This is a genomic window from Kitasatospora sp. NPDC090091, assembly GCF_044747365.1.
Lineage (GTDB): Bacteria > Actinomycetota > Actinomycetes > Streptomycetales > Streptomycetaceae > Kitasatospora.
Genome location: NZ_JBIVDY010000016.1, coordinates 1 through 115343, shown reverse-complemented (window position 1 = coordinate 115343; position 115343 = coordinate 1). Strand labels below are relative to the sequence as shown.

79 protein-coding genes are annotated in these 115343 nt (G+C 74.4%); 45 read left to right on the top strand and 34 right to left on the bottom strand.

Annotation, left to right across the window (positions count from 1 at the left end):
- Positions 1–40: 40 nt before the first annotated feature.
- From ACIPSC_RS26515 to ACIPSC_RS26500, 4 genes are all read left to right on the top strand, one after another.
- Entirely contained in the window at positions 41–685 is a 645-nt protein-coding gene (locus tag ACIPSC_RS26515) for a class I SAM-dependent methyltransferase (RefSeq protein WP_400828561.1), read from the top strand.
- Positions 686–1038: 353 nt separating this feature from the next.
- A complete protein-coding gene (locus ACIPSC_RS26510) occupies positions 1039–4221 on the top strand; it encodes a type 2 lanthipeptide synthetase LanM family protein (protein ID WP_400828560.1) in 3183 nt (1060 codons plus the stop codon).
- A gap of 103 nt (positions 4222–4324) precedes the next feature.
- A complete protein-coding gene (locus tag ACIPSC_RS26505; protein WP_400828559.1) occupies positions 4325–4510 on the top strand; it encodes a hypothetical protein in 186 nt (61 codons plus the stop codon).
- Between the two features lie 253 nt (positions 4511–4763).
- Positions 4764–7877 carry an AAA family ATPase gene (locus ACIPSC_RS26500; RefSeq protein WP_400828558.1) on the top strand — a complete coding sequence of 1038 codons (3114 nt, stop codon included), beginning with the start codon at positions 4764–4766 and terminating at the stop codon, positions 7875–7877.
- 174 nt (positions 7878–8051) lie between these two features.
- Here ACIPSC_RS26500 and ACIPSC_RS26495 read toward each other — a convergent pair whose 3' ends face one another.
- The 7 genes from ACIPSC_RS26495 to ACIPSC_RS26465 all read right to left on the bottom strand — a co-directional run bounded on the left by ACIPSC_RS26495 (position 8052) and on the right by ACIPSC_RS26465 (position 14603).
- The gene (locus ACIPSC_RS26495; protein WP_400828557.1) at positions 8052–8930 is read right to left on the bottom strand and encodes a virginiamycin B lyase; all 879 of its coding nucleotides are present in this window, start codon (positions 8928–8930) and stop codon (positions 8052–8054) included.
- A gap of 74 nt (positions 8931–9004) precedes the next feature.
- Complete coding sequence (locus ACIPSC_RS26490) at positions 9005–10156, bottom strand: AI-2E family transporter (RefSeq protein ID WP_400828556.1); 1152 nt, start codon at positions 10154–10156, stop codon at positions 9005–9007.
- A gap of 177 nt (positions 10157–10333) precedes the next feature.
- On the bottom strand, positions 10334–11455 hold the full coding sequence (locus ACIPSC_RS26485; protein WP_400828555.1) for a winged helix DNA-binding domain-containing protein: 1122 nt from the start codon (positions 11453–11455) through the stop codon (positions 10334–10336).
- Positions 11452–12198: a glycerophosphodiester phosphodiesterase gene (locus tag ACIPSC_RS26480; RefSeq protein ID WP_400828554.1), complete on the bottom strand. Its 747-nt coding sequence runs from the start codon at positions 12196–12198 to the stop codon at positions 11452–11454. The genes ACIPSC_RS26485 and ACIPSC_RS26480 overlap by 4 nt, the downstream gene beginning before the upstream one ends.
- 77 nt (positions 12199–12275) lie before the next feature.
- Complete coding sequence (locus tag ACIPSC_RS26475) at positions 12276–12737, bottom strand: hypothetical protein (protein WP_400828553.1); 462 nt, start codon at positions 12735–12737, stop codon at positions 12276–12278.
- A gap of 34 nt (positions 12738–12771) precedes the next feature.
- Positions 12772–13188: a molybdopterin-binding protein gene (locus ACIPSC_RS26470; protein WP_400828552.1), complete on the bottom strand. Its 417-nt coding sequence runs from the start codon at positions 13186–13188 to the stop codon at positions 12772–12774.
- A gap of 221 nt (positions 13189–13409) precedes the next feature.
- Positions 13410–14603 carry an ROK family transcriptional regulator gene (locus ACIPSC_RS26465; protein ID WP_400828551.1) on the bottom strand — a complete coding sequence of 398 codons (1194 nt, stop codon included), beginning with the start codon at positions 14601–14603 and terminating at the stop codon, positions 13410–13412.
- Positions 14604–14791: 188 nt separating this feature from the next.
- Here ACIPSC_RS26465 and ACIPSC_RS26460 point away from each other — a divergent pair, with 188 nt between their 5' ends.
- The 7 genes from ACIPSC_RS26460 to ACIPSC_RS26430 all read left to right on the top strand — a co-directional run bounded on the left by ACIPSC_RS26460 (position 14792) and on the right by ACIPSC_RS26430 (position 21772).
- Positions 14792–16126, top strand: coding sequence for an MFS transporter (locus tag ACIPSC_RS26460; RefSeq protein ID WP_400828550.1), 1335 nt, complete (start codon positions 14792–14794; stop codon positions 16124–16126).
- A gap of 214 nt (positions 16127–16340) precedes the next feature.
- On the top strand, positions 16341–17120 hold the full coding sequence (locus ACIPSC_RS26455; RefSeq protein WP_400828549.1) for a dienelactone hydrolase family protein: 780 nt from the start codon (positions 16341–16343) through the stop codon (positions 17118–17120).
- Positions 17121–17288: 168 nt separating this feature from the next.
- Positions 17289–18062: a TVP38/TMEM64 family protein gene (locus tag ACIPSC_RS26450; RefSeq protein WP_400828548.1), complete on the top strand. Its 774-nt coding sequence runs from the start codon at positions 17289–17291 to the stop codon at positions 18060–18062.
- 81 nt (positions 18063–18143) lie between these two features.
- Positions 18144–18662, top strand: a complete 519-nt coding sequence (locus tag ACIPSC_RS26445) for a DinB family protein (RefSeq protein WP_400828547.1) — start codon at positions 18144–18146, stop codon at positions 18660–18662.
- 268 nt (positions 18663–18930) lie between these two features.
- Positions 18931–19323, top strand: coding sequence for a cell division protein SepF (locus ACIPSC_RS26440; protein WP_400828546.1), 393 nt, complete (start codon positions 18931–18933; stop codon positions 19321–19323).
- Positions 19324–19513: 190 nt separating this feature from the next.
- Positions 19514–20077, top strand: coding sequence for a TetR/AcrR family transcriptional regulator (locus ACIPSC_RS26435; RefSeq protein ID WP_400828545.1), 564 nt, complete (start codon positions 19514–19516; stop codon positions 20075–20077).
- A gap of 69 nt (positions 20078–20146) precedes the next feature.
- On the top strand, positions 20147–21772 hold the full coding sequence (locus tag ACIPSC_RS26430; RefSeq protein WP_400828544.1) for an MFS transporter: 1626 nt from the start codon (positions 20147–20149) through the stop codon (positions 21770–21772).
- 132 nt (positions 21773–21904) lie between these two features.
- Here the strand turns inward: ACIPSC_RS26430 and ACIPSC_RS26425 are convergent, their stop codons facing one another.
- The 3 genes from ACIPSC_RS26425 to ACIPSC_RS26415 form a co-directional block, all read right to left on the bottom strand.
- Positions 21905–24370 (bottom strand): SpoIIE family protein phosphatase, encoded by a 2466-nt coding sequence (locus ACIPSC_RS26425; RefSeq protein ID WP_400828543.1) that lies wholly within the window; start codon positions 24368–24370, stop codon positions 21905–21907.
- A 149-nt stretch (positions 24371–24519) separates the two neighbouring features.
- Positions 24520–25140, bottom strand: a complete 621-nt coding sequence (locus tag ACIPSC_RS26420) for a TetR/AcrR family transcriptional regulator (protein WP_400828542.1) — start codon at positions 25138–25140, stop codon at positions 24520–24522.
- Between the two features lie 191 nt (positions 25141–25331).
- A complete protein-coding gene (locus tag ACIPSC_RS26415; RefSeq protein WP_400828541.1) occupies positions 25332–26990 on the bottom strand; it encodes a 4-coumarate--CoA ligase family protein in 1659 nt (552 codons plus the stop codon).
- A 204-nt stretch (positions 26991–27194) separates the two neighbouring features.
- Between ACIPSC_RS26415 and ACIPSC_RS26410 the strand changes: the two genes are divergently transcribed.
- Positions 27195–27917 (top strand): hypothetical protein, encoded by a 723-nt coding sequence (locus ACIPSC_RS26410; RefSeq protein ID WP_400828540.1) that lies wholly within the window; start codon positions 27195–27197, stop codon positions 27915–27917.
- 216 nt (positions 27918–28133) lie between these two features.
- Here the strand turns inward: ACIPSC_RS26410 and ACIPSC_RS26405 are convergent, their stop codons facing one another.
- The 6 genes from ACIPSC_RS26405 to ACIPSC_RS26380 form a co-directional block, all read right to left on the bottom strand.
- The gene (locus tag ACIPSC_RS26405) at positions 28134–29327 is read right to left on the bottom strand and encodes an acyl-CoA dehydrogenase family protein (RefSeq protein ID WP_400828539.1); all 1194 of its coding nucleotides are present in this window, start codon (positions 29325–29327) and stop codon (positions 28134–28136) included.
- A gap of 85 nt (positions 29328–29412) precedes the next feature.
- Positions 29413–31356, bottom strand: a complete 1944-nt coding sequence (locus ACIPSC_RS26400) for an acetyl/propionyl/methylcrotonyl-CoA carboxylase subunit alpha (RefSeq protein ID WP_400828538.1) — start codon at positions 31354–31356, stop codon at positions 29413–29415.
- A 155-nt stretch (positions 31357–31511) separates the two neighbouring features.
- Positions 31512–33110 (bottom strand): acyl-CoA carboxylase subunit beta, encoded by a 1599-nt coding sequence (locus tag ACIPSC_RS26395; RefSeq protein ID WP_400828537.1) that lies wholly within the window; start codon positions 33108–33110, stop codon positions 31512–31514.
- Entirely contained in the window at positions 33107–34750 is a 1644-nt protein-coding gene (locus ACIPSC_RS26390) for an acyclic terpene utilization AtuA family protein (protein ID WP_400828664.1), read from the bottom strand. Before ACIPSC_RS26390 ends, ACIPSC_RS26395 begins: the two co-directional genes overlap by 4 nt.
- A 229-nt stretch (positions 34751–34979) precedes the next feature.
- The gene (locus ACIPSC_RS26385) at positions 34980–35522 is read right to left on the bottom strand and encodes a DUF6245 family protein (RefSeq protein WP_400828536.1); all 543 of its coding nucleotides are present in this window, start codon (positions 35520–35522) and stop codon (positions 34980–34982) included.
- 73 nt (positions 35523–35595) lie between these two features.
- Positions 35596–36132 (bottom strand): hypothetical protein, encoded by a 537-nt coding sequence (locus tag ACIPSC_RS26380; RefSeq protein ID WP_400828535.1) that lies wholly within the window; start codon positions 36130–36132, stop codon positions 35596–35598.
- Between the two features lie 100 nt (positions 36133–36232).
- On the opposite strand from ACIPSC_RS26380, the gene ACIPSC_RS26375 reads away from it, so the two are divergent.
- The 3 genes from ACIPSC_RS26375 (at position 36233) to ACIPSC_RS26365 (ending at position 40961) form a co-directional block, all read left to right on the top strand.
- Positions 36233–37000 carry a class I SAM-dependent methyltransferase gene (locus ACIPSC_RS26375; protein ID WP_400828534.1) on the top strand — a complete coding sequence of 256 codons (768 nt, stop codon included), beginning with the start codon at positions 36233–36235 and terminating at the stop codon, positions 36998–37000.
- Positions 37001–37130: 130 nt separating this feature from the next.
- Positions 37131–38504: an FAD-dependent oxidoreductase gene (locus ACIPSC_RS26370; RefSeq protein ID WP_400828533.1), complete on the top strand. Its 1374-nt coding sequence runs from the start codon at positions 37131–37133 to the stop codon at positions 38502–38504.
- 201 nt (positions 38505–38705) lie between these two features.
- Positions 38706–40961: an MMPL family transporter gene (locus tag ACIPSC_RS26365; protein ID WP_400828532.1), complete on the top strand. Its 2256-nt coding sequence runs from the start codon at positions 38706–38708 to the stop codon at positions 40959–40961.
- Between the two features lie 53 nt (positions 40962–41014).
- On the opposite strand, the gene ACIPSC_RS26360 is transcribed toward ACIPSC_RS26365, so the two are convergent.
- Positions 41015–41521, bottom strand: a complete 507-nt coding sequence (locus ACIPSC_RS26360; RefSeq protein ID WP_400828531.1) for a GNAT family N-acetyltransferase — start codon at positions 41519–41521, stop codon at positions 41015–41017.
- Between the two features lie 184 nt (positions 41522–41705).
- Between ACIPSC_RS26360 and ACIPSC_RS26355 the strand changes: the two genes are divergently transcribed.
- The 5 genes from ACIPSC_RS26355 to ACIPSC_RS26335 all read left to right on the top strand — a co-directional run bounded on the left by ACIPSC_RS26355 (position 41706) and on the right by ACIPSC_RS26335 (position 50429).
- Entirely contained in the window at positions 41706–42077 is a 372-nt protein-coding gene (locus tag ACIPSC_RS26355; RefSeq protein WP_400828530.1) for a fic family toxin-antitoxin system, toxin component, read from the top strand.
- 105 nt (positions 42078–42182) lie between these two features.
- Positions 42183–43973, top strand: coding sequence for an RNA ligase family protein (locus ACIPSC_RS26350; protein ID WP_400828529.1), 1791 nt, complete (start codon positions 42183–42185; stop codon positions 43971–43973).
- Positions 43973–46987, top strand: coding sequence for an RNA repair domain-containing protein (locus ACIPSC_RS26345; protein WP_400828528.1), 3015 nt, complete (start codon positions 43973–43975; stop codon positions 46985–46987). Before ACIPSC_RS26350 ends, ACIPSC_RS26345 begins: the two co-directional genes overlap by 1 nt.
- A gap of 257 nt (positions 46988–47244) precedes the next feature.
- The gene (locus ACIPSC_RS26340; RefSeq protein ID WP_400828527.1) at positions 47245–48606 is read left to right on the top strand and encodes a M14 family metallopeptidase; all 1362 of its coding nucleotides are present in this window, start codon (positions 47245–47247) and stop codon (positions 48604–48606) included.
- Positions 48607–48854: 248 nt separating this feature from the next.
- Complete coding sequence (locus ACIPSC_RS26335) at positions 48855–50429, top strand: APC family permease (RefSeq protein WP_400828526.1); 1575 nt, start codon at positions 48855–48857, stop codon at positions 50427–50429.
- A gap of 74 nt (positions 50430–50503) precedes the next feature.
- Here ACIPSC_RS26335 and ACIPSC_RS26330 read toward each other — a convergent pair whose 3' ends face one another.
- Positions 50504–51481, bottom strand: coding sequence for an SDR family NAD(P)-dependent oxidoreductase (locus ACIPSC_RS26330; RefSeq protein WP_400828525.1), 978 nt, complete (start codon positions 51479–51481; stop codon positions 50504–50506).
- Between the two features lie 71 nt (positions 51482–51552).
- Between ACIPSC_RS26330 and ACIPSC_RS26325 the strand changes: the two genes are divergently transcribed.
- From ACIPSC_RS26325 to ACIPSC_RS26300, 6 genes are all read left to right on the top strand, one after another.
- Positions 51553–52476, top strand: a complete 924-nt coding sequence (locus ACIPSC_RS26325) for a LysR family transcriptional regulator (protein ID WP_400828524.1) — start codon at positions 51553–51555, stop codon at positions 52474–52476.
- A 157-nt stretch (positions 52477–52633) separates the two neighbouring features.
- On the top strand, positions 52634–52894 hold the full coding sequence (locus ACIPSC_RS26320; RefSeq protein ID WP_238864910.1) for an amphi-Trp domain-containing protein: 261 nt from the start codon (positions 52634–52636) through the stop codon (positions 52892–52894).
- Positions 52895–52980: 86 nt separating this feature from the next.
- Positions 52981–53232, top strand: a complete 252-nt coding sequence (locus ACIPSC_RS26315) for a hypothetical protein (protein WP_400828523.1) — start codon at positions 52981–52983, stop codon at positions 53230–53232.
- 496 nt (positions 53233–53728) lie between these two features.
- Complete coding sequence (locus tag ACIPSC_RS26310) at positions 53729–56518, top strand: hypothetical protein (RefSeq protein ID WP_400828522.1); 2790 nt, start codon at positions 53729–53731, stop codon at positions 56516–56518.
- Positions 56515–57636 (top strand): ComEC/Rec2 family competence protein, encoded by a 1122-nt coding sequence (locus tag ACIPSC_RS26305; protein ID WP_400828521.1) that lies wholly within the window; start codon positions 56515–56517, stop codon positions 57634–57636. Before ACIPSC_RS26310 ends, ACIPSC_RS26305 begins: the two co-directional genes overlap by 4 nt.
- Positions 57637–57638: 2 nt before the next feature.
- Positions 57639–59075, top strand: a complete 1437-nt coding sequence (locus ACIPSC_RS26300) for a patatin-like phospholipase family protein (protein ID WP_400828520.1) — start codon at positions 57639–57641, stop codon at positions 59073–59075.
- A gap of 76 nt (positions 59076–59151) precedes the next feature.
- Here the strand turns inward: ACIPSC_RS26300 and ACIPSC_RS26295 are convergent, their stop codons facing one another.
- The 10 genes from ACIPSC_RS26295 to ACIPSC_RS26250 all read right to left on the bottom strand — a co-directional run bounded on the left by ACIPSC_RS26295 (position 59152) and on the right by ACIPSC_RS26250 (position 72089).
- On the bottom strand, positions 59152–59964 hold the full coding sequence (locus ACIPSC_RS26295) for a hypothetical protein (RefSeq protein ID WP_400828519.1): 813 nt from the start codon (positions 59962–59964) through the stop codon (positions 59152–59154).
- Between the two features lie 200 nt (positions 59965–60164).
- Complete coding sequence (locus ACIPSC_RS26290; protein WP_400828663.1) at positions 60165–61064, bottom strand: Gfo/Idh/MocA family protein; 900 nt, start codon at positions 61062–61064, stop codon at positions 60165–60167.
- A gap of 231 nt (positions 61065–61295) precedes the next feature.
- Positions 61296–61988 (bottom strand): ribonuclease H, encoded by a 693-nt coding sequence (locus ACIPSC_RS26285; RefSeq protein ID WP_400828518.1) that lies wholly within the window; start codon positions 61986–61988, stop codon positions 61296–61298.
- Between the two features lie 52 nt (positions 61989–62040).
- Complete coding sequence (locus ACIPSC_RS26280) at positions 62041–63714, bottom strand: hypothetical protein (RefSeq protein WP_400828517.1); 1674 nt, start codon at positions 63712–63714, stop codon at positions 62041–62043.
- A gap of 334 nt (positions 63715–64048) precedes the next feature.
- Positions 64049–64960, bottom strand: a complete 912-nt coding sequence (locus ACIPSC_RS26275) for a LysR family transcriptional regulator (protein WP_400828516.1) — start codon at positions 64958–64960, stop codon at positions 64049–64051.
- Between the two features lie 159 nt (positions 64961–65119).
- Positions 65120–67195 (bottom strand): phosphatase PAP2 family protein, encoded by a 2076-nt coding sequence (locus tag ACIPSC_RS26270; protein WP_400828515.1) that lies wholly within the window; start codon positions 67193–67195, stop codon positions 65120–65122.
- A 644-nt stretch (positions 67196–67839) separates the two neighbouring features.
- Positions 67840–69033 (bottom strand): glycine C-acetyltransferase, encoded by a 1194-nt coding sequence (locus ACIPSC_RS26265; RefSeq protein WP_400828514.1) that lies wholly within the window; start codon positions 69031–69033, stop codon positions 67840–67842.
- 50 nt (positions 69034–69083) lie between these two features.
- Positions 69084–70112, bottom strand: coding sequence for an L-threonine 3-dehydrogenase (gene tdh / locus ACIPSC_RS26260; RefSeq protein WP_400828513.1), 1029 nt, complete (start codon positions 70110–70112; stop codon positions 69084–69086).
- A 337-nt stretch (positions 70113–70449) separates the two neighbouring features.
- A complete protein-coding gene (locus ACIPSC_RS26255; RefSeq protein WP_400828512.1) occupies positions 70450–71106 on the bottom strand; it encodes a hypothetical protein in 657 nt (218 codons plus the stop codon).
- Entirely contained in the window at positions 71103–72089 is a 987-nt protein-coding gene (locus ACIPSC_RS26250) for an ATP-binding cassette domain-containing protein (protein ID WP_400828662.1), read from the bottom strand. The genes ACIPSC_RS26255 and ACIPSC_RS26250 overlap by 4 nt, the downstream gene beginning before the upstream one ends.
- Positions 72090–72564: 475 nt before the next feature.
- Between ACIPSC_RS26250 and ACIPSC_RS26245 the strand changes: the two genes are divergently transcribed.
- Entirely contained in the window at positions 72565–73935 is a 1371-nt protein-coding gene (locus tag ACIPSC_RS26245) for a serine hydrolase domain-containing protein (protein ID WP_400828511.1), read from the top strand.
- A gap of 106 nt (positions 73936–74041) precedes the next feature.
- On the opposite strand, the gene ACIPSC_RS26240 is transcribed toward ACIPSC_RS26245, so the two are convergent.
- Complete coding sequence (locus tag ACIPSC_RS26240; RefSeq protein WP_400828510.1) at positions 74042–75103, bottom strand: ATP-dependent DNA ligase; 1062 nt, start codon at positions 75101–75103, stop codon at positions 74042–74044.
- A gap of 162 nt (positions 75104–75265) precedes the next feature.
- On the opposite strand from ACIPSC_RS26240, the gene ligD reads away from it, so the two are divergent.
- Positions 75266–76279 (top strand): non-homologous end-joining DNA ligase, encoded by a 1014-nt coding sequence (gene ligD, locus ACIPSC_RS26235; RefSeq protein WP_400828509.1) that lies wholly within the window; start codon positions 75266–75268, stop codon positions 76277–76279.
- Between the two features lie 102 nt (positions 76280–76381).
- Positions 76382–77374: an aminoglycoside phosphotransferase family protein gene (locus ACIPSC_RS26230; protein ID WP_400828508.1), complete on the top strand. Its 993-nt coding sequence runs from the start codon at positions 76382–76384 to the stop codon at positions 77372–77374.
- Between the two features lie 55 nt (positions 77375–77429).
- On the opposite strand, the gene ACIPSC_RS26225 is transcribed toward ACIPSC_RS26230, so the two are convergent.
- On the bottom strand, positions 77430–78653 hold the full coding sequence (locus ACIPSC_RS26225; protein ID WP_400828507.1) for an 8-amino-7-oxononanoate synthase: 1224 nt from the start codon (positions 78651–78653) through the stop codon (positions 77430–77432).
- 224 nt (positions 78654–78877) lie between these two features.
- Here ACIPSC_RS26225 and ACIPSC_RS26220 point away from each other — a divergent pair, with 224 nt between their 5' ends.
- The 5 genes from ACIPSC_RS26220 (at position 78878) to ACIPSC_RS26200 (ending at position 85627) form a co-directional block, all read left to right on the top strand.
- Positions 78878–79330 (top strand): WXG100 family type VII secretion target, encoded by a 453-nt coding sequence (locus tag ACIPSC_RS26220; protein WP_400828506.1) that lies wholly within the window; start codon positions 78878–78880, stop codon positions 79328–79330.
- Between the two features lie 71 nt (positions 79331–79401).
- Positions 79402–81660: a hypothetical protein gene (locus ACIPSC_RS26215; RefSeq protein WP_400828505.1), complete on the top strand. Its 2259-nt coding sequence runs from the start codon at positions 79402–79404 to the stop codon at positions 81658–81660.
- Positions 81653–82321 (top strand): hypothetical protein, encoded by a 669-nt coding sequence (locus tag ACIPSC_RS26210; RefSeq protein ID WP_400828504.1) that lies wholly within the window; start codon positions 81653–81655, stop codon positions 82319–82321. Before ACIPSC_RS26215 ends, ACIPSC_RS26210 begins: the two co-directional genes overlap by 8 nt.
- 2 nt (positions 82322–82323) lie before the next feature.
- Positions 82324–83019 carry a hypothetical protein gene (locus tag ACIPSC_RS26205; RefSeq protein WP_400828503.1) on the top strand — a complete coding sequence of 232 codons (696 nt, stop codon included), beginning with the start codon at positions 82324–82326 and terminating at the stop codon, positions 83017–83019.
- A gap of 115 nt (positions 83020–83134) precedes the next feature.
- Complete coding sequence (locus ACIPSC_RS26200; RefSeq protein WP_400828661.1) at positions 83135–85627, top strand: DEAD/DEAH box helicase; 2493 nt, start codon at positions 83135–83137, stop codon at positions 85625–85627.
- Between the two features lie 211 nt (positions 85628–85838).
- On the opposite strand, the gene ACIPSC_RS26195 is transcribed toward ACIPSC_RS26200, so the two are convergent.
- Positions 85839–86684 carry a hypothetical protein gene (locus tag ACIPSC_RS26195; RefSeq protein ID WP_400828502.1) on the bottom strand — a complete coding sequence of 282 codons (846 nt, stop codon included), beginning with the start codon at positions 86682–86684 and terminating at the stop codon, positions 85839–85841.
- A 214-nt stretch (positions 86685–86898) separates the two neighbouring features.
- Here ACIPSC_RS26195 and bioB point away from each other — a divergent pair, with 214 nt between their 5' ends.
- The 6 genes from bioB to ACIPSC_RS26165 all read left to right on the top strand — a co-directional run bounded on the left by bioB (position 86899) and on the right by ACIPSC_RS26165 (position 93877).
- On the top strand, positions 86899–88206 hold the full coding sequence (gene bioB, locus ACIPSC_RS26190) for a biotin synthase BioB (RefSeq protein WP_400828501.1): 1308 nt from the start codon (positions 86899–86901) through the stop codon (positions 88204–88206).
- Between the two features lie 95 nt (positions 88207–88301).
- Positions 88302–89603 carry an adenosylmethionine--8-amino-7-oxononanoate transaminase gene (locus tag ACIPSC_RS26185; protein WP_400828500.1) on the top strand — a complete coding sequence of 434 codons (1302 nt, stop codon included), beginning with the start codon at positions 88302–88304 and terminating at the stop codon, positions 89601–89603.
- Positions 89600–90412, top strand: a complete 813-nt coding sequence (gene bioD / locus ACIPSC_RS26180) for an ATP-dependent dethiobiotin synthetase BioD (RefSeq protein WP_400828499.1) — start codon at positions 89600–89602, stop codon at positions 90410–90412. The genes ACIPSC_RS26185 and bioD overlap by 4 nt, the downstream gene beginning before the upstream one ends.
- Positions 90413–90552: 140 nt before the next feature.
- Entirely contained in the window at positions 90553–90999 is a 447-nt protein-coding gene (locus tag ACIPSC_RS26175) for a hypothetical protein (protein ID WP_400828498.1), read from the top strand.
- A gap of 239 nt (positions 91000–91238) precedes the next feature.
- Positions 91239–92633, top strand: coding sequence for an NtaA/DmoA family FMN-dependent monooxygenase (locus ACIPSC_RS26170; protein ID WP_400828497.1), 1395 nt, complete (start codon positions 91239–91241; stop codon positions 92631–92633).
- On the top strand, positions 92630–93877 hold the full coding sequence (locus tag ACIPSC_RS26165; RefSeq protein WP_400828496.1) for an LLM class flavin-dependent oxidoreductase: 1248 nt from the start codon (positions 92630–92632) through the stop codon (positions 93875–93877). Before ACIPSC_RS26170 ends, ACIPSC_RS26165 begins: the two co-directional genes overlap by 4 nt.
- Positions 93878–93949: 72 nt before the next feature.
- Here the strand turns inward: ACIPSC_RS26165 and ACIPSC_RS26160 are convergent, their stop codons facing one another.
- Both ACIPSC_RS26160 and ACIPSC_RS26155 read right to left on the bottom strand, forming a co-directional pair.
- Positions 93950–94411: a GNAT family N-acetyltransferase gene (locus ACIPSC_RS26160; RefSeq protein ID WP_400828660.1), complete on the bottom strand. Its 462-nt coding sequence runs from the start codon at positions 94409–94411 to the stop codon at positions 93950–93952.
- A 182-nt stretch (positions 94412–94593) separates the two neighbouring features.
- On the bottom strand, positions 94594–95193 hold the full coding sequence (locus tag ACIPSC_RS26155) for a class I SAM-dependent methyltransferase (RefSeq protein ID WP_400828495.1): 600 nt from the start codon (positions 95191–95193) through the stop codon (positions 94594–94596).
- A 367-nt stretch (positions 95194–95560) separates the two neighbouring features.
- Here ACIPSC_RS26155 and ACIPSC_RS26150 point away from each other — a divergent pair, with 367 nt between their 5' ends.
- Positions 95561–96877, top strand: a complete 1317-nt coding sequence (locus ACIPSC_RS26150) for an ROK family protein (RefSeq protein ID WP_400828494.1) — start codon at positions 95561–95563, stop codon at positions 96875–96877.
- A gap of 138 nt (positions 96878–97015) precedes the next feature.
- Here ACIPSC_RS26150 and ACIPSC_RS26145 read toward each other — a convergent pair whose 3' ends face one another.
- The gene (locus tag ACIPSC_RS26145) at positions 97016–97789 is read right to left on the bottom strand and encodes a GntR family transcriptional regulator (RefSeq protein ID WP_400828659.1); all 774 of its coding nucleotides are present in this window, start codon (positions 97787–97789) and stop codon (positions 97016–97018) included.
- 321 nt (positions 97790–98110) lie between these two features.
- Here ACIPSC_RS26145 and ACIPSC_RS26140 point away from each other — a divergent pair, with 321 nt between their 5' ends.
- The 4 genes from ACIPSC_RS26140 to ACIPSC_RS26125 all read left to right on the top strand — a co-directional run.
- Positions 98111–98911 (top strand): exodeoxyribonuclease III, encoded by an 801-nt coding sequence (locus ACIPSC_RS26140; RefSeq protein ID WP_400828493.1) that lies wholly within the window; start codon positions 98111–98113, stop codon positions 98909–98911.
- 507 nt (positions 98912–99418) lie between these two features.
- Entirely contained in the window at positions 99419–100114 is a 696-nt protein-coding gene (locus ACIPSC_RS26135; RefSeq protein ID WP_400828492.1) for a demethylmenaquinone methyltransferase, read from the top strand.
- A gap of 272 nt (positions 100115–100386) precedes the next feature.
- A complete protein-coding gene (locus ACIPSC_RS26130; protein ID WP_400828491.1) occupies positions 100387–110199 on the top strand; it encodes an SDR family NAD(P)-dependent oxidoreductase in 9813 nt (3270 codons plus the stop codon).
- 42 nt (positions 110200–110241) lie between these two features.
- Positions 110242–115343 (top strand): beta-ketoacyl synthase N-terminal-like domain-containing protein (locus ACIPSC_RS26125; protein ID WP_400828490.1); only part of this gene is annotated, 5102 nt, incomplete at its 3' end.

Genomic DNA, 115343 nt, shown 5'->3' with positions numbered 1-115343 from the left:
CCCACCACCACCGTCCGCCACTCCGTGGAATGATCGGGACATGCCCACTCTCGACAACCAGGCCGAGTACTGGAACTCCGCCGGCACGGCGAAGACCTTCGGCCACCCGCTCGACCCCGCGTGGCTGGCCGGGCTCGACCGCAGCGCGGCGCTGCTCGACTACGGCTGCGGCTACGGCCGCCTCGCCGGCGAGCTGGCCGCGCTGGGCTTCACGGACGTCGAGGGCGTCGACGTGGCACCCGCCCTGATCGCCCGGGCCCGGGCCGAGCAGCCCGCCGCGCGGTTCACCGTGCTGACCGATCCGCCCCGGCTCGCGCACGCCGACGCCGCGCTCGACGCGGTGCTGCTGTTCGCCGTCCTCACCTGCGTGCCGGGCGACGCGGCCCAGCGCGACCTGGTCGCAGAGCTGCACCGGGTGCTGCGGCCCGGCGGCCTGCTCTACGTCAGCGACTACGGCCTGCAGCCGGACGAGCGCAACCGCGAGCGCTACGCGCGGTTCGCCGAGCAGTACGGCCGCCACGGCGTCTTCGAGACCGGCGACGGCGCGGTCTGCCGCCACCACACCCGGGAGTGGCTGGACGAGTTGCTCGGCGCCTTCGACCCGGTCGCCGAACGCACCCTGCCGGTGCGGACGATGAACGGGCGTCCGGCCGTCGCCACCCAGCTCCTGGTCGCCCGGCGCTGACCGGCCGGCCGCGCGCCCGCCTGCGGGCGGCTTCGGGGACGCCGCCGCGGAGGGGACGGAGGGCTCGACGAGGGCGGCGCCGGAGGTGGCGGGAGCAAGGGGAGCGGATCATGCGGGCCGGACGGCACAAAGATGGGGGCGAGTCCCCCATGCCCCGGCGGCCACGGCGGGACAAGGATTCAGCACCGAGGGCAGCGTCTTCGACGGCAGCGCCGCCCTCTCCCGGCATCGGAGGTGCGGTGGTGGCAGAGGTGAGCGCCGTGCGCAGCGCGCGCCCCGACGGGGGCCGCGCACCGGATCAGGGCCCGGTCGCGCAGGTACCCACCGCGGCCACCGCGACCCCGCACCCTCCGATGCCTGGCGATGTCCCGGTCCAGGCCACCGTTCCGGCCCCGGCCAGGGCTTCCGCCCCGGCCCCCGCCGCGGTATCGACCCCCGACGCGGCGCGGGGCGCCGGGCGGGCGGGCCCGGCCCGGCTCCGTGTGGCCGGGCCGGCCCCGTCCGCCTGGTGGGAGCCGGCCCTGACGCCGGGCCAGGCTCGTCCCGAGGGGCGCCCCGACTGGGCCGCCTTCACCGAGGCCGCGGTCGCCGCGGCGCCGGTCCGGGCGGTCGTCCCGAAGACGTCGTACCCGGGCCTGAGCGGCTTCGGCCTCGTCCTGGCGCCGTTCGCCGACCGCGCACTCGTCCGGCTGTCCGCCACCCTCTGCCCCGCCGCCGCCCCGCCCGGCCGCACCACGCACGCCTCACCCGCCGACCGGAGCGCCTCCGACCGGAGCGCCGACGGCCGAACCGCCGCCGACCGGATCGCGCCGGCCGACCTCGCCGTCCACCTCGACCTGCCCGCCCTGCGGGCCGCCTTCACCGCCGGACTCACCGAGCGCCTCGCCCGGATCGCCGCCCGCACCCTGGTGCTGGAGCTGCACACCGCCCGGGCCGCCGGCCGGCTCCGCGGCGGCACCCCGCAGGAGCGGTTCCGCTCCTTCGTCGCCCTCACCGCCCGCCGCGACGGCCTCGCCGCCCTGCTCCGCACGTACCCGGTGCTCGCCCGGCTGCTCGCCCGGACCAGTCTGGACGCCGCCGACGCCCATGCCGAACTGCTCCTCCGGCTCCTCGCCGACCGCCCGCTGCTGGTCTCCGGCCTGCTGCGCGGCACCGACCCGGGGCCGCTGGTCGCCGTCGACACCGAGGCCGGCGACCGCCACCGCCACGGCCGGGCCGTCGCGGTGCTGCACTTCGCCGACGGCGCCTCCGTCGTCCACCGGCCGCGCCCGCCCGCGGCCCACCGCCACTTCAACGCCCTGCTGGGCTGGTACAACGCCCAGCCCGGCGTGCCGAGGCTGCGTGCGCTCTCGCTGGTCGACCGGGGCGGCTACGGCTGGACGGAGTTCGCCGAGTTCCGGCCCTGCCGCACCGGGTTCGAGGTCGAGCGGTTCTACCGGCGCCAGGGCGCGCTGCTGGCGCTGCTGCACGTGCTGGACGGCACCGACATGCACGTCGAGAACGTGGTCGCCTGCGCGGACCAGCCGGTGCTGGTGGACGTGGAGACGCTGTTCCACCCGCCGTCCCAGGCCGGCCCGACGCCGGACCCGGCGGCCCGCGCGCTGGAGGAGTCGGTCCACCGGGTCGGCCTGCTGCCGCAACTGCTGCTGGGCGACGCCGGCGCGGTGGACGTCTCCGGCATCGGCGGCGGCCTGCGCACCGCCTCCCCGGTGGAGGGCGTCGACTGGGCCGGCGCCGGCACGGACGAGATGCGGCTGGTCCGGCGCGCCCGCCCGTTCCGCGAGGCCCGCAACCGCCCCCGGCTGGACGGCGCCGCCGTCGACCCCGCCGACCACACCGAGGCTCTGGTGGCCGGCTTCCGGGCCGGCTACACGGCGCTCACCGACGGCCGGGACGACCTCACCGGGCCCCGCGGCCTGCTGTACGCGTTCGCCGAGGACGAGGTCCGGGTGGTACCGCGGGCCACCCGGGTCTACGCCCGGCTGCTGGACGAGTCGACCCACCCGAACCTGCTGCGCAAAGCCGCCGACCGCGGCGCCGTGCTGGACCTGCTGCGCACCGACGCCGTGGACGACCCCGGCCGCCCCGGGCTGGCCGACCACGAACTCGCCGACCTCTGGGCCGGCGACGTCCCGCTCTTCACCGCCCGCCCCGGCGGCCGCGACCTCTGGACCGCCGACGGCCGCCGGCTTCCCGGCGAGCTGGCCGAGACCGGGCTGGCCCGCGCCGAGGCCAAACTCGCCGCGCTCGGCGGGGTGGACCGCAAGGACCAGGAGTGGATCGTCCGGGCCGCGATGGCCTGCGGCGCCGCCGTACCGGCGCACCGCCCCGGCCGCCCGGCGGCGGAGAACCTGTGGGCCACCGCCCCCGAACCGGAGCGGCTGCTGGCCGCCGCCCGCGGTGTCGGCGACCAGCTGGTCGCGGCAGCGTACGGGGGGCGCGGCCGGACCAACTGGCTGGGCCTGGAGCTGCTCGCCGACCGGTACTGGCGGGTCCGGCCGCTCGGCGCCGACCTCGCCGGCGGCTACACCGGCACCGCGCTCTTCCTCGCCCAACTCGCCGCCCTCACCGGCTCGGACCGCTACGCCGAGGTGGCCCGCCGGGCGCTCGCGCCCGTCCCCGGGCTGCTGGACACGCTCGCCGCGCACCCCGACCGGCCCGCCGCCGTCGGCTCCGGCGGCTTCGCCGGGCTCGGCGGCATCGCCTACGCGCTCACCGAGATCGCCCGCACCCTGGACGACCCGCTGATCCGGCAGTGGTGCGAGCCCGCCGTGGCGCTCACCGCGGCGGCCGCCGAGCGCGAGACCGACACCGGTGTGCACAGCGGCACCGCCGGCGGCCTGGCCGCGCTGCTCGCCGTGCACGCCGCCACCGGCCGGCCCGAGCCGCTGCGCGCCGCCACCGACTGCGCCGCGCTGCTGGCCGCCGCCCCGGCGCCCGCCGGGACCGGCTTCGCACACGGCTCGGCCGGCACCGGCTGGGCACTGCTGCGGTACGCGGAGGCCGTCGGGGAGCCCGCCGGCGGCCCGCACCACGCGGCCGGACTCGCCGCCCTGCGCGCCGCCACCGCCGTCCGGGCCCGGGAGTCCTCATGGTGCCGCGGCCGGCCGGGCATCGCCCTCGCCGTGGCCGACAACCCTGCCGCCCTGGCCGACCGGCCGCTCGCCGAGTGGCTGCAGCGCGCCGCCCGGAACACCGCCCGGGCGGCCGGCCTGCCCGACCACAGCCTCTGCCACGGCGAGTTGGGCGTCCTCGAACTGCTCGGCCACGGCAGCCCGGTACCCGGCCGGACGCCCTGGGTGCGGCGGGCGGGCGCGCTGCTGGCCGGCCTCGACCAGGACGGTCCGCGCTGCGGCAGCCCCGACCACGTGCCGCACCCGGGCCTGCTCACCGGCCTCGCCGGGATCGGCCACGGCCTGCTGCGGCTGGGCTATCCCGAGCGCGTCCCGCCCGTGCTGCTGCTGCGCCCCGGTGCGCCGGCCGACCCGCCGGCCCGTCCGTCGGGCCGTCCGTCGGCCCGTCGGCCGGCCCGCTGAACGTGCCGCGCCCGCCGTCCGCCAGGATGGCGGGCGGTGCGGCGGGCGGGCAGCCGCCCGCCCGCTCCGACCGCCACCACCCCGACGACGAATGGGAGAACCCGTGAACGACACCGACCTGGCGCCCACCCGGCACTACCCGGACACCCGGCCCGAGGACTCCTTCGACCACCCGGCCGGCGAGATCCGCCTGCGGGTCGGCAGCGGCCTGGGCCTGCGCTCGCAGCTGCTCGCCTCCGGCGGCACGGCACCGGCCTTCGAATTCCCGACCATGACGGTCCCGGCGTAGCGAGCGAGGCCGTCACACCGCCGCCACCGGGGACCGGGCAGCCCCCCGGTGGCGGCATCCGGCACCCGGCAGCCGGACCCGGGCGGGACCGACCCGGCGCCGCCCGGGCCCGCTCCGGCCCCCGCCCCGGCCCAACCGGACCGGATTCCCGCAGATGCGGTCGTACGGTAACGATCCCGTGATGGCAGCGTGTTTGCTTCGTGGCCGATGAGCTGCACTACAGATCAGACGGACCGTCAAGTAGCCTGCGCCCATGCGCACGACTTCGTCGATCACCGTCGGCCGGGACGCCGAGATCAGCCTGCTGGGCAGCGCGCTGGCCACCTCCCGTCAGCGGGCCGGCCGGGCGGTCTTCCTGCTCGGCGACGCCGGCATGGGCAAGTCCCGGCTGGCCGGCGAGTGCGCCTACCAGGCCTACGGACTCGGCCTGCCGGTGCTGCGCGGCCGAGGCTCCTCGACACTGACCGTGACGCCGTTCCGGCCGCTGATCGAGGCCCTCGCCTCGCGCTTCCGGGCCGCCGGCACCCCCACCGACGCCGAGCTCGAGCCCTACCGCCCCGCCCTGGCCCGGCTGGTCCCCGAGTGGCGCGCAACGGCCGGCACCGCGCCCGCCTACCCGGAGACGGTGGTCGAACTCGCCGAGGCGCTGCTGCGTCTGCTCGCCGTCCTCGGCCGCGACGCCGGCTGCGTTCTGCTGCTGGAGGACCTGCACGACACCGACGCCGAGACGGTCGCGGTGCTGGAGTACCTGGTCGACAACCTGGAGGGCCTGCCGGTCCTGCTGGTGGGAACGCTGCGCGGGGAGCCCGGACCGGCCCTGGACCTCGTCCGCGCCGCCGAGCGCCGGCGCGCCGCCACCGTCACCGAGCTGCGGCCGCTGCCGCCGGCCGACGTCCGGACGATGGCCGCGGACATCCTGGAGAGCGCGGCCGCCGAGGTGCCCGCGCCGGTGCTGGAACGGCTCGCCGAGCGCGGCGACGGCTGCCCCTACCTGGTCGAGGAACTGCTCGCCGACATGCTCGCCTCGGGCGCACTGCACCGGCCCGAGGGCCGCTGGGAGGTGGCCGGCGACCTCTGCACCGCCGTCCCCACCACCGTCGTCCGCAGCTGGGGCGGGCGGATCGACCAGCTCGACCCGCCGGTGCGCGAGCTGCTGCTCACCGCCGCCACCCTGGGCAGCCGCTTCTCCGTCGCGACCGTCCAGCTGATCACCGGCCACGACGACCGGACGCTCTTCAGCCACCTGCGCTCCGCCTGCGAGGCCAACGTCATCGTGCCGGACGGCGCCGCCCCGGACCGCTACGCCTTCCGGCACGCCCTCACCGCCGACGCCGTCATCGCGACCCTGGCACCCGCCGAGCGCGCCGCCCTGGCCCGCCGCGCCGCCGGGGCGATCCTGCGGGCCGACCCCGAGCTCGGCGACGAGCGGCGCCAGCTGGTGGCGTCGCTGCTGCTGGCCGGGGGCGACCCGGCGGGCGCCGCGGCGCACCTCGCCGAGGCCGGCCGGCGGACCCTGGCGGCCGGCGCCGCCGGTTCGGCCGTGGTGCTGCTGGAGCGCGCCCACGAGCTCGCCGGGGAGGCGGACCGCGCCGTCGTCGTCGAGCAGCTGCTGCTGGCGCTGGCCGAGGCCGGGCAACTGGACCGGGCCTTCGAACTGGCCCGCGCACTGCCCGCGATACCCTCCGCCGCGCCGGCGAACGCACTGCCGCCGCCCGCCGGCCACCCGCCCGCGGAGCGCCCGCCCACCCACGGCCGCCCCGCCGCCGACCGCCGGATCGACCTGCACACCCGGCTGGCCTTCGCCGCGGTGATGGCCGAGCGCGCCGGTGAGGCCGCCGCCCAGCTCGCCGCCGCCCGGGCGCTGGCCGGCAGCGATCCGCGCCCCGAGCAGGACGCCGCCCTGGTCGTCGTGGAGGGCCACCTCGCCCTGCTGCCCGGCCACGGCCCCGCCCCCGACGACGCCGAACAACCGGACCGGGCCGCGGACGTCGGCGGGACCGGCGGGACCGGCGCGGCCGGAACGACCGAGGCCGGCGGGGACGCCGCCGGGGCCGACCCGCAGCCGGCCCGCGCCCGCCTCGCCGAGACCGAGCGCCTCGCCCGCCGGGCCGCCGAGGTGGCCGAGGCCGCCGGCCTGCCGGTGGTCGCCTGCCAGGCGTGGCAGTTGCTCGCGCTGCTCGCCCGCGAGCGCGGCTTCGACGACGCCGACGCCTGCCTGGAGCGGATGCTCGCCGTCGCCGAGGCGCACGCCCTCCCGGTCTGGCGGGTCGAGGCACTGCTCCGGCTCGGCGCCAACGCCTTCATGCGCACCGGCGACGGCGCCCGCCTCGAAGCCGCCCGGGAGGCCGCCGCCGCACTCGGCGCGATCGTGCTCACCCAGACCCTGGACGGCCTGCTCGCCATGAACGCCGTGCTGCGCGGCGAGTGGGAAACCGCCCGCGCCGTCATCGACGACCGCCTCGACGCCACCGCCCGGCTGCGCAACCTCGGCGCCCACCGCTACCTGCTGCTCGGCTCCGCCACCCTCGCCGCCCACCTCGGCCGCGACCGCGAGATGGAGCGCGAGCTGGCCCGGTTCCGGCAGGCCGGCGGCGAGGAGTCGTTCCTGATGCCGCTGCGCCACGGCCTCTGCCGGGCCGTCGGCGCCCTGCTCGCCGAGGACCTCGGCCGGGCCCGGGCCGAACTGGCTGCCGGGATCGCCTGGGAGGAGCAGCACCCCAGCGTCTTCTACCTGGCCGGCCGGCACGGCCTGCACCCGCTGCTGGAGGTGCTCTCCGGCAGCTGGCACCGCGCCGACCTGGCCCGGGCCGCCACCGCCCCGGCCGCCGGACTCGCCTGGAACCGCCAGTTCCTGGGCTTCGCCGACGCCGTCCTGCTCGGCCGCGAGGGCCGCCCGGACGAGGCCGCCCGCGCCGTCGCCGACGCCCGCGCGACCGCCGCGCCGTTCCCGCTCGCCCACCACCTCGCGCTGCGGCTCGCCGCCGAGAGCGCGCTCGCCGACGGCTGGGGCGAGCCGGTGGCCTGGCTGCGCACGGCCGAGGAGTATTTCCACGCCACCGGCATCCAGCCGGTCGCGGCCGCCTGCCGCGCCCTGCTGCGCCGCGCCGGCGCCAGCGTCGCCCAGCACCGCGGCGGCCGCGACGCCGTACCGGCAGAGCTGCGCGGCTGCGGCGTGACGCTGCGCGAGTACGAGGTCTTCGTCCTGCTCTCGGAGCGGCCGGGCAACCAGCAGCTGGCCCGCCGGCTCTCCATCTCGCCGCGCACGGTGGAGAAGCACATCGCCGGCCTGCTCGCCAAGACCGGCCGCCCGGACCGCGCCGCCCTCTGCGACCTCGCCGCCGAACTCGCCGCCGGGCCCCTGACGTAGGGCCTGTCTTCGAATTCCCGCCTGCCCGGCGACGCCTGGGCGGACGATGGGAGTCCGAAGACACGCCCTGGGCCCGGTCCCGCGGATCGGGCCGGGCCGCTGCGGGCGCCGGCCCGTACCGGGGCTCAGGCCCTCTCTTTCGGATCCCGCCTGGCGTGATCCGAAAGAGAGGGCCTAGGACGTCAGGCGGACGATCTCGCCGATCTCCAGTGCCACGTGGACGACGCCGTCCGGGCCGACGGCGATGCCGTGCGGCTCGGCGCCCGGGACGGGCAGGTCGTAGCCGCGGTAGGCGCCGTCCGGGGTGAGACTGCCGATCCGGTTGCCGGCCCACTCGGTGAACCAGAGCCGGCCCTGCGGGTCGGCCGCGATCGCATGCGGCCGGGCTGCCCGGTCGGGCAGCGGGTGCTCGACGACCGTGCCGTCCGGCGCGATCCGGGCGACCTGCCCGGCGCCGATCTCGACGCACCAGAGCGCGCCGTCGCCGCCGCGGGCGATCCCGACCGGGGCCGCGCCCGCGGTGGGCAGCGGGTGCACGGTGACCTCCCCGGCGACGGTGATCCGGCCGACGGCGTGGGCCTGGTTGAGGGTGAACCAGAGCGCCCCGTCGGGCCCGGCGGTGATCATCGACGGGAAGCCGCCGTCGACCGGCAACGGATGCTCCGTCACCTCGCCGTCCACGGTGATCCGCCCGATCCGGCCGGCGTTCGGCTCGGTGAACCAGAGGGCGCCGTCGGGGCCCGCGGTGATCCCGTACGGCCCGGCGCCCTCGGTCGGCAGCCCGAACGAGCACTCCCGGCCGTCGGTGCCGATCCGCCCGATCCGGTGGTCCCGCATCCGGGTGAACCAGAGCGCGCCGTCCGGGCCCGCCGTGATCACCGCCGGCCCGCTCTCCGGCGCGGCCGGGCCGAACCGCCGCACCGAGCCGTCGGCCGCCAGCCGCCCGACCTCGCCGGAGTGCACCAGGGTGAACCAGACGCCGCCGTCCGGCCCCACCGCCACCCCGTACGGCCCGGCCTGACCGTCCGACACCTGGAACCGCTCGATCGCCATCCGCAACCCGCCCCTTCACTATCGCGACTCGCGTCGCATTAGCGATCCTGCCACGCCCCCAGTCCGTACGGCAACTACCCGTCCGCCTCACCCGCGGCCGGCCCGGCGCGGACGCCCTTGCGGCCGCCGCGCCGGGTGCGGTCGGCGTCGCCGCGCAGGACGGAGATCACGCCGACCCCGGCGGCGCAGAGCGGAACGGCGAGCAGGGCGCCGAGGATCCCGGCGAGGCCGGAGCCGGCCACCACCGCGATCATGATGGTGGCGGGGTGCAGTTCGACGGTCCGGCTCTGGATCAGCGGCTGCAGGATGTTGCCCTCCACCGCCTGCACCGCGAGGACGATCCCGAGCGCCCAGAGCGCGGTGCCGATGCCGCCCTCGGCGAGCGCGACCAGCACCGCCACCGTCCCGGAGAGGAAGGCGCCGACGAACGGGATGTAGGCGCCCATGAAGACCAGGGCGCCGAGCCCGGCCGCGCCGGGCACGCCGAGCAGCAGCAGGCCGACGGTGATGAAGAACGCGTCGATCAGCGCGATCAGCGTCGTGCCGCGCATGAAGCCGGCCATCGCGTCGAAGGCCCGGTCGGCGCAGGCGATGACGGTCTCGGCGGTGCGGGGCGGGAGGTTGGAGCGGATGGAGTCGCCGGTGCGGTGGCCGTCGCGGAGGAAGAAGAAGACCAGCGCCAGGGCGAGCACGGCACCGGTCAGGACCTGCGTGGCGAGGCCGAGGCCGGAGAGCACGCCGTTGGTGACGGTGGAGACCAGTGCGCTGCTCTCGCCCTGGGCGTTGTCCAGGGCGTGGCGGATCTTCTCGCCGAACGGCCCGAGCCACTCGGCGATCCGGTCGCCGGCCTCCTGGAGTGCGGAGGCGATCTGCGGGGCGCTGTGCACCAGGGAGTTGACCAGCAGGGCGACCACGCCGCCGACGGCGGCCACCAGCAGGGCGCAGGTGAGCCCGGCGGCCGTGCCGCGGCCGACCCCGTGCCGGACCATCCACGGCATCACGGGGTAGAGCAGCGCGGTGCCGAGCAGCGCGAGGGCGACCGGGATGGTGGCGGCGCGCAGCTCGACCAGGGCGAAGCCCACCAGGGAGGCGACGGCGATGAGGAGGATGACCGCGGCCGACCAGGCCGCAGCCGCCCGGATCGCGGGCGGGAGCATCAGGTACGGGCGCCGGTGGTCCTCCCGGCGTTCCGGGGGAACGCCGCCGGACGGGGGCTCCCCCGACATCTCCACCTCCGCCTGGGTCGATCGCGCCCTGCTCGCCCCATCTCAACAGATGAGGTGACGGATCGCCCGTTGTGCGGAATTCGATGCGCCCCGGCGGTGGGAGCACCGGCAGCAGGAGCCCACCCGGCGGAGCGCCGGGAGGAGCGCCTGAGGAGCGTCAGGAGGAGCGCGCCCGCCCTACGCCGCCACCTCGAAGCGGACCGCTCCGCCCCCGCCCGCGAAGGCGAGGACCCGTTCGGCCTCCGCACCGGCCGCCTGCCGGTCGGCCCGGCCCAGCGCCGCGAACGGGCGGATCACCACGGTGCGCTCGCCGGCCTTGTCCTCCGTCAGCTCCCAGTTGCCGGCGACCAGGCCGTCGACCAGCAGGATCCCGAGCACGATGCCGTTCTGCGTCATCACCCGCGGCCGGTACTCCTCCGGCAGCACCCTGGTCCGGTCCGCGTGCGAGAGGACCAGGTTGTCGAAGGGCGCGACCAGCCGGACCGGCGCCGGCACGGACGGGTCCGGCCGGGGCGCGTCGGGCAGGTCGTACAGCAGCCGGCCGTGCTCGTCGCGGAACGTCAGCAGCTGCGGTTCGAGCCGCTTCAGGACCGGGCCGAGCCGGCTGAGGCCGCACCACTTCTGCAGGTCGGCGGCGGTGGCGGGGCCGAACGCGGCGAGGTAGCGCAGCGCCAGGTCGTCCGGCGAGGGCGCCGGGTCGAGCGGGCGGCCCAGCCAGTGCTCGGCGGTGGTGTGCGCGGCACCGCCGCTCCGGCCCCAGATGCCGCGCGGCGGCACCTGGACGAGCGGCAGCCGGCAGCGCGCGGCCTGGGCGAGGGCGGCCGGGTCGCGGTCGGGGCGGCCGGCGGCGAGGAGTGCGCCGAGCCGCTGGAAGGTGAGGGGCTCCTCCTCGACCAGCGCGCGTGCCTCGGCGGCCAGCGCGTCGAGGTCCAGGCCGGTCAGCCGCTTGCCGAAGGCGCTGCGCAGGCCCTGGTCGAGCACGGGCTGGAGGAGCGGGCGCAGGGTGAGGCAGTCGTCGGCGGTGACCAGGTGGATGGTGCCGCGCTGGAGGGCGATCCGGACCACCTCGCGCCCCTCGATCAGCGCGGTCAGCTCCTCGTGGGCGAAGCCGTCCAGCCGGCTGAGCAGGCCGAGGTAGGGCGGCTGCGGCGCGGCCTGGGCCTGGAGGCCGCCGAGGTGGCGGACCATCGCCCCGGCCGTCATGGTCGAGCGGGCGAGCAGGTGCTGACGGGCCAGCAGCGCGCGGCCGAGCGCCCGGGTGCTCAGGACGGGCGGGCCGGCCGCGGGTGACCGGCTCACCGCCGGCCGTCCAGGACGGAGCGCAGCAGGTCGATCCGGTTGGTGGTGATCGAGTCGACGCCGGCGGCGCAGAGCCGGCGCATGGTGCGGCGCAGGTCGGCGGTCCAGGTGGAGACGGCGAGCCCGGCGTCGTGGGCGGCGGCGGTGAACTCGGCGGTGACGAGGCCGAACGGCGGGTTCAGGTAGGCCGGCCGCAGGTCGTCGAGCAGGGCGCGGACGGGCAGCCGGGGCTGCTTCCAGGTGAGCGCGATCTCGGCGTGCGGGGCGGCGGCGCGGACGGCGAGCATCGCGGTGGCGGGGCCGCAGAAGGCCACCCGGTGTTCGAGGCCGAGGCCGGTGACGACCTCCCAGGTGGCCACGACGGGGTGCGGGTCGTCCAGGTCGATCAGCAGCCGGGCGGCGGGGGTGGCGGCCACGGTCTTGAGCGCCTCGGCGAGGGTGGGGACGGTGAGGTCGCCGTCGCGCAGCTCGTCCAGCTGGTCGAGCGGGACGCGGCGCAGCGGGCGCAGGTCGCCCCAGAGGCGTTCCAGGGTCTCGTCGTGGAGCAGCACGGGCACGCCGTCGCGGGTGAGGCGGACGTCGACCTCGACGGCGTCGGCGCCGGCGGCGAGCGCGGACTCGACGGAGGGCAGGGTGTTCTCGCGGTACCGGTAGGGGTCGCCGCGGTGGGCGACGGCGAGCACCGGACGGAGGTCGTCGGGGGCGGCGGCGGGGCGGGCGGCGGTCGGACGGGCGGCGTTCATCGCGGCGGTGGGGTTCCTCGGGTCGGTCGCGCTTCGGGTCACACGGGCCGGCTGGCGCCGGGTCGGGCGGTGGGCGCTCAGCGGATCAGTCCGGCGAGCCACGGGGACAGCTGGAGGTGGGTGACGGCCTCGCGGTAGCTCGGTTCGCCGGGGACGGTGACGATCAGCGTGCAGGACGGCGGGAAGGCACGCTGCTTGACGTGGACCAGGCCGGTCCAGACCGAGTGCAGGAAGGCGGGCACGCTGTCGCGCGGCACGTCGAAGGCGATGTCGTCGACGGTGACCACGGCCTCGTCGTGGACGAAGAGGCGGACGGTGATCGCGGGCCGTCCGGCGATCTCCAGCAGCGCCTCGTGGGGTATCGCGTCGAGTTCGGAGCCTCCGGAGCCGCCACCGGCCGCGTCGGCGCCGACCAGCCCGGCGAAGGTCCGGTCACGGCCGATGTCGTGGCTCGCGCGGACCTCGCGGCCGTGCCGGGCGGCCATCGCCTCGACGGCGAACACGGCGCTCTGGGTGGACGGCAGCGGCGGGTGGGGCATCGGCGGTGGTCCTCTCGTCGGCGGGAGCGGAGCTTCAGCGGCGTTCGATCATCACATTGGTCGACTTGATGACGGCGGTCGCGGGAGTGCCGGGCACCAGGTTGAGCTCCTCGGCCGACTCCCGGCTGATCAGCGACACCACCCGGAACGGTCCGGCCTGGATCTCCACCTGCGCGGCGACGTCCCCGAGCACCACGTCGGTGACGATGCCGGGGAACCGGTTGCGTGCCGAGGAGGGCCGCCCCTCGGCCTCGGCGTTCTCGGGGCGGGCGAGCTCCCGGGCGAAGGCTGCCAGCTGGGCTCCGGGGATGATCCGGTGGCCGTGCTCGTCGCGCTCGGCGGCGACCCGGCCCGCGTCCACCCAGCGCCGCATGGTGTCGGCGCTCACGCCGAGCATCGCCGCCGCCTCGCCGATCCGGTACGGGTTGACCGGCGCCTCGGACTGGCCCATGGGTGACTCCTGACGGTGGTTCGGATCGGGGACCCCGGGGGGCCGGGGCCGTCCTCGGGGGTCGTGGCGGCCGCGGTCGCGACCGTCGCCGCCATCCTGCCGTACCGGGCGCCCCCGGGGCCAAGCGGAGCGGGCCGCCACCGGTCGAACGGGCGGCGCACGGGGCGGGCGGGGGCCGTCGGCCTCTTCGGCGTGCCCTACGTGGTCAGTACACCTACGGCCTACGGCTCGCCGAAGAGGTCCCGCCGGACGGCGTCGCCGGCGGTGAGGACGGCGCCGGCGAGCACCGCACCGCCGCCGGCCGTCCCGGCCCGGACCTCGGTGCGCAGCGGCGAGAGGCCGGCCAGCCGGTGCTCGACCCGGCCGGCCAGCTCGGCGCCGCCGGCCCGGCCGATCTCGCCGCCGAGCACGACGCAGCCCGGGTCGAGCACGACGCAGACGGCGGCCGCGCCGACGGCAATCCGTGCGGCGAGCTCGTCCAGGAAGGCGGCGCCCGGCTCGCCCTCGCCGAGCGCGTCGAGTGCGCCGCGCACGGCGGCCTCGGCGGCGGCCGCGTCGTCGGCGGGGTCGGCGGGCAGGCCGTGGGCGCGGGCCAGGCCGCAGACCGCGGCGCTGCCGACCAGACCGTGGAAACCTTCCTCGCACCCGACCGCGCTGGGCAGCCCGGAGGTGCCGGGCACGGGCAGGAAGCAGATCTCGCCGGTGCCGCCGGAGGCCCCGCGGCGCAGCCGCCCGTCGAGGATCACGGCGGCGCCGACGCTGTGGCCGAGCCAGATCAGGACGAAGGTGTCCCGGCCCTGGGCGGCGCCGATCCGGTACTCGGCGCGCCCGGCCAGGTTGACCTCGTTCTCCAGGATCACGTCGGTACCGGGCAGTTCGCGCAGTGCGGCGAGGAGTTCGGCGTGCCAGCCGGGGAGCGCGCCGGTGCTGTGCAGGCGTCCGGTGGCGGGGTCGACCAGGCCCGGGGCGCCGACGGCGACGGTGTGCAGGCGCTCGACGCCGGCCCGCTGCGCGGTCTCGTGCAGGGTGCGGACGATCCGCTCGGCGGTCCCGGCGTCGCCGTCGCCCTCGACGGCCAGCTCGGCGGTGGCCAGGGCCTGCCCGGCGAGGTCGGCGACGACCAGGCTGACGCCGCCGGAGCGGACGTCGACGGCGGCGAGGTGGGCGCGCGAGGCGACGAGCGCGTACAGCCGGGCGTTGGGGCCGCGCCGCTGCTCGCCGCGCTCGCCGACGACGGCGACCAGGCCGGTGCGCTGCAGGCGCTCCAGCAGGTCGGCGACGGTGGGCCGGGAGAGGCCGGTGAGGTCGCGCAGTTCGGTGGCGGTCAGTGGTCCCTGTTCGAGCAGCAGGTTGAGCGCCAGCCGGTCGTTGATCGCCCGGGCGGTGCTCGGCGTGGCCGTACGCGCGGTGGTCATGGAAGTGCATCCTTCCAGAGTGTTTCTATCAGGGTCCCTTCCTGATAATTTATCGAACCGCACCGGGCACGGACGGCCGTCCGCCGGGGGCACTATCGGTAGGAACCCCCACACCCGCTGGGAGCACCTACGGCAATCACCATCCACAGGGCATCGCCGCGCGCCGCGCGGCCGGGAGGGAAGACCTGATGACAGACGCACCGACCGCAGGACCACCCGCCGGGCCGACGGAGAGCAGGCCGGCCACGACCACGCCGGCCGGGACCGGGCCGGCCGGCGAGGCGCTGGAGCGGCCGCGCCGGGCGAGGACCGCCATCGCCCTGGTGTTCGCCGTGCACGGCGCGGTGGGCGGCACCTTCGTCAGCCGCATCCCGTGGATCCAGGACCGGCTGGACCTCTCGCCCGGCCAGCTCGGCCTCGCCCTGGTGATGCCGGCGATCGGCTCGTTCGTCGCGATGCCGCTGGCCGGCCGGGTGGTCCACCGCCACGGCGGGCGGGCAGCGGTGCGCGGCCTGCTCTCGGTCTGGTGCCTGGCGCTGGTCCTGCCCGCGCTCGCCCCCTCGCTGCCGACCCTCTGCGCGGCCCTCCTGGTGTACGGCGCGACCGCCGGCACGGCGGACGTCGCGATGAACGCGCAGGGCGTGGAGATCGAGCGCCGGCTCGGGCGCTCGATCATGTCCGGACTGCACGGGATGTGGAGCGCGGGCGGGCTGGTGGCCTCGGCCTTCGGCATCCTGGCCGCTCACCAGAACCTCGACGCCCGGCTCCAGCTGGCCGTCACCGCCCTGGTGCTCTGCGTCCTGGCGCAGCCGGTCTGCCGCGGCCTGCCCGACTTCCGCGCCCCCGAGGAGGCCGAAGCGCCGCCGCGGTTCGCACTGCCCCCGCGCAGCTCGCTGGTGATCGGCATGGTCGGCTTCTGCGCGGTGTTCGCCGAGGGCGCCTCGATGGACTGGAGCGGCGTCTACCTCAAGGACGTCACCGGCGCCTCCGCCACCCTCGCGGCCGCCTCGTACACGGCGTTCTCGCTGACCATGGCGGTCAGCCGGCTGGCCGGCGACGCGGCGATCCGCCGGCTCGGCGCCGTCCGGGCGACCAGGCTGAGCGGCGCGGTCGCCGGCGCGGGCGGCGTGCTGGTGGTCTGCGCGGACAGCCCGCTGCTGGCCATCCCCGGGTTCGCCCTGATCGGGATCGGGATAGCAGTGGTCGTCCCGCTGGCCTTCGCGGCGGCCGGCCGGATCGGCAGCAACCCGAGCCAGGCCATCGCCGGCGTCGCGACCGTGACCTACACCTCCGGACTGATCGCCCCCGCCATCGTCGGCGGGCTCGCCCAGGCCACCTCGCTGACCGCCTCCTTCGCGGTGGTCACCACCCTGGCGTTCGCCCTGCTGCCGAGCGCGGGCGCGCTGCGCCGCGCCGAGCCGGACGCCCCGGCCGGCCCGGCCGGCCCGGAAGGCACGGTCCCCGACGCCCGGTCGGCACCCGGAGCCGCGGCCGGAACGGCGGCCGCGCCCTCCGGCCGGTAGCCGGCGGCGGGGCCCCGGACACCGAACGACCGGCCCGCCGAGAATTCCCGTCGAGCATCACCGAATCGTCATCGACATGACATCGAAAAGGCCTTTCCAAAGAGATCTCCAAGGGATATGATAAACCCTTTCCAGGGAATTCCCCGCTAATATCGGCGACCGTCGGGCGAAGCCGCCCGGCGGTTCCGCCTTTCCGCCCAGCGAAGGAATTCCCGTGTGCTACGACGCCGACGCCGCGCCGCCCGCCTGCACCCCCGCGCCCGGCCCGGTCGCCGAGGCCGCCGCGCTCACCCTGACCGCCGGGGACGGCACCGGGGTCGGCGCCTTCCTTGCCCGGCCGGTGCGGGTCACCGGCCCGGCCGTCCTCGTCCTGCCGGACAACCGGGGCCTTTCCGGTTTCTACCGGCAGACCGCCGTACGGCTCGCCGAACAGGGCCACCCGGCACTCGCGATCGACTATTTCGGGCGCACCGCCGGACCCGACCCGGAAAAGCGCGCACCGGAATTCGGTGACCTGCCCGGACTGCTGCCGCACCTGCTCGCCCTCACCCCGGACGGCCTGGACGCCGACATCGCGGCCGGGGTCGAGCACCTGCGCGGGACCGGCGCCGCGGAGGTGGTCGCGCTCGGCTTCTGCTTCGGCGGCCGCCAGGCCTTCCGGGCGTCGGCACCGCGCTTCGGCCTGGCCGGCGCGGTCGGCTTCTACGGCTATCCCGACACCATCAACGGCGCCCCCGGCCCGACCCAGCTCGCGTCCGGGCTGACCGCGCCGATCCTCGCGCTCTGGGGCGGCGCCGACGAGTCGATCGCACCCGAGGTGGTCGACGCCTTCGACCGGGCGCTCGGCGCGGCCGGCTGCCCGCACCGCTTCGTCGTCTATCCGCGCGCGCCGCACAACTTCTTCGAGCTCGGCGCCGCAGAGCACGCCGAGGCGGCGGCGGACGCCTGGCAGCGCCTGCTCGCCTTCCTGGCGGGTCCGGGCCGGCCGAGCTGAGCCGCACCGCTCCGAGCCAGCCCGAGCCGGGACCCCCCAGCCAGGACCGCCCCTCCGAGCCGGCGCCGGCCGCGCCGGGCGGGGGCGCGCCGACCACCCGGAGCCGGTCGTGCACCCGGGCTGCGGCCCCCGGCCCGGGCGGGCGGGCGCAGCGGTTAGGCTCGGTCGGTGCCCGACACCATGCCGCTCGCACCGCCCGCGCCGCCCGCCACCGAGCTGCCCGCCACCGAGCCGCCGGCCGGTGAGCCGTCGACCGCCGGGGCGGCCACGCCGCCGGCCGGTCCGACCGCGCGCTCGGCGTGGCTGCGGTTCACCCTGCTGGTGCTGATCCTCGGCGCGGCGGCCGGTTCGCTGCTGCTCTGGAGCCCGACGGCGCTGCTCTCCGGCGGCCTGCCCGCCGGGGTGCCCGGGTACTGGCTGGCACCGCTCTTCGTCGCGGTGTACGCGGTGGGCACGCTCGCCTTCGTCCCCCGGCCGGCGCTCAACGCGGCGGCCGGACTGCTGCTCGGCATCCAGCAGGGCGTGGCGATGGCGGTGGTCGGCACCACGCTGGGCGCGGCGATGGCCTTCGCCCTGGGGCGTCTGCTCGGACGCGAGGCGCTCCGCCCCTACCTGCGGGGGCGGATGCTGCTCGCCCTGGACAAGCGGTTCACCGAGCAGGGCTTCCGCAGCGTGCTGGTGCTCCGGCTGATGCCCGGGCTTCCGTTCCAGGCCGGCAACTACGGCGCGGCCTTCTCCGGCGTGCGGTTCGTGCCGTTCCTGGTCGCCACCGCGCTCGGCGTGACCCCGGCGACGGCCGTCTACGTCACGGCGGCCGCCAGTGCGGACGAGCCCGGCTCGGCCGCGTTCCTGCTCTCGGCCGGCACGATCGGCGTGCTGCTCGTGGGGAGCCTGGTGGGACTCTGGCGGGCGGTCGCGCGGCGGCGTTCGAGCGCGGCCTGAGCGCCCCCGACCGGCGGCACGCCCCGCCTCCGCCGACTATTCGCTCGCGTCCGCGACGCCGGGTGCGCCACGATGGCGGCCATGACGACGACGACCACCCGGATCGATCCCCCGATGGCGGCGGACGAGCCCGCGATGCTGACCGCCTGGCTCGACTACCACCGCGCCACCCTCGCGCTGAAGTGCGAGGGGCTGACCGACGAGCAGCTGAAGCTGCGGTCCGTCCCGCCGTCCACGCTCTCGCTGCTCGGGCTGGTCCGGCACATGGCCGAGGTCGAGCGGTACTGGTTCCGGACCATCCTCCTCGGCGAGGACACCGGCCCCGACGGCCTGTACTGGACCCGCGAGGACCCGGACGGCGACTTCGACAACATCGACGGTGCCGACGCCGCGGCGGACTTCGCCGTCTGGCGGGCCGAGGTGGCCGCCGCCCGGGCCGCGTCCGAGGGGCTGCCGCTGGAGACGGCCGGCAAACGCGACCGCCGTGGCGAGCAGGTGACGCTCCGCTGGATCCTCGTCCACATGGTCGAGGAGTACGCGCGACACAACGGGCACGCCGATCTGCTCCGGGAGCTGGTGGACGGCGTCACCGGCGAGTGAAATCGTTTCCGCATTGTTGACAAGTGGTCAATTGGGCGGTGACCGCGACCGATATGGTCTACGCGCGCAACCGTCCGCGGTTCCCTTGCGTCGCAACAGTTGCCCGGGTTCGCCCGGGTTTCCGGCGCGGCACGACTCGTACGGGGGTCGCGAGCGGGCACGGGACCGGTGATCAGTGCGATACTCGGACAGTTCCGACGAGTGGATGACGTGTCAAAAGGACACGCGCACCGGGGGACCTGTACGGAACGAGGCAGGGAGGCGCGGCATGGGAGCACTTCGCGACGAGCACCACAACGGGTGGCTGATGCCCTCCGGGAACTACCCGGCCGCGGTGTACGACGACGAGTGGATCGAGCAGGAGACGGTTCCGTCCTCCCCCGCCCCCACGAAGATCGTCTCCCTGCGGCCGACCGGCTTCGAGGCCGCCCGGACGGTCGGTGAGCACATCCGGGCGAGCACGCCGGTGGTCATGGACCTCACCGAGATGGAGGAGGCCGAGGCCAAGCGCATGGTCGACTTCGCCTCCGGGCTGATCTTCGGCACCTGCGGCGGCATCGAGCGGATCGCCCGCCGGGTGTTCCTGCTCACCCCGGCGGACGTCGAGGTGATGGTGATCGACCGACCGCTGGACGACACCGGGTTCTACAACCAGAGCTGAGCACCCGCGCGCAGCCCAGTACGCGCGACCGCAGAGACCGGGGACGGCCACCGCCGTCCCCGGTCTCTTTGCTGTCCGTCCCGGGCCACCCGCCTCGGAGCACCCGCCCACAGCGCTTCACTACCGACTCATCTGCATCACTCCATCTTCGATTGAGACACTGATGTCTCAATCGATGTATGCTTGCATCATGGCCACCGATCGCGATGCCGTCCTCGAAGCTGCCGTGGGCGTGCTCTCCCGCCGCCCCACCGCGCACCTCGACGAGATCGCCCGCGCTGCGGGCATCAGCCGCGCCACCCTCCACCGGCTCTTCCCCGGCCGGGACGCGCTGATCCGCGAGGTCGGCCTGCTCGGCCTGCAGCGGTTCCGCGCCGCCCTGGACACCGCGGCCATCGAGGACGGCGACCCGCATGCGGCACTGCGCCGCCTCGTCGACGCGGTCGTCCCGGACGCCGCGCTCTGCGCCTTCCTGGCCGGCGAGAACCAGCTCTACGACGACGAGGCCATCGACGAGCTCTGGGAGTCGCAGATCGTCCGGATGCACGCGCTCTTCCTGCGCGGCCAGCAGCAGGGCGTCTTCCGCGTCGAGCTCTCCGCCGCCTGGCTCAGCGAGGCCTTCTTCGACCTGGTCGCCGGAATCGGCTGGGCGATCCAGGACGGCCGGCTCGCCCCGCGCGACGCGGCGTTCTCGCTCGCCGAGCTCTTCCTCGGCGGAGCCCTGCGCACCCCGCCGCAGCCGGACCCGCAGTAACCCGTCCACCCACCCACAGCACCTCGGACGCACAGGCCGCCGGAACCGGCGGTCGGAAACCGATACCCCATGAGCAGCACCCTCCACGCCAGCCCCCGCCAGCGCTGGACCGGCCTCGCCGTCCTCGTCCTGGCCGTCACCCTGGTCGCCGTCGACGCGACCGTCCTCTCCCTCGCCATACCCTCGATCAGCGAGACGCTCCGCCCCAGCGGCACCCAGTTGCTCTGGATCGGCGACGCCTACTCCTTCGTGCTGGCCGGCCTGCTGGTCAGCATGGGCGCGCTGAGCGACCGGATCGGCCGCAAGAAGCTGCTGCTGGCCGGCTCCACCGCCTTCGGCGCCGCGTCCCTGCTCGCCGCCTACGCCCCCGGCCCGGGCTGGCTGATCCTGGCCCGCGCGCTGCTCGGCGTGGCCGGGGCGACCATCATGCCGTCCACCCTCTCGCTGATCCGCGGCCTCTTCCCGGACGACCGCGAGCGCGCCACCGCGATCGGCATCTGGGGCGCCGGCGCCACCGCCGGCGCTGCCCTCGGCCCGGTCGTCGGCGGGGCGCTGCTGGAGCACTTCTGGTGGGGCTCGGTCTTCCTGCTGAACATCCCGGTGCTGCTCCTGCTGCTCGTCCTCGGCGCCTGGCTGCTGCCCGAGTCGCGGGACCCGCGGCCCGGCCGCTGGGACGTGCTCAGCGTGCTGCTCTCGCTGGCCGGTGTGATCGGCGTGGTCTACGCCGTCAAGGAGGCCGCCGCGCACGGCGTCGCCCGGTGGGACGTCCCCGTCGCCGGCGTGCTGGGCGCCGCCGCGCTGACCGTCTTCGTCCGGCGCCAGCTGCGCCTGCCGACCCCGCTGCTGGACGTGCGGCTCTTCGCCGACCGGCGGTTCACCGCGGCCGTGCTGGCCTCGCTCACCGCGCTGATCGGCCTCTCCGGCGTGGTCTTCGTGACCTCGCAGTACCTGCAGCTGGTCCGCGGCTACGAGCCGCTCCAGGCCGGTCTGGCCGAGCTGCCGGCCTTCGCCGGCGCGGTGGTCGGCGGTCTGCTGACCGCCCGGCTGGTGCGGCGCACCGGCGCCCGGGCCGCGCTGACCGCGGGCCTGCTGGCCATGGGCCTCGGTGTCGGGATGATCGGCTGGGTGCAGCAGGACACCACGTACCTGGTGGTGGCCGCCGCCTTCCTGATCGTCGGCACCGCCGAGGGCGTGGTCTACACCCTCGGCGCCGACCTGGTGCTGGGCGCTGCGCCCGCCGACAAGGCCGGCGCCGCCTCCGCCGTCTCCGAGACGGCGTACGAGCTGGGCACCGCGCTCGGCATCGCGCTGGTCGGCTCGGTGGCGACCTCGCTCTACGCGAGCGGGCTGGCCGTCCCGGCCGGGGCCGACCCGGAGGCGGCGGCCCGGGCGGGCGAGTCGCTGGGCGGTGCGGTGGAGGCGGCGGCCGGCCTGCCGGCCGCGCTGGCCGAGCCGCTGCTGGCGAGCGCCCGCGACGCCTTCGTGCACGGCATGAACGTCGCGGCGGTGCTGGCCGGGGCCTCGCTGCTGGCCGCCTCGGCACTGGCCTGGCGCCTGCTGCGCGGTCTGTCGCGCCCGGCGCAGCACGACGACCGGCCGACGCAGCACGACGACCCGACGCAGCACGACGACCCGGCGCAGCAGGCAGACCGGCCGGAGCAGCAGCCCGCGGAGCGGGTGAAGGCGGACGCGTAACCGCCGCCGCGGTGCCCTCGCCGTCGTCCGTTGGTCCCCGTGTCCCCCGCCAGGGACGCGGGGATCCGCGTGTTCGGGCCGACGGTCTCAGGAGCGGCGGACTCCGGCCCGGCGGTCTCGGGCCCGGCGGTGTCAGCCCGTCCCGAAGGGGAGCTCCAGCTCGGCCCAGACCACCTTGCCGTCCCGGGTCAGCCGGCTGCCCCAGCGCTGGGCCAGCTCGCTGACCAGGAACATGCCGCGGCCGCCCTCGTCCTGCTCGGCGAACGGGCGCAGCTGGGGCGTCTGCCCGCCGGCGTCGGCGACCTCGACGGTGAGCACCCGGTCGCGGAAGAGCCGGAGCCGGCGCGGGGCGTCGGCGTGCAGCAGGGCGTTCGTGACCAGCTCGCTGACCAGCAGCTCGGCGTAGTCGGAGAGCGCGGACAGGCCCCAGGTCTCCAGGGTGCTGCGGGTGAAGCGGCGGGCCTTGCCGGGCAGGCGGCCGCCGCCGGTGAGCGGGAGGGTGGCGATCCGGTCGGCGGGCAGCGGCAGCACCCGGGCCATGATCATCGCGATGTCGTCGTCCGTGCCGTCGGTGACCAGCGCGCCGAGCACGGCGTCGCAGCTCGCCTCCAGGGTGCGGCCGGGCCCGGCCAGGGTGCGGGCGAGCAGGTCGATGCCGTCGTCGAGGTCCTGGCCGCGCCGCTCGACCAGGCCGTCGGTGTAGAGGGCGACCATGGCACCCTCGGGGAGGGCGAACTCGATCGACTCGAAGGCCACCCCGCCGACGCCGAGCGGGACGCCGGGCGGCACGTCGACCCTGCGGGTGGTGCCGTCCGGGCCGACCCACACCGGCGGCAGGTGGCCCGCCGAGGCGACCTGGACGGTGCGCTCCAGCGGGTCGTAGACGGCGCAGATGCAGGTGGCGAACTGGCCCTCGCCGATGCCCGAGGCGGTCTCGTCGAGCCGGGTGAGCACCTGTTCCGGCGGCATGTCCAGGGTGGCGAGGGTGCGGGCCACCGTGCGGAGTTGGCCCATCGTGGCGGCGGCGCGGATGCCGTGGCCCATCACGTCGCCGACCACCAGGGCGACCCGGCCGCAGGAGAGCGGCACCACGTCGAACCAGTCGCCGCCGACCTCGCTGACCACGCTGCTGGGCAGGTAGCGGTAGGCGATCTCCAGCCCGAGGGTGCGGTGGATCTCCTGCGGCAGCAGGCTGCGCTGCAGGGTCAGCGCGGTCTCGCGCTCGCGCCGGTAGAGCCGGGCGTTGTCGACGGCGAGCGCGGTGCGGGCGACCAGCTCCTCGGCGAGGGCGACGTCGGCGTCGGTGAACGGCTCCGGGTTGCGCATCCGGATGAACTCGGCGCCGCCCAGCACCATGCCCCGCGCGGTCATCGGCACCATCAGGTACGAGTGGATGCCGGCTGCTATCCCCGGCGCGACGCGCTCCGGGGTGGCGACCAGGCCGCGCAGCACGTCCGCGTCGACGTGGGAGCGCAGCAGGGGCCGCCCGCTGCGCAGGCACTGGGTGTAACTGCGGTCGGGGGCGTACTCGGAGACCTCCCCGACGGTGTCGACGGCGAGGGCGAGGCCGGACTCGTAGGACTCCCCGACGGCGACGGCGCGCAGCTGGACGGAGCGGTCCAGCGGGATGGTGGTGGGCTCGGCACCGCGCAGCACCGGCTCCAGCAGGTCGACGGTGGCGAAGTCGGCGAAGCGCGGCACGACCGCCTCGATCAGCTCCTCGGCGGTGCGCTGCAGGTCGAGGGTGGTGCCGATCCGGGCGGTGGCCTCGGCGATGGTGGCGAGCCGTTCCTGCGCGCGGGAGGCGCGGGCCTCGGCCTGGAACCGCTCGGTGACGTCGATGATGGACGAGCAGACCCCGAAGACCCGCCCGGTGGAGTCCTGCAGCCGGAAGTAGGAGGCGGACCAGGCGCGGTCGCGGCGCGGGTCGCCGGGGACGCGGCCGTGCGAGCGGGCGTCGACCACCGGGCGGCCGGTGGTGAGCACCTGTCGCATGGTCTGTTCTATCTCGGCGCTGTTGATGCCCGGCAGCACGGCGCTGATCCGCCGGCCCACGTGCTCCTCGACGGGGACGCCGTTCATCCGGGCCAGCGCCTTGTTGAGCCGGACGTAGCGCAGGTCGGTGTCGTAGACGGCCATGCCGATCGGGGACTGGCCGAAGATGCCGTCCAGGACTGCGAGGTCGGCCTCGACCCGGTGCAGTGCCGCGGTGTCGGAGGCGGTGGCGAGGAGCAGCAGGGTGCCGGCCGGTCCGGCGATCGGGTAGGTGCGGAACTCCAGCTCGACGACGTGCCCGTCCCGGTGCCGGACGGGGAAGGTGCCGGACCAGCCCTTGCCGCTCATGATGCGCTCGAACAACGCGAGCACCTCGGGGCGGTCGTCGCCGGAGGTGAGGAGCTGGGCGGCGTAGCTGCCGACGGCCTCGTCGGCGGAGAAGCCGAGCAGGGCCTCGGCGTCCTCGCTCCAGTGCAGGATGAGTCCGTCGTCCTGGAGCAGGGCGGTGGCGAGCGGGACCAGGCGGTGACCGTCGAGGCGTGCGGGGGTTCCGTCCGGCGCGGGGCCGGCGGCTTCGGTCGCGTCCCACTCGTGTCCGTGCATGATCAGGCAGCACCCCGGTTCGGCTCGTGCCCGGCCGGGCGGGGCCTCGCGGTCCGTGCCGGCCGGGGTTCTTCTCCAGACTGCACGGACATCGGCCGACCGGCGACCCCTTGGTCAGGGGCGTGCCGGACCCACCTGGTGTACGGGCGTCATGGGCGTACCGGCCGCAGCGTACCCTCAAGAACGCTCGCCCACTGCCGGATCACTCCGGATCGTCTGGCGCTGTCGTCGGTGAGCAGATTGGCCAGGCCGAGGCCGCGCGCCATGTCGAGGGTGGCCTGCACGGTCTCGCGGACGCCGGGGGCGCTCTCGTCCGCCCCGAGGAACTCGACGGTGGCCCGGTGGGCCTCGCGGCCCACGTGGCCCTCCAGCGCGACGATCCGCTCGCGCAGCGGCTCCTCGGTGGCGGCGGCCACCCACAGGTGCAGGGCGGCGCGGAACAGCGGGCCGGTGTAGAGGCGCACGATCATGTCGACGACGGCCTCGGTCCGGGCCGGGCCGACGGCGGGCAGCTCGTCCGCGTGGGCGCGGACGGCCGCCAGCCGTTCGGCGGTGACGTGCTCGACGGCCGCGGTGAAGAGGTCCTCGCGGGTCGGGAAGTGGTGCTGGGCCGCGCCGCGGGAGACGCCGGCGCGCTCGGCGACGACGCTGACCGTGGAGCCGTTCCAGCCGACCTCGGCGAGGCAGTCGACGGCCGCCGCCAGCAGCCGCTGCCGGGTGGCGCGGCTGCGGTCCTGCTGCGGGGTGCGGGCGGCGGGGTGGGTGGTCATCGGCGGCGACTGGTCCTGTCCGTGCGGCGGTGCTCAGGGGTCGATCCTCGCAGACCGCGGGAGCGGCCCGGCGGGCGGGCGCGTGCGGGTGCACGGGGACGCGTGCGGGCGGGTTCGGGCGGGCGGGCGGGCCCGTGCGGCGGGCGGCCCGGCGGGGTACCGGGCGGCGCCCACCGCGGCGGGCCGACGGCTCAGCGGCCGGCTTCCCGCGCCCGCAGCTCCCGGCGGAGGATCTTGCCGGCCGCGGACTTGGGCACGGCGTCCAGGAACTCCACCGCCCGGACCTTCTTGTACGGGGCGACCTGGCCGGCCACGAAGGCGGTCACCTCCTCCTCGGTGAGCGTGGAGCCGGGCGCGCGGACCACGAAGGCCTTGGGCCGCTCGGTGCCGTCCGCGTCCACCACCCCGATCACCGCCGCGTCGGCAATCCCGGGGTGGCCGAGCAGCAGCGCCTCCAGCTCGGCGGGCGCGACCTGGTAGCCCTTGTACTTGATCAGCTCCTTCACCCGGTCGACGATGAACAGGTAGCCGCGCTCGTCCACGTAGCCGACGTCGCCGGTGTGCAGCCAGCCATCGGCGTCGATGGTGGCGGCGGTGTCGGAGGGGCGGCCGAAGTAGCCCTTCATCACCTGCGGCCCGCGGATCAGCAGCTCGCCCCGCTCGCCCGGGCCGAGGTCGCCGGTACCGCTACCGGTACCGGTTCCGCTGCCGGTGACGCTGCCGGTTCCGTCGAGCGCGACGACCCGCAGCTCGGTGGAGGGCACCATCCGGCCGACCGAGCCCGGCGAGGGGTCGCTCTCGTCCGGCGAGACCACATGGGTGACCGGGGAGAGCTCGGTCATCCCGTAGCCCTGGAGGATCCGCGGCAGGCCCAGCCGGCGGGCGCACGCCTCGGCCAGCTCGTGGTCCAGCGGCGCGGCCGCGCACAGCAGGTACTCCAGCGAGGAGAGGTCGAAGCGGTCGACGATCGGGTGCTTGGCCAGCGCCAGGGCGATCGGCGGCGCCACGATCAGCGCCTGGACGCGCTGCTCCTCGATGGTGCGGCAGAACTGCTCCAGGTCGAAGCGGGGCAGTACGACGACGGTGGCGCCGCAGCGCAGCGGCTGGTTGAGCAACGCCGCGAGGCCGTAGATGTGGAAGAACGGGAGGACGGCGAGGACCCGCTCGCCCGCTGCGGGGCGGTAGAGGGCGTCGGTCTGGGCCAGGTTGGTGGCGATCGACCGGTGGGTGAGCATCACGCCCTTGGGCAGTCCGGTGGTTCCGCTGGAGTAGGGCAGGACGGCGATGTCGGTGCCGGGGTCGAGCTCCGGCTCCGGCTCGGGGCCGGAGGCGGCGAGCAGGTCGGCCAGCGAGCGGTGGCCCTCGACGCCGTCCAGCACGATGATCTCCGCCAGCGGGGTGCCCTCGGCCGCGAGCTTCTCCGCGGCCTGCCGGGCGGTGGCCAGGAACGGCGAGACGGTGACCAGCCAGCGGGCGCCGCTGTCGGCGAGCTGGCCGGCCAGCTCGCCCGCGGTGGCGAGCGAGGAGACCGTGGTCACCGTGGCGCCGGCGCGGGTGGCGCCGTAGAAGGCCATCGGATAGCCGATCGTGTTCGGGCTGAAGAGCGCCAGCACGTCGCCGTGCCGCACGCCCGCCTCGGCCAGACCGGCCGCCACCCGGCGCACCGCCGCGACGAGCCGCGCGTAGCTCACCGACTCCCCCGTGACCCCGTCCACCAGGGCCGGCCGGTCGCCGAAGCCGTCGGCGCCGCCCAGGACCGCCTCATGGATCGGCAGGTCGACGACCGCGACATCCGGGAACTCGCTGTGGAACACCAAGGCATGCCTCCTCGCAGGTAGTTGACGAATCATCAAACAGGTGGCGGGCAGTCACGGAGCACCGCCGGCCGGGCGCGCGGGACAGGAGCATACGGACAGTGGCGGAGCGCTGCGCCATTGTGACGAAGGTTCGGGGGCGCGCGCGTGGCACGCTTGCCGCGCCCGGCGGACGCGCCGACCGTTTCCTGCATGGCCGCCCGCCCCCGAGGACGGCCCCCGACCAGGGAGCACCCCACCGTGAGACGCACCACCCGACAGCTGCCCGCGCCCCGCCGGATCCTGGCCGCCACCGCCGCGGCCGCCGCGCTCGCCTTCGCCTCGGCACCGCTCGCGGTCGCCGCACCCGGTGACAACGGCGACGTCAAGATCCACGACAGCGCCACCGCGGTGGACAGTCAGAACAACGACCCGCAGGTCTGCCAGTTCTACCTGGACGCGTTCAACTTCGACACCATCACGCTGGTCAGCTGGACGATCGAGCAGCAGCAGCCGACCGGGAACGCCCTGGTGCTGGCCGGCGCGCTGGTGCTGACCAACGGCACCGGCAGCACCAGCAACTACAGCCTCCCGGACGGTCACTACCAGCTCACCTGGACCTTCGTCGGTGAGAACGGCAGCGCCAAGCACAAGACGTTCATGGTCCGGTGCGCCTCCGGCTCGCCGACCGCCACCGGCTCTCCGACGTCCACCGCCTCGCCCATCTCCACCGCTTCGCCCTCCGCCCCGCCCAGCGGCTCTCCCAGCCCCTCGCCCTCGCCCTCGCCGACTCCGGGCACCCATGGCGGCTCGCCCAGCCTCTCCCCGAAGCCCCACCCCGTCGGCGGAGTCGGCACCGGCGGTGGCGGCACCTCCGGCCCGAACACGGGCGAGGTGCTCGGCGGCGCCGCTCTGATCGCCACCGCGGGCTGGTTCGGCGTCCGCTCGCTGCGCCGGCGCTCGGGACGCAATGCCGAGTCCTGACCGGCACCGCCACCGCGCGCCGCGCAGGCGCGGGTCCGTCGGTTCCCGCGCCCCGCAGGGATCGTCGGGCCCGCGCAGGGGCCCCGGCCGGCTCACGGCCGGGGCCGTCGCACTCGCGGCGGTCGCCGGGGCCCGGCTGGTGCACGACGGATCGGCCGCCCGCGGCGGCCTGCCGCTGGGCGCGCCCGGTGGCGGCGCGCGGCGCCCGGCCGGGGCTCAGTAGGACTTGGGCAGGCCGAGGGTGTGCTGGGCGACGTAGTTGAGGACCATCTCCCGGCTGACCGGGGCCACCCGGCCGACCCGGGTCGCGGCGATCAGCGCGGCCAGCCCGTACTCCTGGGTCAGCCCGTTGCCGCCGAGGGTCTGCACCGCCTGGTCGACGGTCCTGGCCGCGGCCTCGCCCGCCGCGTACTTGGCCATGTTGGCCGCCTCGCCGGCCGCCAGGTCGTCGCCCGCGTCGTAGAGCAGACCGGCCTTCTGGTTCATCAGCCGGGCCAGCTCGATCTCCACCGCGCACTGCGCCAGCGGATGGGCCAGGCCCTGGTGGGCACCGATCGGCGTCGACCAGACCGTGCGGGTCTTCGCGTACTCGACCGCCTTGCCGAGCGCCTGCCGGGCGAGCCCGAGGGAGAAGGCGGCGGTCATGATCCGTTCCGGGTTGAGCCCGGCGAAGAGCTGGAGCAGCCCCGCGTCCTCGTCGCCGACGAGAGCCTCGGCAGGCAGCCGGACGTCGTCCAGGAAGACCTGGAACTGCTTCTCGGGGGACACCAGCTCCATCGGGATCGCCCGGTACTCGAAGCCCGGCGCCTCGCGCGGCACGACGAACAGGGCCGGCTTGAGCTTGCCGGTCCGGGCGTCCTCGGTCCGGGCCACGAACAGCACGGCGTCGCAGTGGTCGATGCCGGAGACGAACACCTTCCGACCGGTCAACAGCCAGTCCTCGCCGTCGCGGCGGGCGACGGTGGAGATGCGGTGGGAGTTGGAGCCGGCGTCCGGCTCGGTGATGCCGAAGGCCATCCGCCGGGTGCCGTCGGCGAGTCCGGGCAGCCACCGGCGCTTCTGCTCCTCGGTGCCGAAGCGGGCGATGACCGTGCCGCAGATCGCCGGGGAGACGACGAGCAGCAGCAACGGGCAGCCTGCGGTGCCGAGTTCCTCCAGCACGATGGCGAGGTCGGTGATGCCACCGCCCCCGCCTCCGTACTCGGCGGGCAGGTTGGCCCCGAGGTAACCGGCCTTGCCGGCCTCGGCCCAGAGTTCGTCGGCTGCCTCGCCGGCACGGGCCTTGCCGAGGAAGTACGCGGAGCCGTAGCGGTTGCCGAGTTCGGCGACGGCGCGGCGCAGGGCCTGGCGCTCGGGCGTCTCGATGAGCCGGCTGCCGACGGTGGGCGTGGTGGTGCGCGGTGCGGACATGGGCGGTACGTCCTTCCGGGCGGTACGGGATTCCGGGGGTTCGGGTTGATGCGAGAGCCTCGGCCGGTGCGGCCGGTGCGTTCGGCTAGCTCGGGTGGTGCGGCTGGACGACGGCGAGCAGGGCGCCGAGTTCGACCTGCAGGCCCGGGGTGGCGCGGAGTTCGGTGAGGACGCCGTCGGCCGGGGCTGCGACGCGGTGCTCCATCTTCATCGCCTCCAGCCAGAGCAGCGGCTGCCCGGCCTTGACGGCGTCGCCGACGGCAGCGGCGGTCCGCACCACGGTGCCGGGCATCGGGGCCAGCAGCGCGCCCGGGTCCGTGTGGTCGGCGGGGTCCGGGAACCGGTCCAGCGCGGTGAGCACGGTGCCGCCGGTCGGACCGTCCACGTGGACGCGGTCGCCGTAGCGGGCCACGTCGTAGCCGCGCCGCAGGCCGTCGGTGGCGAGGACGACCCGGGCCGGGGTGGCCGAGACCAGCTCGGTGCCCGGGTGGCCCACGGCGTCCAACCCGGCGCGCCCGAAGCGGTAGCGGACCTCGAACTCGGTGCCGTCGGCCGCCGCGTACCGCTTGGTCTGCGGCTGCGAGGGCAGGTTGCGCCAGCCCGAGGGCAGTGCGCGCCCGGAGCGGCGCTCGGCGGCGTCGGCCAACGCGGCGGCGAGCGCGGGAAGTCGGTCCTCGGCCTCCTTTGCGTTCCGGTCGGCGAGGTGCAGGTCGGCCGCGTGCTCGGTGAGGAACGCGGTGTGCACGTCACCGGCCAGGAAGGCCGGGTGGCGCAGGGCCCGGACGAGCAACTCCCGGTTGGTGTCCGGCCCGTGGATCCGGGCCCGGCTCAGTGCGTCCGCGAGGCGCCGGGCGGCGGCCGCCCGGGTGGGCGCCCAGGCGACCAGCTTCGCCAGCATGGCGTCGTAGTGCACGGTTATCTCGCTGCCCGGCTCGACGCCGGAGTCCAGCCGCAGCCCGCGTCCACCGAACTCCTCGTACGGAAGCGGTAGTTCGAAGCGCCGGACGGTCCCGGTCGAGGGCTGCCAGTCCCGCGCCGGGTCCTCCGCGTAGAGGCGGGCCTCGATCGCGCAGCCGACCGACGCCGGCGGGTGCTCGGGCAGCTTCTCACCTTCGGCGACGGCGAGTTGGAGCGCCACCAGGTCGAGCCCGGTCACCGCCTCGGTCACCGGGTGCTCGACCTGGAGGCGGGTGTTCATCTCCAGGAAGAAGAACCGGCCGTCGGCGGCGAGCAGGAACTCCGCCGTCCCGGCGCCGGTGTAGCCGATCGCCCGGGCGGCGTCCGCCGCGGCCCGGTGCAGGGCGGTGCGCACCTCATCGGCGAGACCCGGGGCCGGCGCCTCCTCGACGACCTTCTGGTGCCGCCGCTGCAGCGAGCAGTCGCGGTCGCCGACCGCCCACACCGTCCCGTGTGCATCGGCCATCAGCTGGACCTCGACGTGCCGGGCGGTGGGGAGATAGGGCTCGCAGAAGACCTCGTCGGAGCCGAAGCTCTTCGCCGCCTCGGCGCGGGCGGCGAAGAGCTGGTCAGCCAGCTCGTCCAACCGCCGGACCACCCGCATGCCGCGTCCGCCGCCGCCGGCGGCCGCCTTGACCAGCAGCGGCAGGTCGGCCTCGACGGGCTCGGCGACCGCGTCCAGCACGGGCACGCCGGCGCCCGCCATCAGGCGCTTGGCGGCGGTCTTGGACCCCATCGCGGCGATCGCCTCCGGCGGCGGCCCGATCCAGACCAGGCCCGCGTCGATCACCGCGCGGGCGAACTCGGCGTCCTCGGAGAGGAATCCGTAGCCGGGGTGGACGGCGTCGGCACCGGCCGCCAGGGCGGCCTTCACGATCAGGTCGCCGCGCAGGTAGGTGTCGGCGGGCGCGGCGCCGGGCAGCCGGACGGCCGCGTCGGCCTCGCGGGTGTGCGGGGCGCCGGCGTCCGGGTCGGAGTGGACCGCCGTGGTGGCGATCCCCAGGCTCCGGCAGGTGCGGAAGACCCGGCGGGCGATCTCGCCGCGGTTGGCGACCAGCAGGTTGGTGATCACGTCAGGTTTCCTCGCATGTCGCGTGTGGCGTGTGGCTTCATGGGGCTCGGCGCACGGCGCACGGCGTTCGACCGGTACGGGCGTCGCGCGGGGCGCCGGTGCGGGGGCGGACGCCGTCACCGACGCCGGTCACGGGGCGCCGGGCGCGGGTGCCGTCACATCCGGAAGACGCCGTAGCCGCGGGCGCCTTCGACCGGGGCATTGTGGATCGCCGAGAGGCAGAGGCCGAGCACCGTCCGGGTGTCGCGCGGGTCGATCACCCCGTCGTCGTAGAGCCGGCCGGAGAGGAAGACCGGCAGCGACTCCGCCTCGATCTGCTGCTCGACCATGGCCCGGATCGCGGCGTCCGCGTCCTCGTCGTACGGCTGCCCCTTCGCCGCGGCCGACTGCCGCGCCACGATCGACAGCACACCGGCCAGCTGCTGCGGGCCCATCACCGCCGACTTGGCGCTCGGCCAGGCGAACAGGAACCGCGGCTCGTACGCCCGCCCGCACATGCCGTAGTGGCCGGCCCCGTACGAGGCGCCCATCAGCACCGACAGGTGCGGGACACGGGAGTTGGCGACGGCGTTGATCATCATCGCGCCGTGCTTGATGATGCCGCCCTGCTCGTAGTCCTTGCCGACCATGTATCCCGTCGTGTTGTGCAGGAACAGCAACGGGATGTCGCGCTGGTTGGCGAGTTGGATGAACTGGGCGGCCTTCTGGGACTCCTCGCTGAACAGCACGCCCTGCGCGTTGGCCAGGATGCCGACCGGGTAGCCGTGCAGCCGGGCCCAGCCGGTCGCCAGGCTGGCCCCGTACAACGGCTTGAACTCGTCGAAGTCCGAGCCGTCGACGATCCGCGCGATCACCTCGCGCGGGTCGAACGGCACCTTGAGGTCGCCCGGGACGATGCCCAGCAGCTCGTCCTCGTCGTACTTCGGCGGCTCGGCGTGGACGTCCGGATCGGGGCCCGGCTTGCGGTGGTCGAGGCGCGCGACGACCCGGCGGGCCAGGCGCAGTGCGTCCTGCTCGTCCACGGCGAAGTGGTCGGCGAGCCCGGAGGTGCGGGCGTGCATCTCGGCCCCGCCCAGCGACTCGTCGTCGGACTCCTCGCCGGTGGCCATCTTCACCAGCGGCGGTCCGCCGAGGAAGACCTTCGCCCGTTCCTTGACCATCACGGTGTGGTCGGACATCCCCGGCACATAGGCGCCGCCGGCCGTCGAGTTGCCGAACACCACTGCCACGGTGGGGATTCCGGCCGCGGAGAGGCGGGTGAGGTCGCGGAAGAGGGCCCCGCCGGGGATGAAGATCTCCTTCTGGCTGGGCAGGTCGGCCCCGCCGGACTCGACCAGGTTGACCAGCGGGAGGCGGTTGGTGAGGGCGATCTCGTTGGCGCGCAGCGCCTTGCGGAGCGTCCAGGGGTTGCTGGCGCCGCCGCGAACGGTCGGGTCGTTGGCGGTGATCACGCACTCGACGCCCTCGATCACCCCGATGCCGGTCACCAGGGCGGCGCCCACCGGGTAGTCGCTGCCCCAGGCGGCGAGCGGGGAGAGTTCGAGGAACGGCGAGTCCTGGTCGATCAGCAGCTCGATCCGTTCGCGGGGCAGCAACTTGCCGCGCTTGCGGTGCCGTTCGACGTACTTCGGCCCGCCGCCGGCCAGCGCCTCGGCGTGCTCGGCATCGAGCTCGGCGAGCTTGCCGAGCATTGCGGCGCGGTGCTCGGCGTAGTCCTCGCCGGCCGGGTCGAGGCGGGTGGGCAGGACGGTCACAGCAACGCCTCCGGGATGTCGAGGTGGCGGGAGCGGAGCCACTCCCCCAGGGCCTTGGCCTGCGGGTCGAAGCGGTGTTGGGCGGCGACGCCCTCGCCGAGCAGGCCGGTGATGGTGAAGTTGACCGCGCGGAGGTTCGGGAGCAGGTGCCGCTCGATCGGCAAGTCCGCTGCTTCGGGGAGGAGTCGGCGCAGCAGATCGGTGGTGAGGGTGTGCGCGAGCCAGCTCCAGCCGGCCTCGTCGCGGGCCCAGACGCCGAGGTTGGCGTCGCCGCCCTTGTCCCCGCTGCGGGCGCCGACCACCAGGCCGAGCGGTGCCCTGCGAGCGGGGCCGGGCGGCAGCGGGGCGGGAAGTCCCGCGCCGGCGTCGTCCGCGGCGGGCACGGGCGAGGTGGCCTTCCGCGGCGCGGGCACGATCGCGATCCGGCCGCCGTCGGGCAGCACGGCGGTGTGCTCCACCTCCCCGGCGTCGACGTACGCGGCGGTGAACACCCCGTACGGCGAGCCCGGCCCGGGCGGGGCGGTGAGGTGGAAGCCGGGGTAGCCGGCGAGGCCCAACTCAACGGCTGCTTTGCCGAGTTCGCGCCCGACCTTGGCCGGGTCGCGGTCCCGGGCGGTGAGCCGCAGGAGCGCGGAGGCGCCCTCCTCGGTGTCCGCGTCGTGGTGGTCGGTGCGGGCCAGGGTCCAGCGCAGTTCGGCCGGCCGCACCTCGGGCGGCAGCGCCTCGTCCAGCTGTCGCCGCACCAGCGCCGCCTTGGCCTTGATGTCGAGCCCGGTGAGGACGAACACCACCTCGTTGCGGTACCCGCCCAGGCTGTTCAGCCCCACCTTGAGCGTCGACGGCGGCGCTTCGCCGCGCACGCCGTCGATCCGCACCCGGTCGGGGCCCTCCTGGGTGAGTCGGACGGTGTCCAGCCGGGCCGTGACGTCCGGCCCGAGGTAGCGCGCACCGCCTGTCTCGTACAGGAGTTGGGCCGTGACGGTGCCGGTGGTGACGGCGCCGCCGGTGCCCGGGTGCTTGGTGATGACGCTGGAGCCGTCGGCGCGCAGCTCGGCGATCGGGAAGCCCGGACGGGTGACGTCGTGCTCGTGGAAGAACGCGTAGTTGCCCCCGGTCGCCTGCGCCCCGCACTCCAGCACGTGCCCGGCGACCACGGCCCCGGCGAGCGCGTCCGACTCGTCGGCCGCCCAACCGAAGTGGGCGATCGCGGGCCCGGCGACCAGCGCCGCGTCGGTCACCCGGCCGGTGACCACCACGTCCGCCCCGGCCTTCAGGCACTCGGCGACGCCGAACGCCCCGAGGTAGGCATTGGCCGCCAACAACCCGTCCGGCATGCCGAGTTCGGCTCGGCGCGGCAGCAGGTCGTCCCCCTCCACGTGAGCGACGGCCGGATCCAGCCCCTGGCGCTTCGCCAGTTCCCGCAGCGCCTCGGCCAGCCGGGCCGGTGCGAGCCCGCCCGCGTTGACCACGATCCGCACCCCGCGCTCCAGCGCCAGCCCGAGGCACTCCTCCATCTGCCGCAGGAAGGTCTTCGCGTAGCCCGTCGCCGGGTCCTTGATCCGGTCCCGGGCCAGGATCAGCATGGTCAGCTCGGCCAGGTAGTCCCCGGTGAGCACGTCCAGCGGCCCGCCCGTCAGCATCTCCCGCACCGCCGAGAACCGGTCTCCGTAGAACCCGGACGCGTTCCCGACCCGCAGCACCGCCTCCGACGCCACAGCCCCACCTCCCACCGGTGGCCCACCACCCGCCACCCTCGCCGCCACCCCTCGCCGTCGCGCAGCAGCGTGGCACCGCGAGGAGAAAAAAGCAATCATGCCTGCTTGTTTTCTGGGCGAGCGGCTCCCCCGGCCGGGCAGCCGGGAGGTACGGCTACCGGCCGATGCTCCTGAGCTGGTCCAGCATGAGGTCCGTGTTCTCCATGGCGGATTGCAGCGATTCCCTGGCCCGTTCCAGCACCTCGGCCTGGGCGGCAGCGGCTTGGACGTCTTCGGCCTCGAACGCCGCGTAGAGCGCACCGAACGAGCCGAGCAGCACTTGCAGCGCCTCGGAGGTGTACGCGGTGGCGACCGGCAGCGGCCCGGTGTCCTTGGACTGGGCGATCACCTCCATCGGGCGGCCCGCCCGCCGGGTCTGCCAGCGCGCGAAGGCCAGCTGCTCAAGCGTGCCGTCCCAGGCCTTGGCGGACTTCAGCTGCTCGGCCCACGCGGTGTACTCATTCTCCTCGTCCGTCTCGACCTCATCGGCGAGCATCGCCTCCCGCTGCACTGCGCCCAGCAAGGCGTTGAGCAGCCGTACCCGGTGGATGCCGGCGCCACCGACCTGTGCGGCGTACTCGGCGTGCTCGGCCGGCGTGCTGTTGCCCTCGTACAAGCCCAACGCGGCCATGGCCGAAGCGATCTGTCCTACCGTCATCGGAGTGTCATCATTTGTCATACCGGCACGCTACCGGTCGCGGGGCCGGCGTGAGAGGCCAAGGCGCAGGCCGCTACAGCACCGGGCCGGCGAGCGTCTCGATCGGGTCCGGTTCGCCCCAGCGGCGCGGCTTGCGGGTGAGGGCCGCCAGCTCCTCGGGCGGCTCGCTCCCGTCCCGGACGATCGTCACGTAGGCCCTGGCCTCCTGGAGGCCGATCCGCGGGGCCTCCCTGCGCAGGTGGTGCATGGCGGCGGCGGCCCCGGCGGAGGCGGCGAGGCGGCGCACCTCCGCGGCGAGCGGGTCGGGCACCGCGATGCCCTTGACGTCCCGGAGGTAGCGCTCCTCCCAGTCGTCGTGCCAGTCGATGCCGGGGACCCAGTGGATGCTGCCGTCCTCCCGGTCGACCAGGTAGGGGCCGCCGTGGAGGGTTCCGCGCCGAGCAGGGTCGCGGGCGGCCTCCGGCGAGGTCCAGTAGGCGAGCCACCCGACCGACCGCTCCTCGACGGCGTAGACGACCAGCTCCGGAATCAGCCTCGCCCACTCCCAGGTCGGCAGCTCCCTGACCAGCAGGGCGTTGACCAGCTCGACCGCTCGCTCCTCGGAGATCACGCTCCCATCATTCCCCGCGGGTCAACCGGATTTCGGCACGCCCGCCCCTCCACGGCGAACGGCGAGCGCCGGCGGCGCGGCTCGTGTCAGGATGCTCGGCATGTCCGGTCGCGCACTGAGCTTCGGATCCATGGCGGAGGCGTACGAACGGTTCAGGCCGGGGTATCCCGCCCAGCTCTTCGACCTCGTGACGGCGTACGCGGGCCGTCCGGTCCGGCATGCCCTGGAGATCGGCGCCGGCACCGGCAAGGCGACCCGTCTGTTCGCCGAACGGGGGGTCGCGGTCACCGCGTCCGAGCCCGACGGGGCCATGCTCGCCGAACTGCGCAAGCACGTGCCACCGAACGTCAGGACGGTGCAGGCCGCGTTCGAGGGCCTGCGACCGGACGAGACGTACGGGCTGGTCTATGCGGCGGCATCGCTGCACTGGACGGATCCCGACGGCCGGTGGTCGCGCATGGCCGCGCTGCTGGAGCCGGGCGGTGTGTTCGCCGCGTTCGGCGGGCCGGTCCGGCTGTCCGATCCGGAGGTGGAGGACGCCGTCATCACCGCGCGGGCACCGTTCCTGGAGAGCGATGAGGTGCCGTCCCCGGACGGGACGCCGCCGGAGCAGGCCATGCAGTGGCCGGGCACCGAACTCCAGCGGTCCGAGTGGTTCACCGACGTTCAACAGTGCGTGGTGGAGCGGAGCCTGACGATGAGTGCCCGCGAGTACGTCGGCCTCCTCTCGACCATTTCGGCCTACCTCGTGCTGCCGGCCTCCGCGCGGGAGGAGGCCTTCCGCCGGATCATGGCGGTCCTGCCGGAGCGGGTCGAGATGACCGCCGACATCACGGCCCATCTCGCCCGTCGGCCACCGGTGGGCTGAGTCGTTCGCCGCCGGGGCTCCCCCGGCATCAGTGCAGACCCCCGGCTCTCCCGCGACGATCGAGGCCGGTTCCCGGCCCAAGATCACCGAGTAGTAGGCTCGCTCCGCAACACGACGCGAAGGGGAGCCAGTGGCGCGGGTTGCAGTGATCGGCGGGGGTATCAGCGGGCTGGGGACGGCGCTCATGCTCGGTCGGCATGGCCACACGGTCACGTTGTTCGAGCAGGACACCCGGGACGCCGGCGAGGACCTCGACCGGGACTTCTTCGACTGGAACAGGCCCCGGGTCCCGCAAGCCGTCCAACCCCACTCGTTCCTCGCCCCCGTACGCACGGTGCTGCGCGCCGAGGCCCCCGACGTCTACGCGGACCTGCTGGCCCGCGGAGCCAGGGAGTACCACGACTTCGACTGGTTCGGCGAGCATCCGCCGCACCGGGCCGGCGACGAGGAGCTGGTGACCCTGCGCACCCGCCGCATCGTGCTGGAGGCCGCCCTGACCGCGGCCGTGCGGCGGGAGCCCGGCGTCGACGTACGGCGGGGCTGCCGGGTGCGCGGCCTCACCTTCGGCTCGGGCCGGCCCGTCCGGGTCACCGGCGTGCAGGCGGACGGGGAGACGCACCGGGCGGACCTCGTCGTCGACGCGGCCGGCCGCCGCTCCCCGGTTCCCGCATGGCTGGTCGCCGCCGGCTGCCGCCCGCCCGTGGTCGACAGCCACCGCGCCGGGATCGCCTACCTGTGCCGCTGGTACCGCCTGCGTGCCGAGGGCCCGCGCGACCCGGGGCAGGTGAAGACCGGCTCGGCCGCACCCTTCGCGCTCGCCGGCGTCTTCCCGTCCGACAACGACACCTTCGCGGTGAACATCGTGGTCTCCACGGCCGACCCGACCCGCGGCGCGCTCACCGACCCCGCCGTGTTCGAGGCCGCCGCCCGCCGCTTCCCCGCCTGCGCCGCCTGGCTCGACCTGGCCCCCGAACCGCAGTCGGCCGTCCTGGCGATGGCCGGCCTGGACAACCGCTGGACCTCCCTCGCCGACGACGCCGGACCCGTCGTCACCGGGCTGGTCAACGCCGGGGACAGCCTCATCCACACCAACCCCACCCTGGGCCACGGCGTGGCCCTCGGCCTCCGTGCCGCCCAGTACCTCGCCACCCACGCCGACCGGATCGCCGCGGATCCGGCCGACTACCACGCCTGGGCCGCGCAGGCCCTCCGCCCGTGGTTCGACGCGCAGGTGACGGCCGACCGCGTCAACGAGCAGCGCCTCGCCGAGAGCGCTCCGCTCTCCGACCGGCGGGCCGCCGCCCTGGCCGCCTGTGCCTTCGACGACCCCGTCGTCATGCGGGCGCGAGCCCGGGTGCGCCACCTCCTGGCGCCGGCAGACGAGGCCTACGGCACCGAGGAGGTGGACCGGCACGTCACCGCCTGGCTGGCCGCCCGCCCGGACTTCACGCCGACGCACGACGGCCCGACCCGGGAGCAGTGGGACGCACTCGTCCCGGCCTGAGCCCCGCTTGTCGCCCCGGTGCCCCCTCGGGGGACGCCGGGGGCGGGGGCACCGGCGGCAGTGGTGCCGGGCTGCCCCCGCGGCACGGCTGACGGGGCGACTACCGGCCGGTCACCGGGAGCCGGTGGCGCGGAGGGGGAACGACCCTCCGGACCGGTGCGCAGCCACGCACCCGCCGACAGCCCCACCCGAGGAGCCGCCGTGCCGCCGTCCACCCGCCGCCCCCCGCCGGCCGCCGCACCGGCGGCCAAGCGCTCGGCGCTGCGCACGCTGGGCGAGTGGTGCGCGCGCCACTGGGTGATCGTCATCGTGCTGTGGATCGTCGCCCTCGCCGGGGTGCAGGCGGCCAACAAGACGGTCGGCGGCTCGTACTCCGACGACTTCTCGCTGCCGGGGACCTCGGCGCAGCAGGGCAAGGACCAGCTGCAGGCGCACGTGCCGGCCGCCGCGGGCACCAGCTCCCAGGTGGTGCTGAACGACGCGCAGCCGCTCACCGGCTTCCAGACGCAGATCGGCCAGTCCGTCACCGCGCTCCAGCAGCTGCCGCACGTCCTCTCGGTGCAGAGCCCGCTGCCGCCCCCGGGGCAGCCGGCGCCGCCGGGCGGGCCGCTCTCCGCCGACGGGCTGACCGGCTACATCACCGTCCGGTTCGACACCAACCCGACCGAGCTGGGCGAGCAGTACCTGGACGGCGTGGACGCCGCCGTCGCGCCGATGCGGGCGGCCGGGGTGGAGGTGGAGTACGGCGGGCCGCTCGGCGAGCTGGCCCGGCCGGCGCCGGACGACCGGCTCAGCGAGGCGATCGGCTTCGCGGTGGCGATCGTCGTCCTGCTGGTGGGCTTCGGCAGCGCGATCGCGGCGGGCCTGCCGCTGCTGACGGCCCTGTTCGCGGCGGTCGTGGGCCTCGGGGTGCTCGGCCTGCTCGCCGCGCTGACCACCTTCGCCACGGTCGCGCCCACCCTGGCCACGATGATCGGCATCGGCGTCGGCATCGACTACGCGCTGTTCCTGCTCACCCGGCACCGCCAGAACCTGATGGACGGCGCGGATCCGGTGGCCTCGGCCGGCCAGGCGGTGGCCACCAGCGGCCGGGCGGTCCTGGTCTCGGGCTGCACGGTGATCATCGCGCTCTCCGGGCTCTCGGTGTCGGGCATCTCGTTCATCGCCAAGCTCGGGGCCGCCGCCGCGGTCACCGTGGTGTCGGCGGTGCTCGGCGCACTCACCCTGCTGCCGGCGCTGATGGGCCTGATCGGCCGTCGGATGGACCGGTTCTCGGTGCGCAAGCCGGTCGCGGAGACCGGCAGCGCGCCGGGCGAGGAGGCCACCGGGGTCTGGCACCGGTACGCCCGGCGGGTCGAGCACAGCCCGTGGCGGTACCTGGTGGTGGGCGTGGTGATCCTCGGTGTGCTCACGGTGCCGCTGTTCTCGATCCAGCTCGGCCACATCGACGACGGCGCCGACCCGACGACGTTCACCGACCGGCGCGCCTTCGACCTGATGTCCGACGCGTTCGGCCCGGGCTCCAACGGGCCGCTGACCGTGGTCGTGGACCAGAGCGCCGTCCCCGCCGACGCCCGGCCGGCGCTCCTCTCCGCCGTGCAGCAGGCCCTCACCGGCGTGCCGAACGCGGCCAGCGCCACCCCGCTGCAGACCAGCCCGGACGGCGCGGTGCTGTTCGACACGGTGATCCCGGTGGACCGGCCGCAGGACCGCAGCACCACCGATCTGGCCAACGACCTCGCGGACACCGTGCTGCCGCAGGCGGTCGCGGGCACCGGGGCGAAGACCTACCTCACCGGCAACACCGCGGCCCAGGTGGAGTTCCTGGACATCGTGTCGAGCCGGCTGCTGCTGATCATCGCGGTCGTGGTGGGGCTCGCCTTCCTGATCATCCTGGTGGTCTTCCGCGGTCTGCTCATCGCGGTGAAGGCGGCGGTGCTCAACCTGCTGTCGATCGCGGCCTCGTACGGCGTGGTGGTCGCGGTGTTCCAGTGGGGCTGGGGCGGTCCGGCGCTCGGGGTGTCGGGGACGGTGCCGATCGAGAGCTACGTGCCGATGATGATGTTCGCGATCGTCTTCGGCCTGAGCATGGACTACGAGATCTTCCTGCTCTCCCGCGTCCACGAGGCGTGGCTGCGGACCGGCGACAGCCACGGCAGCGTCGCGCACGCCCTGGAGATCACCGCCCGGGTGATCTCCTGCGCCGCGCTGATCATGGTGAGCGTCTTCGCCGCCTTCATCGTCAGCGACAACATCGTGATCAAGATGATGGGCCTCGGCCTGGCCGTCAGCGTGCTGATCGACGCCACCGTCGTCCGGCTGCTGCTGGTGCCGGCGGTGATGACGTTGCTGGGCGCGGCGGCCTGGTGGACGCCGCGCTTCCTCGACCGGGTGCTGCCGCACATCGACACCGAGGGCGAGGGCGAGGTCGCGGCGGTCGAGGAGGAGCGGGTCTGAGCCCGCCCGGGGTCGGGTACGGGGGCGGGCGCGGGCCCGCCCCCGCCACCCCGTCAGGCGAGCGGCAGGGCCATTTCGACCAGCAGGCTGTCCGGGTCCAGCTTGTAGGGCTCGGACTCACCGGTGAACTCGAAGCCGCGCCGCCGGTAGAAGGCCGTCGCCCGCGGATTCTCCTCGTGCACGGTCAGCACCAGCCGGCGCGCGCCGGCCTCGGTCCGCGCCCACGCGACGATGCCGTCCAGCAGGCGGTCCGTCACCCCGCGCCCGCGGCCGCGGTGCTCGGGATCCACCCAGACACCGACCAGCACGGCGCTCTCCGGCCCGGTGGTGAACGAGATCATCGTGCCGACCCACTCACCGGCCCCGTCCACGGCCACCAGGCCGATGCAGCCCGGCTCGTTGACCCGCGCCGTCCGCGAGCGCCACTCGTCCTCGCCGAACGCGAGTGCGGTCTCGTGGGTCTCCATGAACGCCATCGGGGTGTCCAGCAGCTGCGCCAGCCGCACCTTCCGCAGGTGCTCCCAGTCCTCGGTCCCGATCCGCTCGATCCGGTACGCCACGCCGTCCCCCACTCGTCCGCTGCACCACGGCCCACTGCCTGCGTCCCGGTGATCACCGGGACGCAGGCAGCTTACGGTTTCGACGCAGGCGCCTGCCCAGTGGACGGGGCCACGGCACCACGGCGACGGAGGGGTGCGGCATCGTCACTTGTAGCGACCGGTACGCACCGATACGCTGCTCGGCGTGATCCTGCGTATCGACCGGGCCTGGCTGCTGGAGATCGCCCACGAGCATCTCCGGGCCGATCCGGATGTCACGGACTACGGGACCCTCGCGGCTGCGGTGGCCCGTCATGCCGACGAGGTCATGGGCGTGCCCGTGTACGGGGAACTGCACCAGCGGGCGGCTGCCCTGATGCACCAGCTCATCCGCGTCCCGGCGCTGGAGTTCGGCAACGAGCACTACGCCGCCGTCGTCGCCGCCTCCTACCTGAGCGCCTCGGGGGTGATCGTCACCGCGGAGCCCGGGGCGGCGGTCGACCTCGCCGCCCGGATCCGCGACGGGCGGGCCGACGTCCGCGAGACCGCCACCGCCATCCGCACCTGGTACCGCTGACGGCGGCCGTCGCCGTCCCCGCGCCCACCGGCCGTTATTTCGATGGCCCGACCGGCGCGGCCGCTCCTACAGTGGGCGCGTTCGAGGACGAGGTCGGGAGCGGTCATGCGTGTGCACTACCCACGGACGCCGCACCTGCCGTGGTCGCCCGGGGCGGCCGCCGACGACGTGCGCACCGGGGACCTCTCCGGCCTCGCCGGCGCGGAGGTCGTCGTCACCGAGAAGCTCGACGGCGAGAACACCACGCTCTACCGCGACGGGCTGCACGCCCGCTCGCTGGACTCCGCGCACCACCCGTCGCGCACCTGGGTGAAGGCGCTCCAGGGCCGGATCGGCCCGCGGATCCCGGCCGGCTGGCGGGTCTGCGGGGAGAACCTGTTCGCCCGGCACTCGCTCCCCTACGAGAGCCTGGAGAGCTGGTTCTACGGATTCTCGGTCTGGACCGCCGAGGACCGCTGCCTCGGCTGGGACGACACCGTCCGGTTCCTGCGCCGCCTCGGCGTGCCGGCCCCGCGGGTGCTGTGGCGCGGCCGGTACGACGAGCGGGCGCTGCGCAGGCTGCGGCTGGATCCCGACCGGCAGGAGGGGTACGTCGTCCGCACGGTCGCGGGCTTCCCCCGGGCCGAGTTCGGCCGCCGGGTCGCCAAGTGGGTGCGCCCGCAGCACGTCCGCACCGACACGCACTGGATGCACGCCGCGGTGGTCGAGAACGGCCTCGGCCCCGGCGCCGCGCTCTGGGCGGTCCGCTCGGGGGCCCGCCCCGACGTGCCCGCACTGCACGCGGCGCTGGGCCTGCCTGCGGCCGGGCCCGCGGCCGGCGCCGCGGGCGGCCCGCCGTCCCGGGAGCCGGCCGGCCGCGACGACGAGGCCGTGGCCGAGGTGTCCGCGCGCCTCGACGAGCTCGGTCGCGGCGGCGACGCCCGGCTGGCCGGAGTCCTCGCCACGATGCTGCGCGAGGCCCGGCGCGAGTGGCTGGCCCCCCGTCTGGTCGCCCCGCTCGGCATGCCGTTGGCCCGCCGGGTGGCCGACCTGGTCGGCCTGCACCCCGGCCTGCAGACGCCCTACCCGGACGACGAGCGGCGCGCCGGCCTGGTGCGGCTGTCCGCCGCCGCCGACCTGGGCGTGCTGCACGCCGTCGCCGCCGCGGCCTGCACCGGCGCGGACGACCCGGCGGCGGCCCGCGAGCAGGTCGGCTGGTCCGCGCTGCACGCGGAGGATGCCGGACTGCTGGACGAGGCGCCGCTGGAATGGCTGCGGACCGGTCTGCGCGAGGCCCTGGCCGGGCTTCCCCGCGACGCGGCCGACCGCTGCTGGGCCCAGGCGCGCGAGACCTACGCCCACGGGCGGATCACGACCGTCGACGAGGCGGTCGCGGCCGCGTGGCGCTGGCGGGACGGCCGCTTCCCGCGCCTGGTCCACCTGGTCGGCCCGTCCGGCGGGGGCAAGAGCACCTTCGCGGCCGGACTCGCCGCCGACGGCCGGGCCGACACCCGGATCAGCCTGGACGACCTGCGCGAGGCCCGCGGCTCGCGGACGCTCCAGCGCGACAACGCCGAGGTGCTGCGCGAGGGCTTGGAGCGACTGGACGCCGCCCTGGCCGGCGGCGCGACCGCGGTCTGGGACGCCACCTCGCTCAACCGGCACCAGCGCTCGCTCGTCCAGGGCGTCGCGCAGCGCCGCGACGCCCTGGTCACCCAGGTGGTGCTGCTGGTCGACGAGGCCGAGCTGCTGCGCCGCAACGCCGTCCGGCCCCACCCCGTGCCGCCCGAGGTGCTGACCGGGCAGCTGCGCCGGTTCAGCCCGCCCTACCCCGGCCAGGCGCACCGCACCTGGTACGTCGGGCCGGGCGGCACCGTCGAGGACACCGCCGGCACGCTCGACGGAGAGGACGACTGATGCGCACCATCGAGCAGGTCTGCCAGCGCATCCGCTGGGACGCGCGGTTCGACCCGGCCCGGTTCCTGGTGGGCGTCCGCCAGCGCGACGGCCGGACCAAGACCGTCCCGCTGGAGGCCTTCGCCGCGGCGGGCGACATCCCCTGGCACCGGGTCGGCCACGTCGAGGCCGACGGCGTGGTGGTCTGGGACCGCGCCGCGGGCGTGGACCTGCTGGACACCCTGGACGTCGGCCGGCGCCGCGACCCGCGCCGGCTGCGGGCGCCCTTCTTCGCCGCCGTGACCCCGTACGCCTGGCGGCCCGCCGACGGTGCCCGCAGCGGCGGCTGGCTGCCGGCGGAGGCCCCGCTGCCGGACGGCGGGCCCGGCACCGCGGCACCGACCGACCTGCGGGTACTCACCTGGAACACCCTGTGGGACCGCTACGACGCCGACCGGATCGACACCGCCCGCCGCCGCCCGCTGCTGCTGGCAGCGCTGGCGGCCGCCGACGCCGACGTGATCGCCCTCCAGGAGGTCGAACCGGCCCTGCTGGCGATGCTGCTGGACGAGCCCTGGGTCCGGGCCCGCTACACGGTCGGCACCGACCCGGGCGGCCGCGACGTCGACGCCTTCGGACTGCTGGTGCTCAGCCGGCTGCCGGTGCTGGAGGCCGGCAGCCACGTGCTGGGCCCGCACAAGGCCGTCGCCGCCGTCACCCTGCGCACCGCAGGCACCCCGCTCACGGTAGCCGCCGTCCACCTCAGCAGCGACCACTCGCCGGACGGCGCGGCCCGCCGGGAGGCCGAACTCGCCCGGCTCGCTGAGGGGTTGGCGGGCGTCGAGGGTGACGTTCTGCTGCTCGGGGACTTCAACGACGGCCGCTCCGGCGCCGCGGGCCCGGCCGCCGCCCTGGGGCTGCGGGACGCCTGGTCGCAGGTGCACGGTCCGGCCGACGACACCGCGACCTTCGACCCGGTCGCCAACCCGCTCGCCGCCGTCTCCTCGCTCTCCGGCCGGGCGGCCCGGCTCGACCGGGTGCTGCACCGGACGGCCGACGCCCGGGTCACCGCGGCCGCCCTGCTCGGCGACCGGCCCGCGCCGGACGGGCTGTACCCGTCCGACCACTACGGTGTGGCCGTCGACCTCCGGCTCGGCGGTGCGGCGGACGGGGCGGAGCCGGAGCCTTCGGACGGTGCGGGGCGCGGCGCCGGCGTGGCCGTCGACGCGACGCCGACCGCGCGCACGGCGGTGGCGTGGATCCCGCCCGAGGAGCTGTGGCCCCCGATCCAGGAGCTGCGCGCCGCGTACGACCCGCAGCTGCACCGCTGGCCGCCGCACGTCAACCTGCTCTTCGGGTTCGTGCCGGAGTCCCTGTTCGACCGGGCGCTCCCGCTGGTGGGCGCGGCCGCCGCCGAGGTGGCGCCGTTCACCGCGCAGCTTGCGGGGGTGCACACCTTCGGCCACCGCGAGGACGCCACGCTCTGGCTGGACCCGGCGGCCGCCGACGGGGCCCCGTGGGCGGCGCTGCGGCACGCGCTGGAGCGCCGGTTCCCCGGCTGCCGCGGGCGGGCGGAGGGGTTCACCCCGCACCTGACGCTCGGGCGGAGCTCCGATCCGCAGGCGGCGGCCGCCGACTGCGCCACCCGGCTCCCGGCCCGCTCGGCCCGGGTGGGCGAGCTGGTCGTGCTGTCCCGCCGGGGCGACGAGCCGATGCGGCCGCGCGCCGTGGTGGAGCTGGGGACGGGCGTGGTGCGCCCGTGGCCCGAGGCGGCGGCGGACGACGCACGGGGCCGCCGGGCACCGGCGGGCGCAGCGGTGCAGGGCCCAGCAGTACAGGGCGCAGCGGTGCAGGGCGGGGCCGGGTACCCGCGGGCCGAGGACCCGCGGCGCACGGCCCTGGCCCGGCGGCTGACCGAGCGGATCGCGCAGGCGCTGCCCGAGGGTGCCGTCCACCTCGTCGGATCGCGGCGGCTGGACTGCCACCTGGACGGCGCCGACCTGGATCTGGTGGCGGCGGTGCCCGGGGCGGCCGACCCGGCCGAGCTCCGCGCCCGGATCACGGCCGCGCTGCCGGAGGCCCGGCGGGTCCGCGAGGTCCGCGGCGCCCGGGTGCCGGGCCTGCGACTGGCGGTGGACGGTCTGGACGTCGACCTCGTCGTGGTCTCCACCGGGGGCCTCGACCCCGCCGAGGCCGTCGACCGCCGTGCCGAACTGGGCGAGGCGGCGGCGATCGCGCTGAGCGCCGTCGGGGACGCCGAAGCGCTCCTGGCCGCCGTCGACGGCCGGCGCGACCGGTTCGCCCGACTCGCCCGCGAGGTGAAGGCCTGGGCCCGGGCGCGCGGTCTGGACTCCGCGCCGTTCGGCCAACTCCCCTCGCTCGCCTGGTCGGTGCTGGCCGCCCGGACCGTCCGGGACGCCGACGACCTGCCCGCGGACGGCCTGTTCGAGCACTTCCTGGCGACCTGGGCCGCCTGGGACTGGCGCACACCTGTCGCGCTGTCCGGCGCGGTGGGCGGGCGCGGGCAGGGGCCGGTGACGGTGCTCACCCCGGCCGCGCCGGTGCGCAGTTGCACGGCGCAGGTCGGCCCCGGCGGGCTCGACCTGCTCACCGAGGAGCTCTACCGGGCCTGGGAGGTCGCGGCGGAGGCGGCCGGGGCCGGCACGGACCCGTGGCCCGCGCTGCTCGCCCCTCCCCCGCTGCACCGCCGGCACGCGGCCTGGGCCGTGGTCACCGTCGAGGCCCCGGCCGCCACGTCGCCGGGGAGTACCTCGGGCTTCGAGGAGGCGCTGGGCGCGGCGCGCGGGCGTATCCGCGCGCTGCTCACCGCGCTGGAGGAGGCCGGGGCCGCCGACGTGCACGCCTGGCCCCGGCCGTTCGGGGAGGGGCCGGGCCTGGCGCGCTTCGCGGTGGGCCTCGGCCGGACGCCGCCCGGTGCCGACGCGCTGGCCGCCGTCACCACCGGGTGGTGCCGCGGCCTGCCCGGCGTCCGGGTCGACCGGGTGGAGGGCGGCGGCGTGCCGACGCTCCGCTGAGCGCACCGCGGAGCACACCGCCGCGCCGGCGCATCGCCGCACCGGCGCGAAGGGGCGCCGCGCACGGCAGGTACGCCGGGCGCGCCCGCCCGGCGGGTGCCCCGCCCGCACGCCCGCACCGGCGGGCGGCGCTCCCCCGGTGAAGTCCCGCTTGCGCCAAGGCCATTGACGAACGCATGACACTGACGCACCATCATGCTGGCGCGCCGCACTTCCTCCCAGTTCCGTCCCTACGGACCCCCCACAGGAGGACAGTCATGCGACTGCCCCGCCGAGGGAAGCCCGCCGCGGTCACCGCCGTCCTGCTGGCCCTCGCCCTCGCCTCTCCGCTCACCACCCAGGCCACCGCGCACCCGGCCACCGCCGACGCGGCCGCCACGGCCTCCGCCCAGGAGGACACCGCCCGGCAGTACGTCGTCGACGGCCCCCGCACCGTCGCCGAGCGCACCGCCGTCGCCGCGACCGGCGCCTCCGTCGACGCCGTCCGGGCCGACTCGGTGGTGGTCACCGCCTCCCCCGCCGAGGCCGCCCGGCTGCGGGCGCTCGGCTGGTCCCCCACCCCGCTGCCTGCCCCGCCGCAGGGCGAGGACCCGGCCGCGAAGTCCGTCGGCGCGGGTATCGACGACTTCCCGTCGGCCGACTCCGGCTACCACAACTACGCGGAGGCCGCCGCCGACATCGACGCCGTCGTGGCGGCGCACCCCGACATCATGAGCAAGCGGGTCATCGGCACCTCGTACGAGGGCCGCCCGATCGTCGCCGTCAAGATCAGCGACAACGTCGGCACGGACGAGAACGAGCCCGAGGTGCTGTTCACCGCCCACCAGCACGCCCGCGAGCACCTCACCGTCGAGATGGCGCTCTACCTGCTGCACGAGTTCGGGGACAACTACGCCACCGACAGCCGGATCGCGAACGCCGTCAACAGCCGGGAGATCTGGGTGGTCCCCGACCTCAACCCGGACGGCGGCGAGTACGACATCGCCACCGGGCGCTACCGCAGCTGGCGCAAGGACCGTCAGCCCAACAGCGGCAGCCGCAACATCGGCACCGACCTGAACCGCAACTGGGACTACCGGTGGGGCTGCTGCGGCGGCTCCTCCGGCTCCACCTCCAGCGAGACGTACCGGGGCAGCGCGCCCGAGTCCGCCCGGGAGACCAAGGTGGTCGCCGACTTCGTCCGCAGCCGGGTGGTCGGCGGCAAGCAGCAGATCACCGCGGCCATCGACTTCCACACCTACAGCGAGCTGGTGCTCTGGCCGTTCGGCTGGACCACCGCGGACACGGCCACCGGGATGACCGCCGACGAGGCCAACACCTTCGCCACCTTCGGCCGGACCATGGCCGGCACCAACGGCTACACCCCGGAGCAGTCCAGCGACCTCTACATCACGGACGGCTCGATCGACGACTGGCTGTGGGGCGCGCACCGGATCTTCGCCTACACCTTCGAGATGTACCCCGGGCCGAACGGGAGCAGCGGCTTCTACCCGCCGGACGAGGTGATCGGGCGCGAGACCAGCCGCAACCGCGAGGCCGTGCTGCGGCTGGTGGAGACGGCCGACTGCACGTACCGGGTGATCGGCAAGCAGCAGCAGTACTGCGGCATCGCGAGCTGACGGACCGACCGCCGATCGTCGATCGCCGGCCACCGGGCCACCGGCCGCCGACGGGCCACACCGGCCCGGGGGAACCCGGGCCGGGTGCGGGCGGTGCCGCCGCCCGCACCCGGCCCCGCCGCCCGGCCCCCACCCGGTCGGACGACCCCGCAGGTGGGGGCCGGACACCCGTCGTACGCTGAGGTCGTCCGGCTACCCCGCTGCTGCCTCCGCGCCCCGGACGCGCACAGGATCGGGAGGTGGGAACGATGAACGGTCCCCCTGGAGAACGCCCTTCGCCCCCGCCGGCCGCGCCGGCCGTAGTCAGCTCCCGGGCCGGCGAAAAGGGCCTCAAGACCGGCGCCCTCGGCCTGGTCTCCTCGGTCGCGATCGGCATCGCCTCGACCGCGCCCGCGTACAGCCTCGCCGCCACGCTCGGCATCATCGTGGTCGGCGTCGGGCTGCAGGCGCCGATCATCACCATCCTGGCCTTCATCCCGATGCTGCTGATCGCCTTCGCCTACAAGGAGCTCAACGCCTCCGACCCTGACTGCGGCACCACGTTCACGTGGGGTGCCCGCGCCTTCGGGCCGCGCACCGGGTGGCTCGGCGGCTGGGGGATCGTGGCGGCCGACATCATCGTGATGGCCAACCTGGCACAGATCGCCGGCGTGTACGGCTTCCGGCTGTTCGGGTTCGACGGCCTCGCCGAGAGCACGGCCTGGACCACGGTGGCCGGGGTGGTCTGGATCGTCGTGATGACCGGGATCTGCTACATCGGCATCGAGATCTCCGCGGCCCTGCAGCGCTGGCTGCTCGCCATCGAGGTCGTGATGCTGGTGCTGCTGTCGGTGACGGCACTGGTCAAGGTCTACGGCGAGAACCCGCCGCCCACGTCGATCGAGGTCGACGCCTCGTGGTTCAACCCCTTCGAGGTCGCCTCGTCCACCGCCTTCACCGCCGGCATCCTGGCCGCCGTCTTCATCTACTGGGGCTGGGACACCGCGGTCTCGGTCAACGAGGAGACCGCCGACGCCGCCCGCACCCCCGGCCGGGCCGCCGTGATCTCGACCGTCCTGCTGCTGCTCATCTACGCGCTGGTGTCCACCTCGGCCCAGGCCTTCGCGGGCATCGGCACCGAGGGGATCGGGCTCGGCAACGAGGAGAACGCGGGGGACGTGCTCTCCTCACTGGGCGGCGCCGTCTTCGGCAGCACCGGCTTCGGCTGGTTCCTGACCAAGCTGCTGATCTTCATGGTGCTGACGTCCTCCGCCGCCTCCACCCAGACCACCATCCTGCCGACCGCCCGGACCACCTTCTCGATGGCCGCGCACAAGGCCATCCCCACCGAGTTCGCGCGGGTCCACCCACGGCACCTCACCCCGACCTGGTCGACGATCGGCATGGGCGTCGCCTCGATCGCCTTCTACGTGCTGCTCACCGCGATCAGCGGCAACGTGCTGGCCGACTCGATCGCCTCGGTCGGCCTGGCCATCGCCTTCTACTACGGCCTCACCGGCTTCGCCTGCGTCTGGTACTACCGCAAGGTCCTCACCCGCAGCGTCCGCGACTTCCTGCTCAAGGGTCTCGCGCCGCTGGCCGGCGGCCTGATGCTGCTGTACTTCTTCTGCTACGGCGCCTTCGACGTCTACGCCGACCCCGACTACGGCTCCACCTCGATCGACCTGCCGCTCTTCGGCGAGACCGGCGGCGTCACCGTGATCGGCATCGGCGCCCTCGCCCTCGGGGTGGTGCTGATGCTCGTCCAGTGGGCCGTGCAGGGCTCCTGGTTCCGGCACCCGGACGTGCCCGTCAGCGTCGCCGATCCGGCCGACGCGCCGTAGGGTCCCCGACCCGCTACCGGGTCCGGCCGGCCCGGGGGCGCCCCTGCCCCCGGGCCGGCCGGACCGCTGTGCGGTCACGGGGTGAGCAGCGCCTCCTGCTCGGTGAGCGGCGCGCCGCCGGTCCACGGCAGGACCTTGCCGAACTGCACCAACTCGCCGTAGTGCGCCGGGTCCACGCCGTCGGCGACGACCAGGTCGAGGACGGCGCGGGCGGCCTCGGCCGGGGTCTGCGCCCCGCTGTAGTCGGTGAACCACGGCCGGGACGCGCGGGTGTCCACCATGCCGGGGCAGACCGCGGCGACCAGCGTCCCCTCGGCGAGGTCGCGCTCGCGCCGCCCGTCCGCCACCGCCCGCACCGCCGCGACCTGGGCCACCTTGGACGGAATGTTGACCCAGACCGGCCAGCCGGCCTCCACCGCCGTCCGCGCGTGGACGGCGCTGCGCCAGGACTCGACCGCGTACTCGACCTGCTCCAGGCTCGCCCCGTCGAACAGCGGCTGCAGCCGCGGCGGCAGGAACCCGAGCGTGCCCAGCCCGCTGGCGACGACGAGCAGCCGGCCGCCGGGGCGCAGCGCCGGGCCGAAGGCGCGGAGCACGGCGTGGGTGCCGCCGTTGGCGACGTCGATGAACTCGTCGGCCTGCTCGGCCTGGGAGCGGTCGGGCAGCAGCGGGGCGATCGCGTTGGAGACGACGACGTCCACGCCGCCGTGGCGTTCGGCCAGCTCGGCCGCGAGGGCGGCCACGGCGCCGGCGTCGGCGACGTCGAGGACGCGCCCCTCGACGCGGGCGCGGGTGGCGGGGGCCTCGGCCACCTCGCGGGCGGCGTCGGCGACCCGCCCGGCGTGACGGCCGGTCAGCAGGACGAGGTCCTGGGGTGCCATCCGCGCGGCCAGGCCCTCGACCAGGGCTCGGCCCAGGCCCTGGTTCGCCCCGGTGACGAGGGCGACGCGGGCGGGGCGCGCGGCCTCGGTGGTGTCCGTGCTCACGGTGGCGACGGTGCTTTCGGTGACGGCGGTGCTTTCGGTTCCTGCGGTGCTCGCGGTGTTCGTCATGCCCTCCACGCTAGGAAGCGCCGTTGCATGAGTCCAACGAAAGTCAGGCACAGGTGATATGCGTAGACGTCATGGACTTCACCGAGGTGTCACTGACCGCCCTGCGCGTCCTGCGGGCCGTCGCCGAGCAGGGCACGTTCACCGCCGCGGCCGCCGAGCTGGGGTACACCCAGTCCGCGGTCTCCCGGCAGATCGCCTCGATCGAACGGCTGGCCGGCGCCCCGCTCCTGGAGCGGCGGCGCGGCGGTGTGCGGCTGACCCCGGCCGGCCGGATCGTGCTGCGCCGGGCGGCCGTCGTCCTGGACGAGATCGACGCCACCGCCCGGGAGCTCTCCGGCCTGCCCGCCCGGGCCGGGACCGTCCACGTGGGGTGGTTCCCCAGCGCCGGCGCCGTCCTGCTGCCCCGTGCCCTGAGCGCCCTGCGCCGCACCGACCCGGCGATCACGGTCGTCACCCGCGAGGGCACCACCCCGGCCCTGGTGCGGGCGCTGCGGGCCGGCCGCGTCGACCTCGCGGTGCTGGCCTCCGCACCGCCGTTCCGGCCCCTGGACGCCGAGACGCCCGCGCTCGCCGTGCGCACGCTCACCGAGCGCAGCCTGCGCCTGGCCGTCCCCGCCGGGCATCCGCTCGCCCACCGGGATTTCGTCGACGTGGCCGACCTGCGCGGGCAGCGCTGGATCACCGCGCCGAGCGCCGGCGAGGACCAGCTGATGGGTGTCTGGCCCGGCCTGGACGAGCGGCCCGAGATCGCCCACACCGCCCGCGACTGGCTGGCCAAGCTGCACCTGGTCGCCGCCGGCCTCGGGATCACCACGGTCCCGGGCGTGCTCGCCCCGGCCGCGCCCGAGGGCGTGCGGATCCTGCCGGTGCGTGGCGGCCCGCAGGAACTGCGCCGCATGCTGCTCGCCCGCGCCCCGGGCCCGCTGAGCGAGCCGGTCGCGCGGGTCGCCCGCGCGCTCCGGGCCGCGGCGATCGAGCTGGACACGGCCCCGTGAGGGCGCTGCGCGCGGGGCGCAGCGCGACCGGGGCGAACAGCCGCCGGCCGGGGTGAACAGCCGCCGGCCGGGTGGACGGGGCCTACGAGGTGCAGATACCGCCGGGGGCGCGCAGGCTGGAAGGGCGAGGAGTGTTCCCCGTGGATTGGAGCGTGCCGTGAAAGACCTCAAGTTCGAGCAGAAGCGTTCGCTGTCCCGCCTCGAAGCCGCCGATCAGCTCGAAGCACTCGCGGCGGCCCTGCGGCACGGCGGCAACGCCGAGCTCGATCTCGGCCCCGGAACGATGACCCTGCGGGTTCCGGAGGAACTGAAGACCGAGATCGAGGTCGAGGTCGGTGAGGGGGAGATCGAGCTGGAGATCGAGTTCAAGTGGCCCACCGCGCAGAGCGCGGCGGCCTCCGGCGGCCACAGCGGCTGACCGGCGGCGCGCTCGTCCGTTCCCCGGCCGAAGGTGCCGCGGCCCGGGGTCCGGAGGTGATCCGGGGCATCGACGGAGGAGATCAGATGACCGGTGACGAGCAGCGGGACAGGTTGGAACCCCTGTCCGAGATGGAGGAAGCGGCCCCCGACGACCTGTTCGCGGGGCGGTCGGAGGGCGAGGGCCACCGGGCCCGCACCGAGGCGACCCGGAGCGCGGACAGCGGTCTCTACGGTGCGGACGACGACCTCTACGGGGGCCCGGCGGCGATGTCCCCGAGGCCGGCCCTGAACGAGGAGCCGGACGCGGGTACGGACGGGGACGCGGACTTCTGGTAGGCGCGCCCCGGACGCGGACCTCGCGGCAGGGCCTCCCGGGACGTGGCCATCGGCCCCGGCCGGACATTGTCATGGAAGTTGTCATGACTGAAACACCGTCAGGATGGGCATGACCTCGTTAGCCCACCGATGGGCCCGGCTGAAGCTCCCCCACGAGCGCAACCGGGCCCTGGCCGGCGACCGGGCCTGGACGTGACTCCCCCCACGGAGTGGCGACCAGGCCCGCCTTCTGTTCAACCAGCGACACGCAGCGTACATGACACCTCAACGTAACGCTACCGTGCTGCAGTCCGCGCTGGTCCGACGCCTCGTCACACCCCCTCCGTGCAGCGGAATCGGGCCGGACCGGGGCCGGGCGGGCGGCTCCCCCGCGGCCTGCCCGTCGAACCGGCCACCCGGCCACCCCTCCGCGCCCGATCCGTGGCAGAGTGGAAGTGTCGGGAGACCGACCTGAGCGGTGGCCGGGCTCCCTTCGGAGCCATTGGCGAGGTCTCCCATGGTCAAGCTGTCCGACATCCTCTCCATCAGCCCGGAAGCGCTGGCCGTTGCGGGCGTGGTGGACTGGCCGGGCCGGAACGGAACCGGAGCTCGGCGCGGCGTCGCGGTCGACCTGCCGGACCCGGGGCAGCCGTGGGAGTGGCGCTGGTCCGCCGACCTCCCCGCCCGGCTGCTGGACGACGCCGACCTGCAGCAGGACCTGAGCCGCTCCTGGACCGAATCCGCGGCACGGGGGAACGACCCGGTGCGGCTCGCGCTGCACGGAGTGCCGCGCGCGGGCCGGCATGCGCTGATGGCGCGGTTAGGCCAGGCGCGTCCCGCGGTCGGCGCGGTCTTCGTCGCGGACGACACGCTGCAGCCGGAGCCCCGTTGGTCGTGGCCGCTGCGGGTCTGCACCGTCACCACCACGGCGGCCGGGGACCTCTTCGCCGCGCTCGACCACGACGAGGGCATCGCCCCGCTCGTCGACGCCTACACCCTCGGCGAGCAGGACGGCGACTGCGACGTCCTGGCCGTCTCCGGCGGCGCCGAGCTCGACGCGCTGGCCACCGGCGGCGGCCTCAGCGCCGCCTGCCTGGCCTGGTGCGGCCCGCAGCCGCCCGACCGGCACGAGCTGGCCCGGCTCGAGGCGGCCGCGCGCAACCTGGGCGCCTCCGGCTGGGTCGTCGCCGACGTCTCGGCGACCGACGCCGCCGAATGGCTCGCGCAGCTCGTCCGCGGCCTCTCCGAGAACCGCCCGCTGGACGAAGCGGCGGGCCGCGCCGGCTCGTGGCTGACGGTCGCCCACCCGGAGCTGGCCGAGCGCCGGACAGTGGCCGACGCCGTACGGGCCGCGGATGCCGCGGCGCACGCCCTCACGGACGGACCGGCGGGGCCGCTGACCCTCGCCTTCGACGTCGACGTGGTGAACGGCCTGGACCTCCCCGACCAGCCGCTGCCGGTCACCGAGGTCACGCACGGAATCGCGGTGGAAGCCGCCACCGCCCGGTTCTCCGGACGGAGACTCGGCGGGGCCGTCGCCGACGCCTTCCGCGTGGTCCACCGCGCCGGGGTGGCGCCCGGCCGGGCCAACGCACGCTTCCTCCAGGCGCTCGTCAGCGACCAGGAGACGAGCGAGCGGTGCCTGCACGCCTTCCGCGCCGGCGCCGTCAACGACGTCCACGTCCGGGTGGGGCCGGTCAGCGCCGAGTGGCACGCGCTGGCGACGGAGTTCCCCGAGCAGAACCTGGAGTTCCGGGACGGGGAGGTGCGCCTCACGGTCGTCTTCGACGAGGAGCGGGACCAGGCGTTCCTCCACGAGCCGATGAAGATCACCCTGCCCCGGCGGGGCGCCTCCAGCGAGGCCGTCTTCCCCGTCGAGGTCGGCGCGCAGGAGCGGGAGATCCGCTGCACCGCCCGGGTCTTCCACCAGAACCGCCAGCTGCAGCGGCTGGAGATCAGCGGCCCGGTCGGCCCGACCGACGAGGCCGTGGGCGGGCGGGAGATCGTGATCAACGGCGAGGCGTTCAGCTCCCTCGCCGAGCCGCCGAGCCGGGACCACGGCGGCCCGGACGCCCTGATCCGGATCGTCGACGACGAGAGGGCCGTGATCGTGACCGGGGCCGGCGACCTCCCGGTCCGGATCCCGGATCTCGACCAGCTCCGGGCCAGGATCCGTGACCACCTCAGCGCGGCGGTGAACGCGGACGCCGTCGCCGAGGACCCCGAGGCCGGTACCGGCACAGCCGGTACCGACACCGCCGGCACTGCCGTCGGCGGCGGGCCCGCGTCCGGGCCCGCCCCGGACGCGCTGCTGCGCGGCCTCGCCCAGCAGGGCAGCTTCCTCTTCGACCAGCTGGAGCGGCTGGGGCACGGCGGTCTGAAGGACGCCACCTCGCTCCAGGTGGTGTCGGCCGAGGCCGCCGAGCTCTGGCCGCTGGAGTTCGTCTACGACTACGGCTACCCCGCCGACACCGCCCGGCTCTGCGCCGGATGGCAGCGCGCCCTCGAAACCGGGACCTGCTCCTGCCGCCGCTCGCGCCGCCCCTCCGTCACCGGCCGCCGGACGATCTGCCCGCTCGGCTTCTGGGGCCTCCGGATGGTCATCGAGCGCCGGGTCGAGCGCGCCCGGCTCGACCACACCGTCGTCGAAGCGGCCCCGGCGGACGCCGCCGGCGCCCTGCGCCCGGTGAACAGCGTGCTCTTCGCGGCCAGCGAGATCGTCCGGGGAGCCGACCGGGCCGGCGCGGTCGGCAGCCTCCGCGGCTCGTTGGGCACGGACGGCGTCCACACCGCCGACAGCTGGCAGGAGTGGCGGCGGGTGATCCGGGCGGAAGGCCCCGCCCTGCTGCTGGCCGTCGCCCACAACGCGCGCGACCAAGGACTCACCCCCGTCCTGGAGATCGGCCGGATCCGCCGCCCGAGCAGGCTGGCGTCGCTCCAGATCGACCGCCGGGACATCGTCTCCGACCGGCACGACCACCAGGCCGGTCCGATCGTCATGCTGCTCGGCTGCAACACCGTCCAGGAGGACATCAGCTGGCAGAACGTGGCGGCGAGGTTCCTGGAGAAGAGCGCCCCCGTCGTGGTCGGGACGCTGGTACCGACCCTCGGGCGGCAGGCGGCGGTGATGGCGGGCATCGCCGCGGTGATGCTCGCCGAGAACACCGGCGCGGACACGAGCATCGGCGAACTGGTCCGTGACATCCGGCGGCGGCTGCTCGCCCTGGGCTACACGCTCGCGATGGCGGTGGTGGCCTTCGGCGACGCCCGCTGGCTGGTCGGCAGCCGACAGGGAGGCGAGCCGTGATCACTGTGGAGATGCTGCCCGCGGCGCACGGCGACGCGCTGTGGATCGAATGGCCCGGCAAGGGATCGAACGTCCACCGCATGCTGGTCGACGCCGGGCCGAGCCCCACCTACGAAGCCGTCTTCGAACGGGTGAAGAAGCTGCCGCCGCGCAGCCGCCACCTGGACGTCCTGGTGGCCACCCACGTGGACGCCGACCACATCGAGGGGGTCATCCGCCTCCTGCAGGACCGCCTCGCGCTGAAGCTCTCGATCGACGACGTGTGGTTCAACGGCTGGCCGCAGATCTCCGAGCACGCCGGCCTGCTCGGCGCCGACCAGGGCGAGATGCTCCAGGCGCTGATCGGCAGCCAGCAGCTGCCCTGGAACGCCGCCTTCGGGCGGCCCACCCGGGGGAGACCGCCGCGCGCCGTCTGCCTCCCGACCCGGGGCGCACTCCCGTCCGCCGACCTGCCCGGCGGCGCCCGGGCGACCCTGGTCGGTCCCGGACGGCCCGAGCTGGACAAGCTGTTCAAGGAATGGGGAAAGGTGCTGAGGAACCTCGGCGTGACCCCGGGGAAGCCCGACGAGGCGCTCGACCGGCTGGCTCGGCGCAAGAGCCTGCGCGGCCTCGCCGCCGACCTCCTCGGCGGCGAGCGGGTGGACACGTCGGTGCCGAACGGTTCCAGCATCGCCTTCCTGCTGGAGCACGACGGACACCGGCTGCTGCTCACCGGCGACGGCCACGGGAAGGTCCTCGCCCGCGGCGTGGACCGGCTGCTGGGCAAGCTCGGTGGGCCGAGGCTCGCGGTCGGCGCCGTGAAGGTCCCGCACCACGGCAGTGCCGCCAACGTCACGGACGAGCTGCTGGCGCTGCTCGACACCCGCCGCTTCCTCATCTCGACCAACGGGGACAAGTTCAACCACCCCGACGCGGCGGCGATCGACCGCATGCTCGCCGCCGTGGACCGCCTCGACGAGGCGGAGCAGCCCGCCGGCGCCGGCGCCGCGCAGGCCGAGCTCGTCTTCAACTACCGCAGCCGCACGACGGAGCCGTGGGCCGACCCCGCGCAACAGCGCGAGCGCCGCTACACCGCGGTCTACCCGGCAACGGCGGCGGGCACGACCGTGGAGGTCTGACCATGGCCCGCATCGGTGTGGCAATCTCCGGTGGCGGCTACCGCGCCACCATGTGGGGCATCGGCGCCCTGCTCTACCTCGCCGACACCGGTCGCCACCGGGACGTGGTGGCGATCTCCTCGGTGTCCGGCGGCTCGGTCGCCAACGGCGTCGTCGCCCACGAGACCGACTACCGGCAGGACCCCGGCGCGGACTTCGCCGAACGCGTCCGCCCGCTGATCCGCCACTGCGCCCGGACCGGCCTGTTCTTCTGGGGGCCGTCCACCAACCGGTACGTGCGCTCGCTCTTCGCGCTCGCCGGCCTCGCTCTCCTGACCCTGCTGGCCGGGGCGGTGGTCACCGCCGTCGACGGCCTCCGCCTCCTCGCCGCCGTCCTCCTCGGCGCGGGGCTGCTGCTCCTGGCCGGTGCGCTGCTGTACTTCGGGAAGCGCAGCGCCGTGGTGGACAAGGCGCTGGCGCGCGAGTTCTTCCAGCGCGAGGGCGCCGGCACCGAGCTCGCCGCCGTGCGGCGCTCCGTGGACCACGTCTTCTGCACGACCGAGCTGCAGAGCGGGGACCACTTCTACTTCTCCCCCGCGTTCGTCTACGGGTTCCGCTTCGGTGCGGGCGAGCCGGGTGACCTCCCGCTCTCCACGGCGGTCCAGGCCTCGGCCTGCCTGCCGGGCGCGTTCGCCGTCCGGCGGCTCCCCACGGAACGCCACCACTTCACGCGCCCGGCCGATCCCGCCGGGGCCACGCCCGCCGCCTCCGACATGGTGCTCACGGACGGCGGGGTGTACGACAACATGGCCGACCAGTGGCTGGTGGGGCTGGAGGAGCGAGCCCGGCGGCCCGTCCACCCGCCCGCCGACTACGGGGTCGACGAGATCCTGGTGGTCAACGCCTCGGCCGGGATGACGTGGGAACCGTTCCGCGCGTCGCGCGTCCCCGTGATCGGTGAACTGCTCGCGCTGATCCGCATCAAGAGCGTGATGTACGACGTCAGCACCAACCACCGGCGCAGCACGCTGGTGCAGTGGTCCGACCGTGCGGTGCAGGACGGCGGCCCGGTCGGTGCGCTGGTCCACATCGCGCAGTCCCCGTACCGCGTGGCCGACGCGTGCGCGTACGCGTACGCGAACGCGAACGCGGCCGACGCGGCCGGCGCCGGGGTCGGGCCGGAGCTCGCCGCCCGGGCCGCCCGGGCCGACGAGGTGCTCGACCTGCTCGGCCGCGACGAGGAGCAGCGCGCGGTCTGGAAGGAGCGGACGGAACGGAGCCGCACCACCGGGACCGTGCTGCGCAAGCTCGGCCCCGACACCACCGCGGACCTGCTCCTGCACGCCTACACCCTCGCCGCGTGCAACCTGCACGTCCTGCTCGACTACCCGCTGCCGGCCGCCCTCCCGAAGCGGGAGTACTTCCTCGACCTCACCGCCGGCTCCCCGTCCGGCAGCTGACGCGCCCGCCGGACGTCCGGGTGGGCGGGGCCGGGCGGGCCCCGCCCACCTGCGTCCGAGCCGGCGCCGCCCGTGCTCAGGCGGACCGGGGGAAGTCCTTGCGCTTGATCTTGGCGCGGCGCCCGTCCGGGTGGTGGAAGACGATCCCCTCGGCCAGGGTGCCCGGGGCGAACCGGCTGTCCAGCCCGGTGAGGAAGTCGCGCAGGCCGGTGTAGCTGCGCGGCACCTCCTGGTAGACCGGCACCTCCATGTTGAACGGCACGCACCGGTGGTCGTCCAGCTCCAGGGGGTTGCCCTGGATGCGGGGGCCGAGCGCCTCGCAGGAGTGCTCGCCGTCCGGCCACGCGGTGACGTCGGTGTTGCGGGCGGCGGCCAGGATCCACTTGTCCTCGGCGGCGCCCTCCGCGGTGTCGACGTACCAGCCGTCCGTGATGCCCTGCTTCTTCTGCAGCTTGGTCGGGTTGCGCCGCTTCTCCACCCGCACGAGGTGACCGCCCCGGACGGTGAGGCGGACGTTGGTCCCGTCCAGCTTCTCGGTCGGGGCTCCCTCTCCGTCGAACACCCAGGCGCACTCCGGGCGCGGCCGGTCGACGACCCGGAAGTCGGCGTCCCGCTCGAACAGGGTGGGGATCTTCTCCATGACGTGCAGGCCCTTCCTGACGTGACCGATCAGTTCCTCGTGTGTGACGGCACCGGCCGCCAGACCGCCCGCCAGCGCCCGGACCAGGTCCGCCACCGAGACTTCGGCCTCGACGGCGACCCGCTTCAGCGCCTTCTTCTCCTCGGGCGAGATCCAGGCGACCAGCCGGGACCAGCCCTCGGGGGGCGTCCATCGCGCGAGCCGTTCCGGATCCTTCCGGGGGCGACCGCGTCCTCTGGTCTCTTCCATGGGCAGGACAGTAGGCGGGGATTTGATGTTGTGTCAATTGGCATAACAGAAAATGCGCCGCCGCTACCGGGGGTGTCGTCCCCTCACACGGAAGAGGCGGGCCGCCGGCGGCTGTTCCTCACAGCCCCCGGCGGCCCGCCTCCTCGCCGCGCAGCTCCTCGCCGCGCCGGTTCACGCGCTCACCGACTCGGCGCGCCCGCTCAGCCCACCTCGATGTGCTCCACGATCAGTTCGCACAGCTCGTGCGTCCGCAGGGCGTCGTGGGCGTCGAGCACCTTGCCCGCGCGCACCGCGTCCAGGAACGCGAGCACGACCTGCTCGATCCCGCGCTGCCGCGCCACCGAGACCCAGTCGCCGCGCCGCCGGACCGTCGGCTGGCCGCGGTGGTCGATCACCTCGGCGAGGTTGTGCACCTCGCGCTTGGAGTCGCCGCCGGAGACCTCCAGGACCTCCTCCGTCGACCCGGAGACCCGGTTCATGATCCCCAGCGCCGTGAAGCCCTCTCCGCCCAGCGTCAGCACCAGGTGCTCCACCAGGCCGTCCCGCACCCGGGACCGCACGTCCACCTGCTCGATCTCCCCGGGCACGAGGAAGCGCAGTGTGTCGACCACGTGGATGAAGTCGTCGTAGACCAGGCTCCGGGCCGCCTCCGGCAGGCCCTCGCGGTTCTTCTGCAGCACGATCAGATCGCGCGGCCGCTCCTTGGCGAGCAGGTAACCGGGCGAGTGACGCCGGTTGAACCCCACCATCAGCGAACGCCCGCTGCGATCGGCGAGGTCCACCAGCCGCCGGGCCCCGTCGATCGTGTAGTCCAGCGGCTTGTCGACGTACACATCGACGCCGGCCGTCAGCAGCTGCTCCACGATCGGCACGTGCTGCTCGGTCGCCGCGTGCACGAACGCCGCCCGGATCCCACTGCCGATGAGCTCCCCGAGATCGGTGAACCGCTCGCCCGCCCCGATCCGGTAGGCGTCCCCGATCCGGTCGAGCTTCGCCCGGTCCCGCGTCATCAGCCGCAGGTCCAGCCCCGGCAGCGCGGCGACGACCGGCAGGTACGCCTTCTGCGCGATGTCACCGAGCCCGATCACCCCGACCGGCAGCAGGGCGTCGGGCGCAGCGTTCTCACTCATGACATCTCCAGCCTCGCGAACGATCATCAGCCACCCCCAACCCTATGCGGCGATCTGCACGCCCCGGAGCCGCTCGGGGCTCCTCCGTCCAGGGCTCCCGGCGAGGTAGGGCGGGTGGACGTCTTCGCGCCGACTGCCGAGCCGGGGCGGGCGGTGCCGAGGCCGACGGGGCCGGGGAAGGTGGGGCCGGCGGGGTCGGAGTCAGGCCGGGGCGGGGGCGCATTCGGGGTGGCCCCAGGTGCTGCCGACCTTGGTGATCTTGTCGCCCTTGGCGTACGGCCGGCTGCACGGGCAGGTGCCGGGGTAGCGGGCGGCGAGGGTGCGGGAGCCGCCGGAGCCGGCCTTCTTCTTCGCCGCCGCGGCGGAGGACGCCGCACGGGCGGGCCGGGCCGCGGAGGCCGGCACCGCGTCCGGGACGGGGAGGTCGGCGGCGGTCCCCGCGGCGCTCTCCTGGGTGCGGGCGGCGTCGCTGGCGGCCTTGTCGGCGATGGCGTTCAGCGGGTCGCCGTCGACCTGGTGGGCGGCGACGTAGACGAAGGTGACGTCGCGGCCGTCCAGGAGCGCGTCGATGCTCTGGATCAGCTCCTGGTTGGCCACCGGCTTGCCCGCCGCGGTCTTCCAGCCGTTGCGCTTCCAGCCGACCAGCCACTTCGTCACCGCGTCGCGGGTGTACGTGCTGTCGAGCCGGACCTCCAGCGGGACCGCCGGATCCGTCGCGGTGAGCAGCTGCTGCAGCGCCGTCAGCTCGCCGATGTTGTTGGTGCTGCGCCCGAGCGCTCCGGACTCCCAGCGCTGCGGCACCCCGGCGCTGTCCGCGACCACGTAGGCCCAGGCGGCCGGGCCCGGGTTGCCCTTGGCTGCTCCGTCACACGCTGCAATGACTCGTTCGACCATGCACCCGATCATGCCAGGGAACGGGACCCGCAGGCCAAAGCCCGTGGCGGGCTCACGGCGAGGCGGTGGTCGTCGGGGACGCGGGCGAGGAGGTGGGGGACGCGGGCGAGGAGGCGCGCGAGGAGGACGGGGAGGCCGGCGTCGCGGACGGGGAGGCCGGCTTCGGGGCCACCTGGAGGCCGATGATGTTCCCGTTCGCGGTGAGGAAGTACTGCAGCCCGGCGTAGCCCGGGGTGACCAGGATGCCCTGGGTCATCTTCGGGAACTGGCTGGAGCGGGCGAGCTCGGTGCCGCTGCGGGCGTCGCGCCAGACGACCTGTTCCGTGGAGTACTCCTTGAGGCCCTTGAAGAACTTCACGGGGATGTCGGTGCCGATGAGGATCCGGCCGTCCTGCGGGCCGATCAGGGTGGTGAAGCTCAGGGTCGTCTGGTCCTGGCTCCAGGCCACCGAGAGGTTGCCGCCCGAGAGGTCGACGCCGGCCATCTTCCCGGCCCCGGCGTCCATGACGTAGACGCGGTTGTTGGGCGGGTCGACCGAGACCATCGACGGGATGAAGCTCTGCTTGGCGCCGCTGTTCGCGAACGGCTGGATGTTGGCGGTCTTCGACGAGTCCGACTGGGAGACCGCCACGACGCTCATCGGGGTCGAGGTCGGCTGCCCGCCGTTGGTCATGGTGACGACGTAGTCGTTGATGACGGCGAGCGCCGAGGCCGCGGTCTGGCCGTTCTGGAGGTAGGGCACCGGCCCCCAGGTCGGGTCCTGGGCGAAGGAGCCGTTGGCGTAGGTGTAGCGGTAGAGCTTGGACGAGCCGGGCAGGTAGATCGCGTCGGCGTTGTTGAAGGAGGAGGTGGTGATCCGGCCGCCCATCATCTCGGGCAGGGTGACCTGGGAGACGACCTGGAGGGTCCTGGGGTCGATCGCCACCATGATCGAGGGCGGTACGGCGGTCGGGTCCGGACAGTCGAGGAAGGCGCTGAAGCCCTGTTCGGTGCAGCCGGGCTGGCGGTTCACCGTCTTGGCCACGATGGTGCCGTCCGGGAGCGCGTCGTAGCCGTTGTACGAGGTGTCGCCCGGGGCGGACTGGCCGGTGGGCAGCGTGGTCTGCGCGAGCACGTCGCCGGTGGCCGCGTCGATCCTGGCGATGTGGTAGCCGTAGATCACGACGAGGCTGCCGTCGGCGAGGGTGTTCAGGACGCCGGGGTAGTCCCACTCCCCCGTCACATTGGTGTTGATCAGCACCCGGCGCCAGACCTCGTTGAACGTGCCGGGCTCCACCCTGGAGACGAACGAACCGGAGGCCGCGGAGTTGTCTCCGTAGCCGCCGCCGTAGACGAACAGCTCGTTGGGGCCGCGGTCCACGATGTTGTACGGGGTGACGTAGACCTGCTGCGAGCTGTGGGCGAAGACCTGGTTGTTGTTCGACGAGGCGCCCAGGAAGTGGGCGCACGGGTAGAGGTGGGTCCGGTTCGAGTCGTGCACCTCGAAGGCGGCGATGGTCGGGTACCAGGGGGAATTGGCCTCGGCGGCGGTGCACGACTTCTCGTCCGCGATCAGGCCCGGATCACCGACCAGCGGGCCGTTCGCGGCCGTTTCGTCGGCGGGCGTCGAGGAGGACGAGCGCGGGCGGGAGCCGTCCTCGGCGGGGCCCGAACTGCTGCACGCCGCGAGCCCGGCCAGCAGCGCCACGACCGCGGCGGTCAGCTTGAGGACAGGCAAGCGCGTCATCTGCAGCTCCTCGCTGGACTCCGAAGCTCCTGGGCCCCGGCCGTGGCCGTGGCCGTGGCCGTGGCCGTGGCCGTGGCCCTGGCCCTGGCCCTGGCCGGACCACCACGCGGGCTCGGAGGCGGCCCCGGACTCCGAGGCTGCGGGCTCCGAGGCCGCGGGCTCCGAGGATCCGGCTCGACCGGCGGCGGCCGACCGGCCACAGCGTGTCAGCGGCCGGTGGACCCGGGAGCCGGACACGCCGGTCGGATCCCCGGCGGCGCGCCGCAGTCACCCAGGCGGCGGGACGAGGGCGCGCGGTCGCCGTGCCGCTGCGGACCGCCCGCGGGCCCGGTGCTCAGGCGGTGGCCGCGGCCGCGTCGGCCAGGGCGTCCAGGACCGGACGGATCAGGGGGTGCCCGTCCGCGCCGGCGCGCACCGCGGCGAAGACGCGGCGGGTCGCCAGCGCGCTGTCCACCGGCCGGACGGCAGCCCGGCCGAGGTCCACCCCGAGGAGAGCCGAGCGGGGCACCAGCGCGACGCCCGCCCCGGCGGAGGCGAGGGCGACCACGGCGCGGAAGTCGTCGGAGGAGTGCACCAGCCGCGGCTGGAAGCCGGCATGCTCGCAGGCGAGCAGCACCACGTCGTGGCAGGGGTTGCCGGGGTACGGACCGATCCACGGTTCGTCGGCGAGGTCGGCGACGGCGATCGGGCCCTCGCCTTCGGCCAGCGGGTGGCCGAGCGGCAGGACCGCCTCGAACGGCTCCGCGTACAGCGGCACGCGGGTGAGGCGGGCGTCGTCCGCCCGGGGCGCGCCCCGGTACTCCACGGCCACCGCCAGGTCGGCTCGGCCGTCCAGGACCATCGGGAGGCTGGCGTCGCCCTCGGCGTCCAGCACCTTGAGGCGGACGCCGGGCGCCCGGGCGGCGAGGGTGCCGATGGCCGGGGCGAGGACGAGCGAGATTCCGGTGGCGAAGGACGCGACGGTGACCTCGCCCGAGACGCCCGCGGAGTAGGCGGCGAGATCGGCCTCGGCACGTTCGAGCTGGGCGAGGACGACGTCGGCGTGGCCGAGCAGGATCTCGCCGGCGGCGGTGAGCCGGACGCCCCGGCCCTCGCGGGCCAGCAGGTGGTGGCCGGTCTCCAGTTCGAGCGCCGCCAGCTGCTGGGACACCGCCGAGGGGGTGAGGTAGAGAGCGGCCGCAGCGGCGGTCACGGTCCGGTGGTCCGCCACTGCCCGCAGGGTCCGCAGCCGTCTTGCGTCGATCACACGCCAATTCTGCCAGCGCGGCACCGGTGGCCGGGCCGGGTGCCAGGACTGTGCGGAATCGCCGGTCCGGGGCGGGTGGCGGGGGCGGGCGGTGCGTGGTGGTGGGCGGTGGACGGTGACGGGCAGCGGCAGTAGTGGGCCGTGGGCGGGCCGGGCGCGTCAGCCGTCCCCGTGATCCGGCCGGTCGGGCTTCCCGGTTCGGCCGGGCCCACCGGCCCCACCGGGCCGCCCGGTCTGACCGGGCCGGTCGCGGGCCGCGAAGCCGTCCACGGAGGCGGCGGTGGGCGCCGGCCGCGGTACCGGGAGAGCCGGCTCCTGGTCCAGCAGCAGCCGGCCCGTCAGCACGTACTGGACCACGCAGCCGGCCAGCAGCACCGCCACCCCGCCCACCGCGTCCAGCACCCAGTGGTTGGCGGTGGCCACCACCACCGCGAAGGTGACCACCGGATACAGCGGCGCCACCGCCCGGAGCCAGCGGCGGCGCGTCGTGGTGGCGACCGCGAGCGCGCACCAGCAGGCCCAGCCGATGTGCAGGGACGGCATCGCCGCGTACTGGTTGGTGAGCGCGGTCAGCGCGCCGAGCGGGGCCTCCTCCGGGACGCCGGCCGGGTTCTCCCGCAGTCCCAGCTCGGGCACCAGGCGGGGCGGCGCCAGCGGGTAGCCCCAGAAGCCGAGCAGCGCGAGGCCGGTGGCGGCGAACAGGACGGTCCGGCCGGTGCGGTAGCGGACCGGGTGCCGGGTGTAGAGCCAGACCAGGACCAGCAGCACCATCGTGAAGTGCATCGTCGTGTAGTACTGCTGCGCCGCGCGCATCAGGTCGTCACCGGTGCGCAGGTACCAGCCGTTCATCGCGGGCTCGATGTCCAGCTGCAGGGTCTGCTCCAGCCCGTAGAGGGAGCGGGCGTGGTCGGTGGCGGTGGCGACGCGGTCGGGGGCGGCGTTGCGGATGTAGGAGTAGACGCCGTAGCCGACCTGGATGAGGACCAGTTCCAGGACGAGGTTCGGACGCGACACCGTTCGCAACCGGGCGGGCAGGATCGGCACGCCGCGCAGCAGGGGCCGGCGCTGCGGCGGCGGGGCGGGGGTGCGGGACAGGTGCCAGAGCGGGTCGTCGCGCCGGCGGAACGGGAGGACGGTCGCGGCGACCAGGGCCAGCAGGGTGGGGGCCTTGCGCAGCAGCAGGCCGCTGACCGGTTCGATGCCGGGGTCGAGCAGGGTGCTGGGCAGCAGGGCGACGGTGACGGCGACGACCGGCCAGAGGGCACGGTCCTCCGGGCGGCGGCCGAGGCGGCCGGTGGCGGCGAGCAGCAGCCAGCAGAGGTCGGCCGGGCCGGCGACGGGGGCGACGATCAGGGTGGCGCAGCCGACGGCGCCGGCGGCGAGCAGGTGCTGGCGGTCGGCGGCGAAGGAGCGGCCGCGGCGCAGCCCGAGCACGGCGGCGGCCGCGGCGACGGCGATCCAGAGGACGACGAGCGGCGTGCCGTGCAGGCCGAGGCGGGTCAGCACGCCGAGTGCGGTCTCGTTGCCCGGGTCGGTGACGGCGCCGTGGTCGGCGAGGTGGCGGCGGAACGCGACGGCGGCGGCAGGGTCGGCGAGCTGCGCGACGGCGAGGAGCAGGGCGGCCACCGTGAGGGCGGTCAGGGCGGGGGCGGACCGGGCGAGGCGGGTGGTCCGCCGCCCCGCGGGCGGCGGCGGAAGGACGGCGGCGAACAGCACCAGGGCGGGGTGCAGCGCGATGGCGACGCCGAGCGCCACGCCGCGAAGGACGGCGTGCGGGACGGCGTGCGGTGGGGTGGGGGGACGGCGTCCGGGGCCGTCCGGTGGCGGGCCCCGGTGCGGCAGGGTCCGGCGTGGCAGGAGCCTCCTGGACATCAGCCTGCGGGGCAGGAGCCCTCGTGGCAGGAGGGCGAGCAGGACGAGGGCGGCGGTGGTCACGCCGAGCACCGCGTCCGCGGGGTGGCCGCGCAGCTCGGCGCTGATCAGGAACGCCGCGGCGGCGAGCGGCCAGAGCCCGGCCGGGGCGCGGACGCCGGGCGGCGGGTTGCGGCCGATCAGGGCACCGAGCACGGTGACGGCGGCGAGGGCGGCGATCAGCAGGCCGACCCGGGTGGCGGTGGAGGGCCAGCTGCCGAACGGCAGCGGAAGTGCCGGCCGGTCCTCGGTGGCATCGCCCAGGGTCGTCCAGGTGGCGGCCGCGGTCGCCGCGAGTGCCACCACCCAGCAGGAGGCGAGCACGGCGGGGGCCCTGCCCCATCGCAGCCCGGGCGGGGATCCGGCTGTGGATCCCGGCACCGCCCTGCTCGGGGGCATCCCGCTCCTCTCGCCGCGCCCGCGGGCCCGATCCGGCGGACGGTGCCGGCGCGGGTGCCCGAGAACTCGGGCCCGTACACCTGCCCGCGGTCACGGGGCCGGTTCTCGCCTTCCTGCCGACTCTCGGCCGTCGGCGCCCACCCCGCACCCCGAGCGGCGCCGCACGGGTGGCCCCGCGCAAGGGGCTGGGTGCAACAACCCCCGGCTGCGGCCCGTGGATGCAGTTCCGACCCATACCGGTCGAGCCCGCCGGGGATCGGCCGCACGGGCCGCGGCCTACCGGTGAACACCAGGACGCCGCGAGCCGGGGCCCCGGAAACCACAACGCCCACCGCTGCCGCGTTGGGAGTGGGAAGTCGGACGGGCCGACTTCCCACTCCCGGCGGGAGGGTGGGGCAGGTGGTCTGGTGTGCTGTGCGACGGAGGCGGGCCGGTCCGGCCTCCGCCGCACAGCGGCTTGGTCCCGTGGCACGTCCGGTTCCGGGCGGACGGGCCACGGGCGTCGGGGACGCCCGCGGCGGACGGGCCGCGGGCGTTCGGAGGTGAGCCCCGAGGGGCTCGGAGGGCGGCTACTCCCCCAGCGCTGCGCGCGCGTCGACGAAGGCCGCCACGGCGCGCTCGACGTCCTCGGTGGAGTGGGCCGCGGACAGCTGCACCCGGATCCGGGCCTGGCCGTGCGGGACGACCGGGAACGAGAAGCCGATCACGTACACGCCGCGCTCCAGCAGCAGTTCGGCGAGCCGGCCCGCCTTGGCCGCGTCACCGATCATCACCGGGGCGATCGGGTGGTCGCCGGGCAGGATCTCGAAGCCGGCCTCGGTCATCTTCGAGCGGAACAGCGCCGTGTTGGCCGCCAGCTTCTCGCGCAGCTCGGTCGAGCGCTCGACCAGGTCGAGCACCTTCAGCGAGGCCGCCGCGATCACCGGGGCGAGCGAGTTCGAGAACAGGTACGGCCGCGAGCGCTGGCGCAGCAGGGCGACGATCTCGCGGCGCGCCGAGACGTAGCCGCCGGAGGCGCCGCCGAGCGCCTTGCCGAGGGTCCCGGTGATGATGTCGACGCGGTCCATCACGCCGTGCAGCTCGGGGGTGCCGCGCCCGTTGGGGCCCACGAAGCCGACGGCGTGCGAGTCGTCGACCATCACCATGGCGTCGTAGCGGTCGGCGAGGTCGCAGATCTCCCGCAGTGGGGCGACGTAGCCGTCCATGGAGAAGACGCCGTCGGTGACGATGAGGCGGCGGCGGGCGTCCTGGGTCTCCTTGAGCTGCTGCTCCAGGTCGGCCAGGTCGCGGTTGGCGTAGCGGTGGCGGCGGGCCTTGGAGAGGCGGATACCGTCGATGATGCTCGCGTGGTTGAGGGCGTCGGAGATCACCGCGTCGCGGTCGTCGAGGATGGTCTCGAAGACACCGCCGTTGGCGTCGAAGCAGGACGAGTAGAGGATCGTGTCCTCCTGGCCGAGGAACGCGGAGAGGCGGTCCTCCAGCTCCTTGTGCACGTCCTGGGTGCCGCAGATGAAGCGGACCGAGGCCATGCCGTAGCCCCAGCGGTCGAGGGCGTCCTTGGCGGCGGCGAGCACCTCGGGGTGGTCGGCCAGGCCGAGGTAGTTGTTGGCGCAGAAGTTCAGCACCTCGCCCGGGCGTCCGCCGCCGGTGACGGTCACGGCGGCGCTCTGCGGCGTGCCGATCACCCGCTCCGGCTTGAAGAGGCCGGCCTCGCGGATCTCGTCGAGGGTGGCGGCGATGTCGGCGCGCACGTTGTCGAACACGGTGTCTCCCTACAGGGTGTCAGACGGTCTCGGGCGGTCCGGAGGCCTTCTCAGGCGGTCCAGTCGAGGATGATCTTGCCGCAGCGGCCGCTGGCGGCGTCGTCGAAGGCGGCCTCGAAGTCGGAGGCGGCGTACCGGCCGGTGATCACGGGCGTGAGGTCGAGTCCGCCCTCCAGGAGCACCGACATCGCGTACCAGGTCTCGAACATCTCGCGGCCGTAGATGCCCTTGATGGTGATCATCGAGGTGACGACGGACGCCCAGTCGACCGGGAACTGCTCGGCGGGCAGGCCGAGCATGGCGATCTTCCCGCCGTGGGTCATGTTGGCGATCATCGCCTGCATCGCCTCGGGGCGGCCGGACATCTCCAGGCCGACGTCGAAGCCCTCGCGCAGGCCGAGCTTCTGCTGGCCCTCCTCGATGGTGTGCTCCGCGACGTTCAGGGCGAGCGTGACGCCGACCTCGCGGGCCAGGTCGAGGCGGTACGGGGAGACGTCGGTGATCATCACGTTGCGCGCGCCGGCGTGCTTGGCGACGGCCGCGGCCATGATGCCGATCGGGCCCGCACCGGTGATCAGCACGTCCTCGCCGACCAGCGGGAAGGAGAGCGCGGTGTGCACGGCATTGCCGAACGGGTCGAAGATCGCGGCCACGTCGAGGTCGACCGGCACCCGGTGCACCCAGACGTTGGAGGCCGGCAGGGCCACGTACTCGGCGAAGGCGCCGTCCCGGCCGACGCCGAGGCCGACCGTGTTGCGGCAGAGGTGGCGGCGGCCGGCCAGGCAGTTGCGGCACTTGCCGCAGACCAGGTGACCCTCACCGCTGACCAGGTCGCCGATGGAGATGTCGGTGACGCCCGCGCCCAGCTCGGCGACCTCGCCGACGAACTCGTGGCCGAGCACCAGCGGGGTCTTGATGGTCTGCTGCGCCCAGCCGTCCCAGTTGCGGATGTGCAGGTCGGTGCCACAGATACCGGTGCGCAGCACCTTGATCAGCACCTCGCCCGGGCCGATGACCGGCTTCGGGACGTCCACCAGCCAGAGCCCGGGCTCGGACTTCTGCTTGACGAGTGCCTTCACTGCGACGGCTCCTGACGCACGAGGGGGCGGCCTGCGGGGGGCAGGCCGACGGGGCCCGGCGGAGTGGCGGCTGCTGCCTGCCTCGCACCGGGCACGCAGCAATCTGCCTGGTGGGAGCGGGTGCGGTCCATCGAGGAATTCTTAAGGGCCGCCACAGCTGGGCTGAACGATCGTGCCCGAGCAGGGGCGGGCGGGCCCTGCGGCGTGCCGGTGGCCACCCGTTCGGCCGAGCGCGCGGGGCGCAGCGGCGTACGGCGGGTGACGGTCCGGGGCGCACGGTCCGACACATGCGACGCGACGGGAAGCCGCGCGGCGGGCTCAGCTGCGGCAGGCTGCCTCAGCTGCGGCGGGCGTGGACGGCGTGGGTGAGTGCCGCGGCGCCGGCGAGCAGGCCGGCGGCGAGGGCGAGCAGCCCGGCGGTGGACGCCAGCAGGTCGGCCGAGCGCGGGTTGGTGGCCAGGTGGGAGAGCAGCACGTTGACCGGCGGCAGGCCCTTGGCCACCGTCAGCCCGAGCAGCAGCCCGAGGGCGGTCAGCAGCGCGTGGCCCTGGCGGCGGAAGAGCAGCCGGGAGCAGAGCAGGCCGACGGCGGTGCCGGTGAGGGCGCAGGTCAGCTGGGCCTCGGTGCCGAGCAGCAGGTCGGCACCGGTCGGCGTGTGGGTGCCGACGAGGAGCGGGAGGACGAGGCCGGCCGCGGTCAGCGGCAGGCACCAGAGGACGGCGGTGCAGACGGAGCCGAGCAGCACGCGGCGCGGATCGCCGGCGTTGGCGACGAGGACGGCGCGGTGGGCGTGGTCCTCCAGGCCGACGAGGGCGGTGGTGAGCCAGGTGGCGGCGAGCAGCATGGCGCCCGCCGACGCGCCGTAGGTGGCGGTCAGCGGGCCGCCGTCGCTGCTGGTGAGGACGGTCACCAGGCCGGCGAAGACCAGCACCGGCGCGAGGTAGCGCTGGGAGAGCAGCAGGGTGGTGGAGAGGTAGCGGACGATCGCGGTCACCGGTGCGCCCTTCCTGCGTCGGTGGTGGGCCTCGCGCGGTGCACCGGCGGGACGGCCCGCACCGCCTTGACGGACTGCACCGACCGCACCGACCAGCCGTGTTGGAGTGCGGCGAGGAGCACGCCGTCGGAGTGCCGCCGGTCGGCCCGGACCACCTGGGCCTCCCGGTCGTCGCCGGCGCACGGTCCGGCGCCGGCGCGCGGTCCGGCGCCGGCACGCGGTTCGTCGCAGGCGGTGTGCGGGGCCGACAGGACGCCGGGCAGGGCGGCCCAGTCCGGCCCCGCCGGGGCGGCGCCGGACTCGGGAGCGGCAAGGACCAGCTCGACGACCTCGTCGGCGTCTGCGCCAGCCGCACCTCCGACGGCAGCGGGGCCGCCGCGCCGGGTCAACCGACCCTCGGCGATCGCGTAGCCGCCGGTGGCGTGGGCGGCGGCGATCGCCTCGCGGTGGTCGGTGAAGACCACCGCCCCGCCGTCGGCGGCGACCTCGTCGATCAGCTCGCCGAGCACGCCGTGGGCGGAGGCGTCCAGGCCGGACCAGGGTTCGTCGAGGACGAGCAGCCCGGGCGGGACGAGCAGGGCCTGCGCGAGCGCCACCTTCTGGGCGTTGCCCTTGGAGAGCGTGCGCAGCGGCGCCTCCCGTCCGCCGACCAGGGCGAGCCGGTCGATCAGCAGGTCGGCCCGGTCGCGGGCGGCGGTGGTGGACAGGCCGCGGATGCGGCCCAGGTGGGCCAGGTAGGAGGCGGCGGTGAGCCGGTCGTGGGCGGTGAAGCGATCGGGCACGTACCCGATCTCGCGCGGGCGGCCGGTGACGCGACCGGTGGTGGGCCGGCTGACGCCGACCAGGATCCGCAGCAGCGTGGACTTGCCGGAGCCGTTGCCGCCCGTGACGGCGACGACCTCGCCGGGGGCGATCCGCAGGTCCACGTCGCGCAGGACCCACCCCGCGGTGCCGTACCGCTTTCCGACCGCCTCGCAGTGCAACAAGTCCGTCTCCCCTCCGGCGAGTTCGCCCGGCCCGCACCCAGTCCGCGCTCAGTCCGCGCCCGGCCGGCGCCGCTGGGCGCCGCACCCCGCGTCCGGCCTGCGCCGGCCCCCTTCCGGCACCCTACTGGGCTGCGGAGGACAGGCGGACCGGAGGGCCCGCCCCTCGCCGCGTACGCACTCCGCCGCCGGGGCGCCACCGGGACTGGGGCGGGTGGCTGAGGGTTGGGTCCGTTCGGTCCAGCGGCGCGGCGGTCGGCGCGCGGCCGGTCGGCCGCGCGCATACGGTCGGGAGCGCTCCCCCACGGCCTCGTGGAGCGCCGCTCCGGGGCCGTCCGGCCCGGGCTCCGGGTCCGTCCGGCCCAGGAGGAGGCACCCGGGGTGGCCGCCCGAGAGGTCCTGGCCCCGAGAAGCCCGGAGATGTCCCGGCCCGGAGAACCCAGGCCCCAGAGAAGCCCAGAGAGGCGCCTCGACGATGACGAATCCACGACGACGGCCGTCCCCCGCCCTCCGCAGCCGTACCGGGCGGACGGCCGCGGCGGCGGTGGGCGTGGCCGGCCTACTGGCCGGCGCCGGCTGCTCCGGCGGTGCCGCGCCCGGTACGGCGGCCACGGGGGCGGCCACGGCCGTGCCCGCCGCGCTCAGCCCCTCACCGACCGTCTCCCCCACCGGATTCCCCACCGGCTCGCCGACGTTCTCCCCGTCCGTCCCGGGCTCGTCCTCGGCCCCGGGCACCGTGGCCCAGCTCACCCCTGCCGTCACGGCCCGGCTGGACGCCGCGGTGCAGCGGGTGCTGAACCAGGCCTCCGTCCCCGGGGTGATGGTCGCGCTCACCACCCCCCAGGACAGCTACGTCAGGGCCTTCGGGGTCTCGGACAAGATCGCGGGCATCCCGATGGTGACCGGCCTGAACATGCGGATCGGCAGCGAGACCAAGACCTTCACCGTCACCGGGGTGCTGCGGCTGGTCGATCAGGGCCGGGTCGGCCTGGACGACCCGATCTCCAGGTACGTCCCGGAGGTGCCCGGCGGGGACGCGATCACCCTGCGCCAGCTCGCGAACATGCGCAGCGGCCTCTTCCCGTACACCTCGGACCAGGGGTTCGTGCAGGCCCTGCTCGCCGACCCACACCGGGAGTTCACGCCGCAGCAGTTGCTCTCCTACGCCTTCGCGCACCCGGCGAACTTCCCGCCGGGCACGGACTTCGAGTACTCCAACACCAACACCGTCCTGCTCGGCCTGGTGGTGGAGAAGGTCTCGGGGCAGCCGCTCGGCACCTTCCTGAAGCAGCAGGTGTTCGAGCCCGCCGATCTGGGCCGGACGGTCTTCCCGGTCGACGCGTCGTTCCCCCAGCCGCACGCCCGCGGCTACACCAACCAGACGCAGAGCGGCGCGATCGAGGACGCCACCGACTGGAACCCGTCCTGGGCCTGGGCGGCGGGGGCGATGATCTCGGACCTCCCCGACCTGCAGAAGTGGGCGAAGGTGCTGGCGACGGGCACGCTGCTGAAGCCGGCGACCCAGGCCGAGCGGCTGCAGACGCCGCCGTCGGGCGATCCGGGCCTCGGCTACGGGCTGGGGGTGTTCGTGAACCACGGCTGGATCGGGCACAACGGTTCGCTGCCGGGCTACCAGTGCGTGGCGGTCTACCTGCCGTCGGCGCAGGCGACGCTGGTGGTGCTGCTGAACACCGACATCCCGTACCAGGGTTCGGCGCCCTCGACGCTGTTCGCGAAGGCGATCACCGAGATCGTCTCGCCGGGGAACGTGTACTCGCTGCCCGTCGCGCCATCGAGCGGGTCGCCGTCCGCCTCGGCCTCCGGCCCGGCGCTCGCGGAGACCTGACGGCGCGATCCCGGCCCGGTCTCCGCTGCGGGGTCCGGGCCGGTCGCGTCGGAGGGCCCGGGCGGGGCGCGCGGCGCGGGCAGGGCGGGCGGGCCCGTCGGGGCCGTCAGCCGCCGAGGACGCGTGCCAGGTCGTAGGAGACGGGCTCCTCCAGCTGTGCGTACGTGCAGCTCTCCGGCGTCCGGTCGGGGCGCCAGCGGCGGAACTGCGCGGTGTGCCGGAACCGGGTGCCCTCCATGTGGTCGTAGGCCACCTCGACCACCCGCTCCGGGCGCAGCGGCACCCAGGAGAGGTCCTTGCCGCCGGTCCACCGGCTGACCGCGCCGGGCAGCCGGGCGTCGGCGTGGGCGGCCTCGTCGGCCCACGCGCCCCAGGGGTGGCCGGTGGCGTCGTCCATCCGCAACGGGGCCAGCTCCTCGGCGAGTTCGCGGCGGCGGGCCATCGAGAAGGCGGCGCAGACGCCGACGTGCTGGAGCCGCCCCTCGGCGTCGTTGATGCCGAGCAGCAGGGAGCCGACGACCGGGCCGCTCTTGTGCTCGCGGTAGCCGGCGACCACGCAGTCGGCGGTCCGCTCGTGCTTGATCTTGAACATGGTGCGCTCGCCCGGGCGGTAGGGCTGGTCGAGCGGTTTGGCGACCACGCCGTCGAGGCCGGCCCCCTCGTACTCGGCGAACCAGCTCTGCGCCAGGTCGCGGTCGGTGGAGGCGGGGGCGGTGAAGACCGGATCGGAGGCACCGGCCAGGGCCTCCTCCAGGGCGGCGCGGCGGGCCGAGAGCGGTTCGTCGAGCAGGGACCGGTCACCGAGGGCGAGCAGGTCGAAGGCGACGAAGGAGGCGGGGGTGCGCTCGGCGAGCATCCGCACCCGGCTGGCGGCGGGGTGGATCCGCTCCAGCAGTTCCTCGAAGCGCAGCCGGCCGTCACGGGCGATGACCACCTCCCCGTCCAGGACGCAGCTGGGCGGCAGCTCGCGCTGCAGGGCCTCGACCAGCTCGGGGAAGTACCGGGTCAGCGGCTTGCCGGTGCGGCTGCCGAGCTCCACCTCGGCGCCGTCGCGGAAGACGATGGTGCGGAAGCCGTCCCATTTGGCCTCGTACTGCATCCCGGGCGGGATCTTGGCCACCGACTTCGCGAGCATCGGTGCCACCGGCGGCATCACGGGCAGGTCCATGGCTCCGATCCTCGCGCCAACCGTTCCGGGGCGCGCGTCGGGCCGGGCGTCGGGCCGGGCGTCGGGCCGGGCGTCGGGGCGCGCGTCGGGCCGGGCGTCGGGGCGCGCGTCGGGGCGCGCGTCGGGGCGCGCGTCGGGCCGGGCGCGCTTAGCGTGAAGGACATGGGATCGGGATCGGCCGTGGAACTGGATGTCGCCGGGCGCAGCGTCCGGCTGTCGAATCCGGACAAGGTGTACTACCCGGAGCGCGGGTTCACGAAGATGGACGTCGCGCAGTACTACCTTTCGGTCGCCGACGGGGTGCTGCGCGGTCTGCGGGACCGGCCGACCACGCTGCAGCGGTTCCCGGACGGGGTGGAGGGCGAGTTCTTCTACCAGAAGCGCGCGCCGAAGGGCCTGCCCGAGTGGCTGCCGACGGCGCGGATCAGCTTCCCGAGCGGCCGCTCGGCGGACGAGATCTGCCCGACGGAGCCGGCCGCGGTGCTCTGGGCGGCCAACCTGGGCTGCCTGACCTTCCACCCCTGGCCGGTGCGGCGGTCGGACACCGACCATCTGGACGAGCTGCGGATCGACCTCGATCCGCAGCCGGGGACCGACTTCCACGACGCGGTGCGGGCTGCACACGAGCTGCGGGCGCTGCTGGAGGAGTTCGGGCTGCGCGGCTGGCCGAAGACCTCGGGCGGCCGCGGCCTGCACGTCTACGTGCCGCTGGAGCCGCGGTGGACGTTCACCGACGGTCGGCACGCGGTGATCGCGCTGGGGCGGGTGCTGGAGCAGCGGCTGCCGGGCCGGGTCACCACGGCGTGGTGGAAGGAGGAGCGCGGCGAGCGGATCTTCGTGGACTACAACCAGATGGCCCGGGACCGGACCATCGCGTCCGCGTACTCGCTCCGCGCCCGCCCGCGGGCGACGGCCTCGGCGCCGCTGCGCTGGGAGGAGCTGGGCGACGCCGCGCCGGAGGACTTCGACCTGCGGACACTGCCCGCCCGCTTCGCCGAGGTCGGCGACCTGCAGGCGGAGATGGACGACCAGGCGTTCCGGTTGGACGGGCTGCTGGAGCTGTACGAGCGGCAGCTGCGGGACGAGGGGCTGGGCGAGCTGCCGTACCCGCCGGACCATCCGAAGGCGGCGGGCGAGCCGCGGCGCGTGCAGCCCAGCCGGGCGCGGAAATCCTGATCGCTCGCGCCGGGGCCACCGCTTAGGCTGGCGGCTTTCGGTCATGCCGCCGGACGCACTGCGGTTCTGTGCGGGGCGGGTGTGCGGGGCGGAGGGGTTCGGGTGGGAGTGCACGGGGCGTCGGCGGCGGAGACCGCGGTGCCGGCGGCGGTGGCAGCGGTGCCGGCGGACGTGCGGGCACGGCTGGCAGTGCGGTTCGGGGCGTCGGCGGAGGCCTGGTGCGATGCACTGCCGGGCCTGGTCGCGGAGCTGGCCCGGCGCTGGGGCCTGGTGGTCCGCGCGGCTGGCGGAGGCGGGACGGCCCGGGTGTTCCGCTGCACGCGCGGGGACGGGTTCGGGGACGGCGGGGACGGACCCGGCGAGGACCGGGACGGCGGGGAGAGCGTCTGGCTGAAGCTGACGCCCGACCCCGAGGTGGCCCGGCAGGAGGCGGTGGCGCTCCGGGCGTGGGCCGGACTGCCTTCGGTGGTACGGGTGTTGGAGGACGACCCGACCGCGGGCGCCCTGCTGCTGGCCGGCGTGCGGCCCGGGACGACGCTGCGGCAGCGGGCGTGGCACCCGGAGGAGGTGACGCCACTGCTCGGCGCTCTGCGGTCGGTGCCGGTGGGCGGGCTCGCACTGGGGACGCTGGCGGAGCGCGTGGAGTTCCTGTTCGACCTCACCGAGCGGCGGGTGTCGGGCGGGGCGCCGGCCGGGACCACGGACGGGGCGCCGGGGACGGCGGTGGCCGCGGCCGTCGGCCGGGCTCGGGCGCTCGCCGTGGAGCTGACCGAGGGCGGCCCGTCGGCACTCGTCCACGGCGACCTGCACCCGGGCAACGTCCTGGACGGCCCGGCCGGGCCGGTCGCCATCGACCCCCGGCCGTCGCTCGGGGATCCGGACTTCGACCTGGTGGACTGGGCGATCGACGGAGTCACCGACCGGCCCGCTCTGGAGCGGCGGATCGCCGCCCTCGCGGCAGGGGTGCCGGGCTCGGACCCGGAGCGCGTGCTCGCCTGGTGCCGGGTGGGCGCGGTGATGGTCGCCGCCCCGCGCGCCGCAGCCGGCCGGCGGGACGCGGAGACGGCGTTCCTGCTGGAGCTGGCCGGGCTCTGAGCGGGACCGGCCTTCGGCACGGGGCCGGGGCGGGTGCCCCGGCCCCGGCCTCTGCTCAGGCCGGGTGCGCCCCGGCCGGAGCGAGCGCGGCGATCGTCCGCACGGCGTCCGCGATCTGAGCGTCCGTCAAGTCGCCTCGGGCGGTGAGGCGCAGGCGCGAGACGCCGTCCGGGACGGACGGCGGACGGAAGCAGCCGACGGCGAGTCCGGCCCGGCGGCAGTCGGCGGCCCAGGCGACGGCGGCCTCGGGGCCGGGGGCGCGCACCGAGACGACCGCCGCGTCCGGCGTGGAGGCCTGCAGGCCGGCGGCGGTGAGCCGGTCGGCGAGGCTGCGGGCGACCTCGCGGGCGCGTTCGGCGCGGTGCGGCTCGGCACGCAGCAGGCGCAGCGCGCCGAGGGCGGCGCCGGCGGCGGCGGGGGCGAGGCCGGTGTCGAAGATGAAGGTGCGGGCGGTCTCGACGAGGTGGCGGACGACCCGGCGCGGGCCGAGCACCGCGCCGCCCTGGGATCCGAGCGACTTGGAGAGGGTGACGGTGGCGACGGTGTCCGGCTCGCCGGCGAGCCCGGCGGCGGCCAGGGCGCCGGAGCCGCCGGGGCCGAGGACGCCGAGTCCGTGCGCGTCGTCGACCAGCAGGGCGGCACCGTGGGCGCGGACGGCGGCAGAGAGTTCGGGCAGGCGGGCGGCGTTGCCGTCGACGGAGAAGACCGAGTCGGTGACCACCAGGGCACGCGGGTGGGTGCGTCCGGCGAGGGCGGCGCGGACGGCGTCGGGGTCGCTGTGGGGCGCGCGGTGGACGTCGCCGCGGGCGAGCCGGCAGCCGTCGATCAGCGAGGCGTGGTTGTAGGCGTCGGAGACGATCAGGGTGTCGGGGTCGGTCAGCGCGGTGAGCGCGGCCAGGTTGGCGGTGTAGCCGGAGGAGAACACCAGGGCCGCCTCCACTCCGCAGAACTCGGCCAGTTCGTCCTCAAGTTCGGTGTGCAGGGCGGTGGTGCCGGTGACCAGGCGGGAGCCGGTGGCGCCGCCACCCCAGCGCAGGGCGGCGTCGGCGGCGGCCCGGGTGACGACGGGGTGGCGGGTGAGCCCGAGGTAGTCGTTGCCGGCGAGGTCGATCACCGGGTCGTCGGCGGGACGGCTGCGCAGCGTACGGGTGAGGCCGGCGCGGGCGCGCAGCTCGGCCGTCTCGTCGAGCCAGTCGAAGACGGCGCCCGGGGCGGGGGCCTCCTCCGGGGTGGCCGCGGGGACGAGGGCGGACGGTTCGGGCGCGGTGCGGTGGGCCATGGTCGGCACTCTGGCACGTCGGGCGCGGCGCGGGCAATGTGCGTCGCGGCACACGGTCGACTCCGAGTTCACCGCTCATTCACTTGAAATACACCTTGGCAGAGCTGTCGATTCATTTGCAGAACCAATGTTCTGCAAAGAACCTAAAGGAATTCCCAAGGATTTTCAGTCATCTGTTCGATCCGGTTACGCTCCCTCAGCGATCAGTAATGGGGGGAACGCACGTGGCAGACCTTGAATTCGAACGCCGGATGAATCCCTGGCTCTTCGACAGTTCGGGAAACCTGACGGAACAGGCTAGGAAACAGTTCCCGGACCTCGCCGCGGCGGCCGCCGGGAACACGGCACCGGTCACCCTGCCGCCGGCCGGCGGCGGGCAGAGCGTCAAGGCCAATCCCGGCACCATCCGGCAGGCGGGGAACAACGCCACCGCCCTCCGGGACACCCTGCGCACCGAGTGCGGCCGGCCGTGGGAACACGTCAACAGCGCGGTGGCCTCGCTGATGGGGCTCGAACTCTGCGCCGGGCTGAACAACGCGTGGAGCGTGTGGTCCGGGCAGACCCAGACCCTGGGCGAGGCGCTCGGGACGATCGGGAAGAACCTGCAGGCCACCGCGCAGAACTACGAGGCCAACGAGGCCGCGATCCACAGCCAGTTCGCCCAGAAGCACGACTGAGCTCCGACCGCGGGCCCGCCTGAGCCCGGCCGGCACGACCAGGAACCACCCGGGGGGAAGACCAGATCACCATGGTGACGTACAGCCAGCTCCAGCACCTCGACCTCGCGAACCTCAACGCCGCAGCGGGCGACTTCGAGAGCATGGTCCGCAACTGGGACCTCTCGACCAAGATGCAGAACGAGGTGATCGGCCCCGTCCAGCAGTCCGGCTGGACCGGGCCAAGCTCCGAAGCCGCCGCCTCCTCACTGACCCGGACCAGGGACCAGATCCACGCCGCCTTCGAGGAGGCATCCGCCATCGCGCGCACCCTGCGCGAGGCGCACGACGAGCTCGCGGCGGCCAAGAAGGACCTGCAGACCGCCGTCCAGCACGCCACCGACCAGGGGCTCACCGTCGACGGCGAGGGCAGCGTGCACTGGCCTCCGGCCACCAATCCATCGGACCGGCACGACATCGACTTCGCGCGAGGGCAGGAAGCCAACGCCAAGATCGCGGCGGACGCGATCGGCAAGGCCCTGGAGCGTGCCACCGAGGCCGACAGCGCCGCCGCATCGGCGCTCGCCGGGGACACCGGCAGCGACTCCACCTCGTTCAACAGCAACCCGGTCGGCAGCCTCGCCGAGGCCGAGGCCAAGCAGGCCTCGCAGATCCTCAGCCTGGGCTCCAAGGCCACCGACGCCCAGCTCGCCCAGCTCCAGACGCTGCTCCAGCACCACTCCGGGGACTCGCGCTTCGCCGCCGCCTTCTACGGCGGGCAGGACCCGGCCGCCTTCCTCGCCTCCTACGGCGCGATGGCGCAGAGCGGCGACTTCTCCGACAGCGCGGCGCGCAAGGAGGCCATCAAGGGCATCCAGGACGGCCTGGGCCGCACCCTGGCCACCGCCACCGACAGCCACAAGCAGCCGCACGTCTCCGACGACTGGGAGCAGCGGCTGCGCAAGGCCGGCGCCACCCAGGTCCCGCTGGACCCGAAGGCCAACCCGGCCTCCAGCCCGTACGGGTACCAGATCCTCGGCAACATCCTGCGGCACGGCGACTACGACGCCCACTTCATCAACCCGATCGCCGAGCACGTCACCCAGCTCACCAACGAGAACCCTGGCCGCTGGGACGCGGTCGCCGCGATGCACGGCGCGCCGTTCCAGGAGTTCCAGTTCACCGGCGTCACGGACGAGAAGGGCAACGTCCACGGCTTCAACCCGATGTCGTCGGTGCTGGAGGCACTCGGCCACAGCCCCGAGGCGGCGACCAAGTTCTTCACCGACCCGCCGACCACGTACAACCCGGACGGCTCGGTGAAGAGCCACGGCGGCGAGAACAAGTACTTCGACATGCTCACCGACAGCGGCCAGCGCTCGCTGCTGCGCGACATGCCGTACCCGCTGCGCCCCAACCCGGGCACCGCGGACGCCTTCGAGGTGGGCGCCCTGGGCCACGCCCTGGAGGCGGCGTCGACCGGACGCGCGTACGACGACGAGAAGGGCGAGCTGCCGCCGCACACCAAGGAGATGGGCGAGGTGATGAAGCAGGCCGTCCACAAGTTCGGCGACAAGGACGCCGCCGGCCTGCTGTACGGCGACGACGCGCTGTTCGGTGAACTCAACGGCAGCCTTGCCCACATGACCGGCGCCTACATGGGAGACGTGCAGCACGCCGTCGACGGCTCGACCGTCAAGCTCCCGATCTCGGGTGTCCCCACCGAGCTCGGCAAGGAGGACGTGCAACGGCTTGTCGTCACGCTCGGTCGGAACCCCGACGCCTATGCCTCGATCGCCACGGCACAGCAGGCGTACACCACAGCAGCGATCAACGACGTGATCGTTCACCGGGCCGACCACGGCGATCTGACCGCCGCCATCCAGAACGTCGCCAGGCCCGGCGGAGAGATCACCGGCCTGCTGACCAGCGCGATGGTCGACGAGGTCTACACCAAGCACGCCGCCGAGGACGCCGAGTACAACGAGGCCGTCGCCACGAAGCGCGAGTGGGCGGGCACGATCTGGGAGATGACCGGCGGCAAGATCCTTGAGGAGCGCGCACCGGTCGCCGGCCCGATGGCGAACGAGGTCGTCAACAAGATCATGGACGGCGTCGCGGACAGCTACCACGTGGATTCCAAGAACCAGGCCAGCAACGAGGCCCTGGAGGCCTACAACAAGGCCGTCACCGGCGCCCAGGGCTCCGTCGAGCAGGCCATCCGCGACGCTGCCGGCAGGGAAGGCATGGACCAGAAGTACATCAACGACCTCGCCCCCAGCGCAGCCGGCAAGATCAAGGACGGCTACGACAGTGGCCGCAGCACCTACGGGGTGATCCAGCATGCCTGACGAGACCCACTCGACCACTTCTCCGGCCCGCAGCAAGGTCCGTCCGTGGCAGATCAGCACGGCGTCCGCCCTCGTGCTCGTGCTGGCTGTCGCCGGCCTCTGGCAGTGGAAGCCGTGGCAGTCGGTGGACCTGCCGGCCAGCAGTTGCTGGGGACTGCTCACCCGGGACCAGGTCCGCCCGTTGGTCGGGGACGACGGGAAGGGCACCGAGTGGTCCACCGGAGGCGACCTGTCCGCGCGGACCCCTGACGTGACCTGCGCGATTGCCTGGCAGCCCAAGGGTGGCGTGGCCGCTGTGGAGGTCAAGGTACGGCAGGAGAACGAGAGCAGTCACCGGTCCGTCGTGGAAGAACTGACCAGGAAGTCCACCAGCGGTGAGGCCAAGCCGCTCCGGTTCGGCGACGGAACCGAAGCCTGGCTGCGCCTCGGCTTCTTCCCGACCGTCCTGATCCGGTGCGACAGCCACCACCAGGCACAGCCCGACGCCGTCTACCGCAGGATCGAGGTCAGCGGTGACCTCACCCTGTCGGACCTGTCGGACCAGAAGCGGGCACAAGCCTTCGTGGACCTCGCCCACCGGACCGCCAAGGAGATCGTCCGCCAAGAGGGCTGCACCGACGTGCACCTGGCCGACCAGGCACCCACGGTCCCGGGACCCTGACCATGGCTGACGAGACTGATTCGCCGGCCACCGAGGGCATCGCCCAGGCCGCCTTTGCGGAGGTCGAGGCTCGGCAGGCGCGGCGGCGGTGGCTGGTGGCCTCCGTGGGGCTGCCCGTGGCGGTCGCGGTCGGGGTGAGCCTCTGGGTGTGGAAGCCGTGGCAGTCGGCCGACCTGCCGGAGTCGGCCTGCTGGTCGACGGTGACGCGGGCCGATCTGGAGCCCGCCGCCGGGGACGACGGCAAGGCGGTCGTCGACGAGAAGGGGGATCCGGCGGGCGGGAAGCAGGTGCCCTGGTGCGGCGTCCACTGGGACACCTGGCACGGCAGGACGCTGCTGAGCATCGGCGTGGAGCGGCCCGACCGGGCGGCCTTCGACGCCGCCCGGCTCGGCGGGCCTGCCCAGGCCGGCCAGGGCGACCACCCTCCCCGGTCGCTGGCGCTGGGCCAGGGCATCACCGGCTGGATCCACCCGGACGCGAGCGTCGACCTGCTGTACCAGTGCGACTATCCGGGCCACGCCGAGGACCACTTCCGCCGAGTGCGGGTCGTCGGCACCACCGACTCGGGTTCAGGGGTGGACTCCCTGCGGGCCTCGCACGTCGGCATCGCCTGGCGAACGGCCCAGAAGGCGATCGCCGGCGAGCACTGCCAGCGCCTCGGTCTGGTGGACGCCCCGCCCGCCGTCCCCGCGCGGTAGTGCGCCCGGCCCCGGCCCCGGTGCCTCCGGGGCCGGGGCCGGGGCCGGTAAGGGGCGGGCTTTGCCCGGGGCGGCGGCGAGCAGGCAAGATAGCCGGGTGACCCTCCTTGACCTGATGCCGAAGCCCGCCACTCCCGACGCTCTCTTCGAGACGTTCGCCGCCTGGGCGGAGGAGCGCGGGATCACGCTGTACCCGGCGCAGGAGGAGGCGCTGATCGAGCTGGTGTCGGGGAACAACGTGATCCTCGCGACGCCGACCGGCTCGGGCAAGAGCCTGGTGGCGGCCGGCGCCCACTTCGCGGCGCTGGCCGAGGGCAAGCGGACGTTCTACACCGCGCCGATCAAGGCCCTGGTGTCGGAGAAGTTCTTCGACCTCTGCAAGGTGTTCGGCACCGAGCAGGTCGGGATGATGACCGGCGACGCCAGCGTCAACCCGACCGCGCCGATCATCTGCTGCACCGCCGAGGTGCTGGCGCAGATCGCGCTGCGGGACGGGCACCGGGCCGACATCGGCCAGGTGGTGATGGACGAGTTCCACTTCTACGCCGAGCCGGACCGCGGCTGGGCCTGGCAGATCCCGCTGCTCGAACTGCCGCAGGCGCAGTTCCTGCTGATGTCCGCCACGCTCGGCGACGTCCGCCGCTTCGAGGAGGACCTCGCCCGTCGCACCGGGCGGGGCACCACCGTGGTGCGCTCCGCGACCCGGCCGGTCCCGCTGTTCTACGAGTACCGGCGCACCACCCTGCACGACACCCTGGAAGAGCTGCTGAAGACGGGTCAGGCGCCCGTCTACGTGGTGCACTTCACGCAGAAGGAGGCGGTCGAGCGGGCGCAGTCGCTGATGAGTATCAACATGTGCTCGAAGGCGGAGAAGGACGCCATCGCCGACCTGATCGGCAACTTCCGCTTCACCACCAAGTTCGGCCGCAACCTCTCCCGGTTCGTGCGCCACGGCATCGGCGTGCACCACGCCGGCATGCTGCCCAAGTACCGGCGGCTGGTCGAACGGCTCGCCCAGGCGGGCCTGTTGAAGGTGATCTGCGGCACCGACACGCTCGGCGTGGGCGTCAACGTGCCGATCCGCACGGTGCTGTTCACCGCACTGTCCAAGTACGACGGCACCCGGGTGCGCATCCTGCGCGCCCGAGAGTTCCACCAGATCGCCGGCCGGGCCGGCCGGGCCGGCTTCGACACCGTGGGCCAGGTCGTCGCGCAGGCGCCGGAGCACGTGATCGAGAACGACAAGGCCGTCGCCAAGGCCGGCGACGACCCGAAGAAGAAGCGCAAGATCGTCCGCAAGAAGGCGCCGGAGGGCTTCGTCGGCTGGTCCGAGGAGACCTTCGAGCGGCTGATCGCCGCCGACCCGGAGCCGCTGGTCTCCCGGTTCAAGGTCAGCCACGCGATGCTGCTCTCGGTGATCGGGCGGCCTGGCAACGCCTTCGAGGCGATGCGCAAGCTCCTGACCGACAACCACGAGGACCGCGCCGCCCAGCGCCGGCACATCCGCTCCACGATCGCCATCTACCGCTCGCTGCTGGAGGGCGGCATCGTCGAGCGGCTGCCGGAGCCGGACGCCGAGGGCCGGGTCGTCCGGCTCACCCTGGACCTGCAGGAGAACTTCGCGCTCAACCAGCCGCTCTCCACCTTCGCGCTGGCCGCGTTCGAGCTGCTCGACCCGGCCTCGCCCTCGTACGCGATGGACGTGGTGTCGGTGGTCGAGGCGACGCTCGACGACCCGCGCCAGATCCTCGCCTCACAGCAGAACAAGGCGCGCGGCGAGGCCATCGGCGAGATGAAGCGCGACGGCATCGAGTACGAGGAGCGGATGGAGCGGCTCCAGGAGATCACCTACCCGAAGCCGCTGGAGGAGCTGCTCACCCACGCCTACGAGGTGTACCGACGGGCGCACCCGTGGATCGGCGACCACCAGCTGCAGCCGAAGTCCGTGGTCCGCGACCTGTACGAGCGGGCGATGACGTTCTCCGACTACGTCGGCTTCTACGAGCTGGCGCGCACCGAGGGCATCGTGCTGCGCTACCTGGCGGGCGCGTACAAGGCGCTGGAGCAGACCGTCCCCGACGACATCAAGACCGACGACCTCAAGGACGTCATCGCCTGGCTGGGCGAGCTGGTCCGCCAGGTCGACTCCAGCCTGCTGGACGAGTGGGAGCAGCTGGCCAACCCGACCGATCCGCAGGCCGCCGAGGTGACGCTGGACGACAAGCCGGCGCCGGTGACGGCCAACGCCCGGGCGTTCCGGGTGCTGGTGCGCAACGAGATGTTCCGCCGGGTCGAGCTCTGTGCGCTGGAGCACTACAAGGAGCTCGCGGAGCTGGACGGCGAGTACGGCTGGGACGCGGACCGCTGGGCGGACGCGATGGACGGGTACTGGGAGGAGTACGACGACCTCGGTACCGGTCCGGACGCGCGCGGCCCGAAGATGCTGATCATCGAGGAGGAGGACTCCGCCTGGCGGGTCCGGCAGATCTTCGACGACCCGGAGGGCGACCACGACTGGGGCATCAGCGCCGAGGTCGACCTGTACGGCTCGGACGAGGAGGGCCGCGCGGTCCTGCGGGTCACGGCGGTCGACCGGCTGGGCGGCTGAGGTCCCGTCCGCGGGTGGTGCCGGCGAGGCGGTGTCCGTCCGCCCGTCGGCGCGCAGGACCGTTTGCCGCGCAGGACCGCTTCCCGCGCAGGACGGTGAGGGTGCGAGAACGGCGGGGCCCACCGGGTGGTGGGCCCCGCCGTCTGCGTCCCGAAGGGCGCCGGAGGTCCGGGCCGGGGCACCGGCACCGCTTCGGCGCCGCCCCGGGCGCCTACATCCAGGCGAACGGCGAGCCGGCGGCGTAGGAGACCGCCCGGGTGGCCTCGTCGAGGATCTGCTCCGGGCTCGCCGCCGCGGTGGGCGGGACGGTGAGCGGCGTGGCGGAGCCCGTACCGGTGCCGGAGGCCGGCGCCGAGGGGGTGTGCGCCTCGGGCAGCCGGGAGCTGGTGACGGTCACGTGCCGGCCGACGGCCTCGATGCGCCCCTCCGTGCCGCGCTGGGCGGCGCCGGCGGCCGGCGGACGGGCCGTGGTGGCGTCGGGGAGGATGAAGGCCAGCGCGCCGGGCTTGGCCCGCAGCGCGTCGGCGGCCTTGGCGGCCCCGGCCTGGTCGGCGAAGCGCAGCACGGTGACGCTGCTGAGCACCGGCTTCTCCTGCCCGGCGAAGCTGACGGTCAGGTAGCCCTGGCACCCGGTCTCGCGCAGCACGTCCTGGGTGCGGTCCTGGAGCGCCTCGGTGCAGTTCTCGCCCTGGCGGACGCCGGAGCGCTTGCCCTTGTAGCCGCCGGACTCCACCAGCCGCTGGGCGGGGAAGAGGGTGTCGACGTCGAGGCCCTCGGGGTCGGCGACGGTGCGCGGCGCCGGCGTGCCGACGACCGGCGGGGTCTTGGTGGCGTCCTTGCTGTTGGGGCCGAGCCCGGGTATGTAGTCGCCGGGCGTCGGGCGGGTGATGATCCAGCCGCCGGCCGCCACCACCCCCACCACCACGACCCACCCCACCGCACGCCGCGCGATGCTCCTCCTGGGCCGCCGGTACGTCCCGGACGGCAGGTGGTCGATTCCGTGGTCTCCCGATGACAGGTCTCCCGAGGACGGGGTGCGCTCCCCCTGCGTGGTCATGGCCGAGATTCTATGCAGGTCACAGGTGTCGCAGATCACGGGGTGGGCGGTCTGCGGCCGAATCTGACTACCGGTCGGTAACCGCAGCGGGCCGGGGAGTGACGTGCGCCACTACCGTGAGCGGCGACACTGTGACAACTCGCACATCCTCCCGGGGATCTTCTGGCGGGTTTCCTCTGGCGTCGCCCGTCGGCCACCAGGCAGGATCAGGCCCATGGATCTGCTCGATACCCTCACCGCCAAGGGCCTGCGCGGGGAAGCCCCCACCCGCGAGGAGGCGCTCGCCGTTCTCGCCACCACCGACGACGAGCTGCTGGACGTGGTCGCGGCCGCCGGTCGGGTGCGCCGGCGGTGGTTCGGCCGCCGGGTGAAGCTCAACTACCTGGTGAACCTGAAGAGCGGCCTCTGCCCGGAGGACTGCTCCTACTGTTCGCAGCGGCTGGGCTCGAAGGCCGAGATCCTCAAGTACACCTGGCTCAAGCCGGACCAGGCCGCCGAGGCGGCGAAGGCGGGCGTCGCGGGTGGCGCCAAGCGGGTCTGCCTGGTGGCCAGCGGCCGCGGGCCGACGGACCGTGACATCGACCGGGTGGCCGACACCATCTCGGCGATCAAGGAGGCCGACCCGGCCGTCGAGATCTGCGCCTGCCTGGGCCTGCTCTCCGACAACCAGGCGGAGCGGCTGAAGGCGGCCGGCGCCGACGCGTACAACCACAACCTGAACACCTCCGAGGGCACCTACGGCGACATCGCCACCACCCACACCTACGCGGACCGGGTGGACACCGTGCAAAAGGCGCACGGCGCCGGCCTCTCGGCCTGCTCCGGCCTGATCGCGGGCATGGGCGAGAGCGACGAGGACCTGGTCGACGTGGTCTTCGCGCTGCGCGAGCTGGGCTCGGACTCGGTGCCGGTCAACTTCCTCATCCCGTTCGAGGGCACGCCGCTGGCGAAGGAGTGGAACCTCACCCCGCAGCGCTGCCTGCGCATCCTGGCGATGGTCCGCTTCGTCAATCCGGACACCGAGGTGCGCATCGCCGGCGGCCGCGAGGTCCACCTGCGCACCATGCAGCCGCTGGGCCTGCACCTCGCCAACTCGATCTTCCTGGGCGACTACCTGACCAGCGAGGGCCAGGCCGGTCAGGCCGACCTCGACATGATCAAGGATGCGGGCTTCGAGGTCGAGGGCGCCGGCGAGGCCACCCTGCCGCGCCACCGCGCCGACATCGCGGCCGCTGCCGCGGCCGGCGGCGCGTGCGGGACGGCCGGCGGCGGCTGCGGCCCGTGCGGCGGGCACGGCGAGGAGCCGGCCGGCGGCCCGGCCGACACGGCGGCCGAGGCCCCGGGCGGGCACGGCTGCGGTCCCTGCGGCGGCCACCGTGCGGAACCGGCGCGCAACGAGGCGCCGGCCGAGGTCCCGGCGGACGGCGAGGCGGCTACCGAGGCCGCGAACGGCGAGCTGCGCAGCGACCTGGTCCGGGTCCGCCGCCGCGGCGCCGGCACCGAGCTGGCGCCGAACGCCTGATCGCCGTACCGGAACCGCACCGGAACCGCACCGGAACCGCACCGGAACCGCAGCCGCAGCCGCAGCCGCACGGGAACCCGAGGAACTCCACCGTCATGACCCACCTGTCCACCGATGACCTGCTCGCCCTCGACCGGGCGCACGTCTGGCACCCGTACGGTCCGATGCCCGGCACCGTCACCCCGTACGTGGTCGAGTCCGCGTCCGGGGTGCGGCTCCGGCTCGCCCAACCGGTCGCGGGCAGAACGGAGTTGGTCGACGGCATGTCGTCCTGGTGGGCGGCGGTGCACGGCTACGGACACCCCGTACTGGATGCGGCGGTACGCGACCAGCTCGGCCGAATGAGCCACGTGATGTTCGGCGGGCTCACCCACGAGCCCGCCGTCCGGCTGGCCGCCCGCCTGGTGGAGATCACCCCGGAGCCGCTGCAGCACGTCTTCCTCGCCGACTCCGGATCGGTCGCGGTCGAGGTCGCGATGAAGATGTGCCTGCAGTACTGGCAGTCCATCGGCCGCCCGGCCAAGCGCCGGCTGCTGACCTGGCGCGGCGGCTACCACGGGGACACCTTCCACCCGATGTCGGTCTGCGACCCCGAGGGCGGCATGCACCACCTCTGGGGCGGGGTGCTGCCCGGCCAGCTGTTCGCGCCGGAGCCGCCGGCCGGCTTCGACGCTCCGCCGGACGAGGAGTACGCGGCGCAGTTCGACGCGCTGATGGCGCGCCACGCCGACGAGTTGGCGGCCGTGATCGTCGAGCCGGTGGTCCAGGGCGCTGGCGGGATGCGCTTCCACTCGCCGGCCTACCTGCGGATGCTGCGCGAACTCTGCGACCGGCACGGCGTGCTGCTGGTGTTCGACGAGATCGCCACCGGGTTCGGCCGCAGCGGCGCGCTGTTCGCGGCCGACCACGCGGGCGTCTCGCCGGACGTGATGTGCCTCGGCAAGTCGCTGACCGGCGGCTACCTGACCATGGCGGCGGCGCTCTGCACGAGCCGGATCGCGGACGGGATCAGCCGCGGCGAGATGCCGGTGCTGGCGCACGGGCCGACGTTCATGGGCAACCCGCTGGCCGCGGCCGTCGCCAACGCCTCGATCGACCTGCTGCTCGGACAGGACTGGCAGGTCGAGGTGAAGCGGATCGAGACCGGCCTGCGGACCGGCCTGGCCGGTGCGGCGGAGCTGCCGGGCGTGCGGGACGTGCGCGTCCTGGGCGCCATCGGGGTGGTGCAGTTGGACCACCCGGTGGACATGGTGGCGGCGACGGCGGCGGCGGCCCGGGAGGGCGTCTGGCTGCGGCCGTTCCGGGACCTGATCTACACCATGCCCCCGTACGTGACCGGGGACGAGGACGTGGCGCGGATCGCGGCCGCGGTGACAGCGGCGGCGGTGGCCGGATGAGCGCCCGGATCCTCTTCGTGACCGGGACGGGCACCGAGGTCGGCAAGACGGTGGCGACCGCCGCCGTGGCCGCGGCGGCGGTCCGCGCGGGCCGGCGGGTCGCGGTGCTCAAGCCCGGGCAGACCGGCATCGGACCGGACGAGCCGGGGGACGTCGACGAGGTGGCCCGGCTGGTCGGTGCCCCGCTCTCCGGTGCCGGGTCGGTCGGTGCCGGGGCGGCCGGTGCCGGGTCGGTCGGCTCCGAGCCGAACGGCGCTCCGCTGACCACGCGCGAACTCGTGCGCTACCCCGAGCCGTTGGCCCCGGACACCGCCGCCCGGCGGTCGGGCCGGCCGTACCTGTCGCCGGAGCGGGCCGCGGCGGCGGTCGCCGAACTCGCCGAGGCGCACGACCTGGTGCTGGTCGAGGGCGCCGGCGGTCTGCTGGTCCGCTACGACGAGGAGGGCCGCACGCTCGCCGACCAGGCGGCCGCCGTACGGGAGCTCGGTCTCCCGGCGGAGGTGCTGCTGGTGGCGACGGCCGGCCTCGGCACCCTCAACACCACGGCGCTCACCGCCGAGGCGCTGGCCGCGCGCGGTCTGCCGCTGCTCGGCGTGGTCATCGGCGCCTGGCCCGACTCCCCCGGTCTCGCCGACCGCTGCAATCTGGCCGACCTGCCGAAGGCGGCCGGCGCACCGCTGCTCGGCGCCCTGCCCGAACGGGCGGCCGGCGCCGGGGACTTCACGGCGCTGGCGTACGCGGCGCTGGCCCCGGAGCTGCACGGCGGCTGGGACGCGGCGGAGTTCACCGCCGTGAACGCGCCCGCGTAGCGGCGCGGCCGCGCGCCGCGCCGCAACGGGACCGGAGCAGCAGGAGCGGGGCGCAGGAATCCGGGCCGGTGTCGCTCGAAGGAGTGAGAATCCACGTCCGGCCCGCCGCCGGCCCGGACGGGCTCAATACCGTACTCGGTATGACAGATGGCCTGACGCTAGACGAGGCCCTCCGGGCCCTCGCCGCGCTGGAAGCGGCGTGGAAGGACGACGACGAGGCACTGACCGCGCTGGCCGCCGGCGGCCCGGGTGAACGGGCGCTGCCGGCCCTGGTCGCGGCGTACGGGGAGCACGCCATCGACACCCTGATGGCGCTCGCCTTCGGGCTGCGCTCCAGCATGACCGACGAGGAACTGGAGGAGCTCACCGACGCGGTGAGCTCCAACATCGGCGCCCGGATGAGCGCCCTGCTGGCCCAGACCCTGTGTGCCTGGGGGGAGGCGGCCGCCGCCGACGACCTGGCGGTCACCAAGGTGATCGCCTGCACGGTCATCGACGCCATGCGGGCGGTGACGGAGGAGCCGAGCAAGACGGACGTGCTGCCGCTGCTGGCGACCTTCCGCACGTACGCGCTCAGCCACCCGTGAGCGGCTCCTGACCCTCCTCCGAGCGGCCCGGCGCGGTAGCGGCGGCCGGCCCGCGAACAGCCTCCCCCTCGCCAGGCTGATTTCGGCCAACCCCGTTGCGCGGCACCGTGTTTCGCCCCGTGAACAGTTGGTTGCACCGGTTGCCCCGCTCCGTGGGGCCTGCGCAGGATGGGCGTGTCCTCGCCGAGGGCCGGGCCACCGGGCCCGGCCGAGGGGCTGACAGGAGGCGATCGTTCGTCGTGCCCGCCAAGCAGATCCACCTCGCCACGATTCTTCCCGGCATCGGGGACCCGGTCGTCTGGTCCGACCCGAGGGCCGGCAGCCAGATCGACTTCGCGTCGTTCACCCATCTGGCACGCACCGCCGAACGGGGCAGGTTCGACTTCTTCTTCCTGGCCGAGGGCCTGCGGCTGCGCGAGCACAAGGGCGAGCTGTACGAGCAGGAGGTGGCCGGGCGGCCGGAGGCGCTCACCGTCCTCAGCGCCCTCGCGGCCGTCACGTCGAGGATCGGACTCGCCGCCACCGTCAACTCCACCTTCAACGAACCCTACGAGGTGGCACGGCGGTTGGCGTCGCTGGACCACCTGAGCGAGGGCCGGGCCGCCTGGAACGTGGTGACCAGCTGGGACGAGTTCACCGGGGAGAACTTCCGCCGCGGCGGCTTCCTGGCCGAATCGGACCGGTACACCCGTGCCACCGAATTCCTGCAGACCGCCCGTGAGTTGTGGGACAGCTGGGCGGACGGCGACGTGCTCGCCGACCAGGCGGACGGCCGCTTCCTCCGGCCCGCGGCCGGGCGGTTCACCCACACCGGCCGCCACTTCGACATCACCGGCCGGTTCAACACGCCGCGGCCCCCGCAGGGCCACCCGGTGATCATCCAGGCCGGCGAGTCCGCCCAGGGACGGGAGTTCGCCGCCGCCGACGCCGACGTGATCTTCAGCAAGTACGGCGAACTCGCCGAGGCTCAGGAGTTCTACCGCGACGTCAAGGGCCGGCTCGCCGCGTACGGCCGCTCCCCCGAGCAGTTGAAGATCCTGCCCTACGTCACGTTCGTGCTCGGCGACACCACCGAGGAGGCGCACGAGCAGGCGGCCGAGTTCCGCCGGCAGCGGATCAGCCCGCAGAAGGCCATCTCCTACCTGGAGGCGTTCTGGGGCCGCGACCTCTCCGGCTACGACCCGGACGGCCCGCTGCCCGAGATCGACCCGGATCCGGACAACCTGCTGCTCCAGGGGCACTCGATCTTCCGGGTCGACCGGGCCGGGACGGTACGGAAGTGGCGCACGTTGGCGAGCGAACGCGGGCTGAGCATCCGCGAGTTGGTCACCGAGGTCACCGGGAGGCAGAACTTCGTCGGCACGCCGCGCGAAGTCGCCGATGCCATGGACGCCTTCGTGCAGAACGACGGCGCCGACGGCTACATCCTCGCCCCGCACGTCGTCCCCGGCGGGCTGGACGACTTCGTCGACCGGGTAGTGCCGCTGCTCCAGGAGAAGGGCGTCCACCGCACCGAGTACACCGGCAGCACGCTCCGCGACCACCTCGGCCTGACGGCGCCCCGGCCCGCACCGGCACAGGCCCGGCCGGAGCTGCCCGAGACCCGCCGACCGACCCAGGAGGCCACCGCATGAGCCGGCCCCAGCCGCAGGCGCACACGCAGCAGACGCAACAGCTCCACCTCGCCGTCGCCCTGGACGGCGCCGGCTGGCACCCGGCCGCCTGGCGCGCCCCGGACGCCCGCCCCGGCGAGCTGTTCACCGCCGGCTACTGGGCCGACCTCGTCACCGAGGCCGAGCACGGGCTGCTCGACCTGGTCACCATCGAGGACACCCTGGCCCTCCAGGGCTCGGCCATCACCGGTCCGGACGAGCGGACCGACCAGGTGCGCGGCCGCCTCGACGCCGTCCTGATCGCCAGTCGGGTCGCACCGCTCACCTCGCGGATCGGCCTGATACCGACCACCAACGTCACCCACACCGAGCCGTTCCACCTCTCCACCGCCCTCGCCACCCTCGACTTCACCAGCCTCGGCCGCGCCGGGTGGCGGCCCCAGCTCTCCTTCCGCGCCGACGACGCCGCCCACTTCGGACGCCGCACCACGCCGGCGCTCACCGCCGACGACGCCCGCGACTCCGAGCTGATCGCCAAGCGGCTGGCCCCGCTCTTCGCGGAGGCCACCGACGTGGTGGAGGTGGTCCGCCGGCTCTGGGACAGCTGGGAAGACGACGCGGTGGTCCGCGACGCCGCGACCGGCCGCTTCCTCGACCGGAACCGGCTCCACCCGATCGAATTCACCGGCGAGCACTTCTCCGTCCGCGGCCCGTCCATCACCCCGCGCCCGCCCCAGGGGCAACCGCCGGTCGCCGTCGTCGCCCACGCCGGCATCCCGTACGAACTGGCCGCCCGGGGCGGCGACCTGGTCTTCGTCACGCCCCACTCCGGCCCCGGTGCGGCGGCGATCCTGGCCGAGCTGGAGACCGCGAAGGCGGTCGTCGGCCGGCCCGCCGACCTGCCGCTCAAGGTCTTCGCCGACCTGCTGGTCTTCCTGGACGACCGCCCCGGCGAGGCCGCCCGCCAGCGGGAGCGGCTGGACGAGCTGGACGGCGCACCGCTCCGCTCCGACGCGGAGATCTTCACCGGCACGCCGTCCGAGCTGGCCGACCTGCTGCTCGACCGGCGGACGGCCGGCCTCGACGGATTCCGCCTGCGCCCGGGCCGCCTGCCGCACGACCTCGCCGCGATCACCCGCGGGCTGGTCCCCGAACTCCAGCGGCGGGGCGCCTTCCGCACGGCGTACACGGCGCAGACCCTGCGGGGCCACCTCGGGCTCGCCCGGCCCGCCAACCGGTACGCGCCGAGCCCGTCGGCGGCGTGAGGGCCGCTCGCACCGACGGCGGCCCGCGCGCAGGCCGCCGCCGGGCCGGGCGCCTCTTGCCGGGCCCGGCGGCTACGCCCGACCGTCCAGGGGCTTCACCCAGCGGGTCCACTGCGGCTGCGGCCCGTAGCCGGCCGCCTGCCAGGTGCGGTGGCCGAGGGCGTTGTCGTCCAGCACCATCGCATCGGCGCGGCGCCCGCCGAGCGCGGCGAACCGGGACTCGGCGGCGGCCAGCAGCGCCGCGCCGATGCCCCGGCGGCGGTGGTCGGGGTCGACGGCGAGCCGGTAGAGGTGGCAGCGCCAGCCGTCCCAGCCGGCGATCACGGTGCCGACGACGGCGCCGTCGGCGCGGGTCGCGAGGAGCAGGCACTCCGGGTCCCGGGCGAGCAGGCCCGCGACGCCGTCTGCGTCGTCCGTGATGCTGGTCCCCTTGGCCGCGCGCGCCCAGAGGTCGAGCACGGCGGGGATGTCGTCGGGCGTGGCGGCGCGCAGGGCTGTGCCGCCGGCCGCGCCCGGGCCCGCATCGCCGGGCAGGGCGGCGCTCCGGGTCCCGCTCGGGTTCTCGCGCAGGTTCGCGCTCACGGTCTCGCGCAGGTTCTCGCGCAGGTTCACGCTCAGGTGATCGGTCATGCGGGCGTGTCTACCAAGGCGTCAGGCCGCCGCGCCGGGAATTCCGGTGTGCGGACGGCCCGTTCGCCGCGCCGCCGGACGGGGAGTCAGCCGCGCGGCGGCGCGAGGCGCCAGACCGTGGTGGTCTTGAGCGCCGCGTCCTCCAGATCGGCCACCACCGGCACCTCGTACGCCGCCAGCGCGGTGAACCGTTCGCGCGGCAGGTAGGCCCGTCCGGGGTCGCCCACGATGACCTCGGCGCCGCGGGCCCGGGCCCGCTCCAGGAACGGGAGGAACCGCGCGGCCATCGCCCGCTCGTAGAAGACGTCCCCGGCCAGCACCACCTCGGCCGGCGCGCCGTCCCCGTCCAGCAGGTCCGCCACCGCGGCGTCGACGCGGACACCGTTGGCCTCCGCGTTGATCTCGATCGCGGCCACGGCGTAGGCGTCGATCTCGGCGGCCCGCACCGAGCGGGCACCGCGCAGCGCGGCCGCGATCCCCACCAGCCCGGAGCCGGCCGCGAGGTCCAGCACCCTCCGCCCGGCCACCAGCTCCGGGTGGTCGAGCACGTACCGCGCGACCCCGACCCCGCCGGCCCAGGCGAACGCCCAGAACGGCGGCGGCATGCCGGCCTCGCCGCGGGCGTCCTCGGTGGTCTCCCAGAGCGCAATGGCGTCCTCCGCCATGTGCAGGGTCACCTCGGGCACGAAGGGGACGGGCGTGGGCCGGGTCTCTCTCCGCACAAAGCTTCGATCCGACACCGCAGTTGCTCCCGGATGGACCGTGTGCGTCTCGTTCGGCATGCCCGCAGCATAGAGGCTCTCCGGCGGTCGCGCGGACCGCCCCGGCCCCCGCCACGCCCCGCCGCGCCGCGCCTCGACCCGGCTCCCGGAGCCTCGCCGCACCTCGGCCCGCAGACGGTCCCCGGGGCGGCGGCGGGCCGGATCACCCACCGCCACCCGGTGCGTACCATTTCGATACCGAAGCCGGGGTGAGCTGCGAAGATGCTCGCCCGTCCGGGCCACGCCCGGGTAGCATCCGGCACATGCCCTCCGGCCCGGCGCAGGCGGCCTGATGCTGCCGTGCCGGTGCACCGGGCGGCGGACTCTCGCGGGACACTCGGCGGTCGACCCTCGGTGGTCGGCATCCGGCGGTCACCGCGCACTCGGCACGCGCGCCAGGGCAGTCGCGCGAACGGCGAAGGGCAGCGTCTTGGCGGATCGACTCACCGGTGGGGACTCCTCGCTCCTGCGGCGGATCAATGCTGCGGTGACGCTGCGGGCGCTGCGGGCAGGCCATGCGGTGACCCTCACTCAGCTGGTCGGGGACACCGGGCTGTCCCGGCCGACGGTGGAGGGCGTGATCGAGGGCCTGGTCGAGACCGGCCTGGTCGCCGAGGTCGAGCAGCCGCAGAACGACGGCCAGCCCGGCGGCGGCCGGCGCGGCCGGCCGGCCCGCTGGTTCCGGTTCCGCGCCGAGGCCGGGCACATCCTCGGCATCGAGATCGGCGTCCACGACGTCCGGGTGATCCTCGCCGACCTCACCGGCGAGGTGGTGGGCCGTCACTACCGCCCGGTCGAGGAGGCCCTGGACGCCGAGGAGCGGCTGGCCGCCGTCCGCGCGGTGGTCACCGACGCGCTGCGCAAGGCCGGCGTCTCCCGGGACAACCTCTGGGCGGTCGGCGTCGGCACCCCCGGCATCGTCGACCGGGACGGCACCGTGCAGCTCGGCACCGCGATGCCCGGCTGGACCGGCCTCGACCTGGGCGCTCGGCTGCGCCGCTCGTTCCGCTGCCCCGTCATGATCGAGAACGACGCCAACCTCGCCGCCATCGCCGAGCACTGGCAGGGCGCGGCGATCGGCGCGGACGACGTGGTGTTCGTGATGGCCGGCCTCAGCCCCGGCGCCGGCTCGCTGATCAACGGCCGGCTGCACCGCGGCTTCGGCGGCGCGGCCGGCGAGATCGGCGCGCTGCACCTGCTCGGCCAGGAGGTCACCCCCGAGCGGCTGCTCTCCACCACCGGCAAGCCGCTCGACCCGCTGGACGAGGCCGCCGTCGCCCGGGTGCTGAAGCTGGCCCGCGAGGGCGACGAGGTGGCGCAGGTCGCGATGGACCGCTTCCTGACCCGGCTGGTGCAGGGGGTGGCGGCACTGGTGCTGGCGATCGACCCGCAGCTGGTGGTGGTCGGCGGCTGGGCGGCCGGCCTGGACGGCGTCCTGGAGCCGCTGCGCGAGCGCCTGGCCCAGCTCACGCTGCGCGCGCCCGAGGTGGCGCTGGCCGCGCTGGGCTCGGAGGTGGTCGCGACGGGCGCGCTGCGGGTGGCGCTGGACCAGGTCGAGGAGCAGCTGTTCGCCGTCGATCCCCCGACGGGCACCGGCGCCCGGGGCTGAGCGGCCCGGCACCGGGGCCGGGACGGCAGTGCGCCGTCCCGGCCCCGCTCGCCCCGCCCTACGGACGCCCCGACAGCCACGGGCCCGGACACCTGTGGGTGCGTCCGGGCCCGTGGCCTGAGGGTTTCGGGAGGTGGTTCAGGAGGCGCTGCGCACCTCGGAGGAGGCGGCGACGGGGGTGACCTCGACCAGACCGGTCTCGCCGAAGGTGAGCTTGCAGGTGTCGGCCCGGTAGGTGGAGACCGCGATCGCGACCAGGCGGCCGGCCGCCGCGTACTGGGTGGTCATCACCAGGACCGGCGTGCCCGGCGGGCGCTCCAGCAGGGCGGCCTCCCCGGCCTCGGCGACGCCCAGCTCGACCGAGCGGGACTCGCCGTCGACCTCCAGGCGCTCCAGCTGGCGCAGCACCGAGCGGGCCCGGTCGCTCTCCGCCCGGAAGCCGGGCAGGTGCGGCAGCGCGGCGGCGGGGACGTGCAGCGACTCGGTGGCCATGTTCTGGCCCTGGACCATGCGGACCCGGCGGACGGTGTGCACGGTGGCGCCCTCGGCGACGCCCAGCGCCTTGGCGAGCTGAGGGGTGGCCGGGGCCGTGGTGCAGTCGACGATGCGCCAGGACTGGCTGCGGGCGGTGCCCGGCCAGCCCTCCTCGTGCCGGTTGACCGGGACGCCGACGCGCGGCGCGGCGATCAGGGTGCCGATGCCGCGGCGGCGGACCAGCCGGCCCTCCAGTTCCAGCTGGTCGAGCGCCTGCCGGAGGGTGGCCCGGGCCACCCCGAAGCGGGCGGAGAGCTCGCGCTCGTTCGGGAGGATCTGGCCGGTGGTGAACTCCGTCTCGATGGCGCGGAGCAGCACCGTGCGCAGGTGCCAGTACTTCGGTTCCGGAACAGTCGAGAGCTGCCCTGTCGTCCCCACCGTGACCTCCACCTGTGTCGTCCTCTGTCCGCCCTGCCGAAAGGAGGGCGGATGCCGGCCCGCTGTCCGCTGTTGCGGCAGGTGGGAGAGCGGGCTTTATCCGTCCTTCTTTATTAAAGGTCTTTGCAGTAAGCGACCCTAGGGGCTGCGTCCGGAGATGGTCAAGACCAATGGCGGCGGTTGGTGCGGTTGCCACCGGGATTCATGCCGTGTTCACGCCATCTCGACAATTCGACGCCCGGACGTCTCGGCAGCTGGACGCCCTCGACATCCGGACGCGTCGTCGCCGGCCCGGGCCACGGGCCCCGATAGGCTTCCCGGGTGATTGTGGTGACGAGTGTCAACGTGAACGGGATCCGGGCAGCCGCCAAGAAGGGCTTCATCGAGTGGCTGGCCGCCACCGAGGCGGACGTCATCTGCCTTCAGGAGGTCCGCTCCGAGCCCGAGCAACTGCCGGTGGAGCTGCGCGACCTGGAGGGCTGGCACACGGTCTGGGCCCCGTCGGCCGCCAAGGGCCGGGCGGGCGTCGCGGTGCTGTCCCGGCAGGAGCCGGAGCGCACGGTGGTCGGTTTCGAATCGGCGGAATTCGACAATTCGGGCAGGTACGTAGAAATCGACCTGCCGGGCCTCACCGTGGCCAGCCTCTATCTCCCCTCCGGCGAAGTCGGCACCGAACGCCAGGAGGAGAAGGAACGCTTCATGGCGGAGTTCCTGGTCCACCTCACCAAGCTCCGCGCCCGGGCCGCCGCCGAGGGCCGCGAGGTCGTCGTCTGCGGCGACTGGAACATCGCCCACCGCCCTGAGGACCTCAAGAACTGGAAGGCCAACCAGAAGGCCGCCGGCTTCCTCCCCGAGGAGCGCGCCTGGCTCTCCCGCGTCTACGACGAGGCCGGCTACGTCGACGTCGTCCGCGCCCTCCACCCCGACCGCACCGGCCCCTACAGCTGGTGGTCCTACCGCGGCCGCGCCTTCGACAACGACTCCGGCTGGCGCATCGACCTCCAGGTCGCCACCCCGGGCCTGGCCGCCAAGGCCGTCGAGGCCTACGTCGAGCGCGCCGCCACCCATGCCGAGCGCTGGTCCGACCATGCGCCCGTCACCGCGGTGTACAACCACGGCTGACCCGATGGCCCGGCGCCGGCTCGCCACCCGTCTGCGGGCGAGTGACCAGACCTGAGCGGCCGGTCCCGAACCGGAACCGGGGATCGCACGCCGCGCATTGCAGCGCGACCTGCTCCGACCGGTGGCCGCGCCCCCGGTCGGGTGTGGCGGAGTGCGGCGGGGTCGTGCTCCGCCATCGAGTTCGCCCCGAGATGTGAAATCACGCGCCATTGACGAATGAGGTACGCATTTCCCGTCATCGCCCCTGATCACCCGATTCAGCGACGACGACCGCCTCTCCTCGTCGCGGCCCAGGGCCCGGAACCGCGGCGGGCCCTCGGCCGGGGCACTCCCGGGAACGCCGGCGATTTCGGTGAACGTGCAGGTGAGTGCGATTATGGGGGCGCGCGAGTACCCCCGGCCGGTCGCCTAGGCCTCACCGAACCCACCAAAGTGGAATCATCCGATCCGATTATGGTGAATTATTGATCTTTGGCCCCCGCCGGGCTCTCGGGTAGAGTGCGGAACATGTCACGAGCCGGGCTGGACAAGAATCCCCGCGAGGTTGCCGAGATGTTCGGCGGCGTGGCGCGCCACTACGACTGGGCGAACACGGTCATGTGCTTCGGCCTCGACCGGTACTGGCGCAGAGCGACCCATCAGGCTCTTCGACTGACATCGCAGGACCTCGTTCTCGACCTGGCCGCCGGCACCGGCATCTCCACCGTCGAATTGTCCCGGTCCGGTGCCCGCTGCATCGCCGCGGACTTCTCCACCGGGATGCTGTTCCGCGGGCGCGAGCTCGGCCGCGATGTGCCGATGGTCGGTGCGGACGGAATGCTACTGCCCTTCAAGGACGAGTCCTTCGATGCGGTGACCGTCTGCTTCGGGCTGCGCAACATGCAGGACACCGCGGCCGCCCTCTCGGAGATGGCCCGCGTCACCCGGCCCGGCGGCCGGCTGGTGATCTGCGAATTCTCCACCCCCACCTGGCGGCCGTTCCGCACGGTCTACCGGAACTACGTGCCTCGCGCGTTGCCGGTTCTGGCCAAGCGCGTCTCGTCGAACCCGGAGGCGTACGTCTACCTGGCCGAATCCATCCGCAGCTGGCCGGATCAGCGCAGCCTCGCGAACACCATCGCCGGGAGCGGCTGGGGCCAGGTCGGTTGGCGGAACCTCACGAACGGCATTGTGACGCTCCATCGGGCCACCAAACCCGTCTAGCGCACTCGCGTGTGTCGTATACATCACACGGACAACCGCCAGGGTCGACCCGGATTGCAGCAAACTGCCACGCTCCGGGGAGGACCTTGACGCGCCGAGATCGCGATCTATAGCCTCAGAAGAAATACCTTGGAATTGGCTTGCGCCATCCCGGGGAGCTTGTTGCGCACAGTCGGAAATGTTCGAAACGGGGTCCTGTGCGATCGGAACAGAACGGCGGTATATCAGGCCGGGCGAATTCGTCTCGGGCGACTGAGGGAACCGCTTCAGAAATGGAAGAAGGCGACCGGGGCGAGTCCGCGACCGTTGCGGGGCAAGGCGAGCCGATAGCCGTCGTCGGGATTTCCTGCCGACTCCCCGGCGCGGTCGGCCCGGACGAGTTCTGGAACCTTCTTCGAAAAGGCGAGAACGCCGTTTCAGAGGTACCCGCGGACCGTTGGGACGCCGATCTGTTCTTCGATCCCGACCCCACTCGGCCCGGAAAGACGAACACTCGCTGGGGCGGTTTCGTCGACCAGGTGGACCGCTTCGACGCCGCCTTCTTCGGTATCTCCCCGCGTGAAGCCACGAGCATGGACCCCCAGCAGCGATTGATGCTGGAGCTGAGCTGGGAGGCCCTGGAGGACGCCGGGATCGTCCCCGGCGACCTGCGGGACAGCGCCACCGGCGTGTTCACCGGCGCCACCTGGGACGACTACGCCGCACTCGTCCACCACCAGGGCCCGGACAGCCTCGGCCGGCACTCCATGACCGGGCTCAACCGCGGCCTCGTCGCAAACCGCGTCTCCTACTTCCTCGGGCTTCAGGGCCCCAGCCTGACCGTCGACAGCGCCCAGTCCTCCGCCCTCGTCGCCATCCATCTGGCCTGCGAGAGCCTGCGGAAGCGGGAATGCACACTGGCCCTGGCCGGCGGGGTGAACCTCAACCTCGCCCCGCAGAGCACCGTGGCCGCCTCACAGTTCGGCGCCCTCTCCCCCGACGGGCGCAGCTTCACCTTCGACGCCCGGGCCAACGGCTACGTCCGCGGCGAGGGCGGCGGCGTGGTCCTCCTCAAGCCCCTGTCCCGGGCGCTCGCGGACGGCGACGACGTCTACTGCGTGATCCGCGGCAGCGCGGTCAACAACGACGGCGGTGGCGACGGGCTGACCGCCCCGCGCCGGTCCGCTCAGGAAGACGTACTGCGGCGCGCCTACCAGAACGCCGGGGTCCGCCCCGTCGAGGTGCAGTACGTCGAGCTCCACGGCACCGGAACCAAGCTCGGCGATCCGATCGAGGCCGCGGCCCTGGGTGCGGTGCTGGGTGCCGGCAGGGCCTCGGACGCGCGGCTCGCCGTGGGGTCCGCGAAGACCACGGTCGGACACCTCGAAGGCGCGGCCGGGATCGTGGGCGTGATCAAAACGGCGCTGTCCATCCGGAACCGGGAACTGCCCCCGAGTCTCAATTTCGTGTCCCCCAACCCGGACATCCCCTTTGACGACCTGCGCCTCCGGGTCCAGGACGTGCTGGAACCGTGGTCCGCACCCGCGGACCGGCCCCGCATCGCGGGGGTGAGCTCCTTCGGCATGGGCGGCACGAACTGCCATGTCGTGCTCTCCGAGGTGCCGCAGCCCGGGCCGGCGGAGGAGAAACGTTTCGCCCAGGCAGCACCTCTGATCACCACCGGCCCGGTGCCGTGGGTGCTGTCGGGGCGCACGGACGCGGCGCTGCGGGCGCAGGCCGGCCGGTTGCGGGAGTTCCTCGCCTCGCGTGGTGAGGAGTCGGTGGGGCTGGGCGAGGTGGGCTGGTCGCTGGCCACCGGTCGTGCCCGGTTCGACCACCGCGCCGTCGTCCTCGGGGCCGACCGTGCCGGCATGCTGGAGGGGCTGGCGGCGCTCGCCGACGGCCAGGACGCACCCGGTGTGGTGCGCGGCACCAGGACCAGCCAGGACGGGCGGGCGGTGTTCGTCTTCCCCGGCCAGGGCTCCCAATGGGCCGGCATGGCGGTGGACCTGCTGGACGTCTCCCCGGCGTTCCGGGAGCACATCGAAGCCTGCGAACGCGCCCTCGCCCCGTACACGGACTGGCGGCTCACCGACGTCCTCCGCGGCCTGCCGGGCGCGGTCTCGATGGACCGGGTGGACGTCGTCCAACCCGTCCTCTTCGCCGTCATGGTCTCCCTCGCCCGCCTCTGGCAGGCACACGGCGTCCAACCCTCCGCCGTGATCGGCCACAGCCAGGGCGAAATCGCCGCCGCCCACATCGCCGGCGCCCTGACCCTCGACGACGCAGCCCGCATCGCCGCCCTGCGCAGCCAAGCCATCACCCGCATCACCGGCAAGGGCGGCATGGGACACGTGGCGCTGCCGCAGGACCAGGTCTCCGAACGGCTGTCGGCGTGGCCCGGCCTGTCCGTCGCCGCCGTCAACGGCCCTGCCTCGACCGTCATCTCGGGAGACGCCACCGCGCTCCAGGAGTTCATCACGGCGTGCGAGACGGACGGGGTACGGGCCCGTGCCATTCCCGTCGACTACGCCTCCCACAGCGCCCACGTCGAAGAACTCCGGGACGAACTGGCCACCCTCCTCGGCGACATCACACCCCAGGCGTCGACCGTTCCGTTCTACTCCACCGTCACCGGCGGAGTCCTCGACACCCGCGAACTCACCACCGAGTACTGGTACACCAACCTGCGCGAGACCGTCCGCTTCCACGCGACCCTGACCGCGCTGCTCGACGACGGCCACACCCTCTACATCGAAACCAGCCCCCACCCCGTCCTCACCACCCCCATCCAGGACACCATCGAGAACGCCGCCACCGACACCGGCGGGGCCGTCGTCGGAACCCTGCGCCGCAACGAACCCGGCCCCACCCGCTTCCCCACCTCACTCGCCCAAGCCCACACCCACGGCGCCCCCGTCACCTGGACCACCCTCAACCTCCAACCGCATCACGGCCGTCCAGGGCTGCCCACCTACGCCTTCCAGCGGAAGCGGTACTGGATCGACACTCCGCTCGACCCGACCCGCGCTCGCGCGCCGGAGACGCCCGCCAGCGCGGAGGCCGGCACGGACATCGAGACGCCGTTGCCCCTGACCGCGCGGTTGGCCGCGCTCGGTGAGGCCGAGCAGAGGCGACTGCTGCTGGACGTCGTGCGGGAACACGCCGCAGCGGTGACCGGGCACGCCTCCCCGTACGCGATCGAGCCCACGTGTTCCTTCAAGGAGCTCGGCTTCGACTCGGTGAGCGCCGTCGACCTCCGCAACCGGTTGAGTTTCGCCTCCGGGTTACGACTGCCCAGCAGCCTCCTGTTCGACCACCCCACGCCGCGCGTCCTCTCGGGGTTCCTCCACGACACACTTCTCGGGAGTGCGAGCGAGACCGGCCTTCCCGTGGCGAGCAGCGCGAGGGTCGATGAGTGTGAACCCATCGCCATCGTCGGGATGGCCTGCCGGCTTCCCGGTGATGTGCGCTCCCCGGAGGACCTCTGGGAGTTCGTCAGCTCGGACGGGGACGCGATCGCGGACTTCCCCGGCAACCGGGGTTGGAATCTGAGCGACCTCTACGATCCGGACCCCGAGCAGTCGGGGAAGAGCTACACGCGCGCGGGCGGGTTCCTCTACGACGCCGACCAGTTCGACGCGGAGTTCTTCGGGATCAGCCCGCGCGAGGCCGCCGCCATCGACCCTCAGCAGAGGCTGCTGCTCGAAACGTCCTGGGAGGCGCTGGAGCGGGCGGGCATCGCCCCCGAGCGGCTCAGGGGTAGCGCGACGGGCGTCTTCGTCGGAGCCATGTCCCATGACTACGGGCCCCGACTGCATCAGGCACCGGTCGGCCTGGAGGGCTACCTGCTGACCGGGAACACGGCCAGTGTCATATCGGGCCGCGTCGCGTACACGCTCGGTCTGGAGGGTCCGGCGGTCACGGTCGACACGGCGTGCTCGTCGTCGCTGGTGGCGCTGCACCTGGCCTGCCAGGCACTGCGTCAGGGCGAGTGCTCCATGGCACTGTCCGGGGGCGTCGCGGTCATGTCCAGCCCCGGCATGTTCGTTGAGTTCAGCCGGCAGCGCGGGCTGTCGGCGGACGGCCGGTGCAAGGCGTTCTCCGCCGACGCGGACGGCACCGGCTGGTCCGAAGGCGTCGGCGTCCTCCTGTTGGAGCGGCTCTCCGACGCGCAGCGCCACGGACACAAGGTGCTCGCCGTGATCCGTGGTTCGGCCGTCAATCAGGACGGGGCCAGCAACGGGCTCACCGCTCCGAACGGGCCGTCGCAGCAGCGGGTCATCCGCCAGGCCCTCGCCAGCGCCCGGCTGTCGGCGGGCGACATCGACGCGGTGGAGGCGCACGGCACGGGCACCACGCTGGGCGACCCGATCGAGGCGCAGGCGCTGCTGGCCACCTACGGCCAGGACCGGGCGGAGGACCGTCCGCTGTGGCTCGGCTCCCTCAAGTCCAACATCGGCCACACCCAGGCCGCGGCGGGTGTCAGCGGCGTCATCAAGATGGTGATGGCGATGCGCCACGGGGTGCTGCCTCGCACCCTGCACGTGAACGAGCCGACACCGCATGTGGACTGGACGGCCGGAGCCGTGGCGCTGCTGACCGAGCAAACGGCTTGGTCCGACAGCCGCGGTCCCCGGCGGGCGGGTGTGTCCTCGTTCGGCATCAGTGGGACCAACGCGCACGTGATCATCGAGCAGGCGCCGGACGTTGACTCCGCCGCTGCCGGCGCAGCGGCCGAGCCTTTGATCACCACCGGCCTGGTGCCGTGGGTGCTGTCGGGACGCACGGACGCGGCGCTGCGGGCGCAGGCCGGCCGGTTGCGGGAGTTCCTCGCCTCGCGTGGTGAGGAGTCGGTGGGGCTGGGCGAGGTGGGCTGGTCGCTGGCCACCGGCCGCGCCCGGTTCGACCACCGCGCCGTCGTCCTCGGAGCGAGTCACCGGGACATGCTGGCAGGGCTGGCGGCGCTCGCCGACGGCCAGGACGCACCCGGTGTGGTGCGTGGGGTCCGGGCCGGTTCGGACGGGCGGGCGGTGTTCGTCTTCCCCGGCCAGGGCTCCCAATGGACCGGCATGGCGGTGGACCTGCTGGACGTCTCCCCGGTCTTCCGGGAGCACATCGAAGCCTGCGAACGCGCCCTCGCCCCGTACACGGACTGGCGGCTCACCGACGTCCTCCGCGGCCTGCCGGGCGCGGTCTCGATGGACCGGGTGGACGTCGTCCAACCCGTCCTCTTCGCCGTCATGGTCTCCCTCGCCCGTCTGTGGCAGGCGCACGGTGTCGAACCGTCCGCGGTGATCGGGCACAGCCAGGGCGAGATCGCCGCCGCCCACATCGCCGGCGCCCTCACCCTCGACGACGCCGCCCGCGTCACCGCCCTGCGCAGCCAGACCATCACCCGCATCACCGGCAAGGGCGGCATGGGACACGTGGCACTGCCCCACGACCAGGTCACCGAACGACTGAAGGCCTGGCCGGGCCTGTCCGTCGCCGCCGTCAACGGCCCCGCCTCCACCGTGATCTCGGGAGACGCCACCGCGCTCCAGGAGTTCCTGACCGCCTGCGAGACGGACGGCATCCACGCCCGGGCCATTCCCGTCGACTACGCCTCACACAGCACCCACGTCGAAGAACTCCGGGACGAACTCGCCACCCTCCTCGGCGACATCACACCCTCGGCGTCGACCGTCCCGTTCTACTCCACCGTCACCGGCGGAGTCCTCGACACCCGCGAACTCACCGCCCAGTACTGGTACACCAACCTCCGCGAAACCGTCCGCTTCCACGAAACCCTGACCACCCTCCTCACCGACGGCCACACCCTCTACATCGAAACCAGCCCCCACCCCGTCCTCACCACCGCCATCCAGGACACCATCGAGAACACCGACACCGGCGGGGCCGTCGTCGAAACCCTGCGCCGCAACGAACCCGGCCCCACCCGCTTCCTCACCTCACTCACCCAAGCCCACACCCACGGCGCCCCCGTCACCTGGACCGCCCTCAACCTGACTGCCAGTCAAATCGATCTGCCCACCTACGCCTTCCAACACCAGCATCACTGGATCGACACTGCCGGCGACGCCGGGCTGGTCGGCGCGGCCGGTCTGGGGCTGGTCCCGGCGGATCACGCGCTCCTCGGCGCCGCCGTGCCGCTGCCGGACGGCGACGGGTACCTGTTCACCGGTCGGTTGTCCCTGCAGACCCATCCCTGGCTGGCCGATCACGCGGTGCTGGGCACGGTGCTGCTGCCGGGAACGGCCTGTGTCGACCTCGCGGTGCACGCCGGGGACCAGGTCGGCTGCGGACACGTCCAGGAGCTCGCTCTTGAGGCCCCGCTGGTCCTACCCGACCAGGGTGCCGTCGTGCTGCACCTGGCCGTCGGTCCCGCCGACGACGCGGGGAGCCGGTCGCTGACGTTGCACTCGTATCCGGAGGACGCTCCCGCCGGGCAGGGGTGGACCCGTCATGCCTCCGGGAGCGTGTCGCCGCACGAGCCGGCCGCTCCCGCGCAGCAGTTCGTCGGCGACGCGAGTTGGCCTCCCCCCGGTGCGGTCGTGGTGCCGCTGGACGACGTCTACGAGCGGCTGGGCCGACGCGGATACGCGTACGGGCCGGTGTTCCGGGGGCTGCGGGCGGCTTGGCGCCTGGGCGAGGACGTCTTCGCCGAGGTCGCGCTGCCGGCAGAGGAACACGGCGGGGCTGCGGGCTTCGGCCTGCACCCGGCGCTGCTGGACGCCGCGCTGCACGCGATCGGGCTCGGTTCGCCGGAGCCGTCGACGGAGTGTCTGCTGCCGTTCTCGTGGAACGGGGTCTCGCTCCAGGCCGTGGGTGCGGACGCGCTGCGGGTGCATCTGCGTCCCGGCGACAGCGTGCAGGGCGCGCAGCCCGCGCAGGGTGAGCACGGCGCGCGCGAGGGCGGGGGTGCCGGTGTCTCGGTGGCGCTGACGGTCGCCGACCCTGCGGGCCGCCCCGTCGCGTCGGTGGAGTCTCTGGTGCTGCGTGCCGCCACGGCGGACCAGTTCCGCCCGGACGCGGACCCGCTGTACGACAAGCTGTTCCGGGTGGGCTGGGAGCCGGTCGTGCTGCCGTCGGTGGCGCGGGCCGGTGAGCCGGGCGAGGCCGTGCCCGCCCGTTGGGCCGTCATCGGTTCGGGGGACGAGGTCAGCGCTGTCGCACAGGCGCTCGGGTCCGGGCCCGCGGACGTGCGGAGCGTGGCCGTCCATCCGGACCTGCCCTCGCTGGCGTCGGCCCGTGCAGACGCGCGGGCCCGGGGTCTGGCGGACGTGCCGGATGTGCTGGTCGTGGTGGTGCCCTCCGGCCGGGCCGGGTCGCTGGGAGTGCCGGCGGCGGCCCGCGAGTCCGCGGGCGGGGCGCTGGCCGCAGTCCGGCTGCTGCTGGAGGACGAGGGGCTCGCCACAGCGCGTCTGATGGTGGTGACGCACGGCGCGGTGGCGACGGAACGTCATGCGGACGTGCCGGGGCTGGCCGAGGCGCCCGCGTGGGGGCTGGTGCGCACCGCCCAGTCGGAGCATCCGGGTCGTCTGGTGCTGGTCGATCTGGATCGAGACGGGCTGTCCCGGGCGGTGCTGCCGGCCGTGCTCGCCTCGCGGGAGCCGCAGGTCGCCGTTCGGGCCGGCCAGGTCCACGCCGCCCGTCTGGCGCGGCTGGAGGCTCCTGGTGCGAATGGTCCGGGCGGCGGCGGTGACCGGGGAGCCGGGGGCCGGCTGACGCCCCCCGCCCACGGGGACTGGCGACTGGACGTCTCCGGTCAGGGGTCCCTGGAGAGCATCGCGGTCGTCGACTGCCCCGAGGTGGCCGATCCGCTCGGGCCGGGCCAGGTACGGGTGTCGATCCGGGCCGCGGGCGTGAACTTCCGTGACGTCGTGATGGCGCTCGGCATGGTCCCGGACCAGAAGGTCATGGGCTGCGAGGGCTCCGGCGTGGTGACGGACGTGGGCCCCGGGGTCCGAGGGCTGCGCCCCGGCGACCGGGTGATGGGTGTGTTCGCCGGTTCGTTCGGCCCGTCGGCGGTGACCGATCAACGCCTGCTCGCGCGGATGCCCGACGCGTGGTCGTTCGCGGCGGCCGCCTCGGTACCGGTGGTCTTCCTGACCGCGTACTACGCGCTGCGCGACGAGGGCGGGCTGCGCTTCGGGGAGCGAGTGCTGGTGCACGCGGCGGCCGGCGGTGTGGGCATGGCGGCGGTGCAGCTGGCCCGGCACTGGGGTGCCGAGGTGTTCGGCACGGCCGGTCCCGGCAAGTGGCAGGCGTTGCGGTCGCTCGGCCTGGACGACGCGCATCTGGCCTCATCGCGGACCTTGGCGTTCCGGGAGGAGTTCCGGGAGCGGCTGCGGGAGCGGTCGTCCGGCGCGGGCGGCGACGGATTCGACGTCGTCCTGAACTCCCTGACCCGGGAGTTCGTGGACGCGTCGCTGGAACTGCTCGGCGCGGGCGGCCGGTTCGTGGAGATGGGCAAGACCGACATCCGGTCGTCCGAGGAGATCCGGGCCGCACATCCCGGTGTCCGGTACGGCGCGTTCGACCTGCTGAGCGTCGATCCGGACCGGATCCAGCAGATGCTCGGCGAGCTGCTGCCCCTGTTCGAGCAGGGGGTACTGCGTCCGCTGCCCCTCACCACCTGGGACATCCGCCGTGCACCGGAGGCGCTGCGCTTCATGAGCCAGGCGCGCCATGTCGGCAAGGTGGTGCTGACGGTGCCGCGCCCGCTCGATCCGCGGGGCACGGTGCTGATCACCGGTGCGACGGGCTCGCTCGGCGGGCTGCTGGCGCGCCACCTGGTGGCCGAGCACGGTGTGCGGCACCTGCTGCTCACCAGCCGGCGCGGCGAGCGGGCGCCGGGAGCGGCGGAGCTGGTGGCCGAGCTGGCCGGGCTGGGCGTCGAGGTGACGCTGGCGGCCTGCGACACCGCCGACCGGGACGCCGTGGCGACGGTGCTGGCGGCGGTGCCGGCCGCCCACCCGCTGACCGGGGTCGTGCATGCCGCGGGCGTGCTGGACGACGGCCTGGTGGAGTCGCTGTCGCCCGAGCGGATCGACCGGGTGATGCGTCCCAAGGTGGATGCGGCGGTGCACCTCCACGAGCTGACCGCGGACCGGGACCTGGCCCTGTTCGTCCTGTTCTCCTCGGCCGTCGGGACGTTCGGTGGCGCCGGCCAGGCGAACTACGCGTCCGCCAACGTCTTCCTGGATGCCCTGGCGCAGCACCGCAGGGCGCGGGGGCTGCCGGGCCTGTCGCTGGCATGGGGCCTGTGGGACCGGCGCGGCGACATGACCCGGCATCTCGACGAGGCCGATCTGCGCCGGATGGCCAGGGCCGGGATGGCGCCGTTGTCCTCGGCCGACGGCCTGGCGATGTTCGACGCGGCTCTCGCCGGTGATGACGCACTGGTGGTTCCGACGCGGCTGGACGCCTCGGTCGTACGGTCCGCGGCGCAGGAGGTCCCTGCTCTGCTGCGGGGCTTGTTCCGGCTTCCGGTGCGCCGGGTCGTCGCCGAGCGGACCGGGTCGGACGCCGGGGCGGCGACGGGCGGCACGCTGGTGGAGCGGCTGCGGGCCGCCGCGGAGTTCGAGCGCGACCCCCTGCTGCTGGACCTGGTGCGCGGCCACACCGCGACGGTGCTCGGTCATTCGGGCACGGAGGCGATCGGGGCGGCGCGGTCGTTCAAGGACCTGGGATTCGACTCGCTCACCGCGGTCGAGTTGCGAAACCGCCTCAACGCGGCGACCGGTCTGCGGCTGCGGACGACGGTGGTGTTCGACCATCCCTCGCCGACCGCGCTGGCCCGGCGACTGCGCACGGAGTTGCTGCCTGACGGGCCGGCCGAGGGGCCGGAGCGGGCGTCCGCGCTGCTCGGGGAGATCGACCGGTTGGCGGCCGCGCTGTCGGCGCTCGACCCGGACGGGGACGCGGAGGGCGGCATCACCACCCGGCTGCGGGCCCTGCTGTCGGGCTGGGAGGAGCGGCACCGGCCCACGTCCGCGGGTACTGCCGTGGCCGACGAGGAGGGCGCCGACGAGGCGCTGCGGTCGGCCACCGCGGACGACATCTTCGACCTGCTGGACAAGGAACTCGGAGCGTCCTGAGCCGACAAGGCCCGGGTCGTCCGTCCCACGGGGGGAATTCACATGTCGAACGAGGAGAAGCTCCTCGACTACCTCAAGCGCGCGACCGCCGATCTGCGCCAGGCGCGTCGCCGTCTCCGGGAGATCGAGGACCGGGAGCGGGAGCCGATCGCCATCGTCGCGATGAGCTGCCGATTCCCGGGGGACGTCCACTCGCCCGAGGACCTGTGGGAGCTGGTCGCCGAGGGCCGCGACGCGCTCTCCGGGTTCCCGGAGGACCGCGGCTGGGACCTGGACGGGCTGTTCGACGAGGACCCCGACCGGCCCGGCACCTCGTACGCACGGGAGGGCGGGTTCGTCCGTGACATCGCCGGGTTCGACGCGGAGTTCTTCGGCATCAGCCCGCGTGAGGCACTGGCGATGGACCCGCAGCAGCGGCTGCTGCTGGAGGCGTCGTGGGAGGTCCTGGAGCGGGCCGGGATCGACCCGCTCTCGCTGGGCGACTCCCGGACGGGGGTGTTCGCCGGCGCGATGTCCCAGGACTACGGCCCGCGTCTGCACGAGGGGCTGGAGGGACTGGAGGGCTACCTCCTGACCGGCAACACGACGAGTGTCGTGTCCGGCCGGGTCGCCTACGCGCTGGGCCTGCAGGGGCCCGCCGTCACCGTGGACACAGCCTGCTCGTCCTCGCTGGTGGCGTTGCACCTGGCCTGCCAGGCGCTGCGGCAGGACGAGTGCGGCCTCGCGCTGGCCGGCGGCGTCACCGTGATGTCCACGCCCGGGGTCTTCATCGAGTTCAGCCGGCAGCGGGGGCTGGCGGCCGACGGCCGCTGCAAGTCCTTCGCGGCCGCCGCGGACGGGACCGGCTGGGCGGAGGGGGTGGGCATGCTGCTGCTGGAGCGGCTCTCCGACGCCCGCCGCAACGGGCACCAGGTGCTGGCCGTCATCCGGGGTTCGGCCGTCAACCAGGACGGCGCCAGCAACGGGCTCACCGCCCCCAACGGCCTGGCCCAGCAGCGGGTGATCCGCCAGGCCCTCGGCCGGGCGGGGCTCACCACGGGCCAGGTGGACGCGGTCGAGGCGCACGGGACGGGCACCACGCTCGGTGATCCGATAGAGGCGGAGGCGCTGCTGGCCACCTACGGCCAGGGGCGGGCCGAGGGCCGTCCGCTGTGGCTGGGGTCGCTCAAGTCCAACATCGGTCACGCCCAGACGGCTTCCGGTGTGGCGGGTGTGATCAAGACGGTGATGGCGATCCGGCACGGGGTGCTGCCGCGCACCCTGCACGTCGACGAGCCGACGCCGCACGTGGAGTGGTCCAGCGGTGCGGTCCGGCTGCTCACCGAGCCGGTCGCCTGGCCCGAGACCGGTGAGCCGCGCCGGGCGGGGGTGTCCTCGTTCGGGGTCAGCGGCACAAACGCGCACGTCATCGTCGAGCAGGCGCCGTCCTTCGCGGAGCCGGTGCCGGGCGAGGGGGCGGAGGGCTCCCAGAGGGCGGAGGGCTCCGAGGGGGCGGAGGGAACCGGTTCCGAGGGCAGCGGCCGCGGTGGCAGCGCGGCCGGTGGGCCGGCGTACGTGCCGCCGCTGGTCGGCACGGGGTTGGTGCCCTGGGTGCTGTCGGGGCGCACGGACGCGGCGCTGCGGGCGCAGGCCGCTCGGCTCCGCGAGTTCGTCGCTCCGGGGGAGGAGCGGATCGGGCTGGGTGAGGTCGGCTGGTCGCTGGCCACCGGCCGGGCCCGGTTCGACCACCGGGCCGTCGTCCTCGGGGCGAACCACCGGGACATGCTGGAGGGCCTGGCGGCGCTCGCCGACGGCGATGACGCGCCGGGTGTGGTCCGCGGTGTCGCGGCGGTCGGCAGCCGCCAGGCCGACGGCCAGGCGGTGTTCGTCTTCCCCGGCCAGGGCTCCCAGTGGGCCGGCATGGCGGTGGACCTGCTGGACGTCTCCCCGGCGTTCCGGGAGCACATTGCGGCCTGCGAGCGCGCGCTCGCCCCCCACACGGACTGGCGGCTCACCGACACCCTGTACGGCCTGCCGGGGGCGGCGTCGATGGACCGGGTGGACGTCGTCCAGCCCGTCCTCTTCGCCGTCATGGTCTCCCTCGCCCGCCTCTGGCAGGCGCACGGCGTCCAGCCGTCCGCGGTGATCGGGCACAGCCAGGGCGAGATCGCCGCCGCCCACATCGCCGGCGCCCTGTCTCTGGACGACGCGGCCCGCATCGCAGCCCTGCGCAGCCAGGCCATCACCCGCATCGCCGGCAAGGGCGGCATGGGACATGTGGCGCTGCCGCAGGACCAGGTCTCCGAACGGCTGTCGGCGTGGCCCGGCCTGTCCGTCGCCGCCGTCAACGGCCCTGCCTCGACCGTGATCTCAGGCGACGCCACCGCGCTCCAGGAGTTCATCACGGCGTGCGAGACGGACGGGGTGCGGGCCCGTGCCATTCCCGTCGACTACGCCTCACACAGCACCCACGTCGAAGAACTCCGGGACGAACTCGCCACCCTCCTCGGCGACATCACACCCTCGGCGTCGACCGTCCCGTTCTACTCCACCGTCACCGGCGGAGTGCTCGACACCCGCGAACTCACCGCCGAGTACTGGTACACCAACCTGCGCGAGACCGTCCGCTTCCACGCGACCCTGACCGCGCTGATCGACGACGGCCACACCCTCTGCGTCGAAGCCAGCCCCCACCCCGTCCTCACCACCGCCATCCAGGACACCATCGAGAACGCCGCCACCGACACCGGCGGGGCCGTCGTCGGAACCCTGCGCCGCGACGAGCCCGGGCCTGCCGGCTTCCTCACCTCACTCGCCGAGGCGCACACCCACGGCGCCGCCGTCACCTGGGTGGCGCTCAACCTGATCGATCGTCATGTCGACCTGCCCACCTACGCCTTCCAGCGGAAGCGGTTCTGGATCGACCCGGTGACCGCTGACGTCGCGGGGCAGGTGCGGCTCGACGGGATCGCCCGGGAGTCGGGTTCCGAGGCGCCGTTCGAGGGCGCCGAATCGCTGGCGCGGACGCTGCGCGACCTCGCCCCGGCCGAGCGCGACGAGATGCTGCTCGACCTGGTGCGCACCCAGGCCGCTGCCGTCCTCGGACATGCCGAGCTGGACGCGGTGGAGCCCGCCCGGGTGTTCAAGGAGTTCGGTTTCGACTCGCTGACGGCGGTGGCCCTGCGGAACCGGCTCAACGCCAGGACCGGCCTGCGGCTGCCGGTCGCCGTGGTCTTCGACCACCCCACACCACGCGCGCTCGCCGCATTCCTGGGCACGGAGTTGCTGGGGCAAGGACGCGGCACCGACGCGCTCGTTCCGGCCGGTCGGGAGTCGGACGAAGGCGAACCGATCGCCATCGTCGCGATGGGCTGCCGCTTCCCGGGAGACGTCCGCTCGCCGGAGGAGTTGTGGCGGCTCGTCGTGGAGGGTGCCGACGCGATCACGCCGTTCCCGACGGACCGTGGCTGGGACCTGGAGAACCTCTACCACCCGGATCCAGAACACTCGGGAACGACCTACGTGCGCGAGGGCGGCTTCCTGACGGACATCGCGGGATTCGACCCGGTCTTCTTCGGCATCTCGCCGCGTGAGGCGCTGGCGATGGATCCGCAGCAGCGGCTGCTGCTGGAGACGTCGTGGGAGGTGTTCGAGCGGGCGGGGATCGACCCGGCGACGCTGCGGGGCAGTAGGACCGGAGTCTTCGCCGGAACGACCCACCAGGACTACGGGCCCCGGCTGCACGAGCCGCTGGCAGAGGTGGAGGGATATCTCCTGACCGGCAACACGCCCAGCGTGGTGTCGGGCCGCATCGCCTACACCTTCGGCCTGGAGGGGCCGGCGGTCACGGTCGACACGGCGTGCTCGTCGTCGCTGGTGGCGCTGCACCTGGCCGCGCAGGCGCTACGGCAGGGCGAGTGCGACCTGGCCCTGGCCGGTGGCGTGACGGTGATGTCCACCCCGGGCGCGTTCGTGGAGTTCAGCCGACAGCGGGGGCTGGCGGCGGACGGACGGTGCAAGCCGTTCTCAGCGGCCGCCGACGGTACCAGCTGGGCCGAGGGTGTCGGATTGCTGCTGGTCGAGCGGCTCTCCGACGCCCAACGCCACGGGCACCGGGTGCTGGCCGTCATCCGGGGCTCCGCCGTCAACCAGGACGGCGCCAGCAACGGCCTCACCGCCCCCAACGGGCCCTCGCAACAACGCGTCATCCGCCAGGCACTCGCCAACGCGCGCCTGTCCGCGACCGACGTCGACGTCGTCGAGGCGCACGGCACCGGTACGACGCTCGGCGACCCGATCGAAGCCGAAGCGCTGCTGGCCACGTACGGGCGCGAGCGCGCCGACGAACGGCCGCTGTGGCTGGGCTCGGTGAAGTCCAACATCGGCCACACCCAGGCCGCCGCCGGCGTCGCCGGCGTCATCAAGACCGTGATGGCGATGCGCCACGGCGTGCTGCCCCGCGTACTGCACGCCGACCAGCCGTCGCCGCACGTGGCCTGGACCGAGGGCGGCATCGCCCTGCTGACCGAGGAGACCCCCTGGCCGGACACCGGGGCGCCGCGCCGGGCGGGTGTCTCGTCCTTCGGCGTCAGTGGGACCAACGCGCACGTGATCCTGGAGCAGGCGCCGGCCGTGGAGACATCGGCTCCGGACGACGGGCCGGCCCCGCTGGGCGGCCTGGTGCCGTGGGTGCTGTCGGGCAAGACGGACGCCGCGCTGCGCGCCCAGGCCGTACGCCTGCACCACCACATCGAGACCAACCCCGAGCTCGACCTCGCCGACGTGGCCTGGTCCCTGGCAACGGAACGGGCAACATTCGAGCACCGCGCGGTCGTCCTCGCCGACCACCGCGACGACTTCCTCACCCGCCTACAGGCCCTGGCCGACGGCGAACCCGCCCCCGGACTCACCAAGAACACCACCACCCCCGGCAAGACCGCCTTCCTGTTCACCGGGCAGGGCGCGCAACGACCCGGCATGGGACGCGAACTCTACGCACGCTTCCCCGTCTTCGCCGAAGCCTTCGACCAGACCTGCGCCCTCTTCGACACCCACCTCGACCAACCACTGAAGAACCTCGTCTTCGCCGACCCCGGCACCCACGAGGCCACCCTCCTCGACCAGACCCGCTACGCCCAACCCGCCCTGTTCACCCTCGAAGTCGC

Excerpts from the sequence above, each read along its gene's own strand:
- ACIPSC_RS26225 (WP_400828507.1), bottom strand. The coding sequence starts at position 78,653 with ATGGCCCACCGCACCGCGCCCGAACCGTCCGCCCTCGTCCCCGCGGCC.
- ACIPSC_RS26405 (WP_400828539.1), bottom strand. The coding sequence starts at position 29,327 with ATGTCCGCACCGCGCACCACCACGCCCACCGTCGGCAGCCGGCTCATC.
- ACIPSC_RS26215 (WP_400828505.1), top strand. The coding sequence starts at position 79,402 with ATGGTGACGTACAGCCAGCTCCAGCACCTCGACCTCGCGAACCTCAAC.
- ACIPSC_RS26210 (WP_400828504.1), top strand. The coding sequence starts at position 81,653 with ATGCCTGACGAGACCCACTCGACCACTTCTCCGGCCCGCAGCAAGGTC.
- ACIPSC_RS26500 (WP_400828558.1), top strand. The coding sequence starts at position 4,764 with ATGCGCACGACTTCGTCGATCACCGTCGGCCGGGACGCCGAGATCAGC.
- ACIPSC_RS26280 (WP_400828517.1), bottom strand. The coding sequence starts at position 63,714 with ATGACGCGCTTGCCTGTCCTCAAGCTGACCGCCGCGGTCGTGGCGCTG.
- ACIPSC_RS26490 (WP_400828556.1), bottom strand. The coding sequence starts at position 10,156 with ATGTCGGGGGAGCCCCCGTCCGGCGGCGTTCCCCCGGAACGCCGGGAG.
- ACIPSC_RS26195 (WP_400828502.1), bottom strand. The coding sequence starts at position 86,684 with ATGACCACGCAGGGGGAGCGCACCCCGTCCTCGGGAGACCTGTCATCG.
- ligD (WP_400828509.1), top strand. The coding sequence starts at position 75,266 with ATGGGATCGGGATCGGCCGTGGAACTGGATGTCGCCGGGCGCAGCGTC.
- bioB (WP_400828501.1), top strand. The coding sequence starts at position 86,899 with ATGGATCTGCTCGATACCCTCACCGCCAAGGGCCTGCGCGGGGAAGCC.
- ACIPSC_RS26375 (WP_400828534.1), top strand. The coding sequence starts at position 36,233 with ATGTCCGGTCGCGCACTGAGCTTCGGATCCATGGCGGAGGCGTACGAA.
- ACIPSC_RS26245 (WP_400828511.1), top strand. The coding sequence starts at position 72,565 with ATGACGAATCCACGACGACGGCCGTCCCCCGCCCTCCGCAGCCGTACC.
- ACIPSC_RS26150 (WP_400828494.1), top strand. The coding sequence starts at position 95,561 with ATGCTGCCGTGCCGGTGCACCGGGCGGCGGACTCTCGCGGGACACTCG.
- ACIPSC_RS26435 (WP_400828545.1), top strand. The coding sequence starts at position 19,514 with ATGGCCACCGATCGCGATGCCGTCCTCGAAGCTGCCGTGGGCGTGCTC.
- ACIPSC_RS26340 (WP_400828527.1), top strand. The coding sequence starts at position 47,245 with ATGCGACTGCCCCGCCGAGGGAAGCCCGCCGCGGTCACCGCCGTCCTG.
- ACIPSC_RS26390 (WP_400828664.1), bottom strand. The coding sequence starts at position 34,750 with ATGCTGACGGGCGGGCCGCTGGACGTGCTCACCGGGGACTACCTGGCC.
- ACIPSC_RS26175 (WP_400828498.1), top strand. The coding sequence starts at position 90,553 with ATGACAGATGGCCTGACGCTAGACGAGGCCCTCCGGGCCCTCGCCGCG.
- ACIPSC_RS26310 (WP_400828522.1), top strand. The coding sequence starts at position 53,729 with ATGGTCAAGCTGTCCGACATCCTCTCCATCAGCCCGGAAGCGCTGGCC.
- ACIPSC_RS26465 (WP_400828551.1), bottom strand. The coding sequence starts at position 14,603 with ATGACCACCGCGCGTACGGCCACGCCGAGCACCGCCCGGGCGATCAAC.
- ACIPSC_RS26445 (WP_400828547.1), top strand. The coding sequence starts at position 18,144 with ATGACGACGACGACCACCCGGATCGATCCCCCGATGGCGGCGGACGAG.
- ACIPSC_RS26130 (WP_400828491.1), top strand. The coding sequence starts at position 100,387 with ATGGAAGAAGGCGACCGGGGCGAGTCCGCGACCGTTGCGGGGCAAGGC.
- ACIPSC_RS26285 (WP_400828518.1), bottom strand. The coding sequence starts at position 61,988 with ATGGTCGAACGAGTCATTGCAGCGTGTGACGGAGCAGCCAAGGGCAAC.
- ACIPSC_RS26495 (WP_400828557.1), bottom strand. The coding sequence starts at position 8,930 with ATGGCGATCGAGCGGTTCCAGGTGTCGGACGGTCAGGCCGGGCCGTAC.
- ACIPSC_RS26385 (WP_400828536.1), bottom strand. The coding sequence starts at position 35,522 with ATGACGGTAGGACAGATCGCTTCGGCCATGGCCGCGTTGGGCTTGTAC.
- ACIPSC_RS26330 (WP_400828525.1), bottom strand. The coding sequence starts at position 51,481 with ATGACGAACACCGCGAGCACCGCAGGAACCGAAAGCACCGCCGTCACC.
- ACIPSC_RS26185 (WP_400828500.1), top strand. The coding sequence starts at position 88,302 with ATGACCCACCTGTCCACCGATGACCTGCTCGCCCTCGACCGGGCGCAC.
- ACIPSC_RS26315 (WP_400828523.1), top strand. The coding sequence starts at position 52,981 with ATGACCGGTGACGAGCAGCGGGACAGGTTGGAACCCCTGTCCGAGATG.
- ACIPSC_RS26325 (WP_400828524.1), top strand. The coding sequence starts at position 51,553 with ATGGACTTCACCGAGGTGTCACTGACCGCCCTGCGCGTCCTGCGGGCC.
- ACIPSC_RS26200 (WP_400828661.1), top strand. The coding sequence starts at position 83,135 with ATGCCGAAGCCCGCCACTCCCGACGCTCTCTTCGAGACGTTCGCCGCC.
- ACIPSC_RS26420 (WP_400828542.1), bottom strand. The coding sequence starts at position 25,140 with ATGACCACCCACCCCGCCGCCCGCACCCCGCAGCAGGACCGCAGCCGC.
- ACIPSC_RS26440 (WP_400828546.1), top strand. The coding sequence starts at position 18,931 with ATGGGAGCACTTCGCGACGAGCACCACAACGGGTGGCTGATGCCCTCC.
- ACIPSC_RS26430 (WP_400828544.1), top strand. The coding sequence starts at position 20,147 with ATGAGCAGCACCCTCCACGCCAGCCCCCGCCAGCGCTGGACCGGCCTC.
- ACIPSC_RS26205 (WP_400828503.1), top strand. The coding sequence starts at position 82,324 with ATGGCTGACGAGACTGATTCGCCGGCCACCGAGGGCATCGCCCAGGCC.
- ACIPSC_RS26415 (WP_400828541.1), bottom strand. The coding sequence starts at position 26,990 with ATGATTCGTCAACTACCTGCGAGGAGGCATGCCTTGGTGTTCCACAGC.
- ACIPSC_RS26345 (WP_400828528.1), top strand. The coding sequence starts at position 43,973 with ATGCGCACCATCGAGCAGGTCTGCCAGCGCATCCGCTGGGACGCGCGG.
- ACIPSC_RS26335 (WP_400828526.1), top strand. The coding sequence starts at position 48,855 with ATGAACGGTCCCCCTGGAGAACGCCCTTCGCCCCCGCCGGCCGCGCCG.
- ACIPSC_RS26300 (WP_400828520.1), top strand. The coding sequence starts at position 57,639 with ATGGCCCGCATCGGTGTGGCAATCTCCGGTGGCGGCTACCGCGCCACC.
- ACIPSC_RS26165 (WP_400828496.1), top strand. The coding sequence starts at position 92,630 with ATGAGCCGGCCCCAGCCGCAGGCGCACACGCAGCAGACGCAACAGCTC.
- ACIPSC_RS26475 (WP_400828553.1), bottom strand. The coding sequence starts at position 12,737 with ATGCCCCACCCGCCGCTGCCGTCCACCCAGAGCGCCGTGTTCGCCGTC.
- ACIPSC_RS26135 (WP_400828492.1), top strand. The coding sequence starts at position 99,419 with ATGTCACGAGCCGGGCTGGACAAGAATCCCCGCGAGGTTGCCGAGATG.
- ACIPSC_RS26510 (WP_400828560.1), top strand. The coding sequence starts at position 1,039 with ATGCCTGGCGATGTCCCGGTCCAGGCCACCGTTCCGGCCCCGGCCAGG.
- ACIPSC_RS26460 (WP_400828550.1), top strand. The coding sequence starts at position 14,792 with ATGACAGACGCACCGACCGCAGGACCACCCGCCGGGCCGACGGAGAGC.
- ACIPSC_RS26240 (WP_400828510.1), bottom strand. The coding sequence starts at position 75,103 with ATGGACCTGCCCGTGATGCCGCCGGTGGCACCGATGCTCGCGAAGTCG.
- ACIPSC_RS26295 (WP_400828519.1), bottom strand. The coding sequence starts at position 59,964 with ATGGAAGAGACCAGAGGACGCGGTCGCCCCCGGAAGGATCCGGAACGG.
- ACIPSC_RS26480 (WP_400828554.1), bottom strand. The coding sequence starts at position 12,198 with ATGAACGCCGCCCGTCCGACCGCCGCCCGCCCCGCCGCCGCCCCCGAC.
- ACIPSC_RS26425 (WP_400828543.1), bottom strand. The coding sequence starts at position 24,370 with ATGCACGGACACGAGTGGGACGCGACCGAAGCCGCCGGCCCCGCGCCG.
- ACIPSC_RS26515 (WP_400828561.1), top strand. The coding sequence starts at position 41 with ATGCCCACTCTCGACAACCAGGCCGAGTACTGGAACTCCGCCGGCACG.
- ACIPSC_RS26350 (WP_400828529.1), top strand. The coding sequence starts at position 42,183 with ATGCGTGTGCACTACCCACGGACGCCGCACCTGCCGTGGTCGCCCGGG.
- ACIPSC_RS26470 (WP_400828552.1), bottom strand. The coding sequence starts at position 13,188 with ATGGGCCAGTCCGAGGCGCCGGTCAACCCGTACCGGATCGGCGAGGCG.
- bioD (WP_400828499.1), top strand. The coding sequence starts at position 89,600 with ATGAGCGCCCGGATCCTCTTCGTGACCGGGACGGGCACCGAGGTCGGC.